Raw genomic sequence first — 111,299 nt, 5'->3', positions numbered from 1 at the left:
ACGACGGCCATGTACCGCCCGTCGCGCAGCACGGTGCCGAGGCCGACGTCGGAGCCGGCCTGCCTGGCCGTGGCCGTGGGCCGCGACTCGGGCAGCTTGAGGAAGACGACGAGAGCGCAGACCGCCGTCATCCCGGCCTCGATCAGGAAGCCGGCGCGATAACTGAACTCGGCGATGAACCCCGCGGCCGTGGAGGAGACGGCGAAGCCGAGGTTGATGGCCCAGTAGTTGAGCGAGAAGGCCCGCACCCGGTCCTCGGGTCGCACGATGTCGGCCATCATCGCCTGCACGGCCGGCCGGGAGGCGTTGGAGGCCATGCCGACGAGGAAGGCGACGGCGGCGATGGTGACGGGGTCGCTCATGAAGCCGAGCAGCGCGACGGAGGCGGCGGTGGCCGACTGGGCGATGAGCAGTGTGGGCCGCCGTCCCAGCCGGTCGGCCATGACTCCTCCGCCCAGCGAGGAGACGACCCCGCCCAGCCCGTGCAGCGAGGCGACGAGACCGGCGTAGGAGGCCGAATATCCGCGGTCGAGGGTGAGATAGAGGGCCATGAAGGTGGCCACGAACGCGCCGAGCCGGTTGACGAGGGTGCTGGTCCACAGCCACCAGAACTCACGAGGGAGTCCGGAGACGGTCTCCCGGGCGGCACGTCTGAGACGCGTGGCGGACATGACAAGACCCCCATTGGTAAGTGGCTCACGTGGCAAGCACAACTTACAGACGGCGGCCCTCGGAAGCCACTCGATTAACAGATGCCGTCAACCGTCCACCCACTGACCGGGCCGGGCAGGGCGGCGAATCCGTGGATTACGCTCTTTGCCATGGCCGACGCACCGTACAAGCTGATCCTCCTCCGCCACGGCGAGAGCGAGTGGAACGCGAAGAACCTGTTCACCGGCTGGGTGGACGTCAACCTGAATGAGAAGGGCGAGAAGGAGGCAGTCCGCGGTGGCGAGCTCCTGAAGGACGCCGACCTCCTCCCCGACGTGGTCCACACGTCCCTGCAGAAGCGCGCGATCCGCACGGCCCAGCTGGCCCTTGAGGCCGCGGACCGCCACTGGATCCCGGTCCACCGCAGCTGGCGCCTGAACGAGCGGCACTACGGCGCGCTCCAGGGCAAGGACAAGGCGGCGACGCTGGCCGAGTTCGGCGAGGAGCAGTTCATGCTCTGGCGCCGCTCGTACGACACCCCGCCCCCGCCGCTCGCGGACGACTCCGAGTTCTCCCAGGCGAACGACGCCCGCTACGCGACCATCCCGCCGGAGCTCCGCCCGCGGACGGAGTGCCTGAAGGACGTCGTCCAGCGCATGCTCCCGTACTGGTACGACGGCATCGTCCCCGACCTCCTGGCCGGCCGCACGGTCCTGGTCGCGGCCCACGGCAACTCGCTCCGCGCCCTGGTCAAGCACCTGGACGGCATCTCCGACGCCGACATCGCGGGCCTGAACATCCCGACCGGCATCCCGCTCTCCTACGAACTGGACGCCGACTTCAAGCCGATCACCCCCGGCGGCACCTACCTCGACCCCGAGGCGGCCGCGGCGGCGATCGAGGCGGTCAAGAACCAGGGCAAGAAGAAGTAAGCCCGAACGATCAAGCCCCTCACCTGCGGTTTCGCTGCGGGTGGGGGGCTTTTCGATGCCCTGGGGCCGTCTGTGGGCCGTCAGGTGCATGATCGGGACGTCAGGTGCGTCGGCGCCGGCGGCGGATGCGGATGTCGAGGACGATCAGCAGAGCCGTGGGGATGGCGATCGCGGCGGGGGCGTTGGCCCAGAGGGCGAGTGTGCCGCCGGCCGTACCGATGAGTGCGATCGGTAGGTCACGAGGGCGGATCTCGCCCACGCGCTCGGGCATTCCGGCCCGGACGGCGAAGACCCGTTCCGGCGTCCAGGGCACGACGCGCCTGTCGTCTACGGCCGGTGCCCGGACCGAGCGGGCGGCGCACGGGTTCCGGGGAAGGTGCCCGTCATCCACGGCCGCGCTGAGGGCGGCGCGCACGTTGGAGTAGATCCACACGGCAAGCGGCCTGGAGTCCGGCACGCCTACCGGGCGGCGGGGGCCCTGCAGTGAGCCATCCCCTGTACGAGACCACCCTCGCCCAAGACGAGCAGGTCCTGGGGGACACCCACCCCGACACACTGATCAGCCGAAACAACCTCGCTCATACGAGCCGCCAGAGCTGTACAGCAGAGAAGTACAGCAACCTCAGAAGCCGACCATGGCCAGTGACGACTGCGAAGGGCCGAACGATGACCCTACAACCCCCATTGACCGATCTCTGCAGAGCTACGGATCAGAAGGTAGCCGTGCCCCACGCGTGCCCGATCGAGCGGGAGACCACGGGAACACCGGGCAGTCACGGTAGCCGGACACGCGGACCTGGCAGGCACCAAGCCGTGACCGGTCATCGGGTTGTCAGTAGTGCCACCGATTAGCGCCAGCCTCATAGTCGCAGGTGATCTCACGCCCTGCCGCGTCCGTGGTCGTCTCCCCCACGTCGATGCTCCGGCAGAACTCGCCGGCGTGATAGCAGTTGCCGGCGTTGGATCGGATGTCGCACAACTGCGTCGTGGTGGAGCTGCCCGATGCGGGCGAGCTGTCAGCCGTCGATGTACTTCCGCCCGAGCTGGGGTCCGTACTGCCCTGCGAGGACGTGTCGTGATGAGAGTGGGGGCGCGGCGGCGAAGCGCACGCCTCGTTCGTTTTCAGAACCGAGAACGTGACAGTCCCGGTGCTCTCGGCACCAGCATCGGGCCATTGCGAGCACACCTTCCAGTTGCCGAGGTGAGACGGACTACGGTTCAGGTCGCTCAGGTCTGTGTAAGTCACCGGCCCGACGTGGTGCTTGCGGGCGTCCGCCACAGCCTTTGCAAGGTTCCAGTGCTGGTAGTCGCTCACCGGCTTCGTCGGAGCCGGATTCCGTGAAGGCGACGGAGACACGGAGGATTCGACCGAGGGAGATGCAGTCGCGCTGGGCGACGCTGTGGGCTTGGCGGACGCGGCCTGGACCTGGTCACCGTCAGCGCCCCCCGCGCCGATGGCGAAGCAAGCCACAGCCCCTACCGCCAAGGCTCCATAGGCCAAGAGGCGCTTCCTCACCCTGTTGTTCGCGCTCTGGGCGGTGTTGGATTCGAGGAGCTTCCCGTTACGGACATGCCCGACAGGCCGCTCCCGTTCCACCTTCGGGCGAAGCGGCGGGGGCGGCGTGATGCGTTCGGGGATCTTGACCTGGATGGATTGTGCGTTGCGTTCGGGGATCTGGTCCTGGGTGGACTGGTTGTTGCGTGAAAGCCAGTCGGAGAGACGCGCATTCATCTCTGCGCGGCGTGTTTCCCGAGCCTCCTGCTGCGCCTGCTGGGGATCGAACCGGCGGGACCAGTCACTCTTGTGGCAACGCGAGCAGTTGGAAACACCTTCGCCGTTGACGCGCATCAGCCGACCTACGCCGTGTCCACAATGCGGGCACGTGTGCCTCACTTCAACCATGCTCCCCCTCCTGTGACCTGCACATATTAGGGCGCACTTCAACGTCGTTCCGTTTGGGCGGCCAGTGGTTCGTCAAGGCGGCGATGGCGATGCGCAATGCCGGGCCGCCTCGGCGGGCTGACACCGCTCATGTGACCCATGGCTGACCCATGACTGGGCCGTCCGACACCGCTCAACGCGACCCAGCATCTGGGAGTCGAGAGTGGCGCGCGACCTGGCCTGTCCAGGCTGCGGACAGGACTGGCTCCACCCGTACCGCTTCGAGGCGGATGGGACGCGCTTCTTGCTGGGCATGAGTGCGACTCACTCTGGCGGCCCCACGAGACGGCAGGCAGCGCCCAGGCGCACTTTCTCGACGATGTCGTCGCAGCACGCCTCGGTGTCGAGGGCAACCCGTGGAGCGATCGTGTCTGGGCCGACGTCATCGAGCCGGCGCCCGATCTCCAGCGCTGATGACCGTACGTCGGTGTCGGAGTTCCGTCCTTCGAGGACCGGTGCGTCAAAAGAGCGGTACGTCAATCGTCCCAAGCTGGGCACCCGGGACGTGGAGATGATGACCATGTCGCCCGAGCGGTCGAAGGGACCAGCCGGTGGCGGGGTGCCGGCGTACGGGAAGGAACGGTTGCGGGTCACCGAGACGCTCGCCGCCGCCGCGCGGTGCACCGACGACCCTCAGCAGGTGCCGGGCGCGCTGTGCACGGCGTGCGTACGGCTGCTGCCGATAGGCGGGTCCTCGGTGTCGATCTCCGGCGGCAAGGGCGTACACATCACCTGGTGCGCCAGTGACCGGGTCGCCGCCCGGCTCGCCGAGCTGCAGTACACCGTGGGGGACGGACCCTGTCAGAGCGCTCTCGACCGGGGCGCCCCGGTCGTCGCGGCCGACCTCACCGGCGGACCCGACGCCCTCCGCTGGCCGATCTTCGCGCACGAGGCGGTGGCACTCGGCGTGCGCGCGGTCTTCTCGCTGCCGCTCGGTGTCAGCGGCGCCGCGATCGGCACCCTCGACCTCTACAGCGAATCCGTCGGCGGGCTGGCGGAGCCGGACATGCGGACCGCGCTGTGGGTGCGGGACGCGGTCGCCTACGCGCTCATGAGCCTTCAGACGGCCGGCCTCGACGGCGCCGAGGAGGACACGGAGAACGAGGTGGCGTCGTGGCTGGCGGCCTCCGAGGCCGACCACACGGAGGTCCACCAGGCGGTCGGCATGGTGATGGTGCAGCTGGACCTGGACCCCGAGCAGGCCCTGGACCGGCTGCGGGCCCGCGCGTACGCCGACGGCCGCACGATCAGCCAAGTGGCCCGCGAGGTCCTGGCCGGCAGGCTCCGCTTCGAAGGCGCCGGATCCGCCGGCCGATGACACACGGGCAGGGCCGGTGCGAATCGAGTTCACACCGGCCCTACGACGTTCTGCAGTCCGTCAGCCGCACTGGCACGGCGCGCCCGACTGGCACCCGCACCCGCAGCCCGATCCGCACCCGCATGCGCCGATCAGCGGAAGGCTCGTGACGGGGGCGGGCTGGTCGGTCTCGCGCTCCTGCGTGGGGTCGGGCGTGGTGCTGGGGGATTCGGCCATGGGTCCCTCCTAGACGCTGGGGCAGGGGTGCCCTCGTCCATTTCATGCCCGTATCCCCCGGCGCATCAACGGCGCACGGAGGCGCCCCAGCGCCCCCGGAGCCGACCCCGCGGCCGACCCCGCATTCGGTCCGGCCACCGGTTCCGGCCCAGGCCCGTCTCAGCGCAAGCCCCCATAGCCCCGCAAGCCCCCACAGCCCCGCAGGCCCCGGCGGCCCTGCCCCGGATCACGCGCCCTCGACGCCCGTCACCGGCTGGATGTCCTGCTGGAGTTCGTCCGCGTGCTCGCCCGTGACCAGATAGACGACGCGCTTGGCGACGGCCACCGCGTGGTCGGCGTACCGCTCGTAGTAGCGGCCCAGCAGGGTGACGTCGACGGCGGTCTCGATGCCGTGCTTCCAGCGCTCGTCGATCAGGTGCTGGAACAGCGTGCGGTGCAGCAGGTCCATCTCGTCGTCGTCCTGCTCCAGCTGCAGCGCGAGGTCGATGTCCTTGGTGATGATCACCTCGGCCGCCTTTGCCATCAGGCGCTGCGCGAGCTGGCCCATCTCCAGGATCGTCGCGTGCAGGTCCTGGGGGACGGCCCGCGCGGGGAAGCGCAGGCGCGCCAGCTTCGCCACGTGCTGGGCCAGGTCGCCGGAGCGCTCCAGGTCGGCGGACATCCGCAGGGAGGTGACGACGATACGGAGGTCGGTCGCCACCGGCTGCTGCCGGGCGAGCAGGGCTATGGCCCGCGCCTCCAGGTCGTGCTGGAGCTCGTCGACCTTCTGGTCGGCCTCGATCACGCTCTCGGCCAGCTTCAGGTCGGCGTCCAGGATGGCAGTCGTGGCGCGCCCGATCGCCGACCCGACCAGCCGGGTCATCTCCACCAGACCGTCGCCGATCGAGTCAAGTTCCTCGTGGTACGCGTCCCGCATCAGGGCTCCCTCTCATAGGTGTGCTTGGTCCCCACGCTCCCACGTTCTGTCCCGCACGCGTCCGTTTCCGCCACCTCAAATGAACCAATCCTGGCTCCAAGGTGAACTCTGGGCGACGAGTGTCCGAGGTCGTCCCTCGACGGCTGGGGTCATGTCGTACCCCCTGCTTAACCTGGAGGCATGGACGTGAACGCGGCGGTCGCCGCAGCGGCAGCGATCGCCGGGGTGCTCACCGGCGTCATCGCCATGCTGGCGTTCCGCTGGAGCGAACGCGACCAGAAGCGACCGACCAGGACTTCCTTGCACACCGATCCCGTACTCCCGCCCGGCGTGGACACCGTACTGTCCGTGCTCCGCTCCTCGGCCGTCGTCCTCGACGAGGCCGACGCCGTCGTCAAGGCCAGCTCCGCCGCCTACGCCCTCGGGCTGGTCCGGGGCGGCAAACTCTCCGTCGAGCCGATGCTCCAGATGGCCCGGGACACCAGACGTGACGGCGAGATACGGCAGGTCGAGCTGGACCTGCCCCGGCGCGGCACCGGACGCGGCGAGGCCCTCGCGGTCTCCGCGCGCGTGGCCCCGCTCGGCTCCCGCCTGGTCCTGCTGCTGGTCGAGGACCTGACCGAGGCCAGACGTATCGAGGCCGTACGGCGCGACTTCGTGGCCAATGTGAGCCATGAGCTGAAGACGCCCGTCGGCGCGCTCTCCCTCCTCTCCGAGGCGGTCATGGACGCCTCCGACGACCCCGAGGCCGTACAGCGCTTCGCGGGCCGTATGCAGATCGAGGCGACCCGGCTGACCAATCTGGTCCAGGAGCTGATCGACCTCTCCCGGGTGCAGAACGACGACCCGCTGGAGGATGCCGAGCCCGTCCGCGTGGACGAGCTGGTCGCCGAGGCCATCGACCGCTGCCGCCACCAGGCAGGCACCAAGCAGATCACCATGGCCGCCGGAGGCATGGAGGACCTGGCCGTCTGGGGCAACCGGGGCCAGCTGGCCGCCGCCCTCGGCAACCTGGTCGAGAACGCCGTGAACTACTCCCCGGCCCGCACCCGGGTCGGCATAGCCGCCCGCCGGGTCAACGCTCCCGGCGGCGACCTGATCGAGCTGGCCGTGACGGACCAGGGCATCGGCATCTCCGACAAGGACAAGGAGCGCATCTTCGAGCGCTTCTACCGCGTCGACCCGGCCCGCTCCCGGCAGACCGGAGGCACCGGTCTCGGCCTCGCGATCGTCAAGCACGTGGTCGCCTCGCACGGCGGGGAGGTCACGGTCTGGAGCGCCGAAGGCCAGGGCTCCACGTTCACCCTCAGGCTGCCGGAGGCGGGCGCGGCCCGCGACCGCGCGCAACAGCACCCCGACCTCGACGAAGAAGACGAGGACGGCGGCGCCCCCGAGTCATCCCCTTACGAACCGCTTCCTGCCCCGGAGGTCCTTCCGTGACCCGAGTGCTCGTCGTCGAGGACGAGGAGTCCTTCTCCGACGCCCTGTCGTACATGCTCCGCAAGGAGGGCTTCGAGGTCGCCGTGGCGGCCACCGGCCCCGACGGACTCGACGAGTTCGAGCGCAACGGCGCCGACCTCGTCCTCCTCGACCTGATGCTGCCGGGTCTGCCCGGTACGGAGGTGTGCCGTCAGCTGCGCGGCCGCTCCAACGTCCCCGTGATCATGGTGACGGCCAAGGACAGCGAGATCGACAAGGTGGTCGGTCTGGAGATAGGAGCCGACGACTACGTCACCAAGCCCTTCTCCTCGCGCGAGCTGGTGGCCCGTATCCGGGCCGTGCTGCGCCGCCGCGGCGAGCCGGAGGAGGTCACCCCGGCCGCGCTGGAGGCGGGCCCGGTCCGCATGGACGTCGACCGCCACGTGGTGACGGTCGCCGGCTCCAAGGTCGACCTCCCCCTCAAGGAGTTCGACCTGCTGGAGATGCTGCTGCGCAACGCCGGCCGCGTGCTGACCCGCATGCAGCTCATCGACCGTGTCTGGGGCGCCGACTACGTGGGCGACACCAAGACCCTCGACGTCCACGTCAAGCGCCTGCGCGCCAAGATCGAACCGGATCCGGGCGCGCCCCGGTACCTGGTGACGGTGCGCGGTCTTGGCTACAAGTTCGAGCCGTAGACCGTACGGCCTTCCCGTACGCGGTGACGACGAAGGGCGGCGCCCCCGGCAGGGGTGCCGCCCTTCGTTCGTGTCCCGGTGCTCAGCGGCCGGCCGCCGACTGGGAGGCGGAGTCGCTCGGGGTGGCGCCGGTGCTGGCGGTGCCGCTCGCGGTGCTGCTCGCCGTGTTGCTCGGGGAGGACGACGGGCTCGCCTTGCCGCCCTTGTGCGGCTTGCCGCCGGCGGAGGCGCCCGGCGCGGGGGAGTTCGTCGCCGGTCCGGACGGGATCTGGCTCGGGCCCCACTTGTCGAAGTAGCTGGTGGCCGGCACCACGAAGGCGCGCAGGCTCACGTCACCGGTCGTGCTGAAGGTGAAGGTGATCTTCTGCGCGTTGCCGTCCTGGACCGCCTCGCGACCGCTGGGGATCTCGGCGGAGGCGTTGTCCTTGCCACCGAGGGTCAGGGAGCCGTGCGCCGGAATCGTCAGGCTCTGGCCCTTGGCGGGGGTCAGCTTCACGGTCGCGCTGCTGCCCGGGACCGCGATGGACTGCAGGGTCTGCGGGTCCTTGCCCATGTTGAACAGGGTCGCGGAGATCACGGCCGGGCCCGTCGACTTCAGGTCGGGCTGGGTGATGACCAGGGCGTTCTGGATCTTGATGTCGCCGACGCTGGTCGCCGCGTTGTCCGGCTTGACTTCCAGGGTCTGTGAGTTGTTGCCGGCGCCGCAGGCGGCGAGCGAGGCGATCGAGAAGACGATGGCGGAGGCGGCGAGGGCGCCGCGTCGAAGGCTGCTGCTCACGGCGGCGGCAACTCCTTGAACGCGCGGGCGGCTCCCTTATAAAGCCACCCTAAGTGTCTGTCAGCGGGCTTAGGTTACCGAGCCGTTCCCGGACGCCCGCACCCGACCCTCCCCGACCACCCTGCTTCCCTCCGGCTGGAGGTACCGCGAACCCCGCGTCACTCCGATCACACGTGACCCTCCAGTCACTTTGCCGGGCGCTCGTCCGCCATTCACATAACCGCTCGCAAAATTTCCGTGAAGGAATGCGCGACGGCCCCGGATATTGATCACGCGCCACCCCGTCCCGCGGCCGTTGATCAATTCCGGAATCGGCTCGGATCCGTCAGGGGCCACCGAACGGAGTAGCGGAAGTCGTACGCTTGGAACCGGACAAAACGGGACGTTCGTCCACTTGGAGACGGCTCCGGAAGTGTGTAACGTACGCGTTTCTCCCCGCCCGAAGAGCCCCTCCGACCTGCGAATTCCTCGTTCCGCAGGCCCCTCGCAGCACGTTCCTGTCGCAGTTGTCAAGCCCCGAGATATGCCCTGACCTGCGAAAACGCCATTCAGAAGACGCCGTATCCGTGTTACCCTGGATAGCCACGGAAGGGGTACCTGTCACATGACGTTCAAGGTTGGCGACACCGTGGTCTATCCCCATCACGGGGCCGCGCTGATCGAGGCCATCGAAACTCGCCAGATCAAAGGCGTGGACAAGACCTACTTGGTGCTGAAGGTCGCCCAGGGTGACCTGACGGTACGTGTGCCAGCGGACAATGCGGAGTTCGTCGGCGTGCGTGATGTGGTCGGTCAGGACGGGCTGGACCGGGTCTTCGAGGTGCTGCGCGCGCCGTACGCCGAGGAGCCCACGAACTGGTCGCGTCGCTACAAGGCAAACCTGGAGAAGCTCGCCTCCGGCGATGTCATCAAGGTCGCGGAAGTCGTGCGTGACCTGTGGCGTCGTGAGCGCGAGCGCGGACTGTCCGCCGGTGAGAAGCGCATGCTCGCCAAGGCACGCCAGATCCTGGTGAGCGAGCTGGCGCTCGCGGAGAACACGAACGAGGACAAGGCCGAAGCCCTGCTCGACGAGGTGCTCGCCTCCTGACGCGCCACGGCAGCGATCCTTCGCTCCCGCCACGCTCAGCACAGTAAATGCCGCGGTGCCCGATGACACTGATCCTGTCGCCGGGCGCTGCGGCATGTTCGTACCCAATGGCGCCGTATCCGGAAAAGCCCCGCTCTTCGCTGGTCTTCCGTGTTCTTCGGAAAGCCCCCGAGAAGCAAGCCCCCCGATACTTGATGTGCCGGGCCCGGGCAGATGGCTCGACCAGGGTCACGGAAAGGGTCCGGTCAAGGCGTCGCGCCCGGCACTCCTCCAGGCCATACCCACCTAGGTCGAGCACACAAACCTGACAGGAACCGATGTCTGACGAATCGCGCCCTTCGCCCGCGCCGACCCCCGTAGCCGCCGTGATTCCCGCCGCCGGCCGGGGCGTACGCCTCGGTCCGGGCGCCCCCAAGGCGCTGCGCGCGCTCAACGGCACACCCATGCTCATCCACGCGGCCCGCGCGCTCGCCGCGTCCCGCCATGTCTCCCTGGTGATCGTCGTGGCCCCGCCGGACGGCGCCGCCGAGGTCAAATCACTCCTCGACGCACACGCGCTGCCCGAGCGAACCGACTTCCTGGTCGTGCCCGGCGGCGAGTCCCGCCAGGAATCGGTCAAGCTCGGCCTGGACGCCCTGCCGCCCGAATACCGCATCGTCCTCGTCCACGACGCGGCCCGCCCGCTGGTCCCGGTCGACACGGTCGACGCGGTCATCGAGGCAGTCCGGGACGGCGCCCCCGCCGTCGTCCCCGCGCTCCCGCTCGCCGACACCGTCAAGGAGGTCGAGCCCGCGGCCGTCGCCGGGGACCCGGAACCGGTCGTCGCCACCCCCGAGCGGGCCCGCCTCCGCGCCGTCCAGACGCCGCAGGGCTTCGACCGCGCGACCCTGATCCGCGCCCACGAGACCGTCACCGCGGGCGTCACCGACGACGCGAGCATGGTCGAGCAGCTGGGCCTGACCGTCGTCGCCGTCCCCGGTCACGAGGAGGCCTTCAAGGTCACCCGCCCCCTCGACCTGGTCCTCGCCGAGGCGGTCCTCGCCCGCAGGAGGCTCAACGATGGCTTCTGAGCAGCCGCTGATCCTCCCCCAGGTCGGCATCGGCACCGACATCCACGCCTTCGAGGAGGGCCGCGAGCTGTGGTGCGCGGGCCTGAAGTGGGAGGGCGAGGGGCCGGGCCTGGCCGGGCACTCCGACGCCGACGTCGTCGCCCACGCGGCCTGCAACGCCCTCTTCTCCGCCGCCGGGCTCGGTGACCTCGGACAGCACTTCGGCACCGGCCGCCCCGAGTGGTCGGGAGCCTCCGGGACCACCCTCCTCACCGAGGCGGCCCGGATCGTCCGCGAGGCCGGCTTCACCATCGGCAACATCGCCGTCCAGGTGGTCGGCCCCCGCCCGAAGATCGGCAAGCGGCGCGACGAGGCCCAGAAGATCCTCTCCGAAGCGGCCGGCGCGCCCGTCTCCGTCTCCGGCGCGACGACCGACGGCCTCGGCTTCCCGGGCCGCGAGGAGGGCCTGATGGCGGTGGCGACTGCGCTCGTCGTGCGGGTGAGCTGAGGGCGTGCGAGGGTACCCACACGACCACCAGTGATCCCTGGACTCCGGAGGGTGCCCATGTCCGCCGTACTGTCCGACCGTCTGAAGTCCCTGCTCGACCGCAAGGTGTTCATCGTCGTCGGCACCCTCCAGCCCGACGGCAGCCCGCAGCTGTCACCGGTCTGGGTGAAGCGGGACGGCGACGATCTCCTCTTCTCCACCACGGTCGACCGCCGCAAGAAGAAGAACCTGGACCGCGACAACCGCGTGACGGTCGTCGTCATGGACCCGGACCAGCCCTACGAGTACGCCGAGATCCGCGGCACCGCCGAGACGACGACCGACGGCGCCCCGGAACTCATCGACGAACTGAGCGAGAAGTACACGGGCCGGAAGTACGCCGACTTCAACCCCGACTCGGTCAACGACGCCCAGCGAGTGGTCGTACGCATCACGCCCCGGAAGGTCGTCGGGAGGCTCTGAAGCCCGGCATTGCGGGGAAGGGGCGTGAGGCACCCTCTCGCGCCCACTACTCTGGAGTGGTGACTATTCGCCTGTACGACACCAGCGCCCGGCAGATCCGTGACTTCACCCCGCTCAAGCCGGGTTGCGTCTCGATCTACCTGTGTGGCGCCACCGTGCAGGCGGCACCGCACATCGGGCACATCCGCTCGGGGCTCAACTTCGACATCATGCGCCGGTGGTTCGCGTACCGCGGCTATGACGTGACGTTCATCAGGAACGTCACCGACATCGACGACAAGATCATCACCAAGGCCCACGAGCAGGGCCGGCCCTGGTGGTCGATCGGGTACGACAACGAGCGCGCCTTCAACGAGGGCTACACCGCTCTCGGCTGCCTGCCGCCGACGTACGAGCCGCGCGCCACCGGCCACATCACCGAGATGGTCGAGATGATGCAGCGCCTCATCGAGCGCGGGCACGCCTACGCCGCCGACGGCAACGTCTACTTCGACGTACGGTCCTTCCCGTCCTACCTCCAGCTGTCCCGGCAGGAGCTGGACAACCTGCTGCAGCCCTCCGCCGAGGGCGAGACCGGCAAGCGGGACTCGCGGGACTTCGCGATGTGGAAGGCGGCCAAGCCGGGCGAGCCGACCTGGCCCACCCCGTGGGGGGAGGGCCGGCCCGGCTGGCACCTGGAGTGCTCGGCGATGGCGCACAAGTACCTCGGCAGCGCCTTCGACATCCACGGCGGCGGCCTGGACCTGATCTTCCCGCACCACGAGAACGAGATCGCCCAGGCCAAGGCCTACGGCGACGACTTCGCCCGGTACTGGGTGCACAACGCCTGGGTCACCATGGCCGGCGACAAGATGTCCAAGTCGCTCGGCAACAGCGTGCTCGTGTCCGAGATGGTCAAGCAGTGGCGGCCCATCGTGCTGCGCTACTACCTGGGCACCCCGCACTACCGCTCGATGATCGAGTACAGCGAGGAGTCGCTGCGCGAGGCCGAGTCGGCGTTCGCCCGGATCGAGGGCTTCGTGCAGCGGGTCACCGAGCTGGCCGGCAAGACCGTCGAACCGGCCGCCGAGGTCCCGCCCGCCTTCGCCGAGGCGATGGACGACGACCTGGGCGTCCCGCAGGCCCTCGCCGTCGTGCACACCACGGTCCGGCAGGGCAACAGCGCGCTGGCCGCCGACGACAAGGAAGCCGCCGTCGCCCGGCTCGCCGAGGTGCGGGCCATGCTCGGCGTCCTCGGCATGGACCCGCTCGATGCGCAGTGGGCGGGAGATTCCGGCCAGGGCGAAGACCTGCACGGCGTGGTCGACAGCCTCGTCCGTCTGGTCCTCGACCAGCGCGAGTCCGCCCGCGCCCGCAAGGACTGGACGACGGCCGACGCCATCCGCGACCAGCTGAGCCAGGCGGGCCTGGTCATCGAGGACAGCCCGCAGGGCCCGCGCTGGACCCTGGGTCCGCGCTGAGCACCGGCTCTTGATCGATTGTGCCGCCCGGCCCCCCGGGCGGCACACTGCATAGACGTACGCACACTTTTTCGGAGAGAACAGGTAGGTCATGGCCGCGAACAACCGCCGCATGTCCGGCAAGAAGGGCGCGCAGGTCGGCTCCGGCGGCCAGCGGCGCAAGGGCCTGGAGGGCAGGGGACCGACCCCGCCCGCCGAGATGCGCAAGGGCCACAAGAAGAACCGCATCGCCACCGCCAAGGCCAAACAGGCCGCGCGCCGTCCCATGGCCCGGGGCCGAGGCGGCAAGTCGACCTCCGAGCTGGTCGTCGGCCGTAACCCGGTCGTCGAGGCACTCCGCGAGGGCGTGCCCGCCTCGACCCTCTACGTCCAGCAGTTCATCGACAACGACGAGCGCGTCCGCGAGGCCCTCCAGCTCGCCGCCGAGCGCGGCGGCATCAACCTGATGGAGGCCCCGCGCCCCGAGCTGGACCGCATGACGAACGGCCTCAACCACCAGGGCCTGGTCCTGCAGGTCCCGCCGTACGAGTACGCGCACCCCGAGGACCTGCTCGACGCCGCCGCCGACGAGGGCGAGGACCCGCTGGTCGTCGCGCTGGACGGGGTCACCGACCCGCGCAACCTCGGCGCGGTCGTCCGCTCCGTCTCCGCCTTCGGCGGCCACGGCGTGGTCGTGCCCGAGCGCCGCTCGGCCGGCATGACCGCCGGCGCCTGGAAGACCTCCGCCGGCACCGCCGCCCGCACCCCGGTCGCCCGCGCCACCAACCTCACCCGGACGCTGGAGGCCTACAAGAAGGCCGGCGTCACGGTCGTCGGCCTGGCGGCGGACGGCGAGGTGGAACTCGGTGACCTGGAGGCCCTGGAGGGCCCCGTCGTCATCGTCGTCGGCAGTGAGGGCAAGGGCCTGTCCCGCCTCGTCGGGGAAACCTGCGACTTCCGCGTGCGCATTCCGATGCCGGGTGGCGCGGAGTCGCTGAACGCGGGTGTCGCGGCCGGCATCGTCCTGTACGAGGCGGCCAGCAGGCGGAGCTGAACAACCGTCCGCAACTTCACCCCTGCGGGGGAATTTCGGCGCCCATATGGCGTTCGAGGCGGCTTTGACGGGGTCCGGACACATCCGCCCGGTCAAAGCAGTGTCCTAACACCACGTCACTCGGTTAGATGCGTGTGGACACCAGAACACCCCGCACACCCACGGGGGACCGCTCGTCGGGGTACGACGACGCTCCCGCGCTGAGCATGGTGAAGGTGCCGAGCGATCCGGCGCAGGTCATCGTCAATCACGTCAGCTTCCGCGTGCAGCTGGGCGCATCGGCGAGGCGCGCCCAATCCCCGCGGATCGCCCGGCTCCTGAGTGCCGCCCAGGACACCCCCCGCATGCCCGTCGTGGGTACCGCGGGCCGGGCCGGCGCCACCGGCCGACGCCGCCCCGTCGTGTGGAGCGGCAAGTCCGCCCCCGACGACACCGGCGCCCACCGGCTCCTCCAGGCCGTGCGGGGCAGCAGCGTCCGCCACGCCGACGAGCCCGAAGCCGGAGCCACCCAGGTCATCCCGCGCGTCCAGACCGGCTACGCCGACACCTACGACGAGCTGGACCAGACCGTCGAGACCCCCGTCGTCGGTCACCAGCGCACCGCCCCCGACGCCGACGGCACCCGCCTGCTGCCGCACATGCGCACGGTGAGCGGCGCCTACGACGACCCGCCCCACCCGGACGCCGACCTCGAACCGTACGACGGCCATGGCGCCGACGACTACGACGACTACGGCGACCACGACGACTACGACGACCACGACCACTACGACGACGCGTCCGAGCAGGACGCCCCCCGCCCCGCCAGGCGCCACGGGGACGACCCCTCCCGGCACGCCTACTACCCCGGCCGCCGGATGAACCTCGGCGTGGTCCTGCTCCCGCTGCGCATCTTCCTGGGTTTCATCTCCATCTACGCCGGTATGGGCAAGCTGTGCGACCCCGTCTACTTCGACGGCGGCAAGCGCGGCTCGATGGTCAAGTGGCTCAACACCCTGCACCCCTGGGACGTGGCCGAACCCCTGCGCCAGTTCGCCCTGCACCACCCGGTCGGCTCCGGCCTGGTCATCGCCTTCCTCCAGGTGGTCGTCGGCGTGCTGACCGTCCTGGGCTGCTGGCAGCGCGTGGCCGCGGTGCTCGGCGCCCTGCTCTCCGCCGCGCTGATCGTCACCGTCAGCTGGAAGACGGTCCCCGCCTACGACACCCCCGACATCATCTACCTCGCCGCCTGGTCCCCGCTGATCATCGCCGGCGCCCCGGTCTACTCCGTGGACGGCCGCATCGCGGCCAGCGCCTGGCGCCGCCTCGGCCCCCGCGCCGACATCTGGGACCTGCGCCAGTACGTCCTGCGCCGCGGCGCACTGATCACCGTCGTCACGGTCGGTCTCACCCTGCTGGTCGGCTCCCTGCTCGGCGGCGCCGTACGCGACTCCAGCCGCGTGGTCGTGCCCGGCCCCGGCGAGGCCCCCCGCAACAACCTCCCCGGCTCCCCGCTCCCCCAGGACACCGGCAGCCGGACCAGGAAGACACCGTCGGCCTCCAGCTCGCCCACGGGCGGCGCCACGGTCGGCGCGAGTCCGTCCGGCGCGGTGTCGACTCCGGGCGCGACCAGGGCCGCCGGCGGTACGACCGCGGCCCCCAGCCAGACCCAGGGCACCACGGGCCAGACCCCGCCCCGCCAGTCCGCCCCGACCGGCGGCGCCCCCAGCACCACGGCCGGCCCCACCGGCACCGGTGGCACATCGACCGGGGGCAGCTCGTCATCGGGCGGTTCGAGCAGTTCCGGCGGCAACTCGTCCGGCGGCCAGGAGGGCCTGGTGGGCGGCCTGCTGGGCTGACGGCAACGACACAGGAGAGGGCCCCGTACCGGAAGAGGTACGGGGCCCTTTCGATGCACTACCGCCCCAGAGCCGCCAGCTCCTTGGCCGCCTCCGTCAGATCCTTCGCCGTGTCGATGGCCCGCCAGTACGCCCCCTGCGGAATCGGGAACCCGAAAAGCCTCCGCTCCCGGGCCAGCCCGGGGAACGTGGTCCGCTCGTGATCCCCCCGCTCGGGCAGCAACTCCGCGAACTCGGGCGAGAAGACATACACACCCGCGTTGATCTCGAACGTCGACGGCGGAGCCTCGATGAAGTCGGTGATGTGCCCGAACCCGTCCGTCTTCACCGCCCCCCAGGGGATCCGCGGCCGGGCCAGGGCCAGGGTCGCGACGGCATCCCGCTCGGTGTGGAAGTCGGCCATGTCCCGCAGGGAGAAGCGGGTCCAGATGTCGCCGTTCGTGGCGTACCAGGGCCGGTCGGGGCGGGGAAGATGCGCGGCGGCGTATTTGAGGCCGCCGCCACGGCCGAGGGGCTCGGTCTCCACCACGGTGGTGACGGAGACGGGCAGGTCGGCGGAGTCCAGCCATTTCTGCAGGACGTCCGCGAGGTGGCCGCAGGAGACCACCACGTCGGTCACGCCTTCCTCGGCGAGCCAGGTCAGCTGGTGGCCGATGATCGGAGTGCCCGTGCCGGGGATCTCGACCATCGGCTTGGGCCGGTCGTCGGTGTAGGGACGCAGCCGGGAGCCCTGGCCACCGGCCAGGACCACGGCTTGAGTGGGGCGCGACGCGGCGTTCGGATCGGTCATGACCGCACTGTACGTGGCGCCCCGCCCCGGCCGGCCGGGAGCGGCGCGTTCCGTGAGGAGCCGTCAGCCGCGTGCGGCGAGGACGCCGGAGGCGAACGACGTGTCGCACACCGGGCGGGCGTAGGACTGCGCGCGCGGAACGCCGTACATGCGCGCCGCGGCCTGGCCGAGGGAGCGGGCGATGGCGGTGCAGTGCTTGGCCAGCGAGGGGTGGCCGTTGACGGCCTGCTGGAGGTGGGTCAGGACGACCCCCGGGTCCTTCTTCTGCAGCTCGGTGATCAGCCGGTCGCGGAGCACGTCCTGCGGGGCGCGGGAGGCCGTCTTGGCGGAGAGCGCCGCCGACGAGACGTCCGAGGCGGCCAGCGCCGAGCTGGAGGGGCTCCCCGTCCAGTTGACCCGGGTGACCGCGAGGGTCCCGGAGAGCACCAGGACGACGGGCAGGACAAGGGCGAGAGTGCGGCCGATCCGGCGGGCAGGGCCGCCCCGATGGCCGCGTCGCGTCTGTGGAGTGGTGGAGTGCTTCACGCGTGTGAGGGTAGCGCGGGGTAATGATTTGGCGACATTTAGTCACCCCTTTGGGGGATGGGATGCCGCTTTTTTCTGGGTAAGGGGTTGACGCGCCACGCCCGAAATGATCGCTGTGCCGGGATATATCCGGGGGTGTGTCTCACACGAAAGGGGCCCTGCGGCACTCCGCAGGGCCCCTTTCGTCAACCTGGGTGCAAACGCGCTGCTCAGTCGGAGAGGCGCTCACCCGTGGACGTGGAGAACACGTGGATCTCGCCCGGCCGCGGCACCACGTGCAGGGTGGAGCCCTTCTCCGGCACCTGACGGCCATTGACGCGGACCACCAGGTCCTTCAGCTCGCCACCGACCTCGGCGGTGCCGTAGACGTAGCCGTCGGCGCCCAGCTCCTCGACGACGTTCACGGAGACCGCGAGACCGGCCGGCGCGTCCGCGGCGTCCTTGGACAGCGAGGCGGCGACGGAGCCGCCCAGCTCGACCACGTCGAAGTGCTCGGGACGGACACCGACGGTCACCGTGCGGTCACCCTTGTCCGAGGCGGCCGTCAGCGCCTCCCGGTTGACGGGAACGACACTGTTGCCGAACTTCACGCCGCCGTCGGCGATCGGGACCTCGACCAGGTTCATGGCCGGGGAGCCGATGAAGCCGGCGACGAAGAGGTTCGCGGGCTTGTCGTACATGTTCCGCGGCGAGTCGACCTGCTGCAGCAGACCGTCCTTGAGCACGGCCACCCGGTCGCCCATCGTCATGGCCTCGACCTGGTCGTGGGTGACGTAGACGGTGGTGATGCCGAGCCGGCGCTGCAGGCTGGCGATCTGCGTACGGGTGCTCACACGGAGCTTGGCGTCCAGGTTGGACAGCGGCTCGTCCATGAGGAAGACCTGCGGCTCACGCACGATCGCGCGGCCCATGGCGACACGCTGCCGCTGACCGCCGGAGAGCGCCTTGGGCTTGCGGTCCAGGTACTCGGTGAGGTCGAGGATCTTCGCGGCCTCCTCGACCTTCTGCCGGATCTCCGCCTTGTTGACGCCGGCGATCTTGAGCGCGAAGCCCATGTTGTCGGCGACCGTCATGTGCGGGTACAGGGCGTAGTTCTGGAACACCATGGCGATGTCCCGGTCCTTGGGCGGCAGGTGCGTGACGTCGCGGTCACCGATGCGGATGGCGCCGCCGTTGACGTCCTCCAGGCCCGCGAGCATCCGCAGCGAGGTGGACTTTCCGCAGCCCGACGGGCCGACCAGGACGAGGAACTCGCCGTCCTCGATCGCGATGTCGAGCGCGTCGACGGCGGGCTTGGTGGAACCCGGGTAGATCCGGGTCGCCTTGTCGAACGTGACAGTGGCCATGGTGAATGGGCCCCCTTCTACCGGCAGGAACGTGCCGGACGATCCGTTGTAGGAAGGTGGTTGGTGTAGTCCACCCAGGTGAACTGCGTGAACTGGCTCAGGACGGTACCTGGCGTTCACTCGTTCTGTCAGTACCCGGGCCCCGGTGAACTTCGCGGAAATTTTCGACAGGAGCGGGCCCGGACGTGGGTACACTGCACGGGCGCGCATGCGCAGGCCTCCTTAGCTCAGCTGGTCAGAGCGCCGCTCTTGTAAAGCGAAGGTCGTCGGTTCGAATCCGACAGGGGGCTCCGGATGCACAGCGGCCCCGGACTTCTCGTCCGGGGCCGTTTGTCGTGTTCGGTCAGTGTCTGCCGGCCACCCGGTCCGCCACCTTCGCCAGGCGCGAGGACTCCGTCCCCGGGTGGAGGCGTTCGTGCTGGTCGGCGGTGCGGTAGGTGGCGTACATGCCGTGGACGCCCAGCCAGCGGAAGGGTTCCGGTTCCCACTTGCGGACCTTGTGGTTCACCCAGGGCAGGTCCGTCAGCTCGGTGCGGCCGGCCTGGCCGGAGTCCTGCTGGACCAGGTCGCGCAGGGTGCGGGCGGCCAGGTTGGCGGTGGCGACGCCGGAACCGACGTAGCCGCCGGCCCAGCCGAGGCCGGTGGAGCGGTCGAGTGTCACTGTGGCACACCAGTCGCGCGGCACGCCGAGGACGCCCGACCAGGCGTGTTCCACGCGCACGCCGGCCAGGGAGGGGAAGAAGCGGGTCAGGATCTCGTGCAGGGCCTCGATGGTCGCCGGCTGCGTACGGCCGTCGTTGTCCGTCCTCGACCCGAAGCGGTAGGGCGCCCCGCGTCCGCCCAGCGCGATCCGGCCGTCGGCGGTGCGCTGTGCGTACATGTAGGCGTGGGCCATGTCGCCGAGGGTTTCGCGGCCGTCCCAGCCGATCGCCGCCCACTGGTCCTCGGTCAGCGGCTCGGTGGCGATCATGGAGGAGTTCATGGGGAGCCAGGTGCGTTTCTGGCCCTTCAGTGACGCCGTGAAGCCCTCGGTGCAGCGCAGGATGTACGGGGCGCGGACCGTGCCGTACGGGGTGACGGCGTGCTTGGGGCGGATCTCCGTCACCGGGGTGGACTCGTGGACGGTGACGCCCAGGGCGTCCACCACGGCCGCCAGGCCCTTCACCAGCTTCACCGGGTGCAGCCGGGCGCCGTGCGGGGTCCAGGTGGAGCCGACCGCGTCCGCGATGCGGATCCGCTCGGCCGTCTCCCGGGCGCCGTACAGCTCGCGGTCCTTCTCGCCGTACGACAGCTCGTGCTCGTGGAAGGCCTTCAGGCGGGCCAACTGGGCGGGTGTGGTGGCGACTTCGAGAACACCGCCCCGGTGTACGTCCGCCTCGATGCCCTCGGCCCCGGCGACCGCGACGACCTCGGCCACGGTGTCGTTCATCGCCTTCTGCAGCCGTACCGCGGCGTCACGGCCGTGCAGCCTGGCGTACCGGTCGCGGCCGGCGATGCCGTTGTAGAGCCAGCCGCCGTTGCGGCCGGAGGCGCCGTAGCCGCAGAACTTCTGCTCCAGGACGGTGATGCGGAGGAAGGGGGCGGCCTTCTTCAGGTAGTACGCCGTCCACAGGCCGGTGTAGCCGCCGCCGACGATGACGACGTCGGCGGACGCGTCGCCGGTCAGCGGCTCCCGGACCGCGGGAAGGCCGTCGTCCGCGTACCAGAAGGAGATCCCGCCGTTGACGACACTGCTTGCCGAGCTGCTCATGGCGGGGACGTTAACCCCTGAGCGCGGCCAGTGTCTCCTTCGGATTCCATGCTTTTCCGCGGCCCCTCGTCAGCGGATAGCAGGCCAGTCCGATCAGTACGGAGACGAAGTGGCCGAGTTCGGTGAAGGACCGTCCCACGGCCAGCGACAGCCCGAACAGGGCCGGTACCACCAGCAGGTACGCGTACCGCCAGGGTGTCGCGATCCGGTAGGTGAGCACGCCCATGACCCCGGCGAGCGCGTAACTCACGCCGACGTCCAGGGTGTTGACCGCCGAGTGCGGGGCGATGCCGTCCCGGATCGCCATCAGCAGGGCGCCCTCGCTGATCAGTGTGGCCAGCACGTGCGCCAGCGCGCACACCGAGAGCCAGCGGGCGGTGCCCAGCCAGCGCTCGGCCGGTGCGTGGAACACCGTGTACAGCACGGCGTACGGGATCCAGTGGCCGCTGTCGATCCACATCGCGCTGGCCACCAGCACCCGGACCGGGTTGCGGGACAGCTCATGGATGTTGGTCGACCGCTGCCGCAGGAAGTGCTGCTCGAACTCCGGTGACATGCGGTGCAGGGCGACGGTCGTGACGAACAGGATCGCCAGCCACACGTACGTGCCGGGGGCGCTGCGGAGGTACGCCCGCACGCCGCCGGAGCCCCGGATATTTCGCATGAACCGATTCACGCACGTCTGTATCGTCCGGTCCGTGATTGACATCCCCGGTGATCTGGCGGAAGCGCAGCACAGATACAACGGCGCGTCGGGCCGGGCCTTCGTCGGGCTCGACCCCAAGCCGCTCGCGGGTGACCCCGGCTTCGAGCTGTGGGCCTGGACCGGGAGCGGGCCCGTGCCTGGACGCTGGGCCGGCTGCTGCAGAACGCCCTGTGGGACGTGGCGGGCGGCCGGCCGCTGGAGGAACGCCGGCTGGAGATCGCCCGTCGGCTCACGGGCTAGCCTCGCCGCATGATTCGTACCGCGATACCCGCCGACATCCCCGTCATCCATGCCCTGATCCGTGAGCTGGCCGAGTACGAGAAGGCACCGCAGGAGGCGCGGGCGAGCGCGGAGCAGTTGCGGGACGCCCTGTTCGGGGAGCGGCCGGCGGCGTTCGCGCACATGGCGGTGGACGACGCCACCGGGGAGGCCGTGGGGTTCGCGCTGTGGTTCCTGAACTTCTCCACCTGGCGCGGGGTGCACGGGATCCATCTGGAGGACCTCTACGTGCGGCCGAGTGCGCGCGGCGCCGGGCACGGGCGGGCGCTGCTGACGGAGCTGGCGCGCATCTGTGTGCAGCGCGGGTACGGGCGTCTGGAGTGGTCGGTGCTCGACTGGAACCGGCCCGCGATCGGTTTCTACGAGGCGCTCGGTGCGCGTCCGCAGGACGAGTGGACGGTGTACCGGCTCACGGACGGGGCGCTGACGGCGCTGGGCTCAGACCACTGACGACTGTCCGGACCGGCCGAGGACCAGGGACACCGCCGTGACCGCGCTGTTGAAGGACACCTCCGACAGCACACCGGGTGCCGCGACCTGGTCGCCCGCGAGGTAGACGCCGTCGCCGCGGTCCACGGCGGGCCGGTCCCGCCAGCTGCTCCCCGGCGGGTCCACAGCTCCCGTACGGCCGTCCGCCACCGCCTCGCGCCGCCAGGTCAGCCGCTCCCGCCAGCCCGGGAAGCCCAGGTCGAGCAGTTCCTCGGCACGGGCGAGACCGGCGGCGCGGGACTCGCCCGGGGCGATCGGGATCTGCCCCTGGATCAGCTGCTCCCCGGCGGGCGCGAGGGACCGGTCCGGCGCCGTGCACCGTTCGAGCCAGCCGGTCGCGTCGAGGTCCGAGAGGACGAAGGGGTCACCGCGCCGGGTCCGCAGGGCGAGGTCGAGCAGGACGGTGCGGCCGCTGGGCCAGGTCAGCGCGTCGTCGCCGAGCAGCCGGCGGGCGGCCGGCAGGGAGGTGGCGACGACCACGGGGGTGCCGGTGGGCAGTTCGTCGACGCGGGCGAGCGTCTCGATCCGCACGCCCAGTTTCCGGGCCCGCGCGGCCATCCGGTCGATGACGGAAGCCCAGCCGCCGACCGGGTAGTGCGCCTCCGGCGGCAGCTTGGTGGCCCGGCGCAGGCGCTCCTGCACGAACGCGGCGGACAGGGCGCCCGGGTCGTGGTGGAAGAGGGCGACTGCCGCGTAGTGGGCCGCGGCGCGGGCGCCCTCCTCGCCGGCGACCTCGGTCGCCCAGCTCAGGAAGTCGGCGTCGACGGGTGCCTGGCGGACGCCGGGGCGCAGCAGCTTGAGCATCCCGAAGGGCGGGGTGCGGCGCAGGACGCCGTGGTGGCGCAGCCGCAGCCGGGCCGCCTCCAGCGGCGGGATCGGGGCGAGCGGGCCGATCAGGTCGCGCTGCCTGAGCCAGCTCCAGTGCGGGCCGCCGTTGTAGAGGGCGTGCGGGCCCTCGTTGGTGCGGTACGGCCCTTCGGCGGTGCGGGCCCGGCCGCCCAGTGTGTGGTGGGCCTCGTACAGGGTGACCCCGGCGCCCGCCTCGGCGGCGGTGATCGCGGCGGTGAGTCCGGCGAAACCGCCGCCGACGACGGTGATGGCCTGCATGGGACAGTCCCTCCCTCGGATCGGTTCACCTGGTCGGTGACTTCGTGACGTCGATGCTTCGGTGACTACGACGGCCGGGGCGCGCCGGACTGTGACATCGGAGGGGTTTTCGCAGGTCGGACGGATTGTCAGTGGCGGGGTGCAGCATGGGGGGCATGGCGAGGAGAGTGACGGGCGGCCGTGCGGCGGGCCGGGCAGGGGTGAAGCGTGCGCGACGGCCGGAGCTGCGGCTGCCGCCCCTGGAGCCCTGGAAGGACGGGGAGTTGCGGGCCGACGGGGACTATGACGGGCTGGAGTTCCGGCACGCGGACCTCACCGGGCAGGACGGGGTGGGCGCCCGGTTCATGGACTGCGCGCTGACGGGCTGCGCGGTGGACGGCACGGCGCTGGGCCGGGCCAGAGTGCTGGACTCGGTCCTGACGGGACTGCGCGGGGTGGGCACGCATCTGGCCGAGTCCACGTTGCGGGACGTGGAGCTGATCGATGCCCGGCTGGGCGGCACGCAGCTGCACGGCGCCGTCCTGGAACGGGTCGTGGTGCGCGGCGGCAAGATCGACTACTTGAACCTGCGCGAGGCCCGCCTCAAGGACGTCGTCTTCGAGTCCTGCATGCTGGTCGAACCGGACTTCGCGGGCGCGAGCCTGGAGCGGGTGGAGTTCGTCGACTGCGCGCTGAGAGAGGCCGACTTCGGCGGTGCGACGCTGCAGGACGTGGACCTGCGCGGGGCCGCCCCGCTGGAGATCGTGCGGGGCCTGGACCGGCTGTCGGGAGCGGTGATCAGCACCGGGCAGCTGCTGGATCTGGCCCCGGTGCTGGCGGCGGAGCTGGGGATCCGGGTGGAGTAGCGGCCCGGGCCCTGCCGGGGCTCTACGGCACGCGGGGAAAGCGGGCCTGGAGTGTCCAGATCGCCGGGTTTTCCGACAGGTCCTCATGAAGGTCGGTGAGGTCCGCGATCAGGTCGTGCAGGAAGTCGCGGGCCTCGCGGCGCAGTTCGGTGTGGGAGAAGGACAGCGGGGACTCCTCGGCCGGCACCCAGTCGGCAGTGATGTCCACCCAGCCGAAGCGGCGCTCGAAGAGCATCCGGTCGGTGGACTCGGTGAAGTCCAGCTCCGCCCGCTGCGGCCGGGCGGCGCGGGAGCCCATCGGATCCCGGTCCAGCCGTTCCACGATGTCGCACAGCGCCCACGCGAAGTCCAGCACGGGCACCCATCCCCAGGCTGTGGACAGTTCCCGGTCCGTGGTCGTGTCCGCGAGATAGACGTCCCCGCAGAACAGGTCGTGCCGCAGCGCGCGGACGTCCGCGCGGCGGTAGTCGGTCTGCGGGGGGTCGGGGAACCGGTTGGAGAGGGCGTAGCCGATGTCGAGCACGGGAGAGATGGTGTCATGCCTGCGTACCGGCCCCGGCGCATAAGATCACTGACATGTCCAGATCCGTGCGCCCTGCCCCGGCCGTCGCGGCCCTGCTCGTCCTCGCCCTCACCGGCACCGCGTGCAACGGCGGTGTGCACGGAACCCCGGGCGGCTCCGGCGTGCGCGACCCGTACTTCCCGAAGGCCGGCAACGGCGGCTACGACGTCGGGCACTACGACCTCACCCTCGACTACACCCCCGCCACCCGCCGTCTCACCGGTACGGCGGTCATCACCGCCCGCGCCACCCAGGACCTGTCCGCCTTCGACCTCGACCTCGCCGGGCTGGACGTCGACTCGGTCACCGTCGAGGGCAGGAAGGCCCGCTTCAACCGCGCCGGCCAGGAGCTCACCGTCCGCCCGCACGACGACCTGGGCAAGGGCGAGACCTTCCGCACGGTCGTCCGCTACTCGGGCACGCCGCGCACACTCACCGACCCCGACGGCTCCAAGGAGGGCTGGCTGCCCACCGCCGACGGCGCCCTCGGCCTCGGCGAACCCGTCGGCTCCATGGCCTGGTTCCCCGGCAACGACCACCCCTCCGACAAGGCGTCCTACGACATCACCGTCACCGTCCCCAAGGGCCTCCAGGCCGTCTCCAACGGCGAGTTGACGGACCAGGCCACCAAGGACGGCCGTACCGCCTACCACTGGCACACCGCCCAGCCCATGGCGAGCTACCTCGCCACCGTCGCCGTCGGCCACTTCGACGTCACCCGCACCACCGGCCCGCACGGGCTGCCGATCATCACCGCCGTCGACCCCGCCCAGGCGGAGGCGAGCGAGAAGGTGCTCGCGCAGCTGCCCGGCATCATCAAGTGGGAGGAAATCAACTTCGGGCCGTACCCCTTCTCCTCCGCCGGCGCGATCGTCGACCGGCCGGGCTCCGCCGACTACGCCCTGGAGACCCAGAACCGGCCCGTCATACCCGCCGACCACCTCGAAACCAGCACGCTCGTGCATGAACTCGCCCACCAGTGGTACGGCGACGCGGTCACCCCGAAGTCCTGGCAGGACATGTGGCTCAACGAGGGCTTCGCCACCTACGCGGAGTGGCTGTACGAGGAGGACCACGGCGGCAAGAGCGCCCAGCAGACCTTCACGGACCTCTACGACGGCGACAACGAGGCAGTCTGGGCCTACCCGCCCGCCAGACCGTCGAGCGCCGCCCACATCTCCGACAGCCCCGTCTACCAGCGCGGCGCGATGGTCCTGCAGAAGATCCGGCAGAAGGTCGGCGACGACACGTTCTACGACATCATCCAGGGCTGGGTCGCCGCCCGCCGGTACGGCAACGCGAGCACCGCCGACTTCACCGCGTACGTCGAGAAGAAGGCCCCGCACAAGGACTTCCGGGAGATCTGGAAGGACTGGTTGTACGGCGACCGCAAGCCGGACCGCCCGTGACGGGCGATCCGGCCACCGTACTGCCGTACCGTTACGGCTACTTGACGTTGACGGCGGTCCAGGCCGCCGCCACCGCGTTGTACTCCGCGCTGCCCGAGCCGTACAGGTCGGCCGCGGCCTGCAGGGTGCCGGTGCGGGCGCCCGCGTAGTTCGTGGTCGACGTGAAGTACGTGCTGAGGGCCTTGTACCAGATCTGGTCGGCCTTGGCCCGGCCGATGCCGGTGACCGTGGAGCCGTTGTAGGTCGGGGAGTTGTAGGAGACCCCGTTGATCGTCTTCGCGCCGCTGCCCTCGGACAGCAGGTAGAAGAAGTGGTTGGCGACACCGGACGAGTAGTGCACGTCGAGGCGGCCGACCGACTTCGACCAGTAGTCGGCGGAGCGGCCGTCCTTGCTGGGCTTGTCCATGTAGCGCAGCGGGGTGCCGTCGCCGTTGATGTCGATCTTCTCGCCGATGAGGTAGTCACCGGGGTCGGCGGCGTTGTTCGCGAAGAACTCCACCGAGGTGCCGAGGATGTCCGAGGTGGCCTCGTTCAGACCGCCGGACTCACGGCTGTAGTTGAGCTTCGCGGTGGCCGCGGTCAGGCCGTGGCTCATCTCGTGACCGGCCACGTCGAGCGAGGTCAGCGGGTCGGTGTTGTTCGCGCCGTCGCCGTACGTCATGCAGAAGCAGTTGTCGTCCCAGAACGCGTTGACGTAGGCGTTGCCGTAGTGGACGCGTGAGTAGGCGGCCTTGCCGTCGCCCGCGATGCCGTTGCGGTTGAACGCGCTCTTGTAGAAGTCCCAGGTGACGGCGGCGCCGTAGGCGGCGTCGACGGCGGCGGTCTGCCGGTTGGTCACGGTGCCGTCGCCCCAGACGTCGTCGGCGTCGTGGAAGAGGGTGCCGGTGCCGGAGGTGCCGCCCTGGAGGTCGTACGTCTTGTGGCCGCCGCGGCCGCCGTCGATGAGGTCGTAGCCGCCGGAGGCGGAGGGGGTGGTGCCGATCGTGACGGTGCCGCTGTACTGGCTGGTGCCCGTGCCGGTGTCGATGCCCTCGTAGGAGTAGAGCTTCTTGCCGGTCTGCGCGTCGGTGACGATGTGCACCTCGCTCGGGGTGCCGTCGTGCTGGACGCCCTTGACGACGGACTCGTAGGCGAGGACGGGCTTGGCACCGGCCGCCCAGACGACCTTGCGGGCGGTGGAGGCGGTGGCCCCGGCGGTGCCTGCGGCCTTGAGGGCGGTCTTCTTCGCACTCGCTGGGGAGACGGCCGCGGTGGTGGTCGGCACGGATATCCGGGCCCGGGTCGCCTTGTCGACGCCCTTGAGCGAGCCGTTCTTCGTCACGTGGGTGACCAGGTCGCCGCCGAGGACGGGGAGTCCGGCGTACGTGCGCTCGTAACGGGTGTGGACGGTACCGTCCGCGTCCTTGACCACGTCCCGGACGACCAGCTTCTCCTTGCTGCCGAGGCCGAGCTCGCGGGCCGCCGCGCCGGCGTGCTGCTGGGCCGACTCCAGTGCGGCGGCGCGGGCCGGGGCGCCGAGCGGGAGGGCGGCGGCACCGGGGGTGGGCGTGGGGGCGGCGGTGGCGGCACCGTTCTGCAGCGCGAGGACGACCATCGCGGCCGAGCCGACCAGGGCGGCGGCGCGCACGGCGGTCTTGCGGGAGGTGCGGGAAGCGTGGGGCTGCTGTCTCACTCGATCTCCTTCGTCGCTGGTCTCCGTGGGGCCGGAGACACAGGTGGGGCACAGGGGATGCACAGAGTTGCGGCGGCGAGGAGAGAGAGTGGCACCAAGGAGGCCCTGTTTGACAGGGCGGCGACAAGACTTTACATGTTCGTATCCGAAGGACGTGCTGCGGAATCCGCTATGCGGACAGGGTGCAGGGAGTCAACTCCCGCTTCGCCACGCGTGCTTGGTGCTGTCGGTGGCACACCCTGCGCACCGTGGGGCCCGCCGAGTGGCAGGAATTCGGATCAGAGCCTTCCGCACAAGGTCGCCGCGCCCGGGCTCGCCAGGCGTGGGCATGACACCAATGTCTGTTATGGTCGGCCGGCTTGATCATCTGACCATCCATCATGGATCGACGAGACGCCGCGGCATGCCCGAAATCCCGGCCCGCCCGCCTCTCGCCACAACGGAGGGGATCCGTATGAAGAAGAAAATGGCCAAGGCGCTCATAGCCGCCGCGGCAGTTCCCGCCCTGCTCGTCGCCACGTCCGGCTCGGCGTCCGCGGACGACTGGGTGATGTGGCAGAACGCCAAGTCCCATCTCTTTCTGACCCACGGCTGGGGGGACTACCAGGGTCAGGTCAAGGGGGGCATGGGCGGAACCGGATGGGAACCGCAGTGGTGGGACATTCAGAACAGCGACGGCAGCTGGAATGAGACGGCGGGCACGAATGAAACCCCTGGCCCGGGCAGGTGCATGACGGGGTACTGGCGGCAGGTGTACACCGAGCCGTGCAACCCTTACCGTGACCAGACGAACAACTGGCAGCGGTGGAGGGAGATCCCGACCAACACCGGCTGGAAGCTCCAGAACGTCCAGACCGGCTGGATCCTGGACGACGAGGGACACGGCGGCATCTACGCCAACGACCATGACTACGGCAACGCCAACCAGCGTTGGAAGTAATTGACGCACCACAGGGCCTGCCGATCCACTCGACAGGCCCTGTCCTGGTGTCACTGTATCGGCAAGGGCCCTTCAGGCGCCGTTCTTGATGATTTCCTCGGCAGCTGCGACTTTCAGCTTCTGCGTACGCCGCGCGTCCTGCAATTGTTCGGCTCGCTGCTCGATGATCTCTCGCTGATATGCGGCGGAAACCAGAGCAGCGGTCTGCACGTACCGTGCCTTCCGCTTGCATTCGATGTCCGTGACGGCGGCCGCGATCTCGGCAGGGGAGGGCGGCGGCAAGGTCGCCCCCTTGGGGACGGGCAGTCCCTTGCCGAGGAGCCTCCGGTCGTGCGCAGGGGCGAGCGGGCTGTCGTAGTGGTAGCCGGATTCCTTCATGCAGGCACTCCACTTGGCGACCGTGGCCATGACCCGGCTGTCGTGGAAGGTGGCGCTCAGGGCCTGCGACCTCAGCTGCTGGACCAGCATGAACAGCGTCTCCGGGTTCTTGCCGCCGAGTTTCTCGCGCGCCTTCCCCTCGCATCCGGGCCTGCCGTTTTTCGGGTCGCCGAAATAGGCGCGCTCCACTGCCGGAGTGATCTCGGCGTCGGCCCGTCGTCCGCTCGCCGTCTGCGGTTCCGGGGACGGCTCCCGGTACCCGTGGGCCTTGACAGCCTTCATGTCCATCACGCCGTAGAGCACATAAGGGGCAGCCGGCCGGGTTCCGTTGGCCAGCATGAGTGCCTGGGGGAGCTTCAGCCCCATGTCACGCATGCACTGCTGCGCGAGGACGTTCTCGGCCTGGGCGATCGTCCGCTCGTCCTTCACCGGGACATACGCGTCCAGGGGCAGGGACATCGAACCGTCCGGCCGCACGACCGCACCGCCGCCCTTGAAGCCGACCGGCTCGGAGGGATCGCCGCCCGCCGCCGGGACGAGCGGCGGAATCGACGGCTCCGGCCCCGAAAAGCCCGGCAGCGCGGGCTTCTTCGCCGAATCGCCGTGGTCCTGGCCCGAGGAGTTGCTGCATCCCCCGGCCGCGACGACGGCCATCAGCACTGCACCGGCCACCCACAGCGGCCTGGATTCACGTATCGCTCTCATCATCCCGAAATCGATCCGAAGTGATCGGACAAGACCGGGGGTGACGGGTGCCGGGCTCACGGCGCGGTCACCACGGTGGCCGAGCCGGTCACCGGTGTCCGTCCATGAGGACGCCATATCCAGTTCGGTCCGCACGCCCGGCGAAAGTGCCGGGTCGCCCCCCGAGCAGACCCATGAGCGCCGATTCTGTCAGACGTCGCCTTTCCACGAGACGTCCGGATGATCAAGGCATCGCATGCGTCGGAGCCCCCGGCCGGACGGCCGGGGGCTCCGAGGGTTCGCTGCCGGGGCAGGCCTGCTCAGACGTTCACACCGAAGTCCTGGGCGATGCCGACCAGGCCCGAGGCGTAACCCTGGCCCACCGCGCGGAACTTCCACTCCGCGCCGTTGCGGTACAGCTCGCCGAAGATCATGGCCGTCTCGGTGGCGGCGTCCTCGGACAGGTCGTAGCGGGCGATCTCGGCGCCGCCGGCCTGGTTGACGATACGGATGTAGGCGTTGCGGACCTGGCCGAAGTTCTGGCCGCGGTTCTCGGCGTCGTAGATGGAGACCGGGAAGACGACCTTGTCGATGTCGGCCGGGAGCGCGGCCAGGTTGACGTTGATCGCCTCGTCGTCGCCCGCGCCCTCACCCGTGCGGTTGTCGCCGGTGTGGACGATGGTGTTGTCCGGGGTCTGCTTGTTGTTGAAGAACACGAAGTGCGCGTCCGAGTAGACCTTCCCCTGGCCGTTCACCGCGATGGCCGAGGCGTCCAGGTCGAAGTCCGTGCCGGTGGTGGTGCGGACGTCCCAGCCGAGGCCCACGGTGACGGCGGTCAGGCCCGGAGCCTCCTTGGTGAGCGAGACGTTGCCACCCTTGGACAGGCTTACAGCCATGTTGGGAGTCCCTTCCCTTGGATATCTGTGTATCTGTGCCGATGAACGTGCCAATGAAGCTACCGTCACCCGGGAGAACGTCGAGAGGGGTCCCGTCGGTTCCGGATCCCTTTACCTTTTTTACCGAGTCGGAAATCCAGGTGACGTGAGGCGGGCGCGACCGGGAACATGGAACGCATGTCTGGTCCCTACGTCATCCGTGGCTCCGTCTCGCTCCCCGAGGCCGAGCTGATGTGGCGTTTCTCCAGGTCGTCCGGGCCCGGCGGACAGCACGTCAACACCACTGACTCGCAGGTCGAGCTGCGTTTCGACCTGGCGCGCACCGAAGCGCTTCCCGCGGTGTGGAAGGAGCGGGCGCTGCAGCGGCTCGCGGACCGGCTCGTCGACGGAGTGGTGTCCGTACGGGCCTCCGAGCACCGCTCCCAGTGGCGCAACCGCGAGGCCGCCGCCGTACGCCTCGCCTCCCTCCTCGCGGAGGCCAGCGCGCCCCCGCCCAAGCCGCGCCGGCCGACCCGGATCCCGCGCGGCATCAACGAGCGCCGGCTGCAGGAGAAGAAGCAGCGCTCGCAGACCAAGCGGGGCCGCTCGGGCCGCGACTGGGCATGAGGCCCGAGGACGGGTGTGCCCGTCACATCTCCGGCGCGGCGTTCGTCAGTGGGGCAGAGGACCACCGAGGGTGACGGAGAGGCCGGGCACACGATGAGCGACAACGGGCAGCACCGCGACGACGACGATCTTCTCGCCGAGCGGTTCGAGGCGTACCGGGGGCATCTGCGGGCCGTCGCCTACCGGATGCTGGGCTCGGCCGCCGAGGCCGAGGACGCGGTGCAGGAGACGTGGTTCCGGCTGAGCCGGTCCGACACCGGCGAGGTGAGCAACCTCGGGGGCTGGCTGACGACCGTCGTCGGCCGGGTCTGCCTCGACATGCTCCGCTCCCGCCGCTCCCGCGGTGAGGAGTCCCTGGACACCTGGCGTCCGGGAGCCTGCACCGAACCGGACCCGGCACAGGACGCGGTGCTCGCGGACTCGGTCGGGGCGGCGCTGCTCGTCGTCCTCGACACGCTCGCGCCGGCCGAGCGGCTCGCGTTCGTGCTGCACGATTTGTTCGGGGTGCCGTTCGAGGAGGTCGCCGGCATCCTCGGGCGCACTCCGGCCGCCGCGCGGCAGCTGGCCAGCCGGGCGCGGCGCCGGGTGCGGGGCGCACAGGCGCCGGAGGCCGACCTGGCCCGGCAGCGGGAGGTGGTCGACGCCTTCCTGGCGGCCGCGCGGGACGGTGACTTCGACGGCTTGCTGGCGGTGCTCGACCCGGACGTGCTGGCCCGCAGCGACGCCGCTACGACCATCGGGGCGGCCGGGGTCGCCTCCGGCGCGAAGAGCTTCGCCCATCTGGCCCGCGTGGCGCGTCCCGCGCTGGTCGACGGGGTCACGGGGTTGGCCGTGTACATCGACGGTCGCCTGGAGCGCGCCCTGACGTTCGCCTTCGTCGCCGACCGGATCGCGTCCGTCGACATCGTGACGAACCCGGACCGGTTGGCGGAGCTGACGATCGAGCAGGTGTAGGCCGGTTCAGGGGGGCGCCTACAGATCCAGCACCCCTACCGTCTGCTCCTCGCTCGTCTCCCCGTTCTTGTGGAAGCCCAGGCGCAGGTAGAAGTCCTCGGGGCCGTCCGGGCCGGGGTGCCAGCTGGCGTGGAGCTGCCTGCCGCCCCGGCCGCGGATCAGCTCGGCCACGGCGTCGACGGCGAACCGGCCGTATCCGCGTCCCTGGGCGTCCGCCGCGATGTTGAGGCGCCACAGCCCCGAGCGGCGCACACTGCCGTCGCCGTACCAGTCGATGTCGAGGAAGGCCATCAGAAAGCCGACGGGGCGGTCGTCGTCGACGATGAGCCGGGGCCAGGCCACGCCGGCGGGATGGACGTACGCCTCGGCGAGGGACCGTACGACCGGCTGGACCGCGTGTTCCTGGTCGGGGCGGATCCGGATGCCGATCGCGGCGTCGAAGTTCGCGGGGGTGACTTCTTCCAGACGAGGTGTCATCGGGACACCGTAGGCACGCGTTTCACGCCCCGGCCACGCAATATCGGGGCTCAGCCCACATGCCGGTACCGGCCGCGGAAGTACAGCAGCGGGCCCCCTTCCGCGCTCGGTACCTGCGCGGTCAGGACGCGGCCGATGACGAGGGTGTGGTCGCCGGCCGTCACCCGCTGCTCGGTGCGGCACTCCAGCGTGGCCAGCGCGCCGCCGACCAGCGGGGCGCCGGTGGCCTCGCCGCGGACGTAGGCGATGTCCTCGAAGAGCAGCCGGTCGCTGATGCGGCCCTTCATGGCGAAGCGGCCCGCGATGTGCCGCTGGCTCTCGGCGAGCACCGACACCGCCCACAGGGGCTGCTCGTCGAGCAGGTCGTCCATGCGGGAGCCCTCGCGCAGGCTGACCAGGACCAGCGGCGGGTCGAGGGAGACGGACATGAAGGCGGTGGCGGTCATGCCGACGTCCTCCATGCCGGGCGCGTCCGGGTCGTCCGGGTCCAGCGGCGGCTCCTGCGCGGTCACCAGGACGACCCCGGCGGCCAGTCGGGACATCGCGGCCCGGAACTCGTCGTTGCTCACCCCCTCAGCATGCCCGGAAGCTGCGGCGGCGGTGTGGGAGGGAGTCTTCAGCACGCCGGAAACGCTAGTCTCCGCCCTGCGCGGGCCACATCGGGCCTCGGCCCGAACCGGGACCTAGGACCAACGGACGACCGCTGTGTGCATCCTGCGAACAGACCCGCAAAGCCTGCGTTCGGTAAACGCAGGGGAAAGTGCAGAAACTCCACTCAATTGTTCATGTTCTCCTGTGACTTGAGTCACAAGAGGCAGGAATTGTTGACCCTGTGTACCGAGTGGGCAGCGCGCTGTGATTCAGTGGCGGGGAAACTGGAAGAGCACCGTAAGCGGCACCGTTGAGAAGCGCCGAAGACAACCCTTGATTCGCTGCGAGGTCTCGGGGGGAGGGCGAGCATGGAGACCGAGTCGGAGCCGTACGTCCGTCTTGCGTCCCTGCGACAGCTGCACCAGGTCATGGCCGACATGAACACGGCACGCAGCCTGGCGGACACACTGCAGACCGTCTCCGACGGCGCCGTGCACGCCCTCGGATACGAGATGGCGTGCGTCAACCTCGTGCGCCCCGACGGCGACCTCGTCGTTGCCGCGTTCTCCGGCAACTCCGCCGCCGAGGCCCTGATCACCGGCCGGGTCGGCTCCCGCGAGTCCTGGGAGCGGCGGTTGAACATGGGCGAGCGCTGGGGCGACCTGGTCTTCATACCGCACACCGAGGGCTGGGTCCTCGACGACGACGACGTCCCCCAGTGGTACACCGACGGCCCGGCGCCCCGCTTCGAGGACGAGTGGCACCCCGCCGACCGCCTCTTCGCCCCCATGTACACACCGGGCGTGCAGGGCGGCTCCCGCGGCGAGCTGCTCGGGGTGATCTCCGTCGACCGGCCGCGCAACGGCCGCCACCCCGGCGCCTGGGGCCGCGAGGCCCTGCAGATGTACGCCTTCCAGGCCGCCATCGCGATCAGCAACGCGCGTCTACGTGCCAACATGCAGCGCGCCCTGGTCCGCCTGGAACGCGAGCAGCAGGCCCTGCGCGCCAGCGAGGAATCCTTCCGGCAGGCCTTCGAGTACGCCCCCTCCGGCATGGCCATCGCCGAGATGGGCGGCGACCAGCACGGCCGCATCCTGCGCAGCAACGACGCCCTGTGCCGCCTCCTGGGCCGCCCCGCCTCCGCGATGCGCCGCTACTCCTTCTCCGACCTGGTGCACCCCGAGGACATCGGCACCCTGCTGCGCACCTCGGCGGAGGGCGGCCGCGCGGAACTCCGCCTGGGCCGCCGCGACGGCAGCTACGTATGGGTCTCGCTGCGCAACTCGGTCGTCGCGGACGCCGCCGACGGGCCCCGTTTCCTGCTCACCCACGTCGAGGACATAGAGGAACGCAAGCGCCGCGAGCTGCAGCTCGCCCACCGCGCCTCCCACGACTCCCTGACCGGCCTGCCGAACTCCGCGGAGCTGCGCTCGCGCCTGTCGGCCCGGCTGTGCCGGCGCCCGGCCCACACCGGCGACCTGGAGTCCCTGGACGCGGCCTACGGCCACCCGGCCTTCGACGCGTCCGTGGCCCACGGCTTCGACTACCGGCCGGGCGCGGAGGCGTACGACACCTTCGACCACCACGTCCACACGGTCGCCCCGGAGGACGGCCGCGACGACGGCACCAAGGGCCTCGCGGTCCTCTTCTGCGACCTGGACGGCTTCAAGTCGATCAACGACCGCTTCGGTCACAACGCGGGCGACGCGGTCCTCATCGAAGTCGCACGCAGGTTGACGCGTGGGGTCCGCGACGGCGACACGGTGGCCCGCCTGGGCGGCGACGAGTTCGTGATCCTCGCCGACGGCCTCGGCCGGGCCGACGCCCAGGACCTCGCCGTACGGCTGCGCAACGAGATCATCCAGCCGATCCGGGCCGAGGGACGGGCCGTCCGGGTGGGTGCGAGCTTCGGCATCGGCTGGGCGCACTGCGGCATGACTGCGGACGAAGTGTTGAAGTCAGCCGACGAGCGTATGTACGTAGAGAAACGATCTCGTCCCAAACAACACCGACGCGCCGGGTGATCCCCAGGTCAGGGACCTGATGCGATTCGAGTCACCCGTTTGGGCCAGCCGGAGCGGGTAGGCTCGCTGTTCCATACCCGTATCGCATCCGCCCGCACCCGCTGAGGAGACCAAGGGATGACGCCCGGCGAAAACGGCCCGAGCACGCCCGAGGACGACGACCCGTTCGGCTATCTGTACGCCGACGGCCAGGCCAGAGGAGCCCAGCCGCCGTCCGGCGGTTACGGCTACCCGAACTCGGTCAGCAGGGTGCGTACGGTCGGCGAGCGCCAGTACGGCCAGCAGCAGCCGTCGTACGGCCAGGTACCGCAACAGGCCGCCTACGGCCAGCCGAACACCCACTACCAGGCCCCGGAAACCCTCCCCGGCGGTGCCCCGCCCTCCCGCCCCCCGGCCCAGCCCGCCCCGGCTCGCCGCGGCCCCAACACCAAGGGCCTGCTGATCGGCGCGATCGCGGTGGTCGCGGCGGTGGTGGTCGGCATCGGCGTGGCGATGCTCGACGGCAACGACGACAAGAAGAACGCCAACCAGGCGAACACGACCCCGACCCAGTCCCAGAGCCACTCCCCGAGCCCGTCCAGCAGCGGCTCTTTGGCGCCGGGGGAGCTGCCGAAGACGGACGCGAGCGCGCTGCAGCTCGGGCCCGGTGTGACGACGGCGTCGACTACCAAGGGGGCGCAGGCCAAGGGTGGCAGCTACGTGACGGGCTTCAACCAGGTCGGAGCCTCGGTCACCTGGACCGTCAACGGCATCCCTAAGTCCGGCAAGTACAGCGTGTACGTCGGTTACAGCGTCCCCGGCAAGGACGGCACCGCCACCCTCACGGTCAACGGCACGGCTTCCGAGAGGCCCGTCGACCTGAAGAACTGGACGCACGCCGCCGAGGGCGACTATGAGAACGGCTGGACGAAGACCTACAACTGGATCCAGCTCAACAAGGGCACGAACACCATCAAGCTCTCGTGCGAGCAGGGCAACCAGTGCGACGCCCTCATCGACCAGATGTGGCTGGTCAACGGCTGGGTCAACTCTGGCGGCTGAGCCACGGTATGGCGCCCCCAGGACATGGCCGCCGGGGCGTCAGCCCTGACGGCCCGGCCCTCCTGTACACCCGCTCGGAAGAGGGGGAATCACGCCGCGCTGACCACCCCGGTCACCGTCACCCGCCCCCGCAGCTCCTCGTACACCGCCGGATCGAACTCCCCGGCGGCCGGGGCCCGTACCGTCGCTGCCGACAGTGCGACCGCCCGGGACAGGCGGTCCGGCCAGGGGAGTTGTTCCACCAGCCCGGACAGCAGGCCGGCGACCGCCGAGTCGCCCGCGCCGGTCGGGTTGCCGGGGATGCGGGCCGGCGGGGTGGCGCGCCAGCGGCCCTCGGGGGTGACGGCCAGGAGGCCCTGGGCGCCGAGGGAGGCGACGACCGCCTGGGCGCCGCGGCGGCGGGCGTCCTGGGTGGCGCGCAACGGTTCGTGGGAGCCGGTGAGTTCGGCCAGTTCGTCGGCGTTGGGCTTGATGAGGTCGGGGCGGGCCGCCACTCCGCGGCGCAGGGGTTCGCCGCTGGTGTCCAGCAGCACGAAAACGCCGTGGGCGCGGGCCGACCGGACCAGGTTCGCGTACGCCCCCACCGGGACGCCAGGGGGCAGGCTGCCGCACAGGGCCACTGCCGAGACGGACGGCAGCAGTTCCTCGTAGCGGTCCAGGAACGTGCCCCACTCGGTCGGTGCGATGTGCGGGCCGGGCTCGTTCAGCTGGGTCGTGTCACCCGCGAGTTCGTCCACGATCGCGATCGTGCGCCGGGTCGCACCGGCGACCGGGACCAGGGCGTCCGTCAGCCGGGGTACGTCGGTGAGCCGGTCGCGTATCGCCCGGCCGGTCCCGCCGCCCGCGAAGCCCGTGACCGTCACCTCGTGGCCGAGCGCGGCCAGCACACGGGCCACGTTCACGCCCTTGCCGCCGGGCCGTTCGATGACCTCCGAGACCCGGTGCGAGGCGTGCGGCCGTAGTGACCGCACGCGATAGGTGAGGTCGAGAGCGGTGTTCAGCGTGACCGTGAGGATCACCCGGTCCGGCCTCCCTCGAAGTCCCTTGCGCCTGTCATCGCGCCCGTCATCGGTTTCCGGGGCCCGATCATGCCAAACAGACGGCGGTCGGCCCAGTCAGGAGTCGGCCGCTGTCGGAGGAAAAGAAGGGCAGATCAGGCCAGTTGGGGAGCGACCACCCACTCTCCCCGGCGCATCACGCCCCGCACGTCGAAGTCCGCGTCCAGCAGGACCAGGTCCGCGTCCTTGCCGGGCTCCAGGGAGCCGATGCGGTCGAAGAGGCCGAGGAGGCGGGCGGGGTTCACCGACAGCGCCGTCACCGCGTCCTGCACCGACAGCTTGTCGACGGTGACCGCCCGCTTGAACGCCCGGTCCTGGGTCAGCGTGGAGCCCGCGATCGAGCCGCCCTCCACCAGCCGTGCCACCCCCTCGCTGACCTCGACCTCCAGCGGCCCGAGCATGTAGCGGCCGTCACCGATGCCGGCCGCGTCCATCGCGTCCGTGATGAAGGCGACGCGGGAGGCGCCCGCGTGGTGGAAGGCCAGCTCCAGCGCGGCGGGGTGGAGGTGCACGCCGTCGTTGATCAGCTCGACCGTGACACGCTCGTCCTCCAGCAGGGCGGCGATCGGACCGGGGGCGCGGTGGTTCAGGGCCGGCATCGCGTTGAACAGGTGGGTGGCGACCGTGGCGCCCGCGTCGATGGCCTCGACCGTCTGCTCGTACGTCGCGTCCGTGTGCCCGATCGCCGCGATGACGCCGTGCTCGGCGAGCAGCCGTACGGAGTCGATGCCGCCCGGCAGCTCGGTGGCGAGGGTGACCATCGTCGCCCTGCCGCGCGCCGCGTCGATCAGCTTGCGCACCTCGGCCGGCTCCGGGTCGCGCAGCAGCTCCTCGGAGTGCGCGCCCTTGCGGCACGGCGAGATGAACGGCCCCTCGAAGTGGATGCCGGCGATCTCCCCCTGCTCGGCCAGCTCGCTCAGCAGCCCGGCCTGCGTCACCAGCAGGTCCATCTCGTCGGTGACGGTCGAGGCGACGAGGGTGGTGGTGCCGTGCAGACGGTGCGTACGGATGGCTTTCAGTACGTCGTCGGCCGTACCGGAGAAGGAGGCCCCGCCGCCGCCGTGGTTGTGGATGTCGACGAAGCCGGGGACCACCCAGTGGCCGCTCACGTCGAGTACCTCGGCGTCCTCGGGAGCGGCCGCCGTGATCTTCGTACCCCCGACGGCAACGCGCCCGTCGTCCACCACTCCGCCGGGCAGCACCACCCGAGCACCTGCGAGAACCAAGCTGGGAGCCATCAGGCGGTTACCTCCGAGGGGTCGGTGGAGTCGGGGTCGAGGTCGGTGGAGTCGAGCAGGTCGCGGGCGAGGAGGCCCGCGCCCAGGCAGCCGGCGGTGTCGCCGAGGGCGGCGGGCACGATGGCCGGCAGTTTCTGGAAGGTGACCCGCCGCCGGACGGCGTCCCGCAGCGGTGGGAACAACACTTCCCCCGCCTCGGCGAGACCGCCACCGATGATCAGGGTGCGCGGGTCCAGCAGGGTGAGCGCGGTGACCAGGCCGTCGGCGAGCGCGTCGATCGCCTCCTGCCAGACCCGGACGGCGTTCGGGTCACCGGACGCGACGGCCCTGGCGCAGTCGGCGGCGTCCGCGTCCGGGTCCCCGCAGGCCGCCGCCCAGGCCTCGCCGACGGCGGACGCGGAGGCGTACCGCTCCAGGCAGCCGCGCTGCCCGCAGGGGCAGGGAATCCCGCCGGGTCGTACGACCACGTGCCCGATCTCGCCGGCGAAGCCGTGCGCGCCCGCCTCCACCCGGCCGGCGATGCCGATGGCGCCCGCGATCCCGGTGCCGAGCGGCACGAACAGGAACCGGTCGGCGCCCCGGCCCGCGCCGATCCGGCCCTCGGCGAGGCCGCCGGTGCGCACGTCGTGGCCGAGGGCGACGGGGATGCCGAGCCGCTGCGTGAGCAGCGCGCGCAGGGGTACGTCCCGCCAGCCCAGGTTGGCCGCGTACGCGGCGATGCCCTGCTCCTCGTCGACGATGCCGGGGACCGCGATGCCGGCAGCGGCGGCGGCCTCCCCGTAGCGCTCCACGCCGTGGGTGTGCAGCTCGGCGGCGAAGTCGAGGATCGCCGCGACCACCGCGTCCGGTCCGCGTTCGCGTCCGGTGGGGCGGCGGGCGCGGTGGAGCAGTTCGCCGTCGTCGCCGACGAGGGCCGCCTTCATCCCGGTACCGCCCACGTCCAGGGCGATGACATGTCTCACCACGGGCCCTAGTGTGAACCTCGCACCCGCAAGAGGTCTAGTCCACTCACGTGGTGTAGACCTTATGTGTCCATATATTGAACGGTCAGACAGCAGGTTGGGGCTTTGACAGTGCGTCGGCGTACGGCAGGAACGATCGCGGTGGTGTCCGCACTGGGCATGACGGCGGTTCTCGGCGGCTGCGGGAGCACGGGCTCCTCCGACGTCACCTTGAGACTGGTCGCCGCCGACTACGGCGACTCCGCCGCCAACAGCTCAAAGAAGTACTGGGACACCCTGGTCAAGGAGTACGAGTCCAAGCACCCCGGCGTGAAGATCGACGTCAGCGTGTACTCCTGGAACGACGTCGACGCCAAGGTCAAGGACATGGTCGCCGCGGGCCACGCCCCCGACCTGGCCCAGATCGGCGCCTACGCCGACTACGCGGCCGCCGGCAAGCTCTACCCGGCCTCCGAGCTGCTCTCCATCCGCACCCAGGCGGACTTCCTCTCCCAGCTCTCCGACGCCGGCCAGTGGAACCACACGCAGTACGGCATCCCCTTCGCCGGCTCCACCCGCGTGCTCTTCTACAACAAGACCCTCTTCACCAAGGCCGGCATCACCCCGCCCACCACCTGGGACGAGCTGGCCGCCGACGCCAGGGCGCTCAAGGCCAAGGGCGTGAAGTACCCCGTCGCGCTGCCGCTCGGCCCCGAGGAGGCCCAGGCCGAGACCATGCAGTGGCTGCTCAGCGGAGGCAACGGCGGCACCGGCTACACCGACGACATCGGCACCTACACCATCAACTCGGCGCCGAACGTCAACACGTTCACCTGGCTCAAGGACGAGCTGGTCGGCAAGGGTCTGACCGGCCCCGTCGCACCGGGCAAGCTCAACCGCGCGGACGCCTTCGCCGCCTTCGCCGACGGCCAGGTCGGCATGCTCAACGGGCACCCCACGCTGATCCAGCAGGCCGAGAAGAAGGGCGTGAAGTTCGGCATGGTGCCGATGCCGGGCCGCACCGGCAGGGCCAGGGCATCCATGGGCGTCACCGACTGGATGATGGCCTTCAAGCAGAACGGGCACGCCGAGCAGACAGGCGACTTCCTCAACTTCGTCTACAGCGAGAAGAACGTCCTCACGTTCTCCCGTGACTACGGCCTGCTCCCGGTCACCGGCTCGGCCTCCAACACCATGAGCGAGTCGGACTCCCCGGCCGACCAGGCCCTGCACCCCTTCCTGGAGCAGCTGCCCACCTCCGAGCTGTATCCCGTCGGCAAGACCTCCTGGGCGGCGGTCAGCGCGGCCGTGAAGCAGAACATCGGCCAGGCCGTCGCCCCCGGCGGCAGCCCCTCCGCTGTCCTGTCCCGGCTCCAGGCGACGGCGACCGCGGCCGACAGCGGAGACGCGAGCTGAGCCGGTTGTCCCAGCCCGGCGCTACGGTGGCGGGCATGGAACTCGGCCACCGCGAACAATCCATCCTCGCGCTGGAGCGCCGCGGCTTTTCCGGCCCCGGCGCGAAGGAGCGGGCGATACGCGAGGAACTGGGCCTGTCCCCGGTCCGCTACTACCAGTTGCTGAACGCCTTGCTGGACGACGAGAGAGCACTGGCGCTGGACCCGGTGACGGTGAACCGTCTGCGACGGGTGAGGCAGGCGCGCCGCACGGAGCGCTGAAGCCGACGCATGGCCGGACAGCCCGTCCGGCCGGCCGAGCCGGGTGGAGGCCCCAGGCGTGAGCACGGCCCGCGCTGGATAGTGTCGACGTATGGACCCTCTGCCGACCCCGCGGACCCAGCCCGGCCGGGACGGACTCGCTGCCTTCCTGGCGAAGCCCGCCGCAGCGATCGTCGGCCTCGACTTCGACGGCACCCTCGCCCCCATCGTCGCCGACCCCGAACAGGCCCGCGCCCACCCCGAGGCCGTACCCGCCCTCGCCGCGCTCGCTCCGAAGGTCGCCTCCATCGCCGTGATCACCGGCCGCCCGGCCGGGGTCGCGGTCCGGTACGGCGGCTTCGCCGGCGTCCCCGGCCTGGAGCACCTGACCGTCCTCGGCCACTACGGCGCCGAACGCTGGGACGCGGTCACCGGCACCGTCACCGCCCCCGCACCGCACCCCGGCGTCGCGGCGGCCCGCGCCGAACTGCCGGGCGTGCTGGACCGCAACGGAGCCTGGCACGGCACATGGGTCGAGGAGAAGGGCCGGGCGGTCGCGGTGCACACCCGCCGCGCCGACGATCCGCAGGCCGCGTTCGAGGCCCTGCGCGGCCCCCTCACCGACCTCGCCACCCGCCACGGCCTGATCATCGAACCCGGCCGGATGGTCCTGGAACTGCGCCCGCCGGGCATGGACAAGGGCGTGGCGCTCGGCGAGTACGTCCGCAGGACCGGCGCCGAGTCGGTCCTCTACGCCGGCGACGACCTCGGTGACCTCCCGGCCTTCGCGGCCGTCGAGGAACTCCGCTCCGACGGCGTCCCCGGCCTCCTGGTCTGCAGCGGCAGCACGGAGGTCACCGAACTGGCGGAACGGGCGGACCTGGTCGTGGACGGCCCGGCCGGCGTCGTCCGTCTGCTGCGGACGCTGGCGGCTCAGCTGGACTGAAGCTCCTGGAGCGCCCGCAGCTGCTGAAGGAACCACTGAGCGGGCGGCAGCGCGGTGGCGGCGGCAGCGAGCCGCTTCGATCGCTCCGCCCGCTCCGCGTCCGGCAGGGACAGCGCCTCGTGCAGGACCCGCGCGGTCTGCAGCACGTCGTAGGGGTTCACCACGAGCGCGTCGGCACGCAGTTCCTCGTACGCCCCGGCCTCCCGGGACAGCACCAGCGCACAGCCCTCGTCGGAGACGACCGGGATCTCCTTGGCGACCAGGTTCATACCGTCCCGGATGGGGTTGACCAGGGCCACGTCGGCGAGCCGGTAGGCGGCCAGGGAGCGCGCGAAGTCGTCCTTGACGTGCAGCACGACCGGGGTCCAGCCCGGTGTGCCGTAGGCCGAGTTGATCTCCTCGGCCACCCGCCGCACCGCGGCGGTGTAGTCGCGGTACACGGCGAGGTCCTGTCGCGACGGATACGCGAACGCGAGGTGCACCACCCGCTCACGCCACTCGGGGTGGTCCTCCAGGAGCTGCCGGTACGCCAGCAGACCCCGCACGATGTTCTTCGACAGCTCGGTGCGGTCGACCCGGACGATGGTCCTGCGGCCCTCGCCGATCTCCTCCCGCAGCGCCGCCATCCGCTCCGCGACGTCCGGCTCGTGCGCGCGCCGCCGCAGGAAGTCCCCGTCCGCTCCCAGTCCGTGCACCCCGATCCGCGCCTCCGCGGACCTTCCGGATCCCAGGACCGCCTGCGCGCAGTCCCGGAACGCGTCCGCCCAGCGCCGCGTCAGGAACGCCACCCGGTCCGCCCCGAGCATGCCGGCGAGCAACTGCTCGCGGATGTCGTCCGGAAGCAGCGCGAAGTACTCCGGCGGCGCCCACGGCGTGTGCGAGAAGTGGCCGATCCGCAGGTCGGGGCGGAGCTCACGGAGTATCCCGGGCACCAGGCACAGGTGGTAGTCCTGCACCAGCACCGCCGCCCCCTCGGCCGCCTCCTGGGCCAGCGCCTCGGCGAACGCCCGGTTGTAGACCTCGTACGACGCCCACTGCCGCCGGAACTCCGTGTCGAAGACCGGCTCCAGCGGGGTCTGGTACAGCATGTGGTGGACGAACCAGAGCACCGAGTTGGCGATGCCGTTGTAGGCGTCCGCGTGCACGGCCGCGTCGATGTCGAGCATCCGCACCCGCTGCCCGCCGGTGTCCTCGGCCGGCAGCAGCCCGCCGTCCGCACGCCGTACGGCCTCCCGGTCGCCGTCGCCGAGCGCGGCGCACACCCACACCGAGCCCGCGTCGGACCCGATGGCCGACAGTCCCGAGACCAGCCCGCCGCCGCCCCGCCTGGCGTGCAGCGAGCCGTTCCCGTCCACCGTGTACGAAACCGGGCCGCGATTGGACGCGACCAGCACCTCAGCACCCTGCGTGGCAGCCATGGTCCTCAACCTAGCCCGGCCTGGAAACGCTCAAACGTACGGCTACGCCCCGTGCTGCAGCCGTATACGAACTCCGACCGGATCCGGACGCAGACCGGACCCGGCCTCAGGCCACCTTGCGTTCGGCGTACTCCGCGATCTCCGCCATCGGCGGCCGTTCCTCGGTGTCCACCGAGTAGGTGCGCGGCTCGAACCCGTCCTCTCCCCGCTCGAACTGGGTCAGCGACGGCCGGATCAGATGCCCCCGGGCCAGCCGGAGCTGGGCCGTGCGGTAGATCGCCGCGGCCATCCGGCCCAGTGCCTGTCCGTCCTGGTGCCGGTGCTTGCGCACACCGACGTCCACCTGCGCCAGCGCGTCGAGCCCGACCAGGTGCAGCGCGTCGACCAGCATGCCCAGCTCCACGCCGTAGCCGACGGGGAAAGGCAGCTGCTCCAGCAGGGAGCGGCGGGCCGCGTACTCCCCGCCGAGCGGCTGCACGAAACCGGACAGCTGCGGCCAGTGCATGTTCAGCAGCGGGCGGGCCATCAGCTCGGTGACCCGGCCGCCCTGCCCGCCGGCGGTGCCGAGCGGACGGTCGTACATGCCCTTGACCAGGTCCACGTCCGGCTCGGTGAGCAGCGGGCCGACGATTCCGGAGACGAAGTCGGAGGAGAACTCCCTCAGGTCGGCGTCGATGAAACAGAGGATGTCCCCACCGGTCACCAGCAGGGAGCGCCAGAGCACTTCACCCTTTCCGGGGACGGCGGGGATGCGGGGCAGGATCTCGTCGCGGTGAACGACCCGGGCGCCCGCGGCGGCCGCGACCTGTGAGGTGCGGTCGGTGGAGCCGGAGTCGACGACGACGATCTCGTCGACGAGCGGCACCTGCTCCACGAGGTCGTGACGGATGACCGCGACGATGTCACCGACCGTCTCCTCCTCGTTGAGCGCGGGCAGCACCACGCTGATGGTCTGGCCGGTGCGCTGTTTGGCGGACAGGATCCGGTGGAGAGGGCGATCGGTCACGGACCAGGAGCGGGTGGCCAGCCAGCGCTCGACTTCTTCCAGCACGGTCTGCGACTCCTCACTGTTCGTGACCACACGGGTGAACCGTGTGATCCATCTCGCGGTTCGGACGACTATCTCAACTGTCCTGGCCGTCGGTTACAGTCTTGAACAACGCCGGTGACCATCGCATGTCGGGGGTCAGGGGCGTCCACAACCGCATACCGCTCATCCAGAGGGGCAGAGGGACACGGCCCGTTGAAGCCCCGGCAACCCTCCAGTCGGTTCTTGTCACGTTGACGTGGCGAGGCTCCCGGCTAGGGAAGGTGCCAAATCCGTCTCACGGCGAGATGCGTCGTGAGGAAGATGAGGAGAAAGGGCCTCGCCTCCATGGCTGTGCAGACAGTTGCAAGCACCAGCAGTTCCACCGTCGACCTCGGTCCCGCCGCGGCCCTGAGCTGTCGCGAGTGCGGTCACCGCGTCCCGCTCGGCCCGGTGTTCGCCTGCGAGGAGTGTTTCGGCCCGCTGGAGATCGCCTACGACTTCTCCGGCTACGACACCGAAGAGCTGCGCCGCCGTATCGAGGCGGGTCCCGCGAACATCTGGCGCTACGCGCCGCTGCTGCCCGTCCCGGCCGACGTGGCCGACAAGCCGAACCTGAACCCGGGCTGGACCCACCTCGTCAAGGCCGACAACCTCGCCCGTGAACTCGGTGTCAGCGGCGGCCTGTTCATCAAGGACGACTCCGGCAACCCGACGCACTCCTTCAAGGACCGCGTGGTCGCCCAGGCCCTGGAGGCCGCCCGCGCCTTCGGCTTCACGACCTTGAGCTGCTCCTCCACCGGCAACCTGGCCGGTGCCGTCGGCGCCGCCGCCGCCCGGGCCGGCTTCCGCTCCTGTGTGTTCATCCCGCACGACCTGGAGCAGGGCAAGGTCGTCATGGCCGCGGTCTACGGCGGCGAGCTGGTCGGCATCGAGGGCAACTACGACGACGTGAACCGCTTCTGCTCCGAGCTGATCGGCGACCCGGCCGGCGAGGGCTGGGGCTTCGTCAACGTCAACCTGCGGCCCTACTACGCGGAGGGCTCCAAGACCCTCGCGTACGAGATCTGCGAGCAGCTGGGCTGGCGGCTGCCCGACCAGATCGTGGTCCCGATCGCCTCCGGCTCCCAGCTCACGAAGATCGACAAGGGTCTGCAGGAGCTGATCAAGCTCGGCCTGGTCGAGGACAAGCCGTACAAGATCTTCGGCGCGCAGGCCGAGGGCTGCTCCCCGGTGTCGACGGCCTTCAAGGCCGGCCACGACGTCGTACGGCCCCAGAAGCCGAACACCATCGCCAAGTCCCTCGCGATCGGCAACCCGGCCGACGGCCCCTACGTCCTGGACATCGCCCGGCGCACCGGCGGTGCCGTGGAGGACGTCACGGACGAGGAAGTCGTCGACGCGATCAAGCTGCTGGCCCGCACCGAGGGCATCTTCGCGGAGACGGCGGGCGGGGTGACCGTCGGCGTCACCCGCAAGCTGCTCAAGGACGGCGTCCTGGACCCGGCGAAGACCACGGTCGTCCTCAACACCGGCGACGGCCTGAAGACCCTCGACGCGGTGGCCGGGACCGGCGTCACCGCCACCATCCGCCCGACCCTGGACTCCTTCCGAGAGGCTGGCCTCGCATGAGCGTGACCGTTCGCATCCCCACCATCCTGCGCACCTACACCGGCGGCCGGGCCGAGGTCGCCGCCGAGGGTGCGACCCTCGCCGAGGTCATCGAGGACCTGGAGAAGAACCACACCGGGATCGCCGCGCGCGTCCTGGACGACCAGGGCAAGCTGCGCCGTTTCGTCAACGTCTACGTCAACGACGACGACGTCCGCTTCGAGCAGGGCCTTCAGACCGCCACCCCGGACGGCGCCGGTGTCTCCATCATTCCGGCGGTCGCCGGCGGCTGATCGTTACCTTGGGTAACTTCAGTTACCCATTGTTCATGGAATTGCCCCCTCCGTGAGAGAAGCGGAGGGGGCAATTCTGCGTGATTGAGCGCGGTACAGTTGGGGAACCTGGCCGCGGCCCCCGGGTCGAAAGCCCTGGATTTCATGCCGCAGACCCCGCAAGAAGTAGCCAAAGTGCGGGGGTTTTATGCGGCATTTGTAACCTTTACGGGGCCCGACTTGCCCCGAAGTCTGGTGAATTCTCACCACATTCCGGACCGTTCGCGTCCGGAATTCTCGTCCGATTGACCTGTTGCAGAGGGCAGTTGGGCAGATACATTCAGCCGCGGTCGACGCGTTCCGGCGCACGCCCCCGACCAATGGGGGGTGAGGTCTGACCCGGGTCCGCGAAGTGTGGATCTGTGCAAGGGCCAGTAATAGGGGAGTTAGGCATGGCTCAGGGCACCGTCAAGTGGTTCAACGCGGAGAAGGGGTACGGCTTCATCGCGGTCGACGGTGGTGCGGACGTCTTCGTCCACTACAGCGCGATTCAGATGGACGGCTACCGCACCCTGGAAGAGGGCCAGCGGGTCGAGTTCGAGATCTCGCAGGGCCAGAAGGGCCCGCAGGCCGACATGGTTCGCGTCACCGCCTGAACGTTTTTCGCACGAAGGGCCCGCACCTCGCACAGGGTGCGGGCCCTTCGCCGTGTCCGGGGTGCCCCCGTTCGCCCCAGGCTGATCCCGCTGAGCCGCTTGCACTCGACCATGCCGAGTGCTAATCATTGGCGTTAGCACTCTGAAGGTGAGAGTGACAGTGAAGGACCGGGTCGGTGAGGCCCGCAGGCCAAGTGGGGCAAGGAACCACGTGGTCGGCGAGCCGTCCGTCGCGGGCGCGGGCGCGGTCCGAAGGAATCACCCCCAGTCCTGGAGGGACCACTTCACATGGCCAAGATCATCGCGTTCGACGAGGAGGCGCGGCGCGGCCTCGAGCGCGGCATGAACCAGCTCGCGGACGCCGTCAAGGTGACGCTCGGCCCCAAGGGCCGCAACGTCGTCCTCGAGAAGAAGTGGGGCGCCCCCACGATCACCAACGATGGTGTGTCCATCGCCAAGGAGATCGAGCTCGAGGACCCGTACGAGAAGATCGGCGCCGAGCTGGTCAAGGAAGTCGCCAAGAAGACGGACGACGTCGCCGGTGACGGTACGACCACCGCGACCGTGCTCGCCCAGGCCCTGGTCAAGGAGGGTCTGCGCAACGTCGCCGCCGGTGCCAACCCGATGGCCCTGAAGCGCGGTATCGAGAAGGCCGTCGAGGCCGTCTCCGCCGCCCTGCTGGAGCAGGCGAAGGACGTCGAGACCAAGGAGCAGATCGCCTCCACCGCGTCCATCTCCGCCGCCGACACCCAGATCGGCGAGCTGATCGCCGAGGCCATGGACAAGGTCGGCAAGGAAGGCGTCATCACCGTCGAGGAGAGCAACACCTTCGGTCTGGAGCTGGAGCTCACCGAGGGTATGCGCTTCGACAAGGGCTACATCTCCGCCTACTTCGCGACCGACATGGAGCGCATGGAGGCGGTGCTGGAGGACCCGTACATCCTCATCGCCAACTCCAAGATCTCCTCGGTCAAGGACCTGCTCCCGCTCCTGGAGAAGGTCATGCAGTCGGGCAAGCCGCTGCTGATCATCGCCGAGGACGTCGAGGGCGAGGCCCTGTCGACCCTGGTCGTCAACAAGATCCGCGGCACCTTCAAGTCCGTCGCCGTCAAGGCCCCGGGCTTCGGCGACCGCCGCAAGGCCATGCTCGGCGACATCGCCATCCTCACGGGCGGCGAGGTCATCTCCGAGGAGGTCGGCCTCAAGCTGGAGAACGCGACCCTGGACCTCCTGGGCCGCGCCCGCAAGGTCGTCATCACCAAGGACGAGACCACCATCGTCGACGGTGCCGGCTCCTCCGAGCAGGTCAACGGCCGCGTCAACCAGATCCGCGCCGAGATCGAGAACAGCGACTCGGACTACGACCGCGAGAAGCTGCAGGAGCGCCTGGCGAAGCTCGCCGGCGGTGTCGCGGTCATCAAGGCCGGTGCCGCCACCGAGGTGGAGCTCAAGGAGCGCAAGCACCGCATCGAGGACGCCGTCCGCAACGCCAAGGCCGCCGTCGAGGAGGGCATCGTCGCCGGTGGTGGCGTGGCCCTGCTGCAGGCCTCCCAGGTCTTCGAGAAGCTGGAGCTCGACGGTGACGAGGCGACCGGCGCCAACGCCGTGCGCATCGCGCTGGAGGCCCCGCTGAAGCAGATCGCCGTCAACGCCGGCCTCGAGGGCGGCGTCGTGGTGGAGAAGGTGCGCAACCTGACCCCGGGCCACGGCCTGAACGCCGCGACCGGTGAGTACGTCGACCTGGTCGCCGAGGGCATCATCGACCCGGCGAAGGTGACCCGTTCCGCGCTGCAGAACGCCGCCTCCATCGCCGCGCTGTTCCTCACCACCGAGGCCGTCATCGCCGACAAGCCGGAGAAGGCCGCCGCGCCGGCCGGCGGCGGCATGCCGGGCGGTGACATGGACTTCTGATCGACCCCGGGGCTCCGGCCTCCGGTTGATCAACGTCCTTACCGAGGGCGGCACTCCCTGTCAGTGGCAGGGAGTGCCGCCCTCGGGCGTGTCCGGGAGTCGCTCGCCGGCGCGGCGAGAGCCGCCATCCGCCGCAGGCCGGCCTGCCGTTGCACCACGCTCAGCCCGGTGACGGCCGCACCGAGCGCCAGCCAGCCCACCGGACCGGCCGTCATCACCGCGCCGGTCAGCAGCAGGGGCCCCACCGACTTCTGCACCGACTGCGCCATCCCGGCCACGCCCAGATAAGAAGCCCGGGCACGCGGCGGCGCCAGGACGACCGCCAGCTCCCAGGAACTCACCGAGCGCAGCAGTTCGGCCAGGGTGACCAGCAGCGCGGCCGCGAGCATGGCGAGTGAGGCCGACCATGCCGCGCCACCGGTGGCGGTCGCCAGTACGAGGCAGCAGGCGAGCAGCGTCACGCCGTACCAGCCCACTGCGGCAGCCGCCCTGCGCGGGCCCTCGGCCCATGCCGAGACCCGCAGCTGCAGGACCACGACCAGCACGGTGTTGACCACCAGGAACGCGGGGACGACCGCGTGCGGCGCGCTGGTGTGGTGCACCAGCCACAGCGGCAGCCCGACGTTGAGAACGGAGTCGTCCAGGTTCATCGGGATGTCGAGCAGGACGAAGAACAGGTAGCCGGGGTCACGCCAGGGGGTGGGAGTGGAGGGCCCCGGTGCCTCAGAGGTGTTGGTGCTGTTGTTGCTGTGTGCCACGACCAGGCCGTGGCCTGCCGGTTCCCGGGTCTGCCAGACCAGCGCGGCGGCCAGGACGTAGGAGAGCGCGTTGGCCAGGATCAGCGCGCGGTAGGCGTTCGGGGTGCCCACGCCGAGGCCGAGCGCGGCGATGCCCGCGCCGACGGCGTAACCGGCGTTGGCCACGCTGCGGAACAGTGCCTGGTAGGTGGTCCGCCGCTCACCCGCGACCCGGGTGGCGAAGAGCATCTCCAGCGTCTTGGCCGCTCGCTCTCCCAGGCTGGTGAGCGCGACCACGGGCAGCAGGGTGGCGAGGTCGTCGGCGACCAGCAGCAGGACCATCGTGCCCAGGCGCAGCAGATGGCAGCCGATCAGGAGGTGACGTACGGGCAGCCGCTCGGCAGCCCGTCCGGCGAGCGGTGACCCGGCGATCCCGGCGACTGCGCCCACGCCCAGCAGCAGTCCGAGCCGGCCGGCGTCCAGCCCGCTCACGAAGGTGAAGTAGAGCACGGACGCCGCGGCCCACACACCCGTACCGGTCCGGTCCACGCACTGCGCGAGCAGCATGATCCGCGCGTCCCGCCCGCCCGGTGGCTGCCGCAGCTGCGCGATCAGCCCGTCCCCGCTGCCCTTTTCCCGCCTGCCCCGGCGCATGTCCAGCCCCCGTTCCTGCAGTCCCGCTGTCCTGCCGTCCAATCAATCTCGATGTCAAGATACTTGATGTGGACATACTTTGAGGTGCCGTCGGGGAATGTGGGATGGGTCCTATGGCGTTGCTTCAGCCAGTGCAACAATGCGCATGCACATACCAGTCGGTAAGCCCTGCTTCTGAGGAGCCCCTCCCGTGACCGTCACGACTCCCGCCTCCCGCGCGGCCCAGGTCCTGTCCCGCCCGATCGCGCTCAACGGTCTCACCGTTCCGAACCGGATCGTGATGGCGCCGATGACCCGTATGTTCTCCCCGGGCGGCATCCCCGGCGAGGACGTGCGCTCCTACTACGCCCGCCGCGCTGCCGCCGGTGTCGGGCTGATCGTCACCGAGGGGACGTACGTCGGCCACGAGTCGGCCGGGCAGAGCGACCGCGTGCCCCGGTTCCACGGCGAGGAGCAGCTCGCGGGCTGGGCCAGGGTCGCCGAGGACGTACACGCGGCGGGCGGCACCATCGTGCCGCAGCTGTGGCACATCGGCATGGTCCGCAAGCAGGGCGACGCCCCCTTCCCGGACGCCCCGGCCGTCGGCCCCTCCGGCCTGGTCACCGCGGGTGCCGAGCCCACGGGCAAGGCGATGACCCAGAAGGACCTGGACGCCGTGATCGGCGCGTTCGCCGAGGCCGCCGCCGACGCCGAGCGCATCGGCTTCGACGGCGTGGAGATCCACGGCGCCCACGGCTACCTCCTCGACCAGTTCCTGTGGGAGGGCACCAACCGGCGCACCGACGCCTACGGCGGCGACCCGGTGGCCCGTACGAAGTTCTCCGCGGAGATCGTGGCGGCGGTCCGCGAGGCGGTCTCCGCGGAGTTCCCGATCCTCTTCCGCTACTCGCAGTGGAAGCAGCAGGACTACACCGCCCGGCTCGCCGAGACCCCCGAGGAGCTGGAGGCCATCCTGACCCCGCTCGCCGCGGCCGGCGTCGACGTCTTCCACGCCTCCACCCGCCGCTACTGGCTGCCGGAGTTCGACGGCTCGGACCTGAACCTGGCCGGCTGGACGAAGAAGCTCACCGGCAAGCAGGTCATCTCCGTCGGCTCGGTCGGCCTCGACGGCGACTTCATCAACGCCTTCCAGGGCGAGGGCTCCCCGGTCAAGGGCATCGACAACCTCCTCGACCGTCTGGAGGCCGACGAGTTCGACATGGTCGCCGTGGGCCGTGCGCTGCTGCAGGACCCGGAGTGGGCGGCCAAGGTGCTCTCCGACCGTTTCGACGAGCTGAAGCCCTACGACGCGGCCTCGCTGAAGACGCTCAGCTGAACCCTCCCGAATCCGTCTCCCGAATCCGTCTCCCGAATTCCTCCCTCGAAGTCCTCTCGCCGGTGGGGCACTTGTGTCCGCCGCCGTACGTTCCTCTGACGACCAGTGAGGAGCGAGTATGACGACGAGCGAGTCGCGGGCCCGGGAGACCGGCGCCCCGGACACCGACGGCCCCGTGGTGCGCACCGCCTCCGGCGCGGTGCGCGGCCTCACGGAGCAGGGCCTGTCGGTGTTCCGGGGCATACCGTTCGCCGAACCCCCCGTCGGCGCGGCCCGCTTCCAGGCCCCGCGCCCGCCCCGCCCCTGGGACGGCACCCGGGAGGCGTACGCGTTCGGCCCGCCGCCCCCGCAGGAGTCCGGCATCCTGGGCCGTACGGACCGGCTCGCCGCGCAGGACGAGGGATGGCTCACGGTCAACGTCTGGACCCCGGGCCCGGACCCGTCCGCCGCCCGCCCGGTGATGGTGTGGATCCACGGCGGCGCGTTCAGAACGGGCCACGCCGGCCAGCCCGGCTACGACGCGCAGCACCTGGCCCGCGAAGGCGACGTCGTGGTCGTCACCTTCAACTACCGCCTGGGCATGGAGGGTTTCGCCCTCTGGGACGGCGCACCCGCCAACCGCGGCCTGCTGGACCAGGTGGCGGCCCTGCAATGGGTGCAGGAGAACATCGCCGCGTTCGGCGGCGATCCCGACCGGGTGACGGTCTTCGGCGAGTCGGCGGGTGCCGGCTCCATCGCCTCACTGCTGGCGATGCCCCGTGCCCGGGGCCTGTTCCGCCGCGCGGTGGCCCAGAGCGTGCCCGGTACGTTCTTCTCCGCCGATCTGGCCCGCGACATCGCGGCCGCCCTGGCGGCGGAGGCGGGCCGTGAGCCCACGGCGGCCGACCTGGCGGCGGTGGACCCGCAGCAGCTCGTCGAAGCGGGTGCGGCGCTGGGCCCGCAGATGCCCCGGCACGCCACCCGGTGGGGCCAGGCGGCCCCCACCACCGTTCCCTTCGCCCCGGTCGTCGACGGCGACATCCTCCCCCGCACCCCCTGGCAGGCGCTCGCCTCCGGCGCCGCGCGGGAGGTGGAGCTGCTCGTCGGTCACAACCGCGACGAGTACCGCCTGTTCCTGGTCATGTCCGGCCGACTCGGCAAGATCACGGACGACCTCGCGAAAGCGACCCTGCGGCTGTACGCACCGGGCGGCGAGGCGGGCGAGAGCGCCTACCGATCGGCCTTCCCCGACGCCACCCCGGAGCAGCTCTACGAGCGCGTCCAGACCGACTGGCTGTTCGCGCTGCCGAGTCTGCGCCTCGCGGAGGCCCAGCACACGGGCGGCGGCCGCGCCCACGTCTGTGAACTGACCTGGCCCGCCCCCGGCAGCGACGGCCTGCTGGGCGCCTGCCACGCCCTGGACGTCCCGCTGCTCTTCGGCACGTACGGCGCGGACCCCGACGGCCGCTTCTTCCCCGGCGGGCGGCCCACACCGGAGGCGGAGCGGCTGTCAGCGTTCATGAGAGGTGCCTGGACGTCGTTCGCCCGGACCGGCGACCCCGGCTGGCCGGAGTACGACCCCCGGTCCCGCCTGGTGCAGATCCTGGACGCGGAGCCGATGGTGGCGCCGTACCCGGAGGAGCGCAGCAGGGCCCTGTGGGAGGGGTATGACTTCCCGCCGTTGCCCTTGCCGGCCTGACGTCTACAGGTTGCCCATGGGCTCGATGTCGACATGCACGGGGGTGCCCCACACCCGCAGCACCTCATAGTCGGTGAACTCGTGCACGAGCCGGTAGGCCATCGCGGGCCGCGATCCGCGCCGCTGCGCGGCGAGGTACGCCTCGGCGTCGCGCCGGTCCCTGCGCGGTGTCCCGCACAGCTGCCACTCCTGCCCGTTCCACGCCTCCGGCAGCCAGCGCTGCTGCGGCTGGGGCCGGTCGGCGCGCACGCCGTACCGGGACGGCGCGGTGGGCACCGGCTGCGCCGGCCCCGGCCGGCCCTGGAACTCCGACCGCCGAGCGGCGCGCCGCCGGGTCTCGCAGAGCAGACACAGATCGGGCGCGCTCTCGTCGACGGGTCCTTGCGGATGCTCGGCGCACCGGGTGCTCGGCGCGCTGGAGGCGACACTCTCGTCCAGCAGATCGAGCGCCCTGCGCAGATCGGCCTTGATCTCGTGCAACCGGGCATCCGGAGTGTCGGCGGTCACCGTCTCCCCGTGCTCCCCGAGCAACCGGAGGGCCCGTCCGAGAGCGGCGAGCTGGGCGTGGTTCATGGTCGGTCCGCGCAGTCCTTCGGATTCCCGTGTCCAGTGTGACGCCGACCGGTGCCGGCAGCTCGACGGTAGCGCCCCACGGCCGAGAAGGGGACCGCCCCATGGGCAGACCTGCGCCGGCGCGGGAAGCCGAAGAGGTACGTCGCCGTGAAGCCGACCGCGTATCCGGTCAGAAGTCCGCCCGCGTAGATCGCCGCCGCGACCGCCGGGCCCCGGCTCCCCGTCAACAGCGGGAACAGGGCCCAGCCCGACGGTCCGATCGCCGTCGCTCCCACCTGGGTGCCGAGCATCGCGAAGAAGCCGACGAACGCCCCGCCCGCCGCGCCGCCCGCGCAGGCCGTCAGGAACGGCCGGCCGAGGGGGAGCGAGACGCCGTAGATCAGGGGCTCGCCGACGCCCAGCAGCCCGGCCGGGAGCGCGGAGCGGATCGTCGTGCGCAGGGCGACGTCGTGGCGCAGACGGACGTACACCGCGAGCGCCGCGCCCACCTGGCCCGCGCCCGCCATGGCCAGCAGGGGGAGCAGGACGGTGTAGCCCCGCTGTTCGATGAGGGTGGTGTGGATGGGGATGAGGGCCTGGTGCAGGCCCAGCATCACCAGCGGGAGGAAGAGGCCGCCCAGGACGAGTCCGGCCGCGGCTCCGGCGGTCGCGAGGAGCCAGTTCGCCGCCGTGCCGATCGCCGTCGCCACCGCGCCGGCCGCGTACATCAGGCCGTACAGCGTCACCAGCCCGGGGACGAGCACGGTGACCGTGGGGGTGAGCAGTACGTCCAGGGCTCCGGGGACCCTGCCCCGGCACCACTTCTCCACCCGCGTCGCCAGCAGCGCCGCCGCGAGCGCGCCGAGCACCCCGCCCTGTCCGGGCGCCAGATGTGTCCCGAACGCCGTCACCTTCGCCACGCCCGGATACACGACGACGGCGGCGACCGCGGCGCCGAGCACCGGGGTGCCGCCGAACTCCCTGGCCGTGTGATGGCCGACGAACACGGCGATCAGCGCCAGGAAGGCGGAGGCGATGGCGGACAGTGCGGGGGTCAGGCCGGGCAGCCAGCCGGCATTCACCAGCAGACCGTCCAGCCCGGCGAGGACGCCGCAGCCGATCAGGGCGGGGATCAGCGGCACGAAGACGTTCGCGACGCGGCGCAGGGCGGTCTTGAACGGGGTGGCGTTCCGCCGCCGCAGCTCCTCCTTCAACCGAGCCCCGCGGTCCGCCGCCGCCCCTTCCTTCTCTCCCTCCTTCTCCCCCTCCTTGGCCTCCTCTTTCTCCTTCTCCGGCAACCGTGCCCGGCCGTCCCCCGGCCGTGCGGCGGTGATCCGTGCCTCCACCTCAGCGGTGACCTCGTCGACCAGTCCGGGGCCGAGCACGATCTGGCAGGTGGGGCCGTCGGACACCACCCCGAGGACACCGGGCAGGGCGCGCAGCTCCGCCTCGTCCGCCGCCGCCGGGTCGGCGAGGGTCAGCCGTAGGCGGGTCATGCAGTGGGCCACGGAGGTGACGTTGGCCGGGCCGCCGACCCGGGTCAGGATGGCGGTCGCGGTGGAGACGGGGTCGTTGCGCACGCCCCGAGCGTGCGGGTCAGCGGGCCGTGTGCGCCAGCGCGGCACGCAGATGGCCGCCGGACTCCTCCAGAAGGCGGGCGGCCGTGGGGCCGTCGACGCCGGCGAGCAGCGCCAGGATCGCGTTTTTCACCTCGCCGCCGGACTCGGTGAGGGCCCGCTCGATCTCGTCGTCCGGCGCGCCCGTGGCCAGGGAGACGATCCGGCGGGAGCGGGCCCGGAGTTTGTCGTTCGATGCGCGGACGTCGACCATCAGGTTCCCGTAGGTCTTGCCGAGCCGGATCATCGTGATCGTGGACAGCATGTTGAGGACGAGCTTCTGCGCCGTGCCGGCCTTCAGCCGGGTCGAGCCGGTGACCAGTTCGGGGCCGACCACGACCTCGATGCCGTGCTCGGCCGCCGCCGCGAGCGCGCTGTGCTCGTTGCAGGCCAGGCCGATGGTCAGCGCGCCCAGGGCGCGGGCGTGCTCGACGGCACCGATCGCATAGGGGGTGCGGCCGGAGGCGGAGATACCGACGACCGTGTCGTCAGGGGTGAGCTTCAGTGCGTCCAGGTCCTGGCGGGCCAGCTCGGGCGAGTCCTCCGCGCCCTCGACGGAGGTGACCATCGCCTCCGGGCCGCCCGCGATCAGGCCGACGACCTGGGCGGGATCGGTGTTGAAGGTGGGCGGGCACTCGGAGGCGTCCAGTACACCGAGCCGGCCGGCGGTGCCCGCGCCGGCGTAGACCAGCCGCCCGCCGCGCGCCATCCGTTCCGCGAGGGCGTCGATGGCGGCGGCGATGCGGGGCAGCTGGGCGGCGACGGCAGCGGGTACGCCCGCGTCCTCACCGTTCATCAGGCGGGCGATGTCGAGGGTGGGCAGACGATCGATGTCGGCCAGCTCCGGCCGGAAGGCTTCGGTGGTCAGGGAGGCCAAGTGACGACGCAGGTCAGAGGAGGTCATGGGGGGTGGCTCTCTCAGGTCTGGGTGCCGTTGTGCGTGCTGTTGCTCACCCCGAGGCGATGCCGAGGTGATTCACCTGGGGCTGGTGCGATGCCGATGAGCCAGCGCCTCGTACGACGCGGCCAGAGCGGGTGCCGCCGTCTCGTAGGTCCGCTGGGCCACTCCCACGAACAAGCAGTCCACCACGAGCAGTTGACTCGTCCGCGAGGACATCGCGGCCGGTCGCAGCTCGCTCTCCCGTGAGGTGGACGTGGTCAGTACGTGGTCGGCGTACTGGGTGACCGGCGAGTCGGGCCGGCCGGTGATGGCCACGGTCGTGGCCCCGTGCTCGAACGCGACCCGCAGCGGCTCGATGACGTCCCCCGTCGAGCCGGAGTGGGTGATGGCGATCGCCACGTCGCCCGAGCGGAGCTGCACCGCGTTGGTCACCGCGAGGTGCGGATCGCTGTGGGCGTGGGCTATGAGGCCTATGCGGAGCAGCTTCTGGGTGAGGTCCTGGGCGACGAGCCCGGACGCCCCTATGCCGTACACATCGGTACGCCGGGCGCCGGCCAGCGCGCCGACGGCGGCGTCCAGCTGGGCGGTGTCGAGGCCGGCGGCCGTGTCGGCGAGGGTCTGCTGCTCCTCGTAGGCGAGCTTGGCGACGACGTCGGCGATGGGGTCGTCCACCGCGATGTCGGTCGTGATCGCGGGCGCGCGCCCGGACTGCTGCTGTGCGGCGAGCCCGGCGAGGGCGAGGCGCAGATCCCGGTAGCCGGGGTAGCCGAGCAGGCGGGCGGTGCGTACGACGGTGGCCTCGCTGGTTCCGGTGAGTTCCGCGAGGCCGGTGACCGTGAGGGCGGCGCAGCCGGCCGGGTCGCTCGCGACGGCCTCCGCCACGCGCTGCATGGACCGGGTCATGGAAGGGGCGAGGGTGCGCACCTTGGCGGCGAGGGAACCGCCCGGACTGCCGAAAATTTCCTTCACGTCCTGGGTCACGAATGAAAGATATTTTCGGTTCGGCGTCTTGGTCAAGAGTGCGCACAATGAGTTGTATGGAACCCAGTCCTCTTGAGCAGGCCCTGCATGCCGCGCGCGCCCTGGTGCTCGCCGACCTCGTCGCGGGCCAGGTGGCGGAGGCGGACGTGGTGTCGCTGGTCGAGGACTCCGTCGCGGAGCGGCGCTGGTGGGTCGAGCAGTGGCCGGACGGCGCCGCCTATGTCGCCGGGCTGGTCGCGCAGGACGTCCAGGACGCGCTGCTGGAGCGGTACGGCCGCTGGCCGCTGTGCCCGGTGTGCGGTTCCGGCGACCCGCACGCGCTGGACGTGGAGCCCGAGCTGGGCCCCGACCCGCACTGGGTGTGCACCAAGGCGGGCGTGAAGGTCGCGGCCGTGGGCTCGCTGGGTACGGCGACGGGCGGAATGACCTCGTCGTGACGCTGTACATCGACCCGCCCGCCTGGCCCGGACACGGCCGCATGTGGTCGCACCTGGTCAGCGATGTGTCGTACGACGAACTGCATCTGTTCGCCGAGCGGTTGGGCGTTCCCCGGCGGGCCTTCGAGCGCGATCACTACGACCTTCCGTCGCACCGGTACGCGGACGCGGTGGCCGCCGGAGCGGTGGAGGTCAGCAGCCGCGAGGTGGTGCGGCTGCTGACGGACTCGGGCCTGCGCCGGCGCAAGGGGCTCGTTCAGCGGCGCAGTCCGTAGACGGTCGAAGGGGCTCGTTCAGCGGCGCAGTTCGTAGGCCAGCTCCTCGCCCGTGTCGCCCTCCTCGCTCACCCGGACGAACCCGGCCCGGCCGACCACGGCCTGCGAGGCGGTGTTGCCCCGCTCGACGGTCGCGAAGAGAGAGCCGACGTCCGCACGGGCCAGCGCCCAGTCGGCCAGGGTGCGCAGCGCCTCCGTCGCGTATCCCTGGCCGCGGGCGCCCTCGACGAGGTCGTAGCCGATCTCCACCCGGCCGTCCTCGTCCGGGATGCCGTGGAAGCCGATGCCGCCGACCGCGCGGCCGTCCTCGTGCCGGACCAGTGCGAAGACCCCGAACTCCGGGCGGTGGACGCCGGCTTCGTACGCCTTCAGCAGGAAGGAGGCGGCCTCCCGGGTGCCCTCGTACGGCCCGCCGTCGAGCCAGGTGAAGCCACCGTCGCCGCCGAGCCGCAGATCATCGGCGGCGGCCGGGCGGACGCCGACCAGGGTGACGCGCTCGGCCGGGATGACGAGGTTGTTGTTCCAGCGCCACTCGGTGACCGGGGCGCGGCCGGGCAGCTCACCGCGACCGGTGGCCCACAGCAGGGTCGGCCAGGGCGCGGGGCCGGGCTGGACGTGCGGGAAGAGGCAGGCCAGGAGGGATGCGACGAGGTCGGCCGGCGGCTCGTAGCCGATCCCCAGCCCCTCGGCCATGTCGTGCGTGTGCAGCAGCGCCTCGGCGATGCCCATCGCGGCGAAGCCCTGCGCGTCGGCGCTGCGGAAGGGGTAGGGGTGGAAGGCGCGGACACCGGGCGGGGCGGTGCGGACGGCGGCGGCGAGCAGCGCGCCGGTCGTCTCGATCACGTGCAGCAGACCCGCGTTGTCCGTGCCCTCGTCCAGGGTCAACTCGAAGGGGACGTAGTCGTCCTGCGCGCGTCCGGCCAGGTTGGCGGCGTAGGCGATCAGATCGTCGGCGACATGGACCGCGGTGGCATGGCAGTCCCACTCCAGCCGCCCGGCCCGTACGGCACCCCAGTCCCGGTCGACCGCCTGGCGCAGAGCCGCCGTGCAGCCCGCCACGGCCTCGATCACATCATCCCCGTTTATCGGTCGCATGGGGCGAACCCTAGGGGGCGCCTTGCCTCAGGTCGACAGCATTTCCAGCTCGCCGGAGAGGTTGTAGCGGGCGGTGGCCTCCCAGTGCTCGCGGCCGTACGGGGTGCGGAACAGCGTCGGCAGATCGAGGAGTTGGCGGAGAACCGCCGTACGTCCCTGCCGGAAGGCGTCGTTCGGCACGAAGTGGTACTCCTCGCGAATCTCGGCGGTGTAGGCGGCGTACGCCGACGGAGGCGCGGCCAGGATCGCGAGGTCGGCGTCACAGAGCACCTGGCCGTCGCGGTCGTCGTCGGCCGGGTCGTGCGTGACGGTGAGCCGGACCAGCCGCGCCACCTCCGCGGCCCTGTGCTGCGGGACGCCGGCCTCGGGCAGGGCGCGTTCGGCGAGGCGGGCGGAGCGTTCCTCGTTCGTCGACCGCTCGGGCAGATAGACGGCGTCGTGGAACCAGGCGGCCAGGCGTACGACGTTCGGGTCGTCCGCGTATTTTTCGAGCACGTCGATGCGGTCGAGCACCGATGCCAGATGCTCGACGGTGTGGTACCGGCGCTGGGGCTCCTGCCAGCGGCGCAGCAGGGCATCGGCGTACCGGTACGGGTCCGGTGCGCAGGAGTCGTCGTCCCGTACCGCGAGCAGGGCGTGCAGCCAGCGGGAACGCAGATCGTCGAGATCGGCCATGCCGACATTCTCCCGCCGCGTGGTCCGGTGCACCTAGCGTGGCCCCATGACTGATCTACAGGAAGTACGGGACCCCGAACTCCCCGGCCGGCTGCTCGTTGCCGAGCGGGACGCCCTGATACCGCTGCTGCGTTCGCGGCCGGACGCGGACTTCGCGCTGCCGACCGCCGCGTGTCCGGGGTGGTCGGTGCGCGATGTGCTGGCGCACTGTTCGGCGGCGCTGATGCGGGTGGTGGAGGGCCGGTTCGAGAAGGGCGTGTTCTCGCCCGAGTCCAACGACCGGGACATCGCCGAGCGCGCGGAGTGGACCAACGCGCAGGTGGTGGACGAGCTGGAGCGCGGGATGACCGAGGCCGGACCGGTGATCGCCAAGGCGGGCGGGGTGCTGGACAGGATCGCGCTGGGGGAGTGGGTGCACGCCGGTGACGTCCGGGACGTCTTCGGTGAGCCGGGGGCGTACGCGGGGGCCGGACTGCCGGACGCGCTGATCCTGCTGGCCCGGATCACCCGGGAGAAGGAGCACCTGCCGCTGCACGCCGACCTCGACGACGTGGACGAACCGCTGCGGCTCGGGGCGGCGGTGGCGGCGGGGCCGCCCGCGCGGTACATCGGCGACGCGGCCACACTCGTACGGCTGTACGCGGGGCGGCCGGTGAACGGGGCGGCGTACGAGCTGGTGGGCGCGGCGGAGGGGGAGCTGAACATCTTCGGGTGAGCGGTGGCCCGGGCGGGTACGGAACCGGCGTAGTCTTGAATTGGACTAGACCTGTAGCCGCCGATGAATGGGGTGCCATGAGCAAGCGTGCAGTCCTGGAGGTGATCGCGCTCGACGTCGAGGACGCGGTCGCCGCCCAGGCCGGAGGCGCGGACCGCCTGGAGCTGGTCACCGACATGGCGGCCGACGGGCTCAGCCCCGCGCCCGCCACCGTCGCCCGGCTCCGGGCCGCCGTCGACATCGACCTGCGCGTCATGCTCCGCCTCGCGGACGGGTTCGCGGCCGGTGACGTGGACCGCCTGGTCCGGGTGGCCGGCGAGCTGCGCGAGGCCGGCGCCGACCAGTTCGTCCTCGGTTTCCTCGACGCGGACGGCGCGGTCGACCTGGCGGCCGTCGAGCGGGTGGTCCGCGCGCTGGACGGCTGCGCGTGGACCTTCCACCGGGCGATCGACCGGGCCGCCGACCGCGACGCCCTGCGCAAGCAGCTCGCCGACCTGCCCGGCCTCGACACCTACCTCACCGCGGGCGCCGCCGACGGCGTGGACGAGGGCCTGCCGACGCTGCTCGCCGAGGCGGAGCGGCGGGGCGAGCCGGGGTACGAGCAGCAGCTCCTGGTGGGCGGCGGCCTGCGCCTGGAGCACGTGCCGCGGCTGCGGGGTGCCGGTGTCCACGCCTTCCACATCGGTGGGGCGGCGCGGCCCTCCGGGTGGGAGGGGCCGGTTTCGCCAAAGGCCGTGGCCGAGTGGCGGCGGGTGCTGGACGCGGCCGACGCCGCCTGACCGGCGCCGGCGTCAGCCGGCCGCCATCCCGATGAGTACGAGCAGCACCAGCGATGCGAAGCCGATGAGCGGGACGAGACCCACCATTCCCATCGGGCGTCCGAACACCGGGCGGCCCGGGTCCAGTCCGGGGCCCTGGGGGGCGACCGGTGCGGGGAGCTTCCGGATCTTGGCCAGGGCGAAGAGGTTGATCAGCAGCGTGATGGGCGTGATGAACAACGACATCGGACCCCACCACCCCTGCGCCAGCGTGTCCGACTGCATCTTCCGGAAGACGGCGAGCGCGCAGGTGTGGCAGAAGGTGCCCTGCCGCCGCAGCTGCCGCATGACCACCAGCATGCCCTGGTGGCCGCGGACCGTCACCGGCGCCGCGGGCGACGCGCCGCACACCTCGCACCCGATACCCGGAGCGGGCGGGTACGCGCCGGGGGCTTGCTGGTAGGCAGCGGGGTGCTGCTGGTACGGGTTCTGCTGGTAGGGGCTCTGCTCGTACGGGTTCTGCTGGTACGGGCTTTGCTGGTGCGGGGCTTGCTGGTGCGGGGCTTGCTGGTACGGGTTCTGCTGGTACGCGGGCTGCGGAGGCGGTGGAGTGCTCAACGGGGGCCTTTCCGTGGGGACGTGACGGAGCCGCAGAGCACCTTAGGCCGTCAGGCCAACTGAGGCGGTACCGGGGCCGAGTGCGTCACGATCAGACCTGACACCGCACGCGTCAGCGCCACGTACAGGCGTCGCAGGCCGGTGCGTTCGTCCGGCTCGCCGTCCACCACCGCCTGGGGCTCGTCGAGGACCACGTAGTCGTACTCCAGGCCCTTGGCGAGGGATGCCGGGACCAGGGTGAGGCGGGTGTCGCGGGTGGTCTCCTCGCCGGGCGCGAGGTACGGGATCCCCGCCGCCGTCAGCGCCTCGGCCAGCACCGGGATCCGGGCGTCGGCGGCGATCAGGCCCGTCGAGCCCTCGTTGCTCAGCAACTCCTCGCAGGCGGCGACCACTTCGGATGTCTCCGTGGTGGTGCGGACCTCGAAGAAGCCCGGGTTCTCGCGGACCGACGCGACCGGGGTGAGGCCCGGTGAGATGTGCGGGAGGAGGCGGGAGGCGTAGGCGATGACGTCCGTGGGAACGCGGAAGCCCGCCGTCAGCTCTTCGATGACGCCCTCCTTCTTGCCGAGGTGGGCGAGGGCTTCGTCCCAGCTGCGGGTCGCCCAGGGGGTCGTACCCTGCGCCAGGTCGCCCAGCACCGTGGCGCTGCCCGTGGTGCAGCGGCGGCCGACGGCCCGGTACTGCATGGGGGAGAGGTCCTGCGCCTCGTCGAGGACCACGTGGCCGAGCGAGTGCGTGCGCTGGATCAGGTCCGCCGCCTCGTCGATCAGCACCGCGTCCGCCGACGACCACTTGGCCGACTTCGCACTGCGCACCGGCCTGGCCCACAGGATCGTCTTCTGCTCGTCCTCGTCCAGCACCCCGGCGGCGTGCTCGGCGAGGAACTCCGCGTCGGTCAGCAGCCGCAGGACCAGTTTCGCCGGGTCCACGGCCGGCCAGATCTCCTTCACGGCCGCCTTCACCGCGCTGTTGCGGGCGACGGCGTCCTGCACCCGGTCGTCCGGCGCCTCCCCGGACCGCTCCATCTGCACCAGCACCGCATGCGCGATCCGCTGCGGCAACGCCTCGCGCGCGGCGCCGTACCGGATGTCCCGCTGCAGCAACTCCCGGACGATGTCCTCCAGTTCGTACGCCGGCACCCGCCAGCGCCGCGAGCCGCGCACCACGACCACAGGCTCTGTGGGCAGGGTCACGTGGGAGTACAGGGCCCGGCGCAGCACCTCGGCCATCCGGGCGTCGCCCTTGACCACGGCCGCGGCCGCCTCGTCCGTGCCGCGCACCTCCACATGCGCGACCAGGTCGTCCACGGTGGCCTGTTGCACCTCCAGCTCGCCCAGGGCGGGGAGGACCTGCTCGATGTAGTGCAGGAAGGAGCGGTTCGGGCCGATGACCAGGGTGCCGGTGCGGGCGAGGCGCTCCCGGTGGGCGTAGAGGAGATAGGCGACCCGGTGCAGGCCGACGGCGGTCTTCCCGGTGCCGGGGCCGCCCTGGACGCAGACCGTGCCGGACAGACCGGAGCGGACGATCTCGTCCTGCTCGGGCTGGATGGTGGCGACGATGTCCCGCATGGGGCCGACGCGCGGCCGTTCGATCTCCTGCTGGAGCAGCTTGCTGGTGGTGGCGCCCCCCGACGGCTCAGCCGGGTCGGAGAGGTGCTCGTCCTCGTACGCGGTCAGGTCGCCGCCGGTGTAGCCGAAGCGGCGGCGCAGCCCGACGTCCATCGGGTCCTTCCTGGACGCCCGGTAGAACGGCTGCGAGACCGGGGCACGCCAGTCGATGACCATGGGGTCGCCGTCGGCGTCGTGGACGTGCCGCCGCCCGATGTAGAACTGCTCGCCCTCGGCGCCTTCGGCCTGCTCCGCGCCCGGTGCGTGCAGATAGTTCAGCCGGCCGAAGAACAGCGGGGTGTCGCTCAGGTCGGCCAGCGCCTTGATCCGCTCGTCGATCTGGCGGGACAGCACTTCGGCGTTGACCCAGTTCGCGGTGACGTCGCGGATGTCCAGCGCCTCGACGTCCTCGCGCATGGCACGCAGGGCGGAACGGGACGCGGCGAGGTGCGAGCGCTCTCGGGCGAGGGGGTCGTCGAGCGGGTCGTGGGCGGACGCGGACAAGGGGGTGCCTCCGGATCTGCTCGTTCATGACTGGGGCATGACTGAGCCGCCCGGTTTCCGTCCGGGCGGCGGCACTCCATGAAGGGAGGCGGGCAAGAGCGGAGATTCTAAGGGAGGCACTCAGGGCCGGGCCAATGAATTGTTTCCGGCCGCACCCGCCGGCCGGACCATCTGCGCCGCCGCCAGCCGCCGGTACACCGGACTGGCGGTGAGCAGTTCCTCATGACGCCCGCAGGCGGTGACCCGGCCCCCGTCCAGGACGACGATCCGGTCCGCGTGCTGAACGGTGGAGAGCCGGTGCGCGATGACGAGGACCGCGCACTCCCGGGTGATGTCCTTCAGGGCCGCGGTGAGCGCGGCCTCGTTGAGGGCGTCGAGGTGGGAGGTGGGTTCGTCGAGGAGCAGCAGCGTCGGGCGGGTGAGCAGGGCGCGGGCCAGGGCGACGCGCTGGCGCTCCCCGCCGGACAGGGTGGTGCCGTGTTCCCCGACGGCGCCGTGCAGTCCGCCGGGCAGCCGCTCGGCCACCTGCTCAAGGCGGGCCAGCCTGAGCGCTCGGCGCACCTCGTCCTCCGTGGCGTCCGGGCGGCCGTAGACGACGTTGTCGCGGAGCGTGCCGCGCACGACATGGCTGCTCTGGTCCACGATCGCGAGTCCGGCCCGGCTGGCGTCACGGCCGATGTCCGCGGCGGGGCACCCGTGGAAGCGGAGCCGGCCCGCGTCGGGTTCGTAGAACCGGGCGATCAGTGCGAACACGGTGCTCTTGCCCGCCCCGGAGAGTCCGACCAGAGCGACCTGCCGGCGCTGCGGCACCGTGAAGGAGACCCCGCGCAGCACGGGCCGCCCGGGGCGGTAGGCGAAGTGGACGTCCTCCAGTTCGAGGGCCGGTACGTGCGCGGGTGCCCGCCGGACGGGAAGGACCGCCGGGCCGGCGGGCTCGACGGGCAGCTGCAGGGTCTGTTCGATGCGCAGGTGGGCGCCCATGCCGCGCTGGATCAGACCGGCCGCGCGGAACACCGAGGACAGGGGGACGACGAGGTAGGAGGCATACAGCAGGAACGCGACCAGGTCGCCCACGGAGTGACCGCGGCCGTGTGCGCGCAGGCCTCCGACGACGAGGACCAGCAGGAAGGAGCCCTGGACGGCGAGTTCTACGGCCGAGCTCATGACCGCGGCGTACTTCGCGGTACGCACCCCGGCGGCGCAGGCCTCGTCGACGCGGGCGCCGATGCGGGCCGCCTCCCGCTGCTCGGCGCGGTACACCCGGACCATCGACAGCGCGCCCAGGGCGCGTTCCAGGTCGGCGGCCAGGGCGCCGACGGACGACTGCAGGTGCTCCGAAGCGGTGCGGATGCCCCGGAGCAGCAGGGCGACCACGGCCGCCGCGGTCGCCACGGTCGCCGTGACGAGCACCAGCAGCAGCGGGTCCAGCCACGCCATCAGGGCCAGCGCGCCGACGGCGACCACGGCCCCGGTGACCAGGTCCACCAGCGCCTGGGCGACCACCTCGCGCAGCAGGGTGGAGTCGGCGGTCACCCGTGCGATCAGGTCACCGCGGCGCTGTTCGTCGTACTCCCGCATCTCCAGCCGCAGCAGCCGCCCCACCAGGGTGTGGCGCAGCCTCCGTACGACGCCTTCGCCCGTCCGTTCCAGCAGGAACCGGCCGGCGGAGCCGGTGGCGGCCTCGGCGGCGAACAGGGCGGTGAGCAGCAGCAGCGGCGGCCACAGGGGCTGCTGCCCGCCGCTCGCGTCCACCACCCGCTTGGCCAGCAGCGGCTGGGCGAGCCCCAGCGCGGACGCGACGAGGGTCAGTGCGGTGGCCAGGGCGATCGCACCGCGGTGGCGTGCGGTGAGCCGGTAGACGGCGCGGATCGCGGCACGCGTGGACCGGTCGGTGTGCTCGGTGTGCTGGGTGTGCTCTGTGCGCTCGCCGGTCCCCGCGCCGGTGTCGCTCGTCGTCATCGGGGCACCGGGCCGACGGCCATCAGACGGGCGAAGTACCCGTCGGGTGCGTCCTCGCCCACCGGCCGGCCGTCGGCCTCGATCCAGGCGTGCGCGGTGAACGGCGGTACGACGCGGACGCCCGTGCACCAGGTCGGCCAGGTGCCGCCGAGACGGCACAGCAGGGCGGCCCCGAGGGAGCGGGGCAGACAGCCCTTGGGCCCGGCACAGCGCAGGCTCACCGCGCACACGGCGTCGCGGGCCTGCAGGGCCTGTGCCGCGGTCGCGGGGGCCGCGCCGCGGCGCAGCAGGCCGAGGACCGCGCGGATGCGGCGTGGTGGCAGCAGCGAGAGGACGACGGCGGGTACGAGGACCGCGCGGGCGGCGAGCCGGCGGCCGAGGGGTACCCCGTACGGCCGCTCCAGGGCACTGGGCGTGGTCATTCGGCCAGCCCGTCGGCGCGCAGCTGCTCCACCAGGGCGGTGACGTCGGCCCGTGCACGGTCGGGGTCGACGTCGAACGCCCCCATGACCGCCGCCGTCGCGGCCGCTTCGTCACCACCCGCCATGAGCGTGTCGACCACCAGGGTCGCGGTGGGGTTCAGCTCCCAGTACTCGCCCGAGCGCTGGTCCAGGAGCACGGTGCCGTAGTCGGTCTTCGCGGTGCAGATGTCGGCACCGAACCGCAATGCCATGACGGCTCTCCTTCGTCTGTCGGTCACTTCGGTACGTCGTGCCGCGCCCGGTCGAGCGTCCGCAGCCACACCTCGACCGAGATGGTCGAGTACAGGACGGCCTCCCGCAGCTGCTTGGTGGCGGGGCGCTCGGCGAGGCGGCGCAGCATCGCGCCGTCCACCAGCCCCAGCCGTTCCAGCCGGGAGTCGTCCCACAGCGCCCTGAGGTCACCGCGGTGCTCGCGCAGCCCGTCGGCCGCATCCATGGCCGCGGTGGCCTTGTTGCTCCGGCGCAGGCACTCCTCGGGCACGATGCCGCGCATGGCCGTGGTCAGGAGCGGCTTGTACCGCCAGGGCGAGACGCGTTCGTCGGGACGGACGGCGAGGGCGGCCTCGATGACCCGGTCGTCGAGGAACGGCGAGGCCATGGGCAGTCCGCAGCGGGCCGCCATGTGGTCCCACTGCCGGATGATGCGGGTGCAGTTGCGGATCTGTTCCAGGTCGGCGTGGAGTCCCCGGTCGGGGTGCAGCGGCCGGGTCTGCCGGGCGGCCGTGGACAGCGCCGTACGGGCCAGCTGCTCCGCCTCGGGGGTCACCCACTCGAACAGGCGCGGGCTCATGCCCCAGCCGAGGCTGGTGGTGACCGTCGGGGACAGCGGTTCGCGCAGGTGGTGCGCGGAGTCCGCGAGCCACCTGCCGTACGGCCGGGAGTCGGCCAGGGCGCCCAGCATGGGGCCCAGCGGCCACTGCCACAGCGCCTTGAAGCCGCGCAGCTGCCGCAGCGCGAACAGCGGTCGGCGCCGCGCCAGCCGGTGGTAGTACGCCTCGGAGCACCAGGCGATGTGGTCGCCGCCGATGCCCGTCAGATGCACCCGGCTGCCCCGCTCGGCCATGGCGGGCAGGTGGTGCAGGACCCGCGCACGGTCCATGACGCCGATGGTGGGCTCGTCCAGGACGTCGTCGATGGCGAGCAGCCCGTCGTAGACGAGGGGGGAGGCCTCGGCGTCCCAGATGACGTGCTCGACGTCCGGCAGGGCGGCGGCGGCCCGCTTCGCCCAGTGCAGGTCGGTGTCGGCAGGGTCGCGTCCGGGCCAGGTGGAGGCGACGACACGGGCCGGTGAGCGGTCGGCGAGGAAGCAGAGGGAGGTGGAGTCGAGGCCGCCGGACAGGTCGCAGCTGACCGTGCCGCCGTGCCGGGTGCGGGCGCGGACGGCGTCGGCGAGGGCCTCGCGGACCAGGGGGGCGCCCGTGCGCAGCGGGACGACCGGTTCCGGGGGCGTCCACCAGCGGGTGTGGCGTGCGCCGTGTCCGTCCGGCGCGAGGACCAGCGCCTCGTGCGGGGCGACGGCGGTGATCCGGGGCCACAGCGGTTCGTCGAGCAGGGGGTGCGGTACGGGCCAGAGCAGTCGTACGGCCAGGCGTTCCGGCGCGGGTTCTTCGCCCAGTGCGGCGGCCAGGACGTCCGCCCGGGTCGCGGCCACCCGGGTGCCGTGCACCGGGGCGTGGAAGACCAGCCGGAGACCGGAGGCCGTGCCCTGCACCCGGATCCGTCCGTCGAGGGCGGCGACGAGGTGGCAGCTGCCGGGCAGCGAACGGGCCCAGGCGTCCAGGGCGGCGAGGTCGCGCAGGGAGCGGGCGACCCGTTCCAGTTCCGTGCCGTCGACGGGGACGCAGCCGACGAGGGCGAGGGCGGCGGGGCCGACACGGGCGCTGACGATCTCCTGGTCGTGCCAGTGGCCCAGGAGCCAGGGCCGGCCCGAGGGGTGATCGAGGCTGCGGGTGCCGGGGCGGGCGAAGGAGCGGGCCACGGCGGCCGCGTCCGCGCGGTCGGCGAAGACCGCGAAGTGCGCGTCGCCGTGGCCCGTCCCCGCACTTGTGTGCAGATCAGTCATGACGTCAGGTCAGAGACCTTCGCTCGTCGCCCTGTTCAGTTCTTGCTCAGGATGAGCCGGTCGTTGCCGTGCCGCTGCAGGAGTCCGGTCTCCTTGCGGAAGGAACCGAGCCGGACGAGCGTCGGTGCTTCGTAGGCCTTCTTCATGACGTGCTTCTCCTTACGGGTTGTCCCTCCGCCCCCCGAGGGCGGCCTGCCATCAGCTAGCCGGGGAGCGGGACGGTCCGACAAGATGAAAGGGAATAGTCGGATTGTCTGCATTTCCGGTCCATTCAGGGTTTGTTCGAGCGCTGGACGGAAACCTGTCCGGCGGCTGCCCGCGCTTGAGCAGGTGCCGGTGGCGTGTGCCGGAGGAACGTTTCCAGGTGGACCGGAGCGTGGCGGAGACGCCCGGACCGGAACGGGTGCGGGAGGGGTCCCCGAGGTGTGCGCGCGGGCGCACTCCGGTCCGGGCCGTGATTCCGGATGCGGACCCCTAGGGGGCGAAACCGCCCGGCGTAGGGGGAGCGCTCCATCCAGGGGCGTACGCGAAGAACGGGCAGATTGGCTCTGTGGACCGATGCCGATCACGCCGTGCGAGAGCGACCATGAGGGCATGAGCGCAGCAACCATCCATCCAGTCCCTGTCCGCCCGCCGACCGGCGCCACAGCCGTCGACGGCCCGCATCACCACCTGCTCGGCAACGCCCTGCGCGCCATCAAGGTGTTCGCCGAGGCCGCGTTCGGCGTGGTCATCCTCGGCGAGTACGGCGAGGAAGCGGGCATACGCCACAAGTAACCGCATAGGGTCGCGTCCGTGCTCCCACGGACGGTGCGGAAACGGATGCCGACGCTTGTGCCGGCCGTCTTCCTGTCCGTCTCCCTGACCCTCTTCGTCGCCCTGTGCGTCCTGCAGCACGCACCCATGGCCGACCTCCTCGTCTACCGGGCCGAGGGCGCGGCCGTGGTCCACGGCACCGATCTGTACGGCTTCACCGCCACCCGGTGGCGGCTCCCCGCGACCTACCCGCCCTTCGCGGCACTCCTCTTCGTCCCGGCCACCTGGCTTCCCGTGCCGGCCCTGAAGGCGGCCTTCGTCGCGGGCAACGCGCTCCTGCTCGCGGCCCTGGTGGTCCTCTCGGCCCGGCTGGCCGGCCGACAGGTCTCCGCATCCCTGCTCTGCACGGCCACCGCCCTGTCCCTGTGGCTCGAACCGGTCTTCCAGACGGTCCTGTTCGGGCAGATCAACCTGACCGTCACCGGCCTGGTCCTGTGGGACCTCGCCCGGCCCGCGGGCGCCCGGGGCAAGGGCGTGGCCGTCGGCGTCGCGACCGGCATCAAGCTCACGCCGGCCGTCTTCGTGCTGTACCTGTTCCTGAGAGGCCACCGAAAGGAGGCGTGGACGGCGGTCGCGTCCTGCACCGGCACGGTCCTGTGCGGCGCCGCACTGCTCCCGGCGGCGAGCGCCGGCTTCTGGACCCGGCGGCTGTACGAGACGGACCGGGTCGGCAAGGCGTGGCTCGTGGACAACCAGTCCCTGCAGGGCCTGATCGCGAGAGCGCTCGGCACCGCGGCACCGGGCCTGGCCTGGGTGCTGCCCGCGGTGGCGGTGGGGGCGGCGGGCCTGTGCCTGGCGGCACGCGCCGGCGAGGAACGGCACGGCGTCCTGCTCGCCGCGGTCACGGCCCTGCTGATCTCACCGATCAGCTGGTCCCACCACTGGGTGTGGTGCGTCCCGCTCCTCGCGGTCCTGCTCGCCGAGGGCCGCATCCGGCTCGCGGCGGCCACCGCCACGGTCTTCACGGCCCGCACCCTCTGGCTGGTCCCCCACGAGGGCGACCGCGACCTGCACCTGCCCTGGTGGCAGCAGCCACTGGCCTCGCCGTACCCACTGCTGGGGCTGGCGCTGATCGCGGCGGCGGCGCTGCGGGCGGCTCAGCCGGCGCTGTCCTCGGACAGGATCTCGTCCGCGTCCACGATCCGGTAGGCGTAGCCCTGCTCGGCCAGGAAACGCTGGCGGTGGGCGGCGAAGTCCTGGTCGATGGTGTCCCGGGCGACGACCGAGTAGAAGTGCGCCTGGTGGCCGTCGGCCTTCGGGCGCAGGACCCGGCCGAGCCGCTGGGCCTCCTCCTGGCGGGAGCCGAAGGTGCCGGACACCTGGATGGCGACGGTGGCCTCGGGCAGGTCGATGGAGAAGTTGGCGACCTTCGACACGACCAGCACGCTGATCTCGCCCTCGCGGAAGGCGTCGAAGAGCTTCTCGCGCTGGGCGTTGGAGGTCTCGCCCTTGATGACGGGCGCGTTCAAGTGCTCGCCCAGTTCGTCCAGCTGGTCGATGTACTGGCCGATGACGAGGATCTGCCGGCCGGCGAACCGGCGGACGATCGCCTCCGTCACCTTCCGCTTGGTGTCGGTGGTGGCACAGAAGCGGTACTTCTCCTCCGTCTCGGCGGTCGCATAGGCCAGCCGCTCGGAGTCCGTCAGGTTCACCCGCACCTCGACGCAGTCGGCCGGCGCGATGTACCCCTGCGCCTCGATCTCCTTCCAGGGGGCGTCGAACCGCTTCGGCCCGATGAGAGAGAACACGTCCGACTCGCGGCCGTCCTCGCGCACGAGGGTGGCCGTCAGACCCAGCCGCCGCCGTGCCTGGAGATCGGCGGTGAACTTGAAGACAGGAGCCGGCAGCAGATGCACCTCGTCGTAGACGATCAGCCCCCAGTCCCGGGAGTCGAACAGCTCCAGGTGCGGATAGACACCCTTCCGCTTGGTCGTCAGCACCTGGTAGGTCGCGATGGTGACCGGCCGGATCTCCTTGCGTGTCCCGCTGTACTCACCGATCTCGTCCTCGGTCAGCGAGGTCCGCTTCACCAGCTCGTGCTTCCACTGCCGGGCGGAGACGGTGTTCGTGACGAGGATGAGCGTGGTCGACTTGGCCTGCGCCATGGACCCGGCCCCGACCAGTGTCTTCCCGGCGCCGCAGGGCAGCACCACGACCCCGCTGCCACCGTGCCAGAAGTTCTCCACGGCCTGCCGCTGGTACGGCCGCAGGGCCCAGCCGTCCTCCAGCAGCTCGATCGGATGCGCCTCGCCGTCGACGTACCCGGCGAGGTCCTCGGCCGGCCAGCCCAGCTTGAGCAGCATCTGCTTGATCTGCCCGCGCTCGGAGGGGTGCACCACGACCGTGTCCGGGTCGATCCGCGCCCCGACCAGCGGGGTGATCCGCTTGGACTTCAGCACCTCCTCCAGCACCGGCCGGTCGGTGGTGGTCAGCACCAGCCCGTGCGCGGGGTGCTTGCTGAGCGTGAGCCGCCCGTAGCGGTCCATCGTCTCCGCGATGTCCACGAGCAGCGCGTGCGGCACCGGATACCGGCTGTACTGCACCAGCGCGTCCACGACCTGCTCGGCGTCATGCCCGGCGGCCCGTGCGTTCCACAGCCCGAGCGGCGTGACCCGGTAGGTGTGGATGTGCTCGGGCGCCCGCTCCAGCTCGGCGAACGGCGCGATGGCCCGACGGCAGTCGTCGGCCCGCTCGTGGTCGACTTCCAGGAGCAGGGTCTTGTCGGACTGGACGATCAGTGGACCATTCACGCTCGGTACACCCTTTCCCTACGGCCAAACGTCCAGTGTGCCCTATGGGCCGATGATCAGGGTCAGTCCTCCGCCAGCTCCGCCACCCCCGTGATCCGGTGCAGCGGATAGGTGCGCACCTCGTCCGCCGTGTGGTCGTACGCCGTGACGAAGCCGCCCTCGACGCGGACCGGGGCGATGACGCGCTGGCTTGCGGTGCCCTCGGCGTTGACGTAGCCGATCCACAGGGAGGCGCCCGTCAGGACGGCGGCCTGCATGGTGGCGAGGGTCTCGGCGGATGACGTACGGGGCAGCTCACCGCCCGCCAGGGGGGTCGCCGCTCCGGTGGGCTTGCGTGGGGTGGTGGCAGCCAGGTCGCCCGCCCGGATCGCGCGGATCGCCGCCGCGAGGAGTGTGGTGTCGGGCGCCGGCGGACCGTCCGGGACCGGCTCGGGGGCGGTGCGCGGCGGGGTGCGGTGGGCGTGGGCACGGGCGATCAGGACGTCACCCTCGGCGGACTCGGCGGCCGGTGCGTAGCCCATCGCGCGCAGGCCCTCCAGCAGCGTCGCCGGATCGGACTGGGCGGCCAGCACGGTCGGGGCGAGGCGGCGCAGCCGCAGGGCCGCGGCGCGCCGGTCGGCCAGGATCTCGTTCAGCAGGGTGTCGTCGTCGCAGCGTACGTACGCGGAGGCCGCGCCGACCCGCAGGTGGCCGTGTTTGCGGGCCACGTCGTCGATCAGATAGGCGAGCGGCTGCGGGACCGGGGTGCGGGAGTGCTCGGCGAGGAAGGCGTGCAGATCGGCGGCGGTACGGCCGGCGTCCAGGGCACGCCGTACCGAGGCCGGCGTGAACCGGTACACGGTCGCCCCGCCCTTGGACTCCACGTCCGCGAGCACGCCCAGCAGGTCGGCGAGCGGACGCCGCAGCGGCCCGGGCGCCACTGCCGTCAGGTCGGCCTGGAGCAGCACGTGGTCCAGCGGTTCGGGCAGGAGCGGTGCCAGGAGGCGGGCCGCAGCGGCCGTCGCCACGGCCTGCTCGGCGGGGGAGAGCGGGGCGGGGGCTGCCGTCGGCCGGTGGTGATGGTGGACGGGCAGCTTGTCACCGGGTCCGGTGGACCCGGTCGGCGTGGCCGGGCGGGCGGAGGTGCGGGTACCGGCGGACGCGCGGGCGGCCGTGGCGGCGGAGGAGCCGGGGACGTCGGACGATTCGGCGGTGGTGGAGCCGGGGACGTCGGACGATACGGCGGCTCCGGAGGCCGGACCGGAGGCCGCGGGGCCTCCCGCGCCGGAGGTCGGACGGGAGCTCGCAGCGCCGGCCCGGCCCGGGGCGGACGACGCCCCACGCGGGCCTGTCGTCGCCGGGGTGCCCAGCAGAGCACGGCCGTGTGCCGACAGGGCGCCCCGCCCGGTGATGCCCAGCAGTTCGGCCTCGGACAGGGTCCAGCGGGCCAGCCGGGAGCGCAGGTCCTCCTCGCCGTCCGGCCGCTGGGGACCGCGCAGCGGCCGTTCCCAGCGCAGCCGGGCCAGCACCGACTCGGGGTCCGGGGCCGCGCCCGTCGGCAGACCGGCCAGCAGTGTCAGCACCCGGTGCCGTACCTCGGGCGCGGCCGAGCGGTCCAGCCCCGGCCCGAGCGCGGCGAGCGTGCGGTCCTTCGCGTCCCGGCCGCCGACCAGCCCCGGCGTCCTGGTGGCCGCCAGCCAGACCTCGGCGAGACGGGCCCAGCGCTCGGCGGCGGGCCGCTCCAGCCACTCGTCGTAGGCGGGCGTGGCGGCGTACCGCTCGTCGGCCTCGCCGTCGGAGGCGACCAGACCCGCCGCGTACGCCAGCTCCACCCAGAACGCGGCGACCGGCTCGGACACGTCCAGGGCGACGGCGGTCCGCTTCAGGTCACGGACGCTCAGCCCGCCGGCCCGCAGCACGGCCGGGCCGCCCTCGTCCCAGTCCTTCAGCAGCTCCTCGACGGTGGCGAGAGCGGTGTACGCCTGCCCGGCCGCCGTCGCGTCCACCACCTGCGGACCGTGGGTCGCGGCCGGCTCCACGGCGGGCGGCAGCGGCTCCGGCGTACGGTGGGCGCGGCCCTCCCGCAGATGCAGGGCCACCTCGCGGGGCAGTACGACCGTGCCGGGCACGGACGGCAGCAGCAGCCCGCGGTCGAGCAGCCAGCGCAGATGCGCGGCCGGATCCGGGGTGACCTGACCGTACGGCGGCCCCCACACCAGTCGTGACAGCACCTCGCGGGCCGCCTCCGGGGCGCCGGCGAGCAGCTCGGCCATCTTCTTCCGGTCGGCGAACAGCGCGGTGAGCGCGGCCACGGCGGACACCGAGTCGTGCGTCGAGGGCAGCCCGGCCGCCGTCACGATCTCCTGGATCCGGCCCGGCGACATGCCCGAGGCGGCCTCCTGCACGGTGGGCCCGAGCCCGGTCGGGGAGGGGTGCTGCGGGGAGGGCGCGAGCAGCTCGCGGGCGGTCCGCACCAGCCGCAGCCGTTCGTCGTCGCCCCACACCAGCGCCTGTTCGCGCAGGGTGGCGAGGGCGTGCGGCAGCGCGGCGGCGATCGTGTCGTCCCCGCCGTACCCCGCCATCAGCCCCAGCAGCGTGTCGTACGACGCCGGGTCCGGGGCCACGGCCAGCGCCTCCGCCGTCTGCAGCGCGAACCGGTCCAGCCGCTCCAGCGCGCGCAGCACCGAGGCGCGGGTACCGGCGCGGGTGGCCAGCTGCGTGAGGTCCGTCGGGACGGGCGTGATGAGGTCGGGGCGGCTGCGCAGCAGCGCGGCCAGGGACACGTCGTCCCGCGCGCGGAGCGCCTCCGCGAGGGACCGAGGGGCTGGGTGGGCCGCTTGGCTCATCTGACCCACGGTAGCGGTTGCCGTCGTCGAGGGGGCCGCCCCGGCCCCGTTGGGCGGGCTCCGCGCAGCGACTCTGCGCTACCGTCCTCACGGGGTCTCATCGCCGTCACCCCGGAGGGGTTCCGTTGGGGATCGAGAGCGACCAGGTCGTCTACGAGTACCTGAGCCGTGTCGGAGACATTGCTCAGCAGCGGCAGCTGCCGTCGTCCACGCGGATGCGGCTCGTGTCGGAACTGCGCAACGAGATCGACCGGCACCGGGCCGGCGCGACCGTCGACAGCCCCGCCGCGGTGCGCCGCATCCTGGACCGCCTGGGCACCCCGGACGAGGTCGTCGAGGCGGTGGGCGGCACGGCCGGTGCATCCGGTGGATCGAGCGCATCCGGTGGATTCGGTGCCGGGCGGGGCGCGCAGCCGCCCGCGGCCGTGCCCGTACAGCCGGCGCCGGGCGCGCGGAAGCCGGAGCCGGCGGACCGGGAACGGCGCAGGGGCCTGCGCCGGGTCGTCCCCCGGCCGCGCCCGGCCGAAACCGAGCCCTCCGCCCCGCGCGACGCGCCGTCACCTCCGCACCTCGCCCCCGCGCACGAACTGGGGGACGGCGCCGTACGGCCCGACTGGTGGCGGGTGGGCGGCACTCCCTTCGGCGGCCCCGGCGGCGTCGGCGGGCCGGCCGCCGAGACCGACCCGGTGCCGGGGTTCGTCGGCGGCGTGGAGATCCCGGAGCTGCTCGAACGGCCACCGAAACCGACGGAGGGTACGGCGGCATCGGCGGCCCCGGACACCGGGGCGCCGGCACCGGAGGCCACGGAGGCCACGGAGGCCGAGCCCGGCCCGCGCCGCCGCCTGCTCCCGCGCCCTGCGGCCGGCTGGACCAACCCCCTCCTGCTGCTGGCCGCCGCCGCGCTGGCCGCCGGAGCGGTGCTCGGGAACTGGTTCGCCCTGATCCTGGGCTGGGCGATCGCCTACGGCTCCCGGCGGCTGACCCCCGCGGAGACCAAGTGGGCCGTGATGGTGCTGCCGGGCGCGGCGGTCGCGGCCGGGCTGGTGTGGCTGTGGGGGAGGGACAACGGGCGCTGGGGCGAGCCGATCGCGCGGGGCCACATGAACGAGGCGATCGCCGGGACGTGGCCGTGGGTGGTGCGAGGTGCTGCGGTGGCGTCGGCGCTGTACCTGGTCTGGCGCTCCCAACGCACCCGGCGCTGAGGCCTGCGTGCCCGCAAGGGGCGCGGGGCCGTGTGCGACACGCGGCTCCGCCGCGGGGGCCGCGAGCAGCCACGATGCATCTGCACTCGGCAGATCACCCGGCCTCGGGACGCTGACCCGCTCGGCCGAAATGCCGGAGGCGCCCGCTGACACAATGCCCCATATGACTTTCACCGTCGGCTTCGACCTCGACATGACCCTCATCGACTCCCGGCCGGGCATCCGCGCGTGCTACCTGGCGCTGGCGGAGCGGACCGGGACGTACATCGACGCCGATCTGGCGGTGACCCGGCTCGGCCCGCCGCTCGTGGAGGAGCTGGTCAACTGGTTCCCCGAGGAGCAGATCAGCGCCATGGCCGACCTGTACCGGGAGATGTACCCGTCGATCGCCATCGCCGCCACACCCGCCCTGGACGGTGCCCGGGAGGCGATGGCCGCGGTCCGGGCGGCCGGTGGCCGGACGCTCGTGGTCACGGCGAAGTACGAGCCCAACGCCAAGCTGCACCTGTCCCACCTCGGCATCGAGCCGGACGTGGTCGTGGGCGACCTGTGGGCGGAGCAGAAGGCGGAGGCGCTGCGCGCGTACGGCGCGGGCGTGTACGTCGGCGACCATGTCGGAGACGTGCGCGGGGCCCGTACGGCGGGAGCGGTGGCGGTCGGCGTGGCGACCGGGCCCTGCTCCGCCGACGAGTTGCTCGCCGCCGGGGCGGATGTCGTCCTCGACGACCTGTCGGTCTTCCCCCCGTGGCTGACCGGCTACCGCAGCGCGGTCGAGGAGGAAGAAGCGCCGCGCGCCTGACGCCGGGCGGCGGCGACCGACCGCAGGACGCCCGCGCCGGCGACGAGGAAACCGACCGCCATGAGCATGCTCAGACCGAACATGTAGGTCGGGAAAGGCTTTGCGCCGAGGAACAGCGGCGCCACCGTGACCAGAGTGGCCGCGGCGCCGATGAAGAAGACGATCGCCCCGGCGCGGATCAGCCCGTCACCGGGCGCGGCGGAATTCGTTTGGGTTTTGTCACGCACCGGACCAGGGTAGTTCCCAGCGCGAGAGAACAACCGGGGGACGTCTTGTCACCCGCCCCGAGACCATTAGCCTTGGTAGCGGCGGGTCATGGTCGACCCGCTCTACTGCTATCAAGAGCACTTTCGAAGCAGTGGCAGTTTTCCCAACGAGTACGAGGACGAGGACAGACGGTGCCGACCGGGCGTGTCAAATGGTTCAACAGCGAGAAGGGCTTCGGCTTTCTCTCCCGCGACGACGGCGGTGACGTCTTCGTCCATTCCTCGGTTCTCCCCGCCGGAGTCGATGCACTCAAGCCGGGACAGCGCGTGGAGTTCGGCGTCGTCGCCGGTCAGCGCGGTGACCAGGCGCTGTCGGTGACCGTGCTGGAGCCGACGCCGTCGGTCGCCGCCGCCCAGCGCAAGAAGCCGGACGAGCTGGCCTCGATCGTGCAGGATTTGACGACCCTCCTCGAAAACATCACGCCGATGCTGGAGAAGGGCCGCTATCCGGACAAGGCCTCCGGCAAGAAGATCGCCGGCCTTCTGCGGGCGGTCGCCGACCAGCTGGACGTCTGAGCCGGCGCCGGGGAAAACCCGTCGTACGGGAACGCAACCGCATCGCGGCCGAGGGGCGGCACCAGCCCCTCGGCCGCCGCGCGTGTGGGCAGGCCGCGCATCGCCGCGGCGCTCTTGGGTCAGGGGAAGGTCAGCGCCCGGGGTCCGAGCGCGGGCACCAGCCCCTCGGCCGCCGCGCGGGTGAGCAGCCCGCGGACCGCCGCGTAGCCGTCCTCGCCGAGGTCGGCGGTGAACTCGTTCACGTACAGGCCGATGTGCTGGTCCGCCACGGCCGGGTCCATCTCCTGGGCGTGGGCCATGACGTACGGCCGGGACGCCTCGGGGTCGTCCCAGGCGGCCCGGACCGAGGCGCGGATGGAGTCGGCGAGCCGCGTGAGGGTGCCGGCGCCCAGGGAGCGCCTGGCGATGATCGCACCGAGCGGGATCGGCAGCCCGGTGGTCCGCTCCCAGTGCTCGCCCATGTCGGCGAGCTTGTGCAGCCCGTAGGTCTGGTACGTGAAACGGGCTTCGTGGATCACCAGTCCCGCGTCCACCTTGCCGTCCCGCACCGCCGGCATGATCTCGTGGAACGGCATGACGACGATCTCGCCGACCCTGCCGTCGGGCAGCGTGTCCGCCGCCCACAGGCGGAAGAGGAGATAGGCGGTCGACTTCTCGCTCGGGACCGCGATCGTACGGCCAGCCAGATCGACGTCCGGCTCCCGCGTGAGCACCAGCGGCCCGCAGCCCCGCCCCAGCGCACCGCCGCAGGGCAGCAGCGCATAGGCGCCGAGGACGTACGGCAGGACGGCGTACGACACCTTGAGTACGTCGAACTCGCCGCGCTCGGCCATGCCGTTGGTGAGGTCGATGTCGGCGAAGGTCACGTCCAGCGCGGGGGCGCCGGGGACGCGGCCGTGGGCGAGGGCGTCGAAGACGAAGGTGTCGTTGGGGCAGGGCGAGTACGCGATCTGCAGCGGCTCACCGGTCGAGTGCGTCATGTGGGTTCCAACTCTCCAATGCGGGTGCGCACTTCCCGAAACCCTCGGTGAGGGCGGTGAGCGCGTCGCCGATGCGCCAGGCGGCGCGGTCGCGCGGGCCGACCGGGTTGGAGACCGCGCGCAGTTCCAGCACCGGCACCCCGTGCGCGGCGGCCGCCTCCGCCACCCCGAACCCCTCCATGCCCTCGGCGAGCGCGCCGGGGTGCCGGGCGCGCAGGGCGGCGGCGCGGGCGGCGGTGCCGGAGACGGTGGAGACGGTGAGGATGGTGCCGGTCGGGGCGCCGGTCGCCTCGGACACGGCACGTACGGCGGAGTGCGGCGGGCGGTGGGTGACGGTCCCGAAGCCCAGCTCGGTGACCGGAAGGAAGCCGTCGGCGGTCTCGGCACCCAGGTCGGCCGCGGTGATCGCGTCGGCGACGACGAGCGACCCGACGGGCGCCCCGGGCGGGAAGCCGCCGCCGATCCCGGCCGAGACGACCAGGTCGTACGGGGTGCCCGCGAGGGCGGCGGCGGTCAGGGCGCCGGCGGTGGACGCGGCGGCGAGGGCCGGACCGACCCCGGCGGCGAGCAGGTCCCAGCCGGCGGCGGTACGGCACAGCAGCGCGCCGGGGAGCCGTACCTCGGTCATGGCCCCGGGAAACGCCTGTGCCACCGCGTCCCGCTCGACCGGGACCGCGGTGGCCACGAGGACCCGTACGGAAGCCGTGATCAGGCCTTCTTCAGCTTGAACGACCACATGCCCACGTTGGACTTCTCGCCCATCCGGATCGTGACCGTGTTGGTGTCGCCCTGGGTGCCGTACTGCTGGTTGAAGAACGCGCTGCCCGGGATGGTGCGGTAGGTCTTCTTGCTGACGTCGGTGAACTGCTGGCCGTTGACCAGAATGACCCAGCCTGCGTCCGCGATCTTCGGGTCGACGCCGAAGCGGACCGTCTCGTCCTGGTCGACCTTGATCGACTCGGCCTTCTCGACGTTCTTGACGCACTGCGCCAGCGACTTGGCGTCCAGCGCCTTGCCGTCGTTGTAGCAGGTGGCCTCGGAGTTGACCGAGTCCTTGCCGACGGTGACCGTCGAGACGGGCGACGGCTTGTCGCAGGCCGACAGGGCGAGCAGTCCGGCGGATACCGCGCCGGCAACGGCGACGGCGCGGCGGCGTCGCACAGCGCGTTGAACATCAGCGGCTTCGCCGCGGGGCAGCGTGGTCATGTCCGAAGGCTATCGGGCGCCCCAAGCCCTCCGCCCACGCGGGGTGCGGCGTGCCCGGTTCGTTACGCCAGCCGGTGCTGCGGGCCCCAGATCGTGTCCGGTTCGTTATACCGCGGACGTCGGGGGAGGTCAGACCACACGGGGGCGGGAGCGGCCGCCGTGCCGGGCCGAGGCGAGCAGCCCCTTCAGCGTGGTCAGCCAGCCGACGGCGACGAACGCCGCGCCGATCAGCAGGCCGACGGTCCCGTTGAGCGGCAGCACGATACCGACGGCGCCGCCGAACACCCACGCCACCTGCAGCAGCGTCTCCGAGCGGGCGAACGCCGAGGTGCGCACCAGCTCCGGCACATCCCGCTGGATCAGCGCGTCCAGGGCCAGCTTGCCCAGCGCCTGGGCGAACCCTGCGACGGCGGCGAGGCAGGCCACCAGGAACGCCCCGAAGAACAGGCCGGAGACGATCGCCGTGCCCAGCACCACCGCGACGACGGTCACGATGATGATCTCCGGGGCGCGTGAGCGCAGCCAGGCCCCGACGGCCGTGCCCAGCGCGTTGCCCGCACCGGCGGCCACCCCGACTATCCCCAGCGAGACCGCCGCGCTCTCGCCGGTCAGCGGGTGCTCGCGCAGCAGGAAGGCGAGGAAGAAGATCAGGAAGCCGGACAGACAGCGCAGGGCGGCGTTGGCGCCGAGCGCGTGCGTGACGGCCGGGCCCACGGTCCGCAGCCCCGGCCGTTTCACCTGCTCCTTCCTGCGCTGCGGCCCGTGCAGATGCTGCTCGTCGGCGGCGAGCAGGGCCACGTCCTCGCCCTTGGCCGAGTCCACCGTGGGCGGCAGCGAGAACGACAGGAACGTTCCCCCGACGAAGATCACGAAGGCTCCGTAGAGCGGCCAGGGGTCCCCGGCCCTGTGCAGCCCGGCTGCGACCGGCGCGGCGACACCGGTGGCCAGCAGCCCGGCGAGGGTGACCCGCGAATTGGCCTTCACCAGCGAGAACCGGGGCGGCAGCAGCCGCGGTACGACCGCGCTGCGCACCACCCCGTACGCCTTCGACGCGACCAGCACGCCCAGCGCCGCGGGATACAGCTCCAGGCTGCCGCTGGCCACCGCCCCCGAGATGACCAGCGCGAGCAGTGCACGGGCCAGCATGGCCCCGGCCATCGCGGCGCGCCGCCCGTGCGGCAGCCGGTCGAGCAGGGGCCCGATGACCGGGGCGAGGACGGTGAAGGGCGCCATCGTGATGGCGAGGTACAGCGCGACCCGCCCCCGCGCCTCGTCGGTCGGCACGGAGAAGAACACGGTGGAGGCGAGCGCCACGGTGACCATGACATCGCCGGCGCCGTTCACCGCGTGCAGCTCGATCAGCTTGCCCAGCCCCGACTCGCCCGCGCCGTGCGCGTGCGTGGCCTTGCGGATGCCCCGCGCGGCACCGGTGACCGGGAAGTGCAGGGCACGCCCGACAGAGCGGACGGCGCCACCGACCCGGCTCGCGCCGCCACCCCGAACACCACGCCTGTCCGCGGTCGCCACGTGCTTCATAGTGCCCCGAGAAGGCGGCGGATAGTGCGGTACGGCGCGCACGGCGGCCAACCCGGCCGTTGATCCGGCGACTTCCGGGCACGACGGTACGGGCCGAGCGGCCGCGGCGGCCGCGGCGGCCGGGGTGGCCGGGTGGAAAACCTGCCGCGTGGCGGCGACCAATCCTGTTCGGTGTAGCGTGCGTATCTCAGCCATAACGCAGAATGGATGGCAGAGGTGCGCCCGAGCGCGCGGATGCAGACGTCGATGCGGTCCCCCGGTCCGCTCCGTCGGCAGGCCCGCCGGAGGCAGCCGCACTCGACGAGACGGCGTAGGAGAGAAGCGATACCTGTGAGCGCAGCGACCACGCGAAGCCGCACCCCCGACCGCTTGTGCGCCGAGGCCGTCGACCTCGCCCGCGGCGCCGCCGAGGAGGCCGCCGCGCCCGGCGTGGTCGGCGAGCACGCCGGACTGGTGTCCGAGGGCGACCGCGTGGTCACGCACTTCTTCGAGTGCAAGGAGCTGGGGTACCGCGGCTGGCGCTGGGCCGTGACCGTGGCCCGGGCCTCCCGCGCCAAGATCGTCACCCTCGACGAGGTGGTCCTCCTCCCCGGCCCCGACGCCCTGCTCGCCCCCGAGTGGGTCCCGTGGAGCGAGCGCCTGCGCCCCGGCGACCTCGGCCCCGGCGACCTGCTCCCCACCGACCAGGACGACCTGCGCCTGGAGCCGGGTTACACGGGCGAGGACGAGCCGCTGCCGAGCGCCGCGGTGTCCGAGGAGATGGCGGAGCTGGCGGAGGCCGAGGACGCCGACGTCGCGCCGGGTGCCCCCGCCGTCCAGCCGACGACGCCCTCCCGGGGCTCGATCGCCGCGGTGGCCGAGGAACTGGGCATGCGCCGCGCCCGAGTCCTCTCGCGCTACGGCCTGCACGTCGCCGCCGACCGCTGGGAGGAGTCGTACGGCCCGAAGACCGCGATGGCCCAGGCGGCCCCGGCCACCTGTATGAGCTGCGGCTTCCTGACCCCCATCGGCGGCTCCCTCGGCCAGGCCTTCGGCGTCTGCGCCAACGAGTTCTCCCCGGCGGACGGCCGCGTGGTCTCCCTCGCCTACGGCTGCGGCGGCCACTCGGAGGCCGCGGTCATGCCGAAGCCCCCGCAGCCGGCTCCGCCGGTCATCGACGAGACGCGGGTCGACCCCTTCCCCCTGCGCCCCGCCCGCGACTCGGGTTCGGTCCCGGAGACGGGCGACGAGGAAACGGCGGAACTGGGTCACTCGTAGGTGCCGTCTCCCCGCCGCCCGGACGTGCTCAGCCACGCCGTTCCCGCTGGCCGGCTGCGTTCGCAGCGGATCCGCCGATCGTCCCGCCAGGACGGGCCGGCTGGGTGAAAGGGGCTGCTCCATAGGGGGTGGGCCGCGCAGTCGTTGAGCCCCGCAGGGACACCGCTCCTTGATCATCGCCGCGTCGGCGCTCGGCCGGCACCGAGGCGAGGAGTGGTCCGATGGCGGATCGGAGTGTGTCCCGGGGGCGGTCGAACCGGCGGCGCGGCAGGTGGGCCGCGGTCTGCGCGGGGTTCGCCCTCGCGCTGGGCGTGGGGCAGGGGACGGGAGTTGCGGCGGGCGCCCCCGTGCCTCCGGTACCGCGGGGCAACATCCTCTCCGCCCCGGTGGCGTTGGTCGGGGGCACGGTCCACCCGGACGCGCCACCGGCCGGTGCCGACGACTGGAACTGCAGGCCCTCGCACGAGCATCCGCGTCCGGTCGTCCTGCTGCACGGGACCTTCGCGAACGCCTATGACGACTGGGGAGTGCTGTCCCCGTACCTGAAGCAGCTGGGTTACTGCGTCTTCGCGCCCAACTACGGTGCGCCGCCCGGTTCTCGGCTCAAGGCCACCGCACACGTTCCGGACTCCGCCCGGGAGATCGCCGGCTACGTCGACCGCGTACTGAGGGCCACCGGCGCCCACCAGGTCGACCTGGTGGGGCATTCCCAGGGCGGCGGTGTGACGCCCCGCTGGTATCTGCGGTTCGACGGCGGCACGGATTCCGCGCACCCGGAACGGAACAAGGTGCACAGCCTCATCGGCCTGGCGCCGTCCAACCACGGCACGACCGCCTCCGGCCTCGGCACCCTGACCACCAGGCTGGGGCTCGACCCGGCCGTGTCCGCCGTCGTCGGGCAGGCGTACTCGGACCAGATGGTCGGCTCCGAGGTGAACACGGAGCTGGACCGGGGCGGGGACACGCAGCCAGGGGTCGACTACACCGTCATCGCCACCAGGCTCGACGAGGTCGTCACCCCTTACACGCATCAGTTCCTGACCGCGGGACCGGGCGCGACCGTCAAGAACATCACGATCCAGGACATCTGCCCCCGGGACCTCTCCGAGCACCTCTCGATCGTGTACGACTCCAACGCCGCGCAACTCGTCCGCAACGCCCTCGACCCCGCCCACGCCCAGCCCGTCGGCTGCGGCCTCGCCCTGCCCGTACTCGGCGGCTGACCGCACCCGGACCCCGGCCGCCCCGCGCGCGCTGTACCTTCGTGCTCACGCCGACGAGGAGAGGGTGAACGTGAGCAGCAAGTACGTGCGGCCGGCAGCCGAGGGGGCCGACCCGTTCGGGACGGCCCGGCTGCGCCGTGGTGTTCTCGACGCCTGGGCGACCAGCCCCGCCCGCTTCCGCGAGGACGCCAACGCCGAGGAGGACCTGGTGCTGGGCGGCTACCGGGACCGCCTCGTGGTCGAGCTGGCGCAGAACGCCGCCGACGCCGCCGCCCGGGCGCGCACTCCCGGCCGGCTGCGGCTCACGCTCCGGGACGGGGTCCTCGTCGCCGCCAACACCGGTGCCTCGCTGGACGCGGCCGGTGTCGAGTCGCTGTCCACGCTGCGCGCCTCGGCGAAGCGGGACGCCGAGGTCACCCACGGTGCCGTCGGCCGGTTCGGGGTCGGGTTCGCGGCCGTGCTGTCGGTGACCGACGAGCCCGCGATCGTCGGACGGCACGGCGGGGTCCGCTGGTCCCTGGCCGAGGCGCGCGAGCTGGCCGGTGACATCGCCCGGCACAGTCCGGGGCTCGGCGACGAAGTCCGGCGCCGTGACGGCCACGTACCGCTGCTCCGGCTGCCCTTCGCCGCCGAGGGCACCGCTCCGGAGCCGTACGACACCGCCGTGATCCTGCCGCTGCGGGACGCGGCCGCCTTCGATCTCGCCGAGCGGCTGCTGAACGCCGTCGACGATGCCCTGCTCCTCGCCCTGCCGGGGCTGGCGGAGGTGGTGATCGAGGTCGACGGCGATCAGCCGCGCACGCTGAGGCGTCGTACCGAGGGCGCCGTCACCGTCGTGGAGGACTCGCGGGAGGGAGCCACGCGGTGGCGTACCGCTGCCGCCCATGGGCCGCTCACCCCCGACCTGCTCGCCGACCGGCCCGTGGAGGAGCGGCTGCGGCCCCACTGGTCGGTGACCTGGGCCGTGCCCGAGGACGCGGCCGGGCGTCCGGTGCGTCCTCGTACGACTGCCGTCGTGCACGCGCCCACCCCCAGCGACGAACCCCTCGGCGTCCCCGGCCTGCTCATCGCCTCCTTCCCCCTCGACACCACCCGCCGGCACACCGCGCCCGGCCCGCTCACCGACTTCCTGGTGCAGCGCGCGGCCGACGTCTACACCGAACTGCTCGCCGACTGGCGCCCGGTGACGGACGGGATCATCGACCTCGTGCCCGGGCCGCTCGGCAAGGGCGCGCTGGACGGGGCGCTGCGGCAGGCCGTCCTGGAGCGGCTGCCCCAGACCGCCTTCCTGCCGCCCGCCGCTCGGGCGAAGGAGGAGGACGACGAGCTTCCGGAGGCGCTGCGGCCCCGTGACGCGGAGATCGTGGAAGGCGGCGGGGCGGACACCGTGCGGGTGCTCGCCGAGGTGCTGCCCACGCTGCTGCCCGCCGGTCTTGAGCGGCGGGTGGAGCTGCGCACCCTCGGCGTCGCCCGGCTGCCGCTCGCCGACGCCATCGACCGGCTCGCCGGGCTGGAGAAGGACCCCGACTGGTGGTGGCGGCTCTACGACAGCCTCGCCGGGGTCGACCCCGACCGGCTGTCCGGGCTCCCTGTGCCGCTTGCCGACAGGAGGACCACGATCGGGCCCCGGCAGGTGCTGCTGCCCACCCCGGACGGCGCCCGGATCGATGCGGACGTCCTCGGGCGGCTCGGGCTGAAGGTCGCCCACGAGGACGCCGTGCACCCGCTGCTGGAGAAGCTGGGCGCGCTGCCCGCCACGGCACGCGCGGTGCTCACCACCCCGCAGGTGCGGGCCGCCGTCGCCGCCTCGCTGGACGACGAGGGCGGGATCGGAGGCTGGGAAGAGGACGCTCCGGATGCCGAGGAGCTGGCCGACACCGTGCTCGGACTGGTGCGCGACGCGGGCCTGGAGCCCGGGGACGAGCCCTGGCTGGGCGCGCTGGCGCTGCCCGACGAGGACGGGGAGCTCGCCCCCGCCGGTGAACTCGTCCTGCCCGGCAGCCCGTTCGCCCGGGTGATCCGCGAGGGCGAACTGCCCGCCGTGGACCATGACCTGGCGGAGAAGTGGGGCGAGCAGCCGCTGGCCGCCTGTGGGGTGCTCGCGAACTTCGCACTGGTCCGCGCCACCGACGTCGTCCTCGACCCGGATGAGCTGGAGCCCCGGGAGAGCGACTTCGCCGAGCCCGATGACGCCGGTCTGCTGGACGCCGTCGACGTGTGGTGCGAGGACATCCTCGACCGTTTCCCGGACAGCCCGGTGCCCCCGGTCGCCACCGAGCTGGTCGCCGTGCGCGATCTGGACCTGGTGGACGACGCGCACTGGCCTCAGGCCCTCGCGCTGCTCGCCCAGCCGCCGCTGCGGGACGCCCTCACCCAGCCGGTCCGCATCCTGCTGCACGACGGCACGCACGACACCGTACGGCCGTACACCGCGTGGTGGCTGCGCGGGCACCCCGTGCTGGACGGCCGGCGCCCGGCCGGTCTGCTCGCGGCCGGCGGGGATCCGCTGCTGCGCGGGCTGTACGACGAGGCCGACGCCACCGGGTTCGAGGACGAGCAGGTGCTGCGGGCGCTGGGCGTGCGCACGTCCGTGGCGGCCCTGCTGGACGAGCCCGGTGGCGCCGCCGAGCTGCTGGACCGGCTGGCCGACCCGCAGCGGCCGGTCACGCCGGCCCAACTGCACGGGCTGTACGGGGCGTTGGCGGAGCTGGATCCGGAGCAGGTGACCCTGCCGGACGAGCTGCGGGCGGTGACCGACGGGCGTGTGGAGGTCGTGGACGCCACCGAGGCCGTCGTGGTCGACTCGCCGGACCTGCTGCCTTTCACCGCCGGGGTGCCGCTGCTGCCCGTCCGGCCGGCGCTGGCCGCGGAGCTGGCGGAGCTGTTCCAGGTGCGGCGGCTGAGCGAGTCCGTCACCGGCGAGGTGCACTCCGAGGGCACCGAGCACGAGGTGCCGGAGCCGGTGCGGGTACTGCTCGGGGCGCGGACGCCGCGGACGTACGTCGAGCACGGGGAACTGGTCGTGGACGGCGTGGAGATCGACTGGCGGCTCACCGGCGACGGGGTGCTGCACGCGGCCACGCTGGAGGGCGTCGCGGCGGGCCTGGCCTGGGCGGCGGGGCAGTGGCCGCGGCGCTTCGAGGTGGCGGCCCTGCTGGAGGACCCGTCCCGGACGGAGGAGCTGGCCAGGGACCGCTGGTTCGACTGACACCGCCATTCACGGCCACGGGAATTCGCTGTAGTAAACATCTCGTCATGGAAGCGCAATCCGGCCATAAAATCTGGCCGGATTGCGCTCTTGCCGTACAACCAGCACCGGGGGGCAAGGATCTGATCGCGTGAGTCAACCGACTCCCCGATCACTTCTCCCTCCAGGGGAACGCACATGCGCATACGTGCCACCGTGGCCGCCGTCTCCGGCGCCCTGGCCCTCACCGCCCTCGCAGTCCCGGCCGCGCAGGCCGTCACCGACTCGGGCACGCCGTACACCCTGAACGTCAGCTTCTCGAACGTCACGATCGCCAAGGCGATCAAGGTCGGCAGCACCAACAAGGTCAGTGCGACGTACTCGTACACGCTGACCCACGGCTCGGACGTGGACATCACCGCGAGCGACTTCGTCACGGACGCCTTCCTCTACCACGGCACCTACAGCGACTCGTCCCCCGAGCTGTACGGCGACAACGAGGCGAGCTGCACCCCCACCTCGTCCACCACGGCCACCTGCACGGGCACGGTCGACATCTACCCGACCGACGCCGACCCGAAGATCGCGGACGCAGGCACCTGGAACGTCGCCGCCGAGGCCGTCGCCTTCAACGGCCAGGACCAGCAGAACCCCGACATGAGCAAGGTCGGCTACAAGGACCAGAGCGGCCTGGGCACGACCCTGGTGCAGCGCTACTCGAAGCTGACGACCACCGTGAGCTCGACGTCCGTCTACAAGGGCAAGACCTTCACGGCGTCCGGCAAGCTCTCCCGCGCCGACTGGGACGACAACCTGTACCACGGCTACGCCAACCAGCCGGTCAAGCTCCAGTTCCGCAAGTCGGGCACGAGCACGTACACCACGGTCAAGACGGTGTACACGGACGCGTACGGCAACCTGAAGACCAGCGCGACCGCGAACTACAGCGGCTACTGGCGTTACAGCTTCGCCGGTACCACCACCACCCCGTCGGTCAGCGCCACTGGTGTGTACGTCGGCGTGAAGTGACCCTCAGTCCGGGAACCGGCGGTCGACCCACTTCCACAGGAACTCCAGGGCGGCCGCCGCCACCACCGCGATGCCGACGGCGGTCCACGGCATCTCCAGGCCGACCAGCTTCAGCGCGAAGAAGGCCTGCAGCCCCGGGACGGCCAGGACCAGCAGGAACGCCACGCCCATAGCGGCCACCAGGGTCACCCGCCACCAGGTGTAGGGACGGGCGACGATCGCCAGGATCCACATCGAGACGAGGAACAGCGTCAGGGTGGCCGCACTCGTCTCGGCGTCCAGCCGGCCCGGCCCGGTGTAGGAGTGGCGGGCGATCAGATACATCCCGAAGGTCGCCACCCCGGCCACCACGCCGGCCGGGACCGAGTACCGCATCACCTGCCGTACGAAATGCGGTTTCGCCCGCTCCTTGTTGGGCGCCAGGGCCAGGAAGAACGCCGGGACGCCGATGGTGAGGGTGGACAGCAGGGTCAGATGCCGGGGCAGGAACGGATACTCCACCTGCCAGCACACCACCAGGACCGCCAGCAGCACCGAGTAGACGGTCTTCACCAGGAACAGCGTCGCCACGCGCGTGATGTTGCCGATCACCCGGCGGCCCTCGCCCACCACCGACGGCAGGCTCGCGAAGCTGTTGTCGAGCAGCACGATCTGCGCGACCGCCCGCGTCGCCTCCGAGCCGGAGCCCATGGCGACCCCGATGTCGGCGTCCTTCAGCGCGAGCACGTCGTTCACGCCGTCGCCGGTCATCGCAACGGTGCGCCCGTGCGACTGGAGCGCTCCCACCATGTCCCGCTTCTGCTGCGGGGTGACCCGCCCGAAGACGGTCCCCTCGTCCAGCGCCTCGGCCATGCCGGGCCGGTCGGCGGGCAGGTGCCGCGCGTCCACCGCCGTACCCGCCAGCCCCAGCTTGGCGGCGACCGCGCCGACCGACACCGCGTTGTCCCCGGAGATGACCTTGGCGCGGACGTCCTGGTCCGCGAAGTAGCGCAGCGTGTCGGCCGCGTCGGGCCGCAGCCGCTGTTCCAGGACGACCAGGGCGGTGGGGCGGGCGCCGCGGGCCGGCTCGGGATCGTCCAGGTCACGGCCGGCGCGCGCCAGCAGCAGCACCCGCAGCCCCTGCTCGTTCAGGCGCGCGGTGGCCGCCAGCGCGGGGTCGCCGTCGGCGAGCAGGACGTCCGGTGCGCCGAGCAGCCAGGTGCTGGTGTCGCCGTCGGCCTCGCTGAACGCGGCCCCGCTGTACTTGCGGGCCGAGGAGAAGGGCAGTGACTCCACGCACCGCCAGTCCTCGCTGTCCGGGTAGGCGTCGATGATCGCCTGGAGGGAGGCGTTGGGACGCGGATCGGACTCGCCGAGCGCGCCGAGCACCTTGCGTACGTACTCCTCGTCGGCCCCGTCCAGCGGCCGTAGCTCGGTGACGTCCATGCCGCCCTCGGTGAGCGTGCCGGTCTTGTCCAGGCAGACGGTGTCGACTCGGGCCAGTCCCTCGATCGCCGGCAGCTCCTGCACCAGGCACTGCTTGCGCCCGAGCCGGATGACGCCGATCGCGAAGGCGACGGAGGTGAGCAGCACCAGCCCCTCGGGGACCATCGGGACGATGCCGCCGACGGTCCGCGCCACCGCGTCCTTGAGTCCATTGCTCTTGACGACGAGCTGGGTGATGACGAGTCCGACGGCGGCCGGGACCATCATCCAGGTGACGTACTTGAGGATCGTGGAGATGCCGGTGCGCAGCTCGGAGTGGACCAGGGTGAAGCGGGAGGCCTCCTCGGCGAGCTGGGCGGCGTAGGCCTCGCGGCCCACCCTGGTGGCCTGGAAGGCGCCGCCGCCCGCGACCACGAAGCTGCCGGACAGGACGGGGTCGCCGGGGTGTTTGACGACGGGGTCGGCCTCGCCGGTGAGCAGCGACTCGTCGATCTCCAGCCCGTCGGCCTCCGCGCACACGCCGTCGACCACGACCTTGTCCCCGGGCCCGATCTCGATCAGATCGTCCAGCACGATCTGGTGGGTGGCGACCTCGGTGGCTGTGCCGTCCCGGCGTACGGTGGGCCGGGCCTCCCCGATCACCGCGAGCGAGTCGAGCGTCTGCTTGGCCCGCCACTCCTGGACGATGCCGATGCCGGTGTTGGCGAGGATCACGAAGCCGAACAGACTGTCCTGGATCGGCGCGACGAACAGCATGATCAGCCAGAGCACGCCGATGATCGCGTTGAACCGGGTGAAGACGTTGCCCCGGACGATCTCGCCCAGCGACCGGCTGCTGCGGACCGGAACGTCGTTGACGAGGCCGCGGTGGACGCGGTCCGCGACCTCGGCACCGGTCAGTCCGGCCGCGGGTCTCTTCGGCAGGGCCACGGGGTGCACAGGGTCGAGTTCGGCGCCCGCGTCTATGTGGCTCATGACATCGACGGTACGTGCGGATGTGCCGCCCTGCCCGCTTTGGGGGTTACTCGGCCGGCGTCGCCTTCGGCCCGGCCGCCCTCTTGATCGCCGCGTCCCGCCTGCGCACGTACCAGATGCCGATCAGCCCCAGACCGCCCCCGGCCAGGCAGGTCCACAGCCACCACAGATGCCCGTGGTCCTCGAACCAGCCGTAGAACGGCAGCTGGACCAGGAAGAGCACGAACCACACGATCGTGCCGCCGGTGATGGTGGCGACCACGGGCCCCTCCAGGGGCTCCGGCGCCTCGTGCTTGGGGGTCCACTTGGCCATGCGCACAGCTTAAGCGGCGCCCCTTCGCTGCCTCGTCCCCGCTCGCCCCGCTCGTCCCCGGCTTGTCTACGCGCGGAGATAGCGATAACGCAGTCATACGTTCATACTGAAACCGTTTGCCTTTGACCACTTCTGCTCGTATGAAACTCCAACGGGGCTCGGGGGAACCCCGTCGGAGATGAGGTCTCGCATGTCCACCTCGGCACCTGCCAAGGCGCCCACCCCCGAGAAGCCGGGCGGCGCGCCCGCCTTCGGCGCCCTCGACCGCTACTTCCGGATCTCCGAGCGCGGCAGCTCCGTCGCCCGCGAGATCCGCGGCGGTTTCGCCACCTTCTTCGCAATGGCGTACATCATCGTGCTGAACCCGATCATCCTCGGCAGCGCGAAGGACATGTACGGCCACCACCTGGACAACGGTCAGCTGGTGACGGCGACCGCGCTCACGGCCGCGTTCACCACCCTGCTGATGGGCGTCATCGGCAACGTCCCGATCGCGCTCGCCGCCGGCCTCGGCGTGAACTCGGTCGTCGCCCTCCAGCTGGCGCCCCGGATGTCCTGGCCGGACGCCATGGGCATGGTCGTCCTCGCGGGCATCGTGGTCATGCTGCTGGTCGCCACGGGGCTGCGCGAGCGCGTGATGAACGCCGTGCCGTTCGGCCTGCGCAAGGCCATCTCGATCGGCATCGGCCTGTTCATCATGCTGATCGGCCTGGTCGACTCCGGCTTCGTCACCCGTATGCCGGACGCCGCCCAGACCACCGTCCCGCTGCAGCTCGGCACGGGCGGTCATCTGCACGGCTGGCCGGTGCTGGTCTTCATCCTGGGCGCGCTGCTGACCTTCGCGCTGATCGTCCGCAGGACGCCGGGCGCGATCCTGATCTCGATCGTCGGCATGACCGTCCTGGCGGTGATCCTCAACGCGGTCACCACGATCCCCACCTGGGGTCTGACGGTCCCGAAGTGGCCGGGCAACCCGGTCTCCACCCCCGACTTCGGCCTGATCGGCCAGGTGAGCCTGTTCGGCGGGTTCTCCAAGGTCGGAGTGCTGACCGGCATCCTGTTCGTCTTCACGGTCCTGCTGTCGTGCTTCTTCGACGCGATGGGCACGATCATGGGCGTCAGCGACGAGGCCAAGCTGACCGACGCCGAGGGCTACATGCCGGGCATCAACAAGGTGCTCTTCGTCGACGGCCTCGCGGTCGCGGCGGGCGGTGCCAGCTCCTCCTCGGCCACCACCGCGTTCGTGGAGTCCACGGCCGGGGTCGGCGAGGGCGCCCGTACGGGCCTCGCGAACGTCGTCACCGGCGGCCTCTTCGCCGTCGCGCTGTTCCTCACCCCGATCGCCACGATGGTCCCGTCCCAGGCGGCCACTCCGGCGCTGGTCGCGGTCGGCTTCCTGATCCTGTCGAACTCGATCAAGGAGATCGACTGGGCCGACTACACCATCGCGATCCCGGCGTTCGTGACGATGCTGATGATGCCGTTCACCTACTCGATCACCAACGGCATCGGCATGGGCTTCATCACCTTCACGGTGCTGCGCCTGGCCGCCGGCCGGTTCCGGGACATCCCGGTCGCGATGTACGTGGTCTCGGCGGTGTTCGCCTTCTACTACCTGATGCCGGCCCTGGGCCTGACCTGAGCCATGGCCTTCTGCGGCGTCAGGTGACCCCGTAGAACTTCTCGGTCTCCTCGACGGCGGCCTGGAACCGCTCGTCGAAGTCGTCCCGGATGAGCGTGCGGACCACATAGTCCTGCACGCTCATTCCTCTTTTCGCCGCATGGTGCCGGAGCCTTTCGAGCAGCTCCCGGTCCATCCGCAGGCTGAGCACACTGGTCCCCATGGGTACGAGGGTCGCCATATCCGGCCACCCGGTGCGTCACTTTCCTGAACCGACTCACTCATATGGGTGATCGTCGGAGTCAGTGGCGGGTATCACGCGGTATCGCGCGCGTCACGGTGGTCTTTAGCGAGAGTAATGAGTTACGCTAAGGAACATGCCGGACCTCTCCCATGGCGACGACGCAGCCGCCGTGAACTCCCTCCGCTCCGCCGTGATGCGGTTGTCCCGTCGGCTCAAGCACCAGCGGGTCGACGAGTCGCTGAGCCCCACCGAGATGTCGGTGCTCGGCACCCTCTCCCGCTGCGGCTCGGCCACACCGGGCGAGCTGGCCCGCAAGGAGCACGTCCAGCCGCCGTCGATGACCCGCATCGTCGCGCTGCTCGAAGCCAAGGGGCTGGTCCGGCTGGAGCCGCACCCCGAGGACCGGCGCCAGAAGGTCGTCACCCAGACCGAGCAGGCCGAGGCGATGCTCGAGGAGAGCCGCCGCAAGCGCAACGCGTTCCTGGCCGGCCTGGTCGAGGGCCTCGACGAGGACGAGTGGGCCGCCCTGCGCGCCGCCGCCCCCGTGCTGGAGAAGCTCGCCCATCTGTAACGACGTATCGCAAGGAGGCGAACCCTTTTGAGTACGGGACCCGGAAAAGATTCCGCCCCCGCACCAACCACTTCTACCCCCACCTCCCGCAAGTCCTCGATGTTCAGCTCGCTGAAGATCAGGAACTACCGCCTCTTCTTCATCGGCCAGGTCGTCTCCAACACCGGCACCTGGATGCAGCGCATCGCTCAGGACTGGCTCGTCCTCAGCCTCACCGGCTCCTCCGCGGCCGTAGGCATCACGACGGCCCTGCAGTTCCTGCCGATGCTGCTCTTCGGCCTCTACGGCGGCGTCCTGGTGGACCGTCTGCCCAAGCGCCCCACGCTGCTGGCCACCCAGTCGTCGATGGCGGTGACCGGCCTCGCGCTCGCCTTCCTCACCCTCTCCGGCCACGTCCAGGTCTGGCACGTCTATGTCGCCGCCTTCGCCGTCGGTCTCGCCACGGTCGTCGACAACCCGGCCCGGCAGTCCTTCGTCGCCGAGATGGTCGGCCCCGGGCAGCTGCAGAACGCGGTCAGCCTGAACTCCGCGAACTTCCAGTCCGCCCGCCTGGTCGGCCCCGCCGTCGCCGGCCTCATGATCACCGGGGTGGGCACCGGCTGGGCGTTCCTCGCCAACGGCCTGTCCTTCGCCGCGCCCCTCACCGGCCTGCTGCTGATGCGCGCCCGGGAACTGCACGTGGTCGAGCGTGCGCCGCGGGGCAAGGGCCAGCTGCGCGAGGGCCTGCACTACGTGGCCAGGCGGCCGGAGCTGGTCTGGCCGATCGTCCTGGTCGGCTTCATCGGCACCTTCGGCTTCAACTTCCCGGTGTGGCTGTCGGCCTACGCGGACGACGTCTTCCACTCCGGCGCCGGCTCCTACAGCCTCTTCAACACCCTGATGGCCGTCGGCTCCCTGGGCGGCGCCCTGCTGGCCGCCCGGCGCGGCACGGCCCGCCTGCGCATCCTGATCGCCGCCGCGCTGGCCTTCGGCACGCTGGAGGTGGTGGCCGCGCTGGCACCGTCGTACTGGCTGTTCGCATTGCTCATGGTCCCCATCGGGGCCTTCGGTCTGACGGTCAACGTCACGGCGAACACGGCGGTCCAGATGGCCACCGACCCGGCCATGCGCGGCCGGGTGATGGCCCTGTTCATGATGGTCTTCATGGGCGGCACGCCGCTGGGAGCGCCGGTCGTCGGCTGGATCACCGACACGTACGGCGCAAGGGTCGGCTTCGCCCTCGGCGGCGTCGTCTCCGCCGCGGCGGCCTCGGTGATCGGCCTGGTCCTGGCCCGCATCGGCGGCCTGCGGGTGACGCTGCGCTGGCACCGCGGCCATCCGCGGCTCCGCTTCGTGCCGAAGGAGCGGGAGGACCTGGCGACGGCGGCGTAGCACCCGGAGGGGTGCGGGTCGTCGCCGGGCGAGTGCCGCCGCCGCGGCACGGGCAAGGGGACCCCGCTACAGCACCCTGCGGGCCAGCAGCATCCCCGGCCACTTGTCCTCGCCGACGGTGAAGGGGGCGACCCGGGTGAAACCCTGGCTCTCGTAGTACGCGACCAGCTTGCCGTCGTCGCCCGCGTAGCAGTCCACCCGCAGCAGCGATATCCCGGCCCGCCGTGTCTGCTCGGCCGCGTGCGCGAGCAGCGCGGCACCGGCGCCGACGCCCTTGAAGCGGCGGTCGGTGACGAACAGGTGGATGTACCGCTCGGGCTCGTCGGCGGGCTCCAGATACGGACCGGGGGCCCGGCTGAGGGTGAGCGTGGCCGCCGGGACCCCGTCGACCTCGGCCAGGTACGGCGTGCCCGCGGAGGTGATCTGGTGCACCAGTTCCACGGCTCGCTCGTTCGTCGACCACGGCTCGGTGCCCCACTGCCCGGTACGGCCCTGTGAGACCAGCCACTCCACGGCGCTGTCGAGCATGCCGAGGATCAGGGGAGCGTCGCCGGGCCCGCCGGTGCGCATGGTGATCGTCATGTGCTCATCATGCCGACCCGTGTCTGCGAAGGTGAAGACATGAGACTCTTCGCCGCGGTGCTCCCTCCGGAGCGTGTCGTCCATGAACTGGCCGTCGAGGTCGCCCAGTTGAAGAGGCTGCCCGGCGCGGAGCGGCTGCGCTGGACGGACCGCCCGGGCTGGCACTTCACCCTCGCCTTCTACGGCGAGGTCGCCGACGATCTCGTACCGGACCTGTCGGACCGCCTGGCCCGCGCGGCCCGCCGCACGGACCCCTTCGCCCTGGCGCTCTCCGGCGGCGGACAGTTCGGGCGCGGCAAGGCCCTGTGGACGGGCGCCTCCGGCGAGGTGGAGGCGCTGCGGCTGCTGGCCGACCGGGCGGAGTCGGCGGCGCGGAAGGCGGGCGTGCCGATGGGGGAGCACCGGCGGTACAAGGCCCACCTGACGGTGGCGCGGAGCCGGGACTCGGTGGACGTACGGCCCTACGTGGAGGCGCTGCGCACCTTCGGCAGCCGTACCTGGACCGTGGACGAGCTGGTCCTGGTCCGCAGCCACCTGCCGAGGTCCGGGGTGGCGGGGGAGCAGCCGCGGTACGAGGCGGTTGCCCGCTGGGCACTGGGCGGGGCCGGTTAGGCTCGGTCACGTGGACCCGAAAACCCGGAACCGGATCATGGCCGGTGTGCTTGTGCTGATGTTCGTGGTGGTGGCCTTGGCGGCGGCCGTCAAGTAGCCGTTGGTTCGGCTGCCCGAGGGGCGGGGAGTGCGCGTTGTCCGGCGACTGCGAGCCGCCTGAGGCGTGTCGCGCCCGCGCGGCGGTAGCCGCACATCGACACTGCCCCGCGCCCTGGGTCGGCTGCCCTTCCGCTGCTACCAGGCGAAGGCCTCCGGGGACGGGCCCGGACCCGGGAAGATCTCGTCCAGGCCGGCCAGCAGCTCCTCGCTCAGCTCCAGCTCCGAGGCCCTGATCGCCGAGTCCAGCTGTTCTGCCGTACGCGGGCCGACGATGGGCCCCGTCACACCCGGGCGGGTCAGCAGCCAGGCCAGGGCCACCTCGCCGGGCTGCAGGCCGTGCTTGTCGACCAGGTCCTCGTACGCCTGGACCTGGGCGCGGGCGGCGGGGTTCTTGAGGGTGTCGGCGGCCCGGCCGGACGCACGGCGACCGCCCTCGACCTCCTTCCTGAGGATCCCGCCGAGCAGACCGCCGTGCAGCGGCGACCACGGGATGACCCCGAGGCCGTAGTCCTGCGCGGCCGGGATGACCTCCATCTCGGCGCGCCGCTCGGCGAGGTTGTACAGGCACTGCTCGCTGACGAGGCCGTACGAGCCTCGGCGGGCGGCGGCCTCGTTGGCCTGGGCGATCTTGTAGCCGGGGAAGTTGGAGGAGCCGACGTAGAGGATCTTGCCCTGCTGGACCAGGGTGTCGATCGCCTGCCAGATCTCCTCGAACGGCGTGTTCCGGTCGATGTGGTGGAACTGGTAGAGGTCGATGTGGTCGGTCTGCAGCCGCTTCAGGCTGGCGTCCACGGCCCGGCGGATGTTCAGCGCGGAGAGCCTGTCGTGGTTGGGCCAGGCGGGCCGGCCGGGCTGGGCGTCGAGGGCCATGTTGCCGTAGACCTTGGTGGCGAGGACGACCTTGTCGCGGCGGTCGCCGCCCTTGGCGAACCAGTTGCCGATGATGCGCTCGGTGCGGCCCTTGTTCTCACCCCACCCGTACACGTTGGCGGTGTCGAAGAAGTTGATGCCCGCGTCCAGCGCCGCGTCCATGATGGCGTGGCTGTCGGCTTCGTCCGTCTGCGGCCCGAAGTTCATCGTCCCGAGGACGAGTCGGCCGACCTTGAGTCCCGTGCGTCCTAGCTGCGTGTACTCCATGGTCCTCAAGCCAACGGGTTGAAGTGCGCTCCAAGCAAGGGGTGCTTCAGTCGCGGGGGAAGTCGTCGGTATTGAGGACGAGGTCGATCACGGTGCCGGTGAGATCGAGGTCGGTACCGAAGTCCACCTTCGTCGGCTCGTCGTAGTCGCCGCGCTTGGGATCGGTGTAGACGTGGCACCGTCCCTGGTAGGGATCGGCGATGACGTACAGGGGGACCTCGGCCTCCGCGTAGGCGAACCTCTTCGGACCGTAGTCGTTGGCGGCTGTGCCCTCGGAGATGACCTCGGCGACGAACGCGACGTCCTGGTAGCGCCAGTGGCCCGTGTCGTCCTTCTTCGCCGAGTCCTTGAGCAGGGCGACGTCCGGGCAGAAGCCGTTCTCGTGGCCCGGGAAGTCGATGCGGACGTCCGAGAACGCTTTGACCTGCATCCCGAACCTGTCCTCCAACGCCCGCACGATTCGGCGGACGATGACCCAGTGGGTGTCTCGCTGCGGCGTCATATGGACGTTGCCCCCGACGATCTCGACCCTGTATCCCTCGGGGACGGGCATGCGCTCAAGCCGCTCGAACCACTCGTCCAAACGCTTGGTGTTGGCATCGGCGTCGGCCATCTCGATCCTGTCTTCAAGGATGGTCACGGTCGCGCTCCCCCCCCGGCTGCCCACGGACGAGTGCAGCCGCGCGGTTCAACGATACGCACGGTGACCGGGAGACGCCGGAAATCGGTCAACCTGTTCCGGCCGCGTACGCCTGTCCGACCCCCCACGCCTCCCACATCGCCCCCGCGAAGGCCCCCGCGATCCGGTGCTCCCCCCTCGCGTTGGGATGCGTGCCGTCGTAGGTGTCGGTGTGGATGTCGTAGCCCTCCGGCCGCGAGGCCAGCAGGATCGGTGAGCGGGGCTCGTCCAGGTCGGCGACCGTCTTCGCCAGCAGGTCGTTGAAGAGGTCCACCTGCGCGGCGAACGGCTCGTCCACCTCGGCGCGGATGTTCGGGATGACCGGCAGCAGGACCATGCGGATGCGCGGCTCGGCCTCACGGGCCCCCGCTATGAAGGCGTGTACGTTCTCCGCCGTCTGCTCGGCGTTCGTGTAGAAGCCCAGGTCGATCAGGCCCAGCGAGACCAGCAGCACGTCCGCCCGGTGTGCGCGCACCGCCTCGCCGATCAGCGGGGCCATGTGCAGCCAGCCCTCGCCCCAGCCCGCCAGGTGGCGGCACGGGAAGTCGGGATCGGCGTAGGCGAGGGACGCCGGGGCGTCGGCCGCCTTGTCGTAGAGCTCCTCGCGCGGGCCGACGAAGGTGAACGGGCCGTCGTACGCGTCACGCAGATGGCGCCACAGGCGGTAACGCCATGTGTGCTCGCCGGCGCTCCCGATCGTCATGGAGTCACCTACGGGCATGAACCTGAGCATCCGCTCATGATGGACGATCACGGGCACCAGTGGGGTGTGAGGCCCACCACGTAGGACGGACCCCGCGGGCACCCGCCCCGTGACCCCCGGAGGGAATGGCACGCTTGGGGCATGCGTCGATCGTTCGCCGTTCTCGCCGGGGTGCTGCTCGCCGGCGCCTGCGCGCTGCCCGCTTCCGCCGCCGACGGGGACGGTGACCACGGGTTCACCCTCAAGGACCCGCGGATCACCGAGTCCAGCGGGCTCGCCGCCTCGCACCTCCACCCCGGTGTCTACTGGACGCACAACGACAGTGACGACGGGCCGTACCTGTACGCCGTGGACAGCCGGACCGGCAGGACCGTCGCCCGCGTCACGCTCCGGGGCATCGGCTCCCCTCGTGACGTCGAGGCCATTTCCATCGGGCCGCACAACGAGATCTACCTGGGCGACATCGGTGACAACCTCGGCGGCAAGTGGCCGTACGTGTGGATCTACCGGCTGTCCGAGCCGAAGGAGCTGAAGGACCAGACGGTCACCGCGACGCAGTACGTCGTGAAGTACGCGAACGGGCCGCGGGACGCCGAGTCGCTGATCGTCCACCCGAAGACCGGGCGGGTCTACATCATCGACAAGAAGGAGGACGGCGGGCACCTGTACGAGGGCCCGGCCACCCTGACCGCCTCCGGAGCGAACATCTTCAGGCCGATCGCCCCCGTCGACCTCTGGGCCACGGACGCGGCCTTCTCCCCGGACGGGCGGCAGCTCGCCGTGCGCGGGTACCTGGGCGGGATCTACTACGACTGGGACGGCGGCCGGATCAAGCGCGCGGGCCAGCTCGACGTACCGCTGCAGGGACAGGGGGAGGGCGTCACGTACTCCGCCGACGGGAGCACGCTGCTGTACAGCAGTGAGGGGGCGGACAGCGCGGTGGTGGCGAAGGACGCGCCGGGTCGGCCTGCCGCCAAGTCACCTTCCGGGAGCGGACGTTCCGGCACGGCCGGAGCCGGGATCGGCGGCGGGTTCGGGTTCGGGATCGGGGGCGGCGGGGGCCTGGCGGTCGGTGCCGTCGTCGTCGCGCTCGCAGCGCTCGCCCTCCTCGGGGTGCGGGGGCGGCGGCGCGGGTGAGGGTCTGGGCCGGACGGGACCGGGGCGCGTGCGACGGCCGCGGTCCCGTCCACCGGACCCTGAGGCCCGGAACCCCTTGGCTACGGCGTCACTTCACGCACCCGGGCGCCGGGAAGTCCGTCGTGCTCGCGGGGTGACCGCCGCCCTCCATGTTGGTGAGGAGCTCGGGCGCGGGCCCGTAGGGGTCCACGATGCGGGCGACGAAGCCGGCGCTCTTCGGCAGCGCCGGGTGCGCGCGGTTGACGACACCGCCGACGCGCGTGCCGTCACCGGCGTCCTTGAAGAACGCCTCCGGTCCCTTGGGGCCGTTGCTCAGGACGGCGACGGTTCCACCGCCGATGAACTGCTCCTGGATGAGGGTGCAGCCCCGTGCGTCAGGGGTTCCGGCCTTCGGGAGCGTGAAGGTGCGGGTGCCGCCCTCGGCGTCGGTCACCCGCAGCGCGGGAGCGGAGCCGTCGGCACCCACCAGGCGCAGGGCGAGGCCGCGTTCGCGGGCCGTGCGGTGGCCTCGGTCGAGCCCGGTCAGGACGCGGTACATGTAGGCGTCGCCCTGCTGCCAGTGCGGCGGCACGGCGCGGATCCACGCCTCGGGGCCACCGGCGCGGGGGTCGTTGCGCAGGACGGCGACCATGTCCTGGCCGATGGCGACCGCCTTGCCCGCGAAGCGTGCGGACGGAGCGGCGGCGTGGGCGGTGGTGGCGGTGTGCGCGGTGGTGGCGGCCGAGGCGGATGCCGCCGGCAGGAGGGCGGTGGCGCCGACGGCGCTCAGCAGTACCGAGGCGGTCAGCAGTGAGCGCCGGCGGCGTGCGGACACGGTGTGCATGAAGTGCTCCTGGTGACGACGGCCGGACACCGGGTCCGGCGAGACGTGGGGTGGCGACGATGCGACGATATGTGCCGGAATGGCGTATTCCTGTGCCGGAATTGTCACGGAAAACCGACAGGAAACGGAACCCTGATCTCCGTTGTGCGAGATGGGTCCGATGTTCACAAAGTCGACCTCGCTGAGGAGGCCTTGTTTCGAGCGCAATTCGCCGGGGATTTCTGCTGCAATCGCCTTCACCATGGCCGGTGTGATGTGCGGAATCGGCGCGCAGGCCGCCAATGCGGCTCCGGTGGCGAAGGAAGTGCAGTCGCGTGGCGCTGGTTGTGGTGAGCCTGCTGTGGATCACTCAGGACATGGCCGCGTGGGCGACCGCGCTGTGTGCGGCAGGTTCGGGCATGGGAGCGCTCGGGGTGCTGTATTTGGGATGGCGCTGCATTCGCTCACGCGGGGATTCGCAGTGAATTTTCTTCGATGAGAACTGCGCGTTGCGCCAGCAATTTCTTGTATGGTGCAGGCGTATGCTCGCCGCATGGTTGAGCACCGTGTGATCGACGTGAACGGTATCCGGCTGCACATCGCGGAGCAGGGCGAGGGTCCGCTCGTCGTGCTGCTGCACGGCTTCCCGGAGTCCTGGCACTCCTGGCGTCACCAGTTCGGTCCGCTGGCCGCCGCCGGGTTCCGGGTGGTCGCGCCCGACCAGCGCGGATACGGCCGTAGTGATCACCCCGAGGACGTGGACGCGTACAGCATCCTCCATCTCGTCGGGGACGTGATCGGGCTGATCCACGCCCTGGGCGAGAAGGAGGCGTTCGTCGTCGGCCACGACTGGGGCGCACCGGTGGCCTGGCACACCGCGCTGCTGCGGCCCGACGTGGTGCGCGGGGTCGCCGGGCTGAGCGTGCCCCCGCCGTTCCGCGGGGAGCGGCCGCCGCTCGTCGCCATGCAGGAGCGCTTCGGCGGGCGGTTCTACTGGAACTACTTCAACCGGCCCGGGGTCGCCGACGCCGAGTTCGCCGCGGACACCCGTACCGCCCTGCGGAAGCTGTTCTACTCCGCTTCCGGTGACGCCCCCGGCGCCGGCCGCCCGGACCAGGCCCTGGTGGCCGACCCGGAGCGGGGCTGGCTCGCGGACATGACCGACCCGGAGGTGCTGCCGGACTGGCTCACCGAGGAGGACCTGGACGAGCTCGCCGAGAGCTACGCCAAGGGCTTCACCGGCGCCCTGAACTGGTACCGCAACCTGGACCGCAACTGGGAGCTGACCGCGGCCTGGCAGGGCGCGGTCGTCACTGCGCCTGCGCTCTACATGTATGGCGACCGCGACTTGGTCCCGGCCTTCCCGGACACGCCCGAACTCATCGCGAAGCTGCCGGAGTTGATGCCCGATCTGCGCCGGGAGCCGATCCTGCTGCCGGGCTGCGGCCACTGGACGCAGCAGGAGCGGCCCGAGGAAGTGAACGCCGCGCTGATCGAGTTCCTGACGGAGCTGCGGGGCTGAGGCCACCCGTCACATGAGACCGGGGCCACCCGTCACATGAGGAAGGGCGCCCGGTGTGCACCGGGCGCCCTTCGTCGTCGTGGCCGCAGCCCGGCCGCAGCCGCTAGAGCTTCTCGATCACGTAGTCGACGCACTTCGTCAGCGCCTCGACGTCCGCCGGGTCGATCGCCGGGAACATCGCGATGCGCAGCTGGTTGCGGCCGAGCTTGCGGTACGGCTCGGTGTCCACGATGCCGTTGGCGCGCAGCACCTTGGCGACGGCGGCCGCGTCGATCTCGTCGGAGAAGTCGATCGTGCCGATGACCTGCGAGCGCTTGGCCGGGTCGGTGACGAACGGGGTGGCGTACTTGGACTCCTCCGCCCAGGTGTACAGGCGGCTGGACGAGTCCTTGGTGCGGGCCGTGGACCAGGCGAGGCCGCCCTGGCCGTTGAGCCACTCCAGCTGCTGGTTCAGCAGGAAGAGGGTGGCCAGCGCCGGGGTGTTGTACGTCTGGTTCTTGCGGGAGTTGTCGATCGCGGTCGGCAGCGAGAAGAACTCCGGGACGTGGCGGCCGGACGCGTGGATGCGCTCGGCGCGCTCGATCGCGGCCGGGGAGAAGACGCCGATCCACAGGCCGCCGTCGGAGGCGAAGGACTTCTGCGGGGCGAAGTAGTAGACGTCGGTCTCGGCGATGTCGACCGGGAGGCCGCCCGCGCCGCTCGTCGCGTCCACGAGGACGAGTGCGCCCTCGTCGGCCCCTTCGACCCGCTTGATCGGCATGGCGACGCCGGTCGAGGTCTCGTTGTGGGTGAAGGCGTAGACGTCGACGCCCGCCTCGGCCCGCGCCTCGGGGTGGGTGCCGGGGTCGGTGGAGACGACGGTCGGCTCGGCCAGCCAGGGCGCCAGCTTGGCGGCCTTGGCGAATTTCGAGGAGAACTCGCCGAAGCTCAGGTGCTGGGACTTGTTCTCGATCAAACCGTGGGTGGCGATGTCCCAGAAGGCGGTCGAGCCGCCGTTGCCGAGGATCACCTCGTAGCCCTCGGGGAGCGAGAACAGGGAGCTGATGCCCTCACGGACCTGGCCCACCAGGTTCTTGACGGGGGCCTGGCGGTGCGAGGTGCCCAGGAGAGACGTACCGGTGGCGGCGAGGGCGTCCAGCGCCTCGGTGCGCACCTTGGAGGGGCCAGCGCCGAAACGTCCGTCGGCGGGCTTGATGTCAGCGGGGATCTGGATGTCGGCCACGAGTCGGAGGGTATCCCGCTGGGCCAAACCGGGCGCAACCGCGTCCGTCGGATGAGACAAGACCGCCGGACCGTGGACTTGTGAAGTAGTACGACGACATGGGCGGGGCTGTGGAAAACTCTCGGTGACTGTCCGTGAGCGGATGCATCCTGGACGCATGACGGATCACTCGGGTCTCGAAGCGGAGCTGCGCGGCGCCGTCCGGGGCGAGGTCGGTTTCGACACCACCTCCCGGGCGCTGGTCACCATGGACGCGTCCAACTACCGGCGCGTCCCGCTGGGCGTGGTCGCCCCCTCGGACGCCGACGACGTGGCCGCCGCGCTGGAGGTCTGCCGGGCGCGCGGGGTGCCCGTGGTGGCGCGCGGCGGGGGCACGTCGATCGCCGGACAGGCGACCGGCACCGGCGTGGTGCTGGACTTCACCCGGCACATGAACGGCCTGCTGGAGCTGGACCCGGGCACCCGCACGGCCGTCGTACAGCCGGGGCTCGTCCTCGACCGGCTCCAGGAGGCCGCCGCCCCGCACGGGCTGCGCTTCGGTCCGGATCCCGCCACCCACAGCCGGTGCACGCTCGGCGGAATGATCGGCAACAACTCCTGCGGCTCGCACTCGGTGGCCTGGGGGACGACCGCGGACAGCGTGCGCGAGCTGTCCGTCGTCACCGCGCGGGGACGACGGCTGCGGCTCGGACAGGGCTGGGCGGGCGCACCGGAAGGGCTGCGCGAGCTGGCGCAGGGCGAACTGGCCCGCCTGCGCACCGGCTTCCCGGACCTGCCCCGCCGCATCTCCGGATACGCGCTGGACGCGCTGCTGCCCGAGAGGGGCGCGGACGTCGCCCGCTCCTTCTGCGGCTCGGAGGGCACCCTCGGCATCCTCACCGAGGCGGTCGTCCAGCTGGTGCAGGCCCCACGCGCGCGTGCCCTGGCCGTGCTGGCGTACGGCGACGAGAGCGCCGCCGCCGAGGCCGCCGCCGGGCTGCTGCCGCTCGGCCCGCTGACGGTGGAGGGCATGGCGGCCGACCTGGTGCGCTCGCCGGCCGGACTGCCCGAGGGGGGTGCCTGGCTGTTCGTGGAGACCGGCGGGGCGTCGGCGGACGAGGCACGCGCGCATGCGGAGGACATCGTCCGCGCGGCCGACGTGGTCGACTCCCTGCTGGTGACGGACCCGGCCGCCCAGCGTGCTCTGTGGCGCATCCGCGAGGACGCGAGCGGCACGGCCACACGGCTGCCGGACGGCAGCGAGGCCTGGCCCGGCTGGGAGGACTGCGCGGTGCCGCCCGCCCGGCTCGGCGCCTATCTGCGGGACTTCCGCGCCCTGCTGTCCGCCCACGGCCTGCGCGGCACGCCGTACGGCCACTTCGGCGACGGCTGCATCCACGTCCGTATCGACTTCGACCTGCTCACCGGGACCGGCATCGGCCGCTTCCGCCGCTTCTCCGAGGAACTGGCCGACCTGGTGGTGGAGCACGGCGGCTCGCTGTCCGGGGAGCACGGCGACGGGCAGGCCCGCGCCGAGCTGCTGCCGCGCATGTACGGCGCCGAGACGGTCCGGCTCTTCGAGCGGGCCAAGGCGGTCTGGGACCCCGATGACCTGCTCAACCCCGGCATGCTGGTCCGCCCCGCCCCGCTCGACGCCAACCTCCGCTTCTCCGTGCTGCCGCGAGGACCCGTCGACGTGGCCTTCGGCTACCCGGCCGACGACGGCGACTTCCGCGCGGCCGTCCGCCGCTGCGTCGGCGTCGCCAAGTGCCGTACGACCACGGCGGCCGGCCCCGCCGTGATGTGCCCGTCCTTCCGGGCGACCGGCGAGGAGGAGCACTCCACACGCGGCCGGGCCCGGCTGCTGCACGAGATGCTCGCGGGCGAACTGATCGGCGACGGCTGGCGGTCCACGGAGGTCCGCGACGCCCTGGACCTGTGCCTTTCCTGCAAGGGCTGCCGCTCCGACTGCCCGGTCGGCGTGGACATGGCCACCTACAAGGCGGAGTTCCTGCACCACCACTACGCCGGCCGCCGTCGCCCCGCCGCCCACCTCGGCATGGGCCGCCTGCCGCAGTGGCTGCGCTGGGTGGCCCGCACACACACGGCCCCGCTGCTCAACGCCCTTGCCTCCGTGGAAGCGTTGGCCCGCGCCGGCAAGCGGCTGGGCGGAATCGCGGCAGAGCGGGAAGTCCCCCGACTGGCGACGGAGACGTTCACCGGCTGGTGGGGGCGGAGGAAACCGGGCCGGGGTTCGGGTGGTCCGGCGCCGGGGTCGGGTGGTTCTGGGCCGGGCTCGGGTGGTTCCGTGCGGGGAGCGGGTGGTCCGGCGCCGGTGGTGGGTGGTCCGGCGCCGGGAGCGGGTGGTTCGATGCCGGAGGTCGGTGGGTCCGGGCCGGGTGATCTGGTTGTCCTCTGGCCGGACACCTTCACCGAGTATCTGTCCCCGTCCGTCGGCCGGGCCGCCGTCCGGGTGCTGGAGGCCGCCGGCCTGCGCGTGACCCTCCCGCCCACCCTCCGGCCCCGCCGGGGAGCAATCGGAGACGGCCGCACCCGGGCCGCCACCGCACTCCTCGCCGCCCGCCGGGGCAAGGTCTGCTGCGGCCTCACCTATGTCTCCACCGGCCAGCTCGACCGCGCCCGCAGCGTCCTCAAGCGCACGCTCGACCTCATGGAGCCGGTGCTGCGGGCCGGCGTCCCGGTCGTCGTCCTGGAACCGAGCTGCGCGGCCGCTCTGCGCACCGACCTGCCCGAGCTGCTGTCCGACGATCCCCGGGCAGGCCGACTCGCCTCGCTGGTCGAGACGTTCGCTGAGACTCTGGAACGGCACGCCGCGCACTGGACCCCTCCCGTCGTCGGCCGCCCGGTCGCCGGCCAGACCCACTGCCACCAGCACGCGGTACTCGGCGACGCCCCCGACCGCCGGCTGCGCGAGGCCGCCGGCCTCACCGGCGAGCTGAGCGGCGGCTGCTGCGGCCTCGCGGGCAACTTCGGTTTCGAGAAGGGCCACTTCGAGGTGTCGAGAGCCTGCGCGGAGGATCAACTCCTCCCCTCCGTCCGTGAAGCACCCGCGCGGACGGTGATCCTGGCCGACGGCTTCTCCTGCCGCACCCAACTGGAACAGCTGGCCGGGGTGCGGGGGCTGCATCTGGCAGAGGTGCTGGCGCGGGCGCTGGACGACAAGGACACGAGGAGGAGTAGGTGACGTACGAATACGGCAGGTTGGCGGTCCTCTCCGACATCCACGGAGTACTGCCCGCCCTGGAGGCCGTCCTCGCGGAGCCCGAGGTGGCCGCCGCCGACCGCATCGTCCTCACCGGCGACATCACCGCGGGCCCCCAGCCGGCCGAGGTCCTGGACCTGCTGCGGAAGCAGGGCGACCGGGTGCTGTGGCTCGCGGGGAACGCCGACCGGGAGCTGGTGGAGTACCGGCGCGGCGAGCGCTCCGGGATACCCGACCCCATCGGCCCGTTCGCGGCCCGTGCACTGCGCGAGGACCAGGTGGACTTCCTCGCGGCCCTCCCGAAGACCCTCACCCTGCGCGTCCGCGGCCTCGGCACGGTCCTGTTCTGCCACGCGACCCCGCGCGACGACGAGGAACTGGTCCTGGTGGACTCCCGCCCGGCCCGCTGGTCGGAGGTCTTCACCGGCCTGTCGCCCGACATCGGCACGGTCGTCTGCGGCCACACCCACATGCCCTACGTCCGCCTCGCGCACGGCCGCCTGGTGGTCAACCCCGGCAGCGTCGGCATGCCCTACGGCCGCCCCGGCGCCCACTGGTGCCTCCTCGGCCCCGGCGCCGACCTGCGGGTGACGCCGTACGACATTCCGGCGGCCGTCGCCCGGCTGACCGCGGAATGCGCCTACCCGGACATCGCCGAGTGGGTCGACTACTACCTGCACGCCCGGGCGACCGACTCCGAGGTGCTGGCGGCGTGGGGGCCCAAGGACGGGCGGGAGGACTCCGCGTGCGGGCGGACATGACCCTCCCACCGGCACCCGCACCGGCGGCGGCACGGCACCCGCACCGGTGCCGGGGGTCGATCATCCGGGTGTAGCGCCACGCCGGGTGAGGGGACGTCAACCGGTCCACGAGGAAGGACACATCCCTCGCCCGGCTGCCCGCCACACGTCCCCGCGGCTCGCCAGGTCCCCGGCGGGCCCGAAGCGGACCCGCGCGTCCCCGCACAGGGGCGGACGACCAAGGCTGCTCTCAGCTTCATCAGAGAATTCTCAGGTTCGGATGGCGTCTCTCAGCTTTTCCCCAGGTATTCACAGCGCCCCTTTGCAATTTTTGCCGTTCGAGCCGCCGGGTGACGTGTAAGTTCATTGCTGTCGGGTTCCGGACGCGGAATTCGGCACCACCCACGAACAGCACGACATTAGGAGTCGGAATGAGCCTCAAGAAGCTCGCCCCACTGCCCCCGAAGCCGAAGAAGCAGCTGCCCCCGCCGCCTCCGCCGAAGCCCAAGAAGAAGCACGCGCCGAAGCCGCTGCCCGGCCAGGGCCACTGATCCGGCACTGAGCTGAAGGGGGCCGATGGTGCACCGTCGGCCCCCTTTCTCTTACTTCTCGGAAGGTGATTCAGGGAAGCTGATTCGCGGAAGCTGATTCGAGAGGAGAATCAAATGACTGGCGGGGGAATTCAATGACGGGCGGGAGTGATGAGGGTGACGAGTTCGAGTACGAGACCCCCGGAATTTCCGCCCGCACGGCGTTCCGTCGTTTCTGGCCGCTGACAAAAGGGCTCAGGAAATGGCTGCTGCTCGTGTGGCTGTGCACGGTGCTGGCCGCGCTCGCCGAGACCGAGGCCATCCTGCTGTTCAGCGACCTCACCGACCACGCCCTGCAGAAGGGCTCACTGGCCGCGTTCTGGAGCCCGGCGACGAAGTGGCTGGGCATCGCGGTGCTCGGCGCGCTCGTCGCGTACACCGGTAACTCCCTCGCCGCCTGGGCGACCGAGCGGTTCGTGATGCGGCTGCGCGAGCACGTCTTCGACCACGTCCAGCAACTGCCCCCGCACTTCTTCCAACGCCACCGCCAGGGCGATCTGCTCTCCCGGCTGACCAGCGACGTCGAGGCGATCGAGACGATGGTCGTGTCCGGTCTGGTCGGTGCCGCCTCGGCGGCCTTCTCCGCCCTCTTCTACGCGGTCGCCGCGTTCTGGCTGCGCTGGGACCTGGCCGCCGCCACCTTCGTCCTCGCGCCCCTGTTCTGGCTGGCCGCCCGCCGCTTCACCGGTTCCATCAAGGATGTCTCCCGCGAGGGCCGGGTCGCCGACGGCGCGATCACCTCCGTGGTGGAGGAGTCCCTCGGCACCATCGTGCTCACCCAGGCCTACGACCGCCGGGACGCCGAGCGCCGCCGGCTGCACGAGGAGGCGAGCGCCTGGTTCCGCGCCTCGGTCCGCTCCACCCGCCTGAACGAGGCCTATGAACAGCTCGTCCAGGTCATCGAGACGGTCTGCGTGCTCGCCGTGACCGGCATCGGCGCCTGGGAGATCTCCACGGACCGGATGACCCTCGGCCAACTCCTCGCCTTCGCCGCCTTCCTCGGCTACCTCTATCCGCCGGTACGCGGCCTCGCCCAGCTGGGCCTCACCGTCACCGCCGCCACGGCGGGCGCCGAGCGGCTCATCGAGATCCTGGACGTCCGGCCCTCGGTCACCGACCCGCGGCGCCCCTCCGGTGCGGGCCGCCCGGACGGAACCGTCGAGGTCCGGGACGTGACCTTCCGCTACCCGGGCGCCGAGGAGACCGCCCTCAAGGGCCTGACCTTCGCGGTCGACCCCGGCGAGCTGGTGATCGTCACCGGCCCGAGCGGCGCGGGCAAGTCCACGGTGTCCAAGCTCCTGCTCCGCTTCTACGACCCGGACGGCGGAGACATCCTTCTGGACGGCGTACCCCTGCGCGACTTCCCGCTGGCCCGCCTGCGTGAGTACGTCACACTGCTGCCCCAGGAGACCCTGGTGCTGCACGACACAGTGCGCGCCAACATAGCCTGCGGCCGGCCCGGTGCCAGCGACCAGGCCATCGAGGAGGCGGCGAAGGCGGCGGACGCCCATGACTTCATCGTGCGGTTGCCCGAAGGTTACGACACGCAGGTGGACCCCCACTCGGCCCGCCTGTCCGGCGGTCAGCTCCAGCGCCTGGCCATCGCCCGCGCCATCCTGCGCGACTCCCCCGTCCTGGTCCTGGACGAGCCGACCACCGGCCTGGACGCGATGGCCGCCCGCCGCGTCGTCAAACCCCTGCGCCGCCTGATGGCCGGCCGTACGACGATCATGATCACTCACGATCTCAACCTCGCCCCCGACGCCGACCGCATCCTCGTCGTCGACCGGGGCCGGATCGTGGAGATCGGCCGCCATGACGAACTCCTCGCCCGCGGCGGGGCCTACGCACGGCTGCACCGCTCGCAGAACAACGCGACGATGGACACCGGCGAGCTGCGCATGCCGCTGTGGGAGGACGTCCAGCCGCAGCCGCAGCCGGACCCGCACTCGCAGCCGCACCCGGACCCGCACCGGCACCCGCAGCCGCACCCCCCGGCACCCGGCCATGGGACCCACGCACCCGCAGGCCCCTGGGCCCCGCCCGCCCAAGAGCCGTACGGAAGCGTTCCCTCGTACCTCGCCGACGGCCGCCCCCTCTTCCGTGACGAGCAGGTCGGGCCGGGGATCTGACCGCGCCGGAGTTCCACCATCCGGGACAGTGCCGTAAAGGGTTTACGCTCCTGTCGAAGTCCATTACCCTGGACCTGGTAGTACATCGCGATGAACGAACTCGATCAAGCACCAGGACCGCCCGTGACCGCCACCTCCAGCACCACCACGCAGACCCCGGTCACCCCTGTCCCGGGACCGCGCCGCTTCGGCTCGCTCGGCCCGGTCGGACTGGTCCTGTCCGGCGGCATCTCCGTCCAGTTCGGCGGCGCCCTCGCAGTGACGCTGATGCCGCGGGCCGGCGCACTCGGTGTCGTCACCCTCCGCCTTCTCGCGGCGGCCGTCGTCCTCCTCCTGGTCTGCCGCCCCCGGCTGCGCGGCCACTCGCGCAACGACTGGGGCACGGTGACCGCGTTCGGTATCACCATGGGCGCGATGAACGGCCTCTTCTACGAGGCGGTGGCCCGCATTCCGCTGGGTCCGGCGGTCACCCTGGAGGTCCTGGGCCCCCTGGCCCTCTCGGTCCTGGCCTCCCGCCGCGCGATCAACGCGCTGTGGGCGGGACTGGCGCTGCTCGGCGTCTTCCTGCTGGGCGGCGGAGGCTTCGGCAATCTCGACCCCATAGGTGTCGCATTCGCCCTGGGCGCCGGCGCCATGTGGGCCCTCTACATCCTCTTCAGCGCCCGTACGGGCCGCCGCTTCCCCCAGGCGGACGGCCTGGCCCTGGCCATGGCGATCGCTGCCCTCCTCTTCCTCCCGATCGGCCTGGCCTCGGCCGGCACCCGCCTCCTGAACCCCACCACCGTCGCCCTCGGCTCCGCAGTGGCCCTGCTCTCCTCGGTCCTCCCCTACACCCTCGAACTCCTGGCCCTGCGCCGCCTGCACGCCTCCACCTTCGCGATCCTGATGAGCCTCGAACCGGCGCTCGCGGCAACAGCCGGCTTCCTCATCCTCGGCCAGTCCCTGTCCCTGCCGGAGGCAGGCGCCATCGCCCTGGTCATCGCAGCAAGCATCGGCGCGGTCCGCACCCAGGTGGGCACTGCACGTTCTTCACCTTCGCCGTAACCCTGCAAGGCGAAGACCCGCGAGCGGAGCCGACCGGCCTGCTGGCGGAAGGAGGGATACGGCGCGCACGCGGACGGTGTTCGGCGCCGGGTGAACTCCGGAGGACACCGCGGGCGGCCCGCGCGGTTCCGTGAACTCCAGCGCGCCGTTGCTCTCGCCGGGGCGCGGCCGACTGATCGTCGCCGTATGCCCGCATGACCCGCACTGCGTGCGGCAACCCCACTTGCCCCACGGCGAGTTCAGTTCACGCCT

The 111,299-nt window shown here is 71.5% G+C and carries 103 protein-coding genes, 1 tRNA gene, 2 pseudogenes and 1 riboswitch (1 of these 107 cut by a window edge); of the genes and pseudogenes, 54 read left to right on the top strand and 52 right to left on the bottom strand.

What is annotated here, in order from left to right:
* Positions 1–671, bottom strand: the 5' portion of a protein-coding gene (locus tag ACZ41I_RS29040) for an MDR family MFS transporter (protein ID WP_399774461.1). The gene continues 580 nt to the left of window position 1, outside the view; only the first 671 of its 1,251 coding nucleotides appear in the window; its start codon is at positions 669–671; the stop codon falls past the left edge of the window.
* Positions 672–821: 150 nt separating this feature from the next.
* Between ACZ41I_RS29040 and ACZ41I_RS29035 the strand changes: the two genes are divergently transcribed.
* Positions 822–1,583, top strand: coding sequence for a phosphoglyceromutase (locus tag ACZ41I_RS29035; RefSeq protein ID WP_363213704.1), 762 nt, complete (start codon positions 822–824; stop codon positions 1,581–1,583).
* Positions 1,584–1,842: 259 nt separating this feature from the next.
* On the opposite strand, the pseudogene ACZ41I_RS29030 reads toward ACZ41I_RS29035, so the two are convergent.
* Together ACZ41I_RS29030 and ACZ41I_RS29025 are read right to left on the bottom strand one after the other, a co-directional pair.
* Positions 1,843–2,010: pseudogene (locus ACZ41I_RS29030) on the bottom strand (site-specific integrase); the annotation flags it as partial.
* A 405-nt stretch (positions 2,011–2,415) separates the two neighbouring features.
* Positions 2,416–3,432, bottom strand: coding sequence for a hypothetical protein (locus ACZ41I_RS29025; protein WP_468515458.1), 1,017 nt, complete (start codon positions 3,430–3,432; stop codon positions 2,416–2,418).
* A gap of 604 nt (positions 3,433–4,036) precedes the next feature.
* Between ACZ41I_RS29025 and ACZ41I_RS29020 the strand changes: the two genes are divergently transcribed.
* Positions 4,037–4,843, top strand: coding sequence for a GAF and ANTAR domain-containing protein (locus ACZ41I_RS29020; RefSeq protein ID WP_468515457.1), 807 nt, complete (start codon positions 4,037–4,039; stop codon positions 4,841–4,843).
* 442 nt (positions 4,844–5,285) lie between these two features.
* Here the strand turns inward: ACZ41I_RS29020 and phoU are convergent, their stop codons facing one another.
* On the bottom strand, positions 5,286–5,975 hold the full coding sequence (phoU, locus tag ACZ41I_RS29015; RefSeq protein WP_351239677.1) for a phosphate signaling complex protein PhoU: 690 nt from the start codon (positions 5,973–5,975) through the stop codon (positions 5,286–5,288).
* Between the two features lie 180 nt (positions 5,976–6,155).
* Between phoU and phoR the strand changes: the two genes are divergently transcribed.
* Both phoR and phoP read left to right on the top strand, forming a co-directional pair.
* On the top strand, positions 6,156–7,415 hold the full coding sequence (gene phoR / locus ACZ41I_RS29010; protein ID WP_363213708.1) for a two-component system sensor histidine kinase PhoR: 1,260 nt from the start codon (positions 6,156–6,158) through the stop codon (positions 7,413–7,415).
* Between the two features lie 5 nt (positions 7,416–7,420).
* Complete coding sequence (gene phoP, locus ACZ41I_RS29005; protein WP_466437636.1) at positions 7,421–8,092, top strand: two-component system response regulator PhoP; 672 nt, start codon at positions 7,421–7,423, stop codon at positions 8,090–8,092.
* Between the two features lie 82 nt (positions 8,093–8,174).
* On the opposite strand, the gene ACZ41I_RS29000 is transcribed toward phoP, so the two are convergent.
* Entirely contained in the window at positions 8,175–8,870 is a 696-nt protein-coding gene (locus ACZ41I_RS29000; protein WP_399774450.1) for a DUF461 domain-containing protein, read from the bottom strand.
* A 604-nt stretch (positions 8,871–9,474) separates the two neighbouring features.
* On the opposite strand from ACZ41I_RS29000, the gene ACZ41I_RS28995 reads away from it, so the two are divergent.
* The 7 genes from ACZ41I_RS28995 (at position 9,475) to ACZ41I_RS28965 (ending at position 16,307) form a co-directional block, all read left to right on the top strand.
* Complete coding sequence (locus ACZ41I_RS28995) at positions 9,475–9,957, top strand: CarD family transcriptional regulator (RefSeq protein WP_003953493.1); 483 nt, start codon at positions 9,475–9,477, stop codon at positions 9,955–9,957.
* 317 nt (positions 9,958–10,274) lie between these two features.
* Positions 10,275–11,027, top strand: a complete 753-nt coding sequence (ispD, locus tag ACZ41I_RS28990; RefSeq protein ID WP_468515456.1) for a 2-C-methyl-D-erythritol 4-phosphate cytidylyltransferase — start codon at positions 10,275–10,277, stop codon at positions 11,025–11,027.
* Entirely contained in the window at positions 11,017–11,514 is a 498-nt protein-coding gene (ispF, locus tag ACZ41I_RS28985) for a 2-C-methyl-D-erythritol 2,4-cyclodiphosphate synthase (protein WP_399774444.1), read from the top strand. Before ispD ends, ispF begins: the two co-directional genes overlap by 11 nt.
* Positions 11,515–11,571: 57 nt before the next feature.
* Positions 11,572–11,976, top strand: a complete 405-nt coding sequence (locus ACZ41I_RS28980; RefSeq protein ID WP_363213712.1) for a PPOX class F420-dependent oxidoreductase — start codon at positions 11,572–11,574, stop codon at positions 11,974–11,976.
* A 59-nt stretch (positions 11,977–12,035) separates the two neighbouring features.
* Positions 12,036–13,436 (top strand): cysteine--tRNA ligase, encoded by a 1,401-nt coding sequence (cysS, locus tag ACZ41I_RS28975; protein ID WP_468515455.1) that lies wholly within the window; start codon positions 12,036–12,038, stop codon positions 13,434–13,436.
* Positions 13,437–13,527: 91 nt separating this feature from the next.
* Positions 13,528–14,469 carry a 23S rRNA (guanosine(2251)-2'-O)-methyltransferase RlmB gene (rlmB, locus tag ACZ41I_RS28970; protein ID WP_363213714.1) on the top strand — a complete coding sequence of 314 codons (942 nt, stop codon included), beginning with the start codon at positions 13,528–13,530 and terminating at the stop codon, positions 14,467–14,469.
* A gap of 128 nt (positions 14,470–14,597) precedes the next feature.
* Positions 14,598–16,307: a DoxX family membrane protein gene (locus tag ACZ41I_RS28965; protein ID WP_399774440.1), complete on the top strand. Its 1,710-nt coding sequence runs from the start codon at positions 14,598–14,600 to the stop codon at positions 16,305–16,307.
* 58 nt (positions 16,308–16,365) lie between these two features.
* Here the strand turns inward: ACZ41I_RS28965 and ACZ41I_RS28960 are convergent, their stop codons facing one another.
* The 3 genes from ACZ41I_RS28960 to ACZ41I_RS28950 form a co-directional block, all read right to left on the bottom strand.
* Positions 16,366–17,097, bottom strand: coding sequence for an NDP-sugar synthase (locus ACZ41I_RS28960; protein WP_399774438.1), 732 nt, complete (start codon positions 17,095–17,097; stop codon positions 16,366–16,368).
* Between the two features lie 63 nt (positions 17,098–17,160).
* The gene (locus ACZ41I_RS28955; protein WP_399774435.1) at positions 17,161–17,622 is read right to left on the bottom strand and encodes a hypothetical protein; all 462 of its coding nucleotides are present in this window, start codon (positions 17,620–17,622) and stop codon (positions 17,161–17,163) included.
* A gap of 209 nt (positions 17,623–17,831) precedes the next feature.
* Positions 17,832–18,968: an ABC transporter ATP-binding protein gene (locus tag ACZ41I_RS28950; protein WP_363213718.1), complete on the bottom strand. Its 1,137-nt coding sequence runs from the start codon at positions 18,966–18,968 to the stop codon at positions 17,832–17,834.
* 216 nt (positions 18,969–19,184) lie between these two features.
* Here ACZ41I_RS28950 and ACZ41I_RS28945 point away from each other — a divergent pair.
* Positions 19,185–19,258: transfer RNA gene (locus ACZ41I_RS28945), tRNA-Thr, on the top strand.
* Between the two features lie 53 nt (positions 19,259–19,311).
* Here ACZ41I_RS28945 and ACZ41I_RS28940 read toward each other — a convergent pair.
* On the bottom strand, positions 19,312–20,718 hold the full coding sequence (locus ACZ41I_RS28940; protein WP_468515454.1) for an NAD(P)/FAD-dependent oxidoreductase: 1,407 nt from the start codon (positions 20,716–20,718) through the stop codon (positions 19,312–19,314).
* 10 nt (positions 20,719–20,728) lie between these two features.
* Positions 20,729–21,382 carry a rhomboid-like protein gene (locus ACZ41I_RS28935; RefSeq protein ID WP_363213720.1) on the bottom strand — a complete coding sequence of 218 codons (654 nt, stop codon included), beginning with the start codon at positions 21,380–21,382 and terminating at the stop codon, positions 20,729–20,731.
* A 25-nt stretch (positions 21,383–21,407) separates the two neighbouring features.
* Here ACZ41I_RS28935 and ACZ41I_RS28930 point away from each other — a divergent pair.
* Positions 21,408–21,664: pseudogene (locus tag ACZ41I_RS28930) on the top strand (hydroxyurea phosphotransferase); the annotation flags it as partial.
* 9 nt (positions 21,665–21,673) lie between these two features.
* Positions 21,674–22,153 carry a GNAT family N-acetyltransferase gene (locus ACZ41I_RS28925; RefSeq protein WP_363213721.1) on the top strand — a complete coding sequence of 160 codons (480 nt, stop codon included), beginning with the start codon at positions 21,674–21,676 and terminating at the stop codon, positions 22,151–22,153.
* Here the strand turns inward: ACZ41I_RS28925 and ACZ41I_RS28920 are convergent.
* Entirely contained in the window at positions 22,142–23,299 is a 1,158-nt protein-coding gene (locus ACZ41I_RS28920) for an NAD(P)-binding protein (protein WP_468515453.1), read from the bottom strand. The genes ACZ41I_RS28925 and ACZ41I_RS28920 overlap by 12 nt on opposite strands.
* A gap of 155 nt (positions 23,300–23,454) precedes the next feature.
* Between ACZ41I_RS28920 and ACZ41I_RS28915 the strand changes: the two genes are divergently transcribed.
* Positions 23,455–24,144 (top strand): pentapeptide repeat-containing protein, encoded by a 690-nt coding sequence (locus tag ACZ41I_RS28915; RefSeq protein WP_468515452.1) that lies wholly within the window; start codon positions 23,455–23,457, stop codon positions 24,142–24,144.
* Positions 24,145–24,166: 22 nt separating this feature from the next.
* Here the strand turns inward: ACZ41I_RS28915 and ACZ41I_RS28910 are convergent, their stop codons facing one another.
* Positions 24,167–24,667, bottom strand: a complete 501-nt coding sequence (locus tag ACZ41I_RS28910) for a hypothetical protein (RefSeq protein WP_468515451.1) — start codon at positions 24,665–24,667, stop codon at positions 24,167–24,169.
* 53 nt (positions 24,668–24,720) lie between these two features.
* Here ACZ41I_RS28910 and ACZ41I_RS28905 point away from each other — a divergent pair, with 53 nt between their 5' ends.
* Complete coding sequence (locus ACZ41I_RS28905) at positions 24,721–26,115, top strand: M1 family metallopeptidase (RefSeq protein WP_363213725.1); 1,395 nt, start codon at positions 24,721–24,723, stop codon at positions 26,113–26,115.
* 37 nt (positions 26,116–26,152) lie between these two features.
* Here ACZ41I_RS28905 and ACZ41I_RS28900 read toward each other — a convergent pair whose 3' ends face one another.
* Complete coding sequence (locus ACZ41I_RS28900; RefSeq protein WP_468515488.1) at positions 26,153–27,709, bottom strand: M4 family metallopeptidase; 1,557 nt, start codon at positions 27,707–27,709, stop codon at positions 26,153–26,155.
* 532 nt (positions 27,710–28,241) lie between these two features.
* Here ACZ41I_RS28900 and ACZ41I_RS28895 point away from each other — a divergent pair.
* The gene (locus ACZ41I_RS28895; protein ID WP_399774415.1) at positions 28,242–28,727 is read left to right on the top strand and encodes a hypothetical protein; all 486 of its coding nucleotides are present in this window, start codon (positions 28,242–28,244) and stop codon (positions 28,725–28,727) included.
* A gap of 72 nt (positions 28,728–28,799) precedes the next feature.
* Here the strand turns inward: ACZ41I_RS28895 and ACZ41I_RS28890 are convergent, their stop codons facing one another.
* Positions 28,800–29,777 carry a hypothetical protein gene (locus tag ACZ41I_RS28890; RefSeq protein WP_468515450.1) on the bottom strand — a complete coding sequence of 326 codons (978 nt, stop codon included), beginning with the start codon at positions 29,775–29,777 and terminating at the stop codon, positions 28,800–28,802.
* Positions 29,778–30,109: 332 nt separating this feature from the next.
* Entirely contained in the window at positions 30,110–30,685 is a 576-nt protein-coding gene (locus tag ACZ41I_RS28885; RefSeq protein ID WP_363213729.1) for a TerD family protein, read from the bottom strand.
* Positions 30,686–30,853: 168 nt separating this feature from the next.
* Here ACZ41I_RS28885 and arfB point away from each other — a divergent pair, with 168 nt between their 5' ends.
* The gene (gene arfB, locus ACZ41I_RS28880; protein WP_363213730.1) at positions 30,854–31,291 is read left to right on the top strand and encodes an alternative ribosome rescue aminoacyl-tRNA hydrolase ArfB; all 438 of its coding nucleotides are present in this window, start codon (positions 30,854–30,856) and stop codon (positions 31,289–31,291) included.
* Positions 31,292–31,384: 93 nt separating this feature from the next.
* A complete protein-coding gene (locus tag ACZ41I_RS28875) occupies positions 31,385–32,245 on the top strand; it encodes a sigma-70 family RNA polymerase sigma factor (RefSeq protein ID WP_363213731.1) in 861 nt (286 codons plus the stop codon).
* An 18-nt stretch (positions 32,246–32,263) separates the two neighbouring features.
* Here the strand turns inward: ACZ41I_RS28875 and ACZ41I_RS28870 are convergent, their stop codons facing one another.
* Both ACZ41I_RS28870 and ACZ41I_RS28865 read right to left on the bottom strand, forming a co-directional pair.
* Positions 32,264–32,722: a GNAT family N-acetyltransferase gene (locus ACZ41I_RS28870; RefSeq protein WP_399774403.1), complete on the bottom strand. Its 459-nt coding sequence runs from the start codon at positions 32,720–32,722 to the stop codon at positions 32,264–32,266.
* A gap of 50 nt (positions 32,723–32,772) precedes the next feature.
* The gene (locus tag ACZ41I_RS28865; RefSeq protein WP_363213733.1) at positions 32,773–33,345 is read right to left on the bottom strand and encodes a flavin reductase family protein; all 573 of its coding nucleotides are present in this window, start codon (positions 33,343–33,345) and stop codon (positions 32,773–32,775) included.
* A 336-nt stretch (positions 33,346–33,681) separates the two neighbouring features.
* Here ACZ41I_RS28865 and cdgB point away from each other — a divergent pair, with 336 nt between their 5' ends.
* Both cdgB and ACZ41I_RS28855 read left to right on the top strand, forming a co-directional pair.
* Complete coding sequence (gene cdgB, locus ACZ41I_RS28860; RefSeq protein WP_363213734.1) at positions 33,682–35,337, top strand: diguanylate cyclase CdgB; 1,656 nt, start codon at positions 33,682–33,684, stop codon at positions 35,335–35,337.
* 117 nt (positions 35,338–35,454) lie between these two features.
* Positions 35,455–36,378 (top strand): CBM35 domain-containing protein, encoded by a 924-nt coding sequence (locus tag ACZ41I_RS28855; RefSeq protein WP_468515449.1) that lies wholly within the window; start codon positions 35,455–35,457, stop codon positions 36,376–36,378.
* Between the two features lie 89 nt (positions 36,379–36,467).
* Here ACZ41I_RS28855 and ACZ41I_RS28850 read toward each other — a convergent pair whose 3' ends face one another.
* The 3 genes from ACZ41I_RS28850 to ACZ41I_RS28840 all read right to left on the bottom strand — a co-directional run bounded on the left by ACZ41I_RS28850 (position 36,468) and on the right by ACZ41I_RS28840 (position 39,636).
* The gene (locus ACZ41I_RS28850; protein ID WP_399774393.1) at positions 36,468–37,397 is read right to left on the bottom strand and encodes a 1-phosphofructokinase family hexose kinase; all 930 of its coding nucleotides are present in this window, start codon (positions 37,395–37,397) and stop codon (positions 36,468–36,470) included.
* A gap of 134 nt (positions 37,398–37,531) precedes the next feature.
* Complete coding sequence (gene nagA / locus ACZ41I_RS28845; RefSeq protein WP_399774390.1) at positions 37,532–38,674, bottom strand: N-acetylglucosamine-6-phosphate deacetylase; 1,143 nt, start codon at positions 38,672–38,674, stop codon at positions 37,532–37,534.
* The gene (locus tag ACZ41I_RS28840; protein ID WP_399774609.1) at positions 38,674–39,636 is read right to left on the bottom strand and encodes an ROK family protein; all 963 of its coding nucleotides are present in this window, start codon (positions 39,634–39,636) and stop codon (positions 38,674–38,676) included. The genes nagA and ACZ41I_RS28840 overlap by 1 nt, the downstream gene beginning before the upstream one ends.
* A gap of 111 nt (positions 39,637–39,747) precedes the next feature.
* Between ACZ41I_RS28840 and ACZ41I_RS28835 the strand changes: the two genes are divergently transcribed.
* From ACZ41I_RS28835 to otsB, 3 genes are all read left to right on the top strand, one after another.
* Positions 39,748–41,031 carry an extracellular solute-binding protein gene (locus ACZ41I_RS28835; protein ID WP_468515487.1) on the top strand — a complete coding sequence of 428 codons (1,284 nt, stop codon included), beginning with the start codon at positions 39,748–39,750 and terminating at the stop codon, positions 41,029–41,031.
* 35 nt (positions 41,032–41,066) lie between these two features.
* On the top strand, positions 41,067–41,291 hold the full coding sequence (locus tag ACZ41I_RS28830; protein WP_399774386.1) for a DUF3263 domain-containing protein: 225 nt from the start codon (positions 41,067–41,069) through the stop codon (positions 41,289–41,291).
* A 91-nt stretch (positions 41,292–41,382) separates the two neighbouring features.
* Positions 41,383–42,216, top strand: coding sequence for a trehalose-phosphatase (gene otsB / locus ACZ41I_RS28825; protein ID WP_468515448.1), 834 nt, complete (start codon positions 41,383–41,385; stop codon positions 42,214–42,216).
* Here the strand turns inward: otsB and ACZ41I_RS28820 are convergent.
* Together ACZ41I_RS28820 and ACZ41I_RS28815 are read right to left on the bottom strand one after the other, a co-directional pair.
* Positions 42,204–43,610, bottom strand: coding sequence for a trehalose-6-phosphate synthase (locus tag ACZ41I_RS28820; protein ID WP_399774607.1), 1,407 nt, complete (start codon positions 43,608–43,610; stop codon positions 42,204–42,206). The genes otsB and ACZ41I_RS28820 overlap by 13 nt on opposite strands.
* 130 nt (positions 43,611–43,740) lie before the next feature.
* The gene (locus tag ACZ41I_RS28815; RefSeq protein WP_363213825.1) at positions 43,741–44,685 is read right to left on the bottom strand and encodes a glucosyl-3-phosphoglycerate synthase; all 945 of its coding nucleotides are present in this window, start codon (positions 44,683–44,685) and stop codon (positions 43,741–43,743) included.
* 159 nt (positions 44,686–44,844) lie between these two features.
* Positions 44,845–44,992, top strand: a riboswitch (SAM riboswitch).
* Between the two features lie 17 nt (positions 44,993–45,009).
* Here ACZ41I_RS28815 and thrC point away from each other — a divergent pair.
* The 4 genes from thrC (at position 45,010) to groL (ending at position 49,111) form a co-directional block, all read left to right on the top strand.
* Positions 45,010–46,293, top strand: a complete 1,284-nt coding sequence (gene thrC, locus ACZ41I_RS28810) for a threonine synthase (protein WP_399774380.1) — start codon at positions 45,010–45,012, stop codon at positions 46,291–46,293.
* On the top strand, positions 46,290–46,565 hold the full coding sequence (locus tag ACZ41I_RS28805) for a MoaD/ThiS family protein (RefSeq protein WP_363213747.1): 276 nt from the start codon (positions 46,290–46,292) through the stop codon (positions 46,563–46,565). Before thrC ends, ACZ41I_RS28805 begins: the two co-directional genes overlap by 4 nt.
* A 431-nt stretch (positions 46,566–46,996) precedes the next feature.
* Positions 46,997–47,200, top strand: a complete 204-nt coding sequence (locus ACZ41I_RS28800; protein ID WP_004986573.1) for a cold-shock protein — start codon at positions 46,997–46,999, stop codon at positions 47,198–47,200.
* 288 nt (positions 47,201–47,488) lie between these two features.
* Positions 47,489–49,111, top strand: coding sequence for a chaperonin GroEL (gene groL / locus ACZ41I_RS28795; RefSeq protein WP_363213748.1), 1,623 nt, complete (start codon positions 47,489–47,491; stop codon positions 49,109–49,111).
* Between the two features lie 38 nt (positions 49,112–49,149).
* Here the strand turns inward: groL and ACZ41I_RS28790 are convergent, their stop codons facing one another.
* Positions 49,150–50,502: an MFS transporter gene (locus ACZ41I_RS28790; protein WP_468515447.1), complete on the bottom strand. Its 1,353-nt coding sequence runs from the start codon at positions 50,500–50,502 to the stop codon at positions 49,150–49,152.
* A gap of 190 nt (positions 50,503–50,692) precedes the next feature.
* Here ACZ41I_RS28790 and ACZ41I_RS28785 point away from each other — a divergent pair, with 190 nt between their 5' ends.
* Together ACZ41I_RS28785 and ACZ41I_RS28780 are read left to right on the top strand one after the other, a co-directional pair.
* Positions 50,693–51,817 carry an NADH:flavin oxidoreductase gene (locus tag ACZ41I_RS28785; protein WP_468320560.1) on the top strand — a complete coding sequence of 375 codons (1,125 nt, stop codon included), beginning with the start codon at positions 50,693–50,695 and terminating at the stop codon, positions 51,815–51,817.
* A 118-nt stretch (positions 51,818–51,935) separates the two neighbouring features.
* Positions 51,936–53,495: a carboxylesterase/lipase family protein gene (locus ACZ41I_RS28780; protein ID WP_468515446.1), complete on the top strand. Its 1,560-nt coding sequence runs from the start codon at positions 51,936–51,938 to the stop codon at positions 53,493–53,495.
* A 3-nt stretch (positions 53,496–53,498) separates the two neighbouring features.
* Here ACZ41I_RS28780 and ACZ41I_RS28775 read toward each other — a convergent pair whose 3' ends face one another.
* From ACZ41I_RS28775 to ACZ41I_RS28760, 4 genes are all read right to left on the bottom strand, one after another.
* Positions 53,499–54,068, bottom strand: a complete 570-nt coding sequence (locus ACZ41I_RS28775) for a hypothetical protein (RefSeq protein ID WP_363213752.1) — start codon at positions 54,066–54,068, stop codon at positions 53,499–53,501.
* Positions 54,065–55,627: a PTS transporter subunit EIIC gene (locus ACZ41I_RS28770; RefSeq protein WP_468515445.1), complete on the bottom strand. Its 1,563-nt coding sequence runs from the start codon at positions 55,625–55,627 to the stop codon at positions 54,065–54,067. Before ACZ41I_RS28770 ends, ACZ41I_RS28775 begins: the two co-directional genes overlap by 4 nt.
* 16 nt (positions 55,628–55,643) lie before the next feature.
* A complete protein-coding gene (murQ, locus tag ACZ41I_RS28765) occupies positions 55,644–56,567 on the bottom strand; it encodes an N-acetylmuramic acid 6-phosphate etherase (RefSeq protein ID WP_399774365.1) in 924 nt (307 codons plus the stop codon).
* A gap of 72 nt (positions 56,568–56,639) precedes the next feature.
* Positions 56,640–57,545: a MurR/RpiR family transcriptional regulator gene (locus tag ACZ41I_RS28760; RefSeq protein ID WP_363213755.1), complete on the bottom strand. Its 906-nt coding sequence runs from the start codon at positions 57,543–57,545 to the stop codon at positions 56,640–56,642.
* A gap of 56 nt (positions 57,546–57,601) precedes the next feature.
* Between ACZ41I_RS28760 and ACZ41I_RS28755 the strand changes: the two genes are divergently transcribed.
* On the top strand, positions 57,602–57,982 hold the full coding sequence (locus ACZ41I_RS28755; RefSeq protein ID WP_399774362.1) for a hypothetical protein: 381 nt from the start codon (positions 57,602–57,604) through the stop codon (positions 57,980–57,982).
* Positions 57,979–58,257, top strand: a complete 279-nt coding sequence (locus ACZ41I_RS28750) for a DUF4031 domain-containing protein (RefSeq protein WP_363213757.1) — start codon at positions 57,979–57,981, stop codon at positions 58,255–58,257. Before ACZ41I_RS28755 ends, ACZ41I_RS28750 begins: the two co-directional genes overlap by 4 nt.
* An 18-nt stretch (positions 58,258–58,275) precedes the next feature.
* On the opposite strand, the gene ACZ41I_RS28745 is transcribed toward ACZ41I_RS28750, so the two are convergent.
* Positions 58,276–59,352 carry a GNAT family N-acetyltransferase gene (locus ACZ41I_RS28745; RefSeq protein WP_399774358.1) on the bottom strand — a complete coding sequence of 359 codons (1,077 nt, stop codon included), beginning with the start codon at positions 59,350–59,352 and terminating at the stop codon, positions 58,276–58,278.
* Between the two features lie 27 nt (positions 59,353–59,379).
* Positions 59,380–60,027 carry an HD domain-containing protein gene (locus ACZ41I_RS28740; RefSeq protein WP_468515444.1) on the bottom strand — a complete coding sequence of 216 codons (648 nt, stop codon included), beginning with the start codon at positions 60,025–60,027 and terminating at the stop codon, positions 59,380–59,382.
* A 46-nt stretch (positions 60,028–60,073) separates the two neighbouring features.
* Here ACZ41I_RS28740 and ACZ41I_RS28735 point away from each other — a divergent pair, with 46 nt between their 5' ends.
* Complete coding sequence (locus ACZ41I_RS28735; RefSeq protein WP_468515443.1) at positions 60,074–60,742, top strand: maleylpyruvate isomerase family mycothiol-dependent enzyme; 669 nt, start codon at positions 60,074–60,076, stop codon at positions 60,740–60,742.
* Positions 60,743–60,819: 77 nt separating this feature from the next.
* A complete protein-coding gene (locus ACZ41I_RS28730; RefSeq protein WP_468515442.1) occupies positions 60,820–61,521 on the top strand; it encodes a copper homeostasis protein CutC in 702 nt (233 codons plus the stop codon).
* Between the two features lie 12 nt (positions 61,522–61,533).
* Here the strand turns inward: ACZ41I_RS28730 and ACZ41I_RS28725 are convergent, their stop codons facing one another.
* The 7 genes from ACZ41I_RS28725 to ACZ41I_RS28695 form a co-directional block, all read right to left on the bottom strand.
* Entirely contained in the window at positions 61,534–62,118 is a 585-nt protein-coding gene (locus ACZ41I_RS28725; RefSeq protein WP_468515441.1) for a hypothetical protein, read from the bottom strand.
* A 50-nt stretch (positions 62,119–62,168) separates the two neighbouring features.
* Entirely contained in the window at positions 62,169–64,229 is a 2,061-nt protein-coding gene (locus ACZ41I_RS28720) for a HelD family protein (protein WP_468515440.1), read from the bottom strand.
* 120 nt (positions 64,230–64,349) lie between these two features.
* A complete protein-coding gene (locus ACZ41I_RS28715) occupies positions 64,350–66,188 on the bottom strand; it encodes an ABC transporter ATP-binding protein (RefSeq protein ID WP_468515439.1) in 1,839 nt (612 codons plus the stop codon).
* The gene (locus ACZ41I_RS28710) at positions 66,185–66,610 is read right to left on the bottom strand and encodes a lasso peptide biosynthesis B2 protein (protein ID WP_363213764.1); all 426 of its coding nucleotides are present in this window, start codon (positions 66,608–66,610) and stop codon (positions 66,185–66,187) included. Before ACZ41I_RS28710 ends, ACZ41I_RS28715 begins: the two co-directional genes overlap by 4 nt.
* Positions 66,607–66,861: a lasso peptide biosynthesis PqqD family chaperone gene (locus ACZ41I_RS28705; protein ID WP_399774341.1), complete on the bottom strand. Its 255-nt coding sequence runs from the start codon at positions 66,859–66,861 to the stop codon at positions 66,607–66,609. The genes ACZ41I_RS28710 and ACZ41I_RS28705 overlap by 4 nt, the downstream gene beginning before the upstream one ends.
* Positions 66,862–66,884: 23 nt before the next feature.
* Positions 66,885–68,732, bottom strand: coding sequence for a lasso peptide isopeptide bond-forming cyclase (locus ACZ41I_RS28700; protein ID WP_468515438.1), 1,848 nt, complete (start codon positions 68,730–68,732; stop codon positions 66,885–66,887).
* Between the two features lie 35 nt (positions 68,733–68,767).
* A complete protein-coding gene (locus tag ACZ41I_RS28695) occupies positions 68,768–68,878 on the bottom strand; it encodes a keywimysin-related RiPP (RefSeq protein WP_228624525.1) in 111 nt (36 codons plus the stop codon).
* A 448-nt stretch (positions 68,879–69,326) separates the two neighbouring features.
* On the opposite strand from ACZ41I_RS28695, the gene ACZ41I_RS28690 reads away from it, so the two are divergent.
* Complete coding sequence (locus tag ACZ41I_RS28690; RefSeq protein WP_363213767.1) at positions 69,327–69,509, top strand: hypothetical protein; 183 nt, start codon at positions 69,327–69,329, stop codon at positions 69,507–69,509.
* Positions 69,510–69,554: 45 nt separating this feature from the next.
* Positions 69,555–70,697: a glycosyltransferase 87 family protein gene (locus ACZ41I_RS28685; RefSeq protein WP_468515437.1), complete on the top strand. Its 1,143-nt coding sequence runs from the start codon at positions 69,555–69,557 to the stop codon at positions 70,695–70,697.
* Here ACZ41I_RS28685 and ACZ41I_RS28680 read toward each other — a convergent pair.
* Both ACZ41I_RS28680 and ACZ41I_RS28675 read right to left on the bottom strand, forming a co-directional pair.
* Positions 70,646–72,298: a DNA repair helicase XPB gene (locus tag ACZ41I_RS28680; protein WP_468515436.1), complete on the bottom strand. Its 1,653-nt coding sequence runs from the start codon at positions 72,296–72,298 to the stop codon at positions 70,646–70,648. The genes ACZ41I_RS28685 and ACZ41I_RS28680 overlap by 52 nt on opposite strands.
* Before the next feature lie 62 nt (positions 72,299–72,360).
* Complete coding sequence (locus ACZ41I_RS28675) at positions 72,361–75,123, bottom strand: helicase-associated domain-containing protein (RefSeq protein ID WP_468515435.1); 2,763 nt, start codon at positions 75,121–75,123, stop codon at positions 72,361–72,363.
* 125 nt (positions 75,124–75,248) lie between these two features.
* On the opposite strand from ACZ41I_RS28675, the gene ACZ41I_RS28670 reads away from it, so the two are divergent.
* Both ACZ41I_RS28670 and ACZ41I_RS28665 read left to right on the top strand, forming a co-directional pair.
* Positions 75,249–76,325: a hypothetical protein gene (locus ACZ41I_RS28670; RefSeq protein ID WP_468515434.1), complete on the top strand. Its 1,077-nt coding sequence runs from the start codon at positions 75,249–75,251 to the stop codon at positions 76,323–76,325.
* 163 nt (positions 76,326–76,488) lie between these two features.
* A complete protein-coding gene (locus tag ACZ41I_RS28665; protein ID WP_363213772.1) occupies positions 76,489–77,124 on the top strand; it encodes an HAD family hydrolase in 636 nt (211 codons plus the stop codon).
* On the opposite strand, the gene ACZ41I_RS28660 is transcribed toward ACZ41I_RS28665, so the two are convergent.
* Positions 77,082–77,351 (bottom strand): hypothetical protein, encoded by a 270-nt coding sequence (locus tag ACZ41I_RS28660; RefSeq protein WP_363213773.1) that lies wholly within the window; start codon positions 77,349–77,351, stop codon positions 77,082–77,084. The genes ACZ41I_RS28665 and ACZ41I_RS28660 overlap by 43 nt on opposite strands.
* Before the next feature lie 171 nt (positions 77,352–77,522).
* On the opposite strand from ACZ41I_RS28660, the gene ACZ41I_RS28655 reads away from it, so the two are divergent.
* Positions 77,523–77,906 (top strand): cold-shock protein, encoded by a 384-nt coding sequence (locus tag ACZ41I_RS28655; protein ID WP_055708594.1) that lies wholly within the window; start codon positions 77,523–77,525, stop codon positions 77,904–77,906.
* A gap of 119 nt (positions 77,907–78,025) precedes the next feature.
* On the opposite strand, the gene ACZ41I_RS28650 is transcribed toward ACZ41I_RS28655, so the two are convergent.
* From ACZ41I_RS28650 to ACZ41I_RS28635, 4 genes are all read right to left on the bottom strand, one after another.
* The gene (locus tag ACZ41I_RS28650) at positions 78,026–78,886 is read right to left on the bottom strand and encodes a 1,4-dihydroxy-6-naphthoate synthase (RefSeq protein WP_468515433.1); all 861 of its coding nucleotides are present in this window, start codon (positions 78,884–78,886) and stop codon (positions 78,026–78,028) included.
* The gene (locus tag ACZ41I_RS28645; protein WP_468515432.1) at positions 78,867–79,622 is read right to left on the bottom strand and encodes a futalosine hydrolase; all 756 of its coding nucleotides are present in this window, start codon (positions 79,620–79,622) and stop codon (positions 78,867–78,869) included. Before ACZ41I_RS28645 ends, ACZ41I_RS28650 begins: the two co-directional genes overlap by 20 nt.
* Complete coding sequence (locus ACZ41I_RS28640; RefSeq protein ID WP_363213776.1) at positions 79,595–80,092, bottom strand: DUF2771 domain-containing protein; 498 nt, start codon at positions 80,090–80,092, stop codon at positions 79,595–79,597. Before ACZ41I_RS28640 ends, ACZ41I_RS28645 begins: the two co-directional genes overlap by 28 nt.
* 129 nt (positions 80,093–80,221) lie before the next feature.
* A complete protein-coding gene (locus tag ACZ41I_RS28635) occupies positions 80,222–81,628 on the bottom strand; it encodes an MFS transporter (protein ID WP_363213777.1) in 1,407 nt (468 codons plus the stop codon).
* Between the two features lie 330 nt (positions 81,629–81,958).
* Between ACZ41I_RS28635 and ACZ41I_RS28630 the strand changes: the two genes are divergently transcribed.
* From ACZ41I_RS28630 to ACZ41I_RS28615, 4 genes are all read left to right on the top strand, one after another.
* Positions 81,959–82,885: a DUF3027 domain-containing protein gene (locus ACZ41I_RS28630; RefSeq protein ID WP_363213778.1), complete on the top strand. Its 927-nt coding sequence runs from the start codon at positions 81,959–81,961 to the stop codon at positions 82,883–82,885.
* Between the two features lie 221 nt (positions 82,886–83,106).
* Entirely contained in the window at positions 83,107–84,108 is a 1,002-nt protein-coding gene (locus ACZ41I_RS28625; protein WP_468515431.1) for an esterase/lipase family protein, read from the top strand.
* A gap of 70 nt (positions 84,109–84,178) precedes the next feature.
* Positions 84,179–87,316 carry a sacsin N-terminal ATP-binding-like domain-containing protein gene (locus ACZ41I_RS28620; protein WP_468515430.1) on the top strand — a complete coding sequence of 1,046 codons (3,138 nt, stop codon included), beginning with the start codon at positions 84,179–84,181 and terminating at the stop codon, positions 87,314–87,316.
* Positions 87,317–87,493: 177 nt separating this feature from the next.
* A complete protein-coding gene (locus tag ACZ41I_RS28615; RefSeq protein WP_363213781.1) occupies positions 87,494–88,324 on the top strand; it encodes a hypothetical protein in 831 nt (276 codons plus the stop codon).
* A gap of 3 nt (positions 88,325–88,327) precedes the next feature.
* Here the strand turns inward: ACZ41I_RS28615 and ACZ41I_RS28610 are convergent, their stop codons facing one another.
* Both ACZ41I_RS28610 and ACZ41I_RS28605 read right to left on the bottom strand, forming a co-directional pair.
* Complete coding sequence (locus tag ACZ41I_RS28610; RefSeq protein ID WP_399774315.1) at positions 88,328–90,724, bottom strand: HAD-IC family P-type ATPase; 2,397 nt, start codon at positions 90,722–90,724, stop codon at positions 88,328–88,330.
* A gap of 46 nt (positions 90,725–90,770) precedes the next feature.
* Positions 90,771–91,037, bottom strand: coding sequence for a DUF2530 domain-containing protein (locus ACZ41I_RS28605; RefSeq protein ID WP_399774312.1), 267 nt, complete (start codon positions 91,035–91,037; stop codon positions 90,771–90,773).
* A gap of 190 nt (positions 91,038–91,227) precedes the next feature.
* Between ACZ41I_RS28605 and ACZ41I_RS28600 the strand changes: the two genes are divergently transcribed.
* Positions 91,228–92,679 carry an NCS2 family permease gene (locus ACZ41I_RS28600; protein WP_468515429.1) on the top strand — a complete coding sequence of 484 codons (1,452 nt, stop codon included), beginning with the start codon at positions 91,228–91,230 and terminating at the stop codon, positions 92,677–92,679.
* A gap of 19 nt (positions 92,680–92,698) precedes the next feature.
* Here the strand turns inward: ACZ41I_RS28600 and ACZ41I_RS28595 are convergent, their stop codons facing one another.
* Positions 92,699–92,881 carry a ribbon-helix-helix protein, CopG family gene (locus ACZ41I_RS28595; RefSeq protein WP_363213785.1) on the bottom strand — a complete coding sequence of 61 codons (183 nt, stop codon included), beginning with the start codon at positions 92,879–92,881 and terminating at the stop codon, positions 92,699–92,701.
* Positions 92,882–93,035: 154 nt separating this feature from the next.
* Here ACZ41I_RS28595 and ACZ41I_RS28590 point away from each other — a divergent pair, with 154 nt between their 5' ends.
* Together ACZ41I_RS28590 and ACZ41I_RS28585 are read left to right on the top strand one after the other, a co-directional pair.
* Entirely contained in the window at positions 93,036–93,473 is a 438-nt protein-coding gene (locus ACZ41I_RS28590) for a MarR family winged helix-turn-helix transcriptional regulator (RefSeq protein WP_399774308.1), read from the top strand.
* A gap of 27 nt (positions 93,474–93,500) precedes the next feature.
* The gene (locus tag ACZ41I_RS28585) at positions 93,501–94,844 is read left to right on the top strand and encodes an MFS transporter (protein WP_399774305.1); all 1,344 of its coding nucleotides are present in this window, start codon (positions 93,501–93,503) and stop codon (positions 94,842–94,844) included.
* A gap of 66 nt (positions 94,845–94,910) precedes the next feature.
* Here the strand turns inward: ACZ41I_RS28585 and ACZ41I_RS28580 are convergent, their stop codons facing one another.
* Complete coding sequence (locus ACZ41I_RS28580; RefSeq protein ID WP_363213789.1) at positions 94,911–95,426, bottom strand: GNAT family N-acetyltransferase; 516 nt, start codon at positions 95,424–95,426, stop codon at positions 94,911–94,913.
* Positions 95,427–95,465: 39 nt separating this feature from the next.
* Here ACZ41I_RS28580 and thpR point away from each other — a divergent pair, with 39 nt between their 5' ends.
* Positions 95,466–96,038 (top strand): RNA 2',3'-cyclic phosphodiesterase, encoded by a 573-nt coding sequence (thpR, locus tag ACZ41I_RS28575; protein WP_468515428.1) that lies wholly within the window; start codon positions 95,466–95,468, stop codon positions 96,036–96,038.
* 234 nt (positions 96,039–96,272) lie between these two features.
* Here thpR and ACZ41I_RS28570 read toward each other — a convergent pair whose 3' ends face one another.
* The 3 genes from ACZ41I_RS28570 to ACZ41I_RS28560 form a co-directional block, all read right to left on the bottom strand.
* Complete coding sequence (locus tag ACZ41I_RS28570; protein ID WP_363213791.1) at positions 96,273–97,274, bottom strand: aldo/keto reductase; 1,002 nt, start codon at positions 97,272–97,274, stop codon at positions 96,273–96,275.
* A gap of 46 nt (positions 97,275–97,320) precedes the next feature.
* On the bottom strand, positions 97,321–97,914 hold the full coding sequence (locus tag ACZ41I_RS28565; protein WP_468515427.1) for a Uma2 family endonuclease: 594 nt from the start codon (positions 97,912–97,914) through the stop codon (positions 97,321–97,323).
* Between the two features lie 88 nt (positions 97,915–98,002).
* Complete coding sequence (locus tag ACZ41I_RS28560) at positions 98,003–98,686, bottom strand: SGNH/GDSL hydrolase family protein (RefSeq protein WP_468320502.1); 684 nt, start codon at positions 98,684–98,686, stop codon at positions 98,003–98,005.
* A 111-nt stretch (positions 98,687–98,797) separates the two neighbouring features.
* On the opposite strand from ACZ41I_RS28560, the gene ACZ41I_RS28555 reads away from it, so the two are divergent.
* On the top strand, positions 98,798–99,793 hold the full coding sequence (locus tag ACZ41I_RS28555) for a WD40 repeat domain-containing protein (protein WP_468515426.1): 996 nt from the start codon (positions 98,798–98,800) through the stop codon (positions 99,791–99,793).
* A gap of 88 nt (positions 99,794–99,881) precedes the next feature.
* Here ACZ41I_RS28555 and ACZ41I_RS28550 read toward each other — a convergent pair whose 3' ends face one another.
* The gene (locus ACZ41I_RS28550) at positions 99,882–100,616 is read right to left on the bottom strand and encodes a hypothetical protein (RefSeq protein WP_468320496.1); all 735 of its coding nucleotides are present in this window, start codon (positions 100,614–100,616) and stop codon (positions 99,882–99,884) included.
* A gap of 314 nt (positions 100,617–100,930) precedes the next feature.
* Between ACZ41I_RS28550 and ACZ41I_RS28545 the strand changes: the two genes are divergently transcribed.
* Positions 100,931–101,080: a hypothetical protein gene (locus tag ACZ41I_RS28545; protein WP_468515425.1), complete on the top strand. Its 150-nt coding sequence runs from the start codon at positions 100,931–100,933 to the stop codon at positions 101,078–101,080.
* Positions 101,081–101,148: 68 nt separating this feature from the next.
* On the top strand, positions 101,149–102,117 hold the full coding sequence (locus ACZ41I_RS28540) for an alpha/beta fold hydrolase (protein ID WP_468515424.1): 969 nt from the start codon (positions 101,149–101,151) through the stop codon (positions 102,115–102,117).
* A gap of 103 nt (positions 102,118–102,220) precedes the next feature.
* On the opposite strand, the gene serC is transcribed toward ACZ41I_RS28540, so the two are convergent.
* Positions 102,221–103,339 carry a phosphoserine transaminase gene (serC, locus tag ACZ41I_RS28535; protein ID WP_363213798.1) on the bottom strand — a complete coding sequence of 373 codons (1,119 nt, stop codon included), beginning with the start codon at positions 103,337–103,339 and terminating at the stop codon, positions 102,221–102,223.
* 157 nt (positions 103,340–103,496) lie between these two features.
* On the opposite strand from serC, the gene ACZ41I_RS28530 reads away from it, so the two are divergent.
* The 4 genes from ACZ41I_RS28530 (at position 103,497) to ACZ41I_RS28515 (ending at position 111,047) form a co-directional block, all read left to right on the top strand.
* Entirely contained in the window at positions 103,497–106,523 is a 3,027-nt protein-coding gene (locus ACZ41I_RS28530; RefSeq protein ID WP_468515423.1) for an FAD-binding and (Fe-S)-binding domain-containing protein, read from the top strand.
* The gene (locus ACZ41I_RS28525; RefSeq protein WP_468515422.1) at positions 106,520–107,302 is read left to right on the top strand and encodes a metallophosphoesterase family protein; all 783 of its coding nucleotides are present in this window, start codon (positions 106,520–106,522) and stop codon (positions 107,300–107,302) included. Before ACZ41I_RS28530 ends, ACZ41I_RS28525 begins: the two co-directional genes overlap by 4 nt.
* Before the next feature lie 664 nt (positions 107,303–107,966).
* A complete protein-coding gene (locus tag ACZ41I_RS28520) occupies positions 107,967–110,003 on the top strand; it encodes an ABC transporter ATP-binding protein (protein ID WP_468320484.1) in 2,037 nt (678 codons plus the stop codon).
* A 123-nt stretch (positions 110,004–110,126) separates the two neighbouring features.
* Positions 110,127–111,047 carry an EamA family transporter gene (locus tag ACZ41I_RS28515; protein WP_468515421.1) on the top strand — a complete coding sequence of 307 codons (921 nt, stop codon included), beginning with the start codon at positions 110,127–110,129 and terminating at the stop codon, positions 111,045–111,047.
* Positions 111,048–111,299 lie beyond the last annotated feature (252 nt).

It is taken from the genome of Streptomyces sp. NPDC030799, from assembly GCF_055572255.1.
The sequence above is the reverse complement of the archived record's forward strand: the minus strand, read 5'-3'. Positions and strand labels throughout refer to the sequence as shown.

Bases quoted from the DNA above. Each gene is read 5' to 3' on its own strand.
- ACZ41I_RS28745 (WP_399774358.1), bottom strand. From the start codon at position 59,352: ATGCGACCGATAAACGGGGATGATGTGATCGAGGCCGTGGCGGGCTGC.
- ACZ41I_RS28615 (WP_363213781.1), top strand. From the start codon at position 87,494: ATGCGCATACGTGCCACCGTGGCCGCCGTCTCCGGCGCCCTGGCCCTC.
- ACZ41I_RS28995 (WP_003953493.1), top strand. From the start codon at position 9,475: ATGACGTTCAAGGTTGGCGACACCGTGGTCTATCCCCATCACGGGGCC.
- ACZ41I_RS28965 (WP_399774440.1), top strand. From the start codon at position 14,598: ATGCGTGTGGACACCAGAACACCCCGCACACCCACGGGGGACCGCTCG.
- nagA (WP_399774390.1), bottom strand. From the start codon at position 38,674: ATGGCTCCCAGCTTGGTTCTCGCAGGTGCTCGGGTGGTGCTGCCCGGC.
- ACZ41I_RS28625 (WP_468515431.1), top strand. From the start codon at position 83,107: ATGGCGGATCGGAGTGTGTCCCGGGGGCGGTCGAACCGGCGGCGCGGC.
- ACZ41I_RS28900 (WP_468515488.1), bottom strand. From the start codon at position 27,709: ATGGTCGTCCTCGCGCTGCAGAACGGTGCCGCCACCGCCGCCCCCACG.
- ACZ41I_RS28695 (WP_228624525.1), bottom strand. From the start codon at position 68,878: ATGAAGAAGGCCTACGAAGCACCGACGCTCGTCCGGCTCGGTTCCTTC.
- ACZ41I_RS28560 (WP_468320502.1), bottom strand. From the start codon at position 98,686: ATGCTCAGGTTCATGCCCGTAGGTGACTCCATGACGATCGGGAGCGCC.
- ACZ41I_RS28935 (WP_363213720.1), bottom strand. From the start codon at position 21,382: ATGCGAAATATCCGGGGCTCCGGCGGCGTGCGGGCGTACCTCCGCAGC.
- murQ (WP_399774365.1), bottom strand. From the start codon at position 56,567: ATGACCTCCTCTGACCTGCGTCGTCACTTGGCCTCCCTGACCACCGAA.
- ACZ41I_RS28550 (WP_468320496.1), bottom strand. From the start codon at position 100,616: ATGCACACCGTGTCCGCACGCCGCCGGCGCTCACTGCTGACCGCCTCG.
- otsB (WP_468515448.1), top strand. From the start codon at position 41,383: ATGGACCCTCTGCCGACCCCGCGGACCCAGCCCGGCCGGGACGGACTC.
- ACZ41I_RS28780 (WP_468515446.1), top strand. From the start codon at position 51,936: ATGACGACGAGCGAGTCGCGGGCCCGGGAGACCGGCGCCCCGGACACC.
- ispF (WP_399774444.1), top strand. From the start codon at position 11,017: ATGGCTTCTGAGCAGCCGCTGATCCTCCCCCAGGTCGGCATCGGCACC.
- ACZ41I_RS28775 (WP_363213752.1), bottom strand. From the start codon at position 54,068: ATGAACCACGCCCAGCTCGCCGCTCTCGGACGGGCCCTCCGGTTGCTC.
- ACZ41I_RS29025 (WP_468515458.1), bottom strand. From the start codon at position 3,432: ATGCGCGTCAACGGCGAAGGTGTTTCCAACTGCTCGCGTTGCCACAAG.
- ACZ41I_RS28710 (WP_363213764.1), bottom strand. From the start codon at position 66,610: ATGACCACGCCCAGTGCCCTGGAGCGGCCGTACGGGGTACCCCTCGGC.
- ACZ41I_RS28690 (WP_363213767.1), top strand. From the start codon at position 69,327: ATGAGCGCAGCAACCATCCATCCAGTCCCTGTCCGCCCGCCGACCGGC.
- ACZ41I_RS28805 (WP_363213747.1), top strand. From the start codon at position 46,290: ATGAGCGTGACCGTTCGCATCCCCACCATCCTGCGCACCTACACCGGC.
- ACZ41I_RS28665 (WP_363213772.1), top strand. From the start codon at position 76,489: ATGACTTTCACCGTCGGCTTCGACCTCGACATGACCCTCATCGACTCC.
- ACZ41I_RS28595 (WP_363213785.1), bottom strand. From the start codon at position 92,881: ATGGGGACCAGTGTGCTCAGCCTGCGGATGGACCGGGAGCTGCTCGAA.
- ACZ41I_RS29020 (WP_468515457.1), top strand. From the start codon at position 4,037: ATGATGACCATGTCGCCCGAGCGGTCGAAGGGACCAGCCGGTGGCGGG.
- thpR (WP_468515428.1), top strand. From the start codon at position 95,466: ATGAGACTCTTCGCCGCGGTGCTCCCTCCGGAGCGTGTCGTCCATGAA.
- ACZ41I_RS28605 (WP_399774312.1), bottom strand. From the start codon at position 91,037: ATGGCCAAGTGGACCCCCAAGCACGAGGCGCCGGAGCCCCTGGAGGGG.
- ACZ41I_RS28885 (WP_363213729.1), bottom strand. From the start codon at position 30,685: ATGGCTGTAAGCCTGTCCAAGGGTGGCAACGTCTCGCTCACCAAGGAG.
- ACZ41I_RS28875 (WP_363213731.1), top strand. From the start codon at position 31,385: ATGAGCGACAACGGGCAGCACCGCGACGACGACGATCTTCTCGCCGAG.
- rlmB (WP_363213714.1), top strand. From the start codon at position 13,528: ATGGCCGCGAACAACCGCCGCATGTCCGGCAAGAAGGGCGCGCAGGTC.
- ACZ41I_RS28685 (WP_468515437.1), top strand. From the start codon at position 69,555: ATGCCGACGCTTGTGCCGGCCGTCTTCCTGTCCGTCTCCCTGACCCTC.
- ACZ41I_RS28915 (WP_468515452.1), top strand. From the start codon at position 23,455: ATGGCGAGGAGAGTGACGGGCGGCCGTGCGGCGGGCCGGGCAGGGGTG.
- phoR (WP_363213708.1), top strand. From the start codon at position 6,156: ATGGACGTGAACGCGGCGGTCGCCGCAGCGGCAGCGATCGCCGGGGTG.
- ACZ41I_RS28790 (WP_468515447.1), bottom strand. From the start codon at position 50,502: ATGCGCCGGGGCAGGCGGGAAAAGGGCAGCGGGGACGGGCTGATCGCG.
- ACZ41I_RS28700 (WP_468515438.1), bottom strand. From the start codon at position 68,732: ATGACTGATCTGCACACAAGTGCGGGGACGGGCCACGGCGACGCGCAC.
- ACZ41I_RS28590 (WP_399774308.1), top strand. From the start codon at position 93,036: ATGCCGGACCTCTCCCATGGCGACGACGCAGCCGCCGTGAACTCCCTC.
- ACZ41I_RS28540 (WP_468515424.1), top strand. From the start codon at position 101,149: ATGGTTGAGCACCGTGTGATCGACGTGAACGGTATCCGGCTGCACATC.
- arfB (WP_363213730.1), top strand. From the start codon at position 30,854: ATGGAACGCATGTCTGGTCCCTACGTCATCCGTGGCTCCGTCTCGCTC.
- ACZ41I_RS28895 (WP_399774415.1), top strand. From the start codon at position 28,242: ATGAAGAAGAAAATGGCCAAGGCGCTCATAGCCGCCGCGGCAGTTCCC.
- ACZ41I_RS28715 (WP_468515439.1), bottom strand. From the start codon at position 66,188: ATGACGACGAGCGACACCGGCGCGGGGACCGGCGAGCGCACAGAGCAC.
- ACZ41I_RS28600 (WP_468515429.1), top strand. From the start codon at position 91,228: ATGTCCACCTCGGCACCTGCCAAGGCGCCCACCCCCGAGAAGCCGGGC.
- ACZ41I_RS28520 (WP_468320484.1), top strand. From the start codon at position 107,967: ATGACGGGCGGGAGTGATGAGGGTGACGAGTTCGAGTACGAGACCCCC.
- ACZ41I_RS28960 (WP_399774438.1), bottom strand. From the start codon at position 17,097: ATGACCGATCCGAACGCCGCGTCGCGCCCCACTCAAGCCGTGGTCCTG.
- ACZ41I_RS28870 (WP_399774403.1), bottom strand. From the start codon at position 32,722: ATGACACCTCGTCTGGAAGAAGTCACCCCCGCGAACTTCGACGCCGCG.
- ACZ41I_RS28610 (WP_399774315.1), bottom strand. From the start codon at position 90,724: ATGAGCCACATAGACGCGGGCGCCGAACTCGACCCTGTGCACCCCGTG.
- ACZ41I_RS28640 (WP_363213776.1), bottom strand. From the start codon at position 80,092: ATGACCACGCTGCCCCGCGGCGAAGCCGCTGATGTTCAACGCGCTGTG.
- ACZ41I_RS28855 (WP_468515449.1), top strand. From the start codon at position 35,455: ATGACGCCCGGCGAAAACGGCCCGAGCACGCCCGAGGACGACGACCCG.
- ACZ41I_RS28730 (WP_468515442.1), top strand. From the start codon at position 60,820: ATGAGCAAGCGTGCAGTCCTGGAGGTGATCGCGCTCGACGTCGAGGAC.
- ACZ41I_RS28920 (WP_468515453.1), bottom strand. From the start codon at position 23,299: ATGCAGGCCATCACCGTCGTCGGCGGCGGTTTCGCCGGACTCACCGCC.
- phoU (WP_351239677.1), bottom strand. From the start codon at position 5,975: ATGCGGGACGCGTACCACGAGGAACTTGACTCGATCGGCGACGGTCTG.
- cdgB (WP_363213734.1), top strand. From the start codon at position 33,682: ATGGAGACCGAGTCGGAGCCGTACGTCCGTCTTGCGTCCCTGCGACAG.
- ACZ41I_RS29035 (WP_363213704.1), top strand. From the start codon at position 822: ATGGCCGACGCACCGTACAAGCTGATCCTCCTCCGCCACGGCGAGAGC.
- ACZ41I_RS28555 (WP_468515426.1), top strand. From the start codon at position 98,798: ATGCGTCGATCGTTCGCCGTTCTCGCCGGGGTGCTGCTCGCCGGCGCC.
- ACZ41I_RS28675 (WP_468515435.1), bottom strand. From the start codon at position 75,123: ATGAGCCAAGCGGCCCACCCAGCCCCTCGGTCCCTCGCGGAGGCGCTC.
- ACZ41I_RS28950 (WP_363213718.1), bottom strand. From the start codon at position 18,968: ATGGCCACTGTCACGTTCGACAAGGCGACCCGGATCTACCCGGGTTCC.
- ACZ41I_RS28905 (WP_363213725.1), top strand. From the start codon at position 24,721: ATGTCCAGATCCGTGCGCCCTGCCCCGGCCGTCGCGGCCCTGCTCGTC.
- groL (WP_363213748.1), top strand. From the start codon at position 47,489: ATGGCCAAGATCATCGCGTTCGACGAGGAGGCGCGGCGCGGCCTCGAG.
- thrC (WP_399774380.1), top strand. From the start codon at position 45,010: ATGGCTGTGCAGACAGTTGCAAGCACCAGCAGTTCCACCGTCGACCTC.
- ACZ41I_RS28940 (WP_468515454.1), bottom strand. From the start codon at position 20,718: ATGAGCAGCTCGGCAAGCAGTGTCGTCAACGGCGGGATCTCCTTCTGG.
- ACZ41I_RS28530 (WP_468515423.1), top strand. From the start codon at position 103,497: ATGACGGATCACTCGGGTCTCGAAGCGGAGCTGCGCGGCGCCGTCCGG.
- ACZ41I_RS28830 (WP_399774386.1), top strand. From the start codon at position 41,067: ATGGAACTCGGCCACCGCGAACAATCCATCCTCGCGCTGGAGCGCCGC.
- ACZ41I_RS28735 (WP_468515443.1), top strand. From the start codon at position 60,074: ATGACTGATCTACAGGAAGTACGGGACCCCGAACTCCCCGGCCGGCTG.
- ACZ41I_RS28755 (WP_399774362.1), top strand. From the start codon at position 57,602: ATGGAACCCAGTCCTCTTGAGCAGGCCCTGCATGCCGCGCGCGCCCTG.
- ACZ41I_RS28980 (WP_363213712.1), top strand. From the start codon at position 11,572: ATGTCCGCCGTACTGTCCGACCGTCTGAAGTCCCTGCTCGACCGCAAG.
- ACZ41I_RS28705 (WP_399774341.1), bottom strand. From the start codon at position 66,861: ATGGCATTGCGGTTCGGTGCCGACATCTGCACCGCGAAGACCGACTAC.
- ACZ41I_RS28570 (WP_363213791.1), bottom strand. From the start codon at position 97,274: ATGGAGTACACGCAGCTAGGACGCACGGGACTCAAGGTCGGCCGACTC.
- ACZ41I_RS28650 (WP_468515433.1), bottom strand. From the start codon at position 78,886: ATGACGCACTCGACCGGTGAGCCGCTGCAGATCGCGTACTCGCCCTGC.
- ACZ41I_RS28925 (WP_363213721.1), top strand. From the start codon at position 21,674: ATGATTCGTACCGCGATACCCGCCGACATCCCCGTCATCCATGCCCTG.
- ACZ41I_RS28635 (WP_363213777.1), bottom strand. From the start codon at position 81,628: ATGAAGCACGTGGCGACCGCGGACAGGCGTGGTGTTCGGGGTGGCGGC.
- ACZ41I_RS28800 (WP_004986573.1), top strand. From the start codon at position 46,997: ATGGCTCAGGGCACCGTCAAGTGGTTCAACGCGGAGAAGGGGTACGGC.
- ispD (WP_468515456.1), top strand. From the start codon at position 10,275: ATGTCTGACGAATCGCGCCCTTCGCCCGCGCCGACCCCCGTAGCCGCC.
- ACZ41I_RS28740 (WP_468515444.1), bottom strand. From the start codon at position 60,027: ATGGCCGATCTCGACGATCTGCGTTCCCGCTGGCTGCACGCCCTGCTC.
- ACZ41I_RS28580 (WP_363213789.1), bottom strand. From the start codon at position 95,426: ATGACGATCACCATGCGCACCGGCGGGCCCGGCGACGCTCCCCTGATC.